Raw genomic sequence first — 112535 nt, 5'->3', positions numbered from 1 at the left:
CGCTCCGCGCCGCGCGAGACGAGCTTCTTGAACTGGCTCGCGGCGTCGCAGTCCTCAAGGATCTCGCCGTCGTCGACGAGGACGACGACCGGTTCCTCCGGGCTCGCCTCGTCCATCAGCTCCTCGAACTCGTCCTCGTCGATGTCGTCACCGGTGAAGACCTTCAACACGCCTTCCGTTCCGTCGAGTTGACGAAGCGGGGACTGGCGGGGGGCGGCGATCACCAGTCGTACGCCCTGCGTCAGGTACGACTGCGCGAAGTTCATCAGGACCGTCGAGCGGCCGGACTTGGCCGGGCCCGCGACCACGAACGTCGGCACGCCCTGCGCCAGGTCCGGGCCGAAGCCGACGATCTCGTCGCCGCCGATGCCGACCAGACCCCACAGCTTGGCGCGGGACGCGTCCGGGTCGCGCATCTCCCAGGCCTCGGGGAAGGAGACCCGGCTCGGCAGGCTGTCGACGCGGAAGGGGCGGTGGGTGCGGGGAACGGCGGCGTCGCGCGCGGCGGCCGCCTCACCGATGGCCGCCAGCGCGGCGGCCTGGCCCTGACCCGTGGTGTCCTCGGAGAGCAGCGCGAACTGGGTCTCCGTACCGAACTCGTTGCGGTAGCCGCGACCCGGCGGGATCTCCTCCGGCACCTTGCGGGCCGGGATGCCGAGCGCCGAGAAGTCGCTGCGGTCGGCGAGCCGCAGACCGTACTTGTCCTCGGTCAGGGTCGCGATCCGGCCCACCAGCAGGGTGCGGTCACCGGTGAGGACCAGGTGGATGCCGACGGAGGCACCCTCGCGCATCATCGTCTGCAACTCGTCGGTCAGCGAGCCGTGGTCGACCTCGCCGAGCGTGGGCACCCAGCCCTCCCAGCGGTCCAGGAGCACCACGATGTGCGCCAGCCGCTCCTCCTCGGCGACCGACGCCCGCTGCTCGCCGATGTCCGCGAACCCCTTGTCGGCGAGGAGGTTCTGGCGCCGGTCCATCTCGCCCTTGAGGCGGTTGACGAGCCGTACGACCCGCTCGGTCTGGTTGCGGCCGACGACCGCACCCACATGCGGCAGCCGGGTCAGCGCGTTGAGCGCGCCGTTGCCGCAGTCGATGCCGTACATGTGCACGTCCGCCACGGAGTGCGTGCGCGCGAGGGAGCCCGCGAGCGTCCGCAGCACCTGCGAACGACCGCTGCGCGGCGCACCGCCGATCATCAGATGCCCGAAGGAGGCGAAGTCGACGGAGACGGGGCGGCGCGCCTGGAGGGCGGGCAGGTCCTCGACACCGTACGGCGCGGGCGCCAGCTTGCCGGGGCCGCCGGTGAACGCGGGCACCTGGATGTCGTCCAGCAGCAGCGTCTCGTCGAGCGCCGGCAGCCAGGGGCTGTGCTGCGGGGGGATGCCGAGTGAGCGGTTGGCGTCCCGGATCGTGTCGACGAGGACCTTGAGGTCGGTGATCTCCTCGTCCTCACGGGACTCGGCCTTCGGCTTGACGAGCGCGGCCCGCCCGAGGTCCTCCCAGGACAGCGGCCCCACCCACGGCATCAGCACCGCGGGATCGGCGGCACCCGGCCGCCGGCCACCCACGCGCCCCGACTGGAACGGAACCAACGAGGCGTGCCCGAGCCGGACATACGCCCGACCCGGTGTGCTCTTGCTGATGTGCCCGGCCTCGGGGGAGTCGATGACGTCGGACGACTCACCGCCGTCGGTCACGCGCAGCGCGATACGGAGGTTGGTGTTGGCGCGGATCTCGGGGGAGACGACACCGGAGGGCCGCTGGGTGGCGAGAAGGAGGTGAATACCGAGGGAACGCCCTCGCTGGGCGATGTTGACGAGACCCGTGACGAAGTCCGGCAGGTCACGCACCATCGACGCGAACTCGTCGATGACGATGAGGAGTCGGGGCACGGGCGCGTGGGAGGGATCGCGCCGGACCAGATCCTGATAGTCCTCGATGTCCTTGGCGTCGGCCTTGGCGAGGATGTGCTCGCGCCGATGCAGCTCGGCACCGAGTGACTCCAGCGCCCGCTCCACCAGATGGGCGTCGAGGTCCGTCACCATGCCGACGGTGTGCGGCAGATGGACACAGTCCTTGAACGCCGCGCCGCCCTTGTAGTCGACGAGCACGAACGTCATGTTCTCGGGCGTGTTGGCGACGGCGAGCGCGGCCACGATCGTCTGCAACAGCTCGGACTTACCGGAACCGGTGGTACCGGCGATAAGACCGTGCGGCCCGTCCTTGCGGATGTCGATGCCGAAGGGCCCGTCGTACGACTCACCGATCACGGCCATCGTCGACTGCCCGCCCATCCGCCAACGGGCCACGATGGCATCGCTGGTGGGCGGTTCGAGCTGAAGCACGTCGAGCAGCCGGGAGGCGGAGGGCAGCGCCGAGTCCTCGGTCTCCCCGCTGATGTCCCGCAGCGGCGAGAGGGCGCGGGCGAGCCGCAGACACCAGGCCGCCGAGACGAAGTCGGGCCGTACGTCCTTGATCCGCTCGGCGCCCGCCTCCTCGACCCGCAGCCGCAGTTTCTCGGCGGCAGCGTCCTGGTGGGGGTCCTCGGCGGTCTGATGCCAGGCATGGAAGGAGGGGAAGCCACCGCCGGCGACCTGCTGCTGAGCCTGCGCCTGCTGGAGGTAGTCGTACTCCTGGGCGGGCGGCTCGGCGACGACGTACGCCTGGCACTCACCCGGCAGGAACCGCTCCTCGGCGTCGAGGCAGAGGGCGTAGAGCGAGACGGCGGGCCCTTCACGCAGGATTCTGACGACACCCGGGAGGGAGCGAAGCCGCCGGGACCCGTCCCATACGACGACGATGTCGGGGTCGCTGAACGAGCTCCCCTGCCCCTTGTTCTGCTCGGCGGCCTTCTTGCGGGCGTCGAGGATCTGGGTCAGCTCACCGATGCGGGCGCCGACGGTCTCGGCGTCGGTGCCGATGAGCACGTTGACGTCCTGACCGGAGCCGGGCTTGGCGTGCGGCAGCCAGCGGGTCCAGTCCCAGCTGTCCTGGGCGCTGTTCTCGCTCAGGACGTAGAACTGCACGTCCATCGGGCTGTGCAGCGCGGCGGTCTGCGCGACGGCCCAACGCCCCATGGAACGGGCGGAGTCACCGGGCCCGGCCATGCCGATGACGCCGAGGGAGCGGAGCGAGAGGGCGACAGGGGCGTCCTCGATCTTCCAGGTCACCTGCCGCTTGTGGTCGAGCTGTTCGGGATCGTCGAGGACGACTTCCGAGTCCATCTGCCCGGTACCGAAACGGATGAGCAGGTGATCACGATCGCTGCGCCGCCGCTCCCAGAGACGGGTCCGGGGCCCGGTGCCGAGGGAGAGGACGGTGGCAGGGTCGGGAATGGCGTGCCGCCGGTCGGTGCGCTCGGCGACCAGCGCGTCCTGAGCGTCCTTCTCGACTTTCTCCTTCTGCTCCTCGTACTCCTTGACCTGCTTGGCGTGGGACTTGCGGCCGTGCTTCTTGTCGTTGAAGTAGTTGGCGAAGAGGAGGAGGGGGCTCAGGGCCGCCATGATCAGGTAGTACCAGCGCTGGAAGATCAGCACGGAGACGATGGCACCGACGAGTGGCGTGAGCGCCATCAGCCAGGGCAGCGGGCGGGCCTCGTACTCGCGGGGCGGGGACGGCAGCCGGAACTTGGTCTGCCGGTCCGGGGGACGCAGCCGCGGGGGCCGGTTGTAGTCGAGGCCGACGCCGTCGTCGGACCACTTGAGGGCGGCGTTGGGCGGCGAGTAACGGGCCAGCTCCAGCAGGGTGTTGCCGACGGCGATCTGCCCGCCGAGCGGCCAGTCGCTCTTGTCCTCCTCCACGGGGGCGCCGTCGAGGGTGACGGGTGCGGGGTCGTCGTCGCTCTCGGCCTTGGTGTGGACGGTGACCTGGCAGGTGCCGTCGGTGGCGACCGACAAGGTGAGGGCACGGGCGTCGAGTTCGGGGTCGTCGACACGGATGTACGAGGCCGGACCGCTGCCGATGTCGTACCGCCCGACGCCGAGCCGGTGCACGAAGCCGGCGACGGGGCCGCCGACGACGCGGAGTTCGACGAGGCCGGTGGGCTCGCCGGGCAGACACCCGGCGGGGTCCTGGAGGGAGACGACCGCGCCGTCGCGCAGCGGGGAGTTGACGACGGTGGCGGAGGGATCGACGCCGTACCCGTCGACGTAGACAAGGGGGGCGTTGTTGGCGGGGACCTGGTGCTGTTGGAGTCCGAGCGGGATGACCTGAGCGCCTCCGTGGGCTCCGACCTGCTTGGCGAGCTCCTCCGCGATGTCCCCGACGGAGGACTCGGGATCGGCATCGAGCACGACATCGGCGGTGCCACCACCGAACGGGTCGACGACGGTCAGAGTCAGGCGCACGCTATGTCCTCCCCACGGCCACTGTGGCCCCCCTGGCTGCTTCTGCAACGCAGGCCACGGCAGGAATCGACGATATCGGGTGGGTGTGACAACTGGGGAGCGGGGCGGCGAGGGTGGGGCGCGATGAGGCGTACTGCTTCCCGATGGCAACGGCGCGTGCACGAGTTCACGACGTCTTGTTCACAACCGGGGATGTGACACCTCAGGTCCCACCCGTAAGCTGCTGCACCAAGAGCGGACGATCACACCGGCCGCCCCGGTCACCCCGGGCGGCCCGGATGCCGATCGCTCTGCAAACAGGGAGCCACGGGGGTTGGCCCTGCGGCGTTTTGATAGGGAGCGGCCACATGGCCAAGGACCTTGATGTCACTTATCAGGACATGCGGGATGCTGCGAAGCATGTCGTGAAGGAGAAGGAAAAGCTCCAGGAGAAGCTGGACGGGCTGAAGAAGTACATCAACAACCTCGTCCAGTCCGGCTACGTGACGAAGAGCTCGTCCAAGGCCTTCGACGAGAACTTCGACGAGTTCGTCCGCGGCACCAAGGACACGCTGGACGGTCTGGACGGCATGGGGGACTACCTCACGACCGCGGCGGACAAGTTCGAGCAGATCGACGAGGAGCTGGCTAAGTCGGCTCGTAAGTGACGTCCGTTTTTTGACGGGTGTCGCTGTTCCCGGTGCGGTGGGGTGGTGGCGCGTGCTTGGTGCACGCCACCCTGCCGCACCGGCTGCTTCTGCGCCCTCACCGCGACCTGCACGCCGGACGTCGCGCTCAAGAGCGGTGAAGTGAATTCGGCGGCGTCCTACACAGCGGAACGGCGGCTGTCACGGACTCCAGTGGTGCGCCCAGGTGCGCGTGCCCTATACCGCGGCCAACGGTGACTCGAATGTCCTGAGCTGCGCAATCTGGCGCAGGATCTCGCGATGCTGCTCGCGCCGCTCCACCGCTGTCGTGCTCAGCATCAGGACTGCCATGCGCTTGCAGTCCGGGTGCGGGAGGCATTCGTAAATCTGCAGCAGGGACTCGGCAGCCGGCGCGCGCACCGTCTCGCCCATCGCCACGGGGCCGCTGGGCAGGCCCAGATCCTCGACGTGGGCGTGCTCGTCTGCCGTGGCTGCTGCCCGTGCGACGCTCACAGGTCGCGGAGCCCAGGCGATGTCTCGCCAGGAAACGGTGAACAGGGAGTGGAGAGTCCCGCCGCCTCCCTAGACATCGTCGGGGTGAAATCACAATGAGCAGTGGACCGTTCCCACCTCGCGCAGCGCGCGTAGGAGTTGATGGCCTCACAAGCGATCCGCCTCAGCGGAAGCGGGTGAGGCGAGGAGGACGTCGACGAGAGGGATTGCCGCACGACCCGCGCTCGGTGTCTTCGGCCGTCGCGCCCCAGTCGGCAACGGACCGCAGGCCTCCGTCCGAGCCTGTCTGTTGGTCGAGGAAGCGGAAGCGGCGCGGGGTCGCACCGTCTGGGGCGGATGCGGCAATCGCGCCGACGAAACAACGCCCAATAGAAGCTGTAGATCAGGAACGGCACGATTGTGTACCCGGGTGACAGGAACGCCACGAGGGTCGCCAACAGCGTCTCCCACAAAGCAATCCAGCCGAGTAGAGCGAGTATGTTGACAGCCAGTTGCTTGGACCAGGCGCGCTGGGTCGGCGGGTGCTCCCAAGCAACGGAATGATCTGGTGGGTTCATGTGGGCTCGTCCAGAAGAGGCTGTTCCAGTCCTGGAGCCGCTGTCACTTCTTGCCCCCAGAATTGCCGTTTCTGGCTTTCGTCAAGGATTTCTTGAAAAGGTTCATGAAATGCGCGAGTTCGCCACCGTCTACAGCGAACTGCTCAGCCATGTATCGTGCCTCTTCCTATTCAACCTGTGATGCCGTAGAGGCGCTGAGACTTCTGGAGAGCCACGTACTCCGCGGGCCGCGATACTTCTTATTGGGCTCTCTGCGGTTGACGGCCTGGATTTCCAGGCCAATCACGGCTTGTTCGTCGCCGAAGGCGCCGTCGGGCGAGATCGCCTCAATGGGCAGTCCCGGGAAGCCGGAGCGTCCGCGCGAAGTCGTCCAGGGCCTCCATAGCGGCCGCGATCAATTCCGGATCGTCGTGGTGGCCGCGGAGCAAGACGTCGGGGAAGCCGGGCGGGGTGTGCCAGTGGTACGTCACCGAGGTCATCATGATGGCGCTGTCCGCAGGATAGGAGCGGGTGACCCGGACCCCGTTCGCGCCCAGGTGCGGGGAAGCGAACGGCACGCTGCCGGTTCGCTGCTGCCACTCGGGGATCTCCGGGTGGGGCACCGTGAGCTCGGTGAGCCCCTCGCAAGAAGCCGCGTCACGGGCCTCGCAGTGGAGGCGGGTGGCGTGCATCACCAGCGGCATGTAGGTCAGTGGAACGGGGTGGTACACGAACGCCTGGTCTGCCTGGAGCTTGTCCCGGAGCGTGACGATCGTCTGCTCGTAGAAACTCTTGTGGAAACGCCGCAGTTTGCGGGTGAGTTCGATGTCGTGGACGGCGGCCAGACCGGTCAGGTGCAGGTCCAGCCACTCCTTGAAGGTCTTCTTGTCGATCTGCAGGTGGAGGTAGCCCCAGAGGTCTGGGTTGGCATCCGTGTCGATGTGGAGCGGGGCGCCGAGGTCGGCGCTCCACAGGGTGCCTTCGGGCATGGGTGATCTCTTTCTTCGGGGGCACGGCGGTAGGGAGCCTTCAGGCGTAGCTCCAGCGGAAGGTGCCCATCACGGCATCGAACAACTCCACGAGGGTGTCGTAGAAGGCGGGATCCGAGCCAGGTGCGATCAGGGCGCTGAAGGAGAAGGCGAGATACTGGTCGGGGACGCTGTCCGGGACAGGAACGAAGTACTCGACACGGCGGTGAGCTACGTCGACGCCCTGCGTCGGGTCGGCCGGTACTTCTCGCTCCGAGCGCAGGGCCGCGGTGTCGTCCAGTTCCCTCGTCTGGGCACCGGGGATCTCAGAGGCGAGCGCGGCCAGGACCGCTTCCGGGCCGCTGTCGGGCCTGACTCGGGGGATCTCGATCGGCTCCGAGGCCACGAACGAAACGGGCAGCACGATGCCGTGAAGGCGTTCGGTGGGAAGATAGAGGGTCATACCCCCCTTGGCGCTGGCCCGGCGGACGACCTTCTTCATCTCCTGAGTGAGACTCAACCGGGCCTTCGGAATGTCGTCCTTGGGAAAGCCGGCGGGCAATTGCGCGACGGCCTTCCGGACGATGCGGTCGACCGCCTCCTTGGTGCCCGCTCGTAGCGGAATCACATCCCAGCCCGGCGGCGGTACCAGGTTGAAACCGTTCGGGGCCCGGTGGTGCTCAACGGTGGTCATCGCGCCCCCGGGTCAGTTCCACGGCGTAGGCGGCGCCAACGAAGAGCGCCCAAGCCGGAGCGGCGATCATGCCCGGCCAGAAGCCGAAGAAGAGCGAGGGCAAGAAGAAGCCACCGCCCATGGCGAGGTCCCGGGTGAGATAGGGCGGACGGTCTGCGTACCGGGGGTACTTCACGAACACCCAGACGTAGTGCAGGAGGCAACCGACGATCCCGGCCTCATAGACGTAGAGCACGTCATTCCTCAGGGACTTTGGCACCAGGATCATGATTCCCAAGACCGGCAGGAACAGCGGCATCCCGATGATCAGTGTCAGCCGGAGTCGCCGGTTGGGTCCGGTGCCGAGCCCGGTACGGGCCGCTTCGGCCTCGGCAATGCGATGCGCCGAGTTCAGGTCCATGGTCACTCCTCACCAGTGGGTATCGGGGGCAGGCTTCAGGGTGTTGTCCTTCCAATCCGAGTACGCCGCGTTGTACGGCTTCTCGCCGGTACCGAAGTTCTCGTGGGTCCAGCTTGTCAGGTCACTCTTTCCGAGCGTCTTGTCCATGACGTCCATCCCCATGCCGGTCCAGGCGATGCCGAGGCCAGCCTGATACGACTTGTACGCCTTGTCCGCAGCAGCACCCGCGGCTGCCGGGAAAGTGGCCTTGTTCGCCTGCAACATCTTCGCCACGCCGGCCATCTCCTTGTCGCCGAGGTGAACCAGCGTCGACAACGGGCTGACCCTCAGCGGTCCCTTGGCCACCAGGCCGACATTCTGAGAGATGGACTTGCGCATCGCGTTGCGAGCCGCCCCGAGGGCCTGTCGCCCCGCCCCCTGCGGCAACTTGGTCATCAGTCGCCCTGTGTCGTCCAGGATGCCCTTGACGCCGCTGAGCCCCCGGCTCAGCCCGGCGGTCCGGGCGGCCTGGGCGGCGCCAGCAGTGGCCTTGGCGCCACTGGCGAGCTTCGCGGCAGCTCCGAGGCCACCCACGACGAGCAGTCCACCCACGACGTCGAAGATGACATCCGTCCAGGTGGCGTCGCCGGATGCCACCAAGAGGAGTCTGAGCCCGATGGTGAGCAGTGCGATGCCAAGGACGAGCATGTTCAAGCCGGGAATGGCAAGCGCCAGGAAGCCTGCCACGGTCGCGACCCAGCCGAGAACGTCCATGAAAGCCTTGATCGCGTCCGCATGATCATGGACCCAACCCTTGACGTTGTCCCACCATGAGTCCTCGATGATGTCTTCGATCTCTGCCCGGATCTTGCCCTCATGGTGTTCGGCGCGGCCGTCGCGATCATCGGTGATCGTGTTCAGCTGATTCCGGTACGTCACATATGGATCGTGGTCGGTCCCGCTGACGGATGGCTTGGGAGTGTTCTTGTCGCCGGACTCGGACTCCTTGGCCTCCTTGGCCTTTTCAGCCTCGAGTTCGTCCTGTTTTTCTTTGGCTCGGCGCAGGACCTTGTCGGCCTCGGTCTGAAAGTCCTCCAACTCGTTGGACCACGTGGTGAGATGGGTGTGGACGCGTTCGTAACGACTGGCCACCTCCCGCATGTGCTTCTCCAGCGTGGAGGACTGCTCACGAAGGCTCTTGGCGTACTTGCCCTTGAGCTTTTCCTCGTTGCTGATCGTCTGGAGGTTCTTGGCCTGGTCTCTCAGCTTCTCTGCGACCGACACCATGTGGGTGACCTCGGCGCGGATCTCCTCGGGGTCTCCGGGCACCGGGTCGGAGTCGCGGAGTGGCTGCCAGTCCAGCGGGCGGCGCTTGGATGTCGGTGTCACTTCGTCTGCTTCTTCTTGTCGCGATTCGCCAACTGGTTGTCGAGATCCTCGAATGCCTTTTTGGTGCCGGCTACCATTTGACCGACAGTGTCGAGGTTATCGATGAGTTTCGCGCGATAGTCGTCCCAGTTGTCGACGAAGTCATCCATGACGTCGGCGATTTTTCCGGATCCCCAGTGGTTGTGCATGTCGTCGCGCCGATTTTCGATGTCCTCGAATGTCTTCTTCAACTGGCCGAGTTTCTTCTCGGACTCAGCGAGAAAGTCGTAGTCGACCTTAAGGTCTGAGTCGGACACTCAGTACCCTCCCCCTGCTTGTATCGATTTCCCTGATCAATGGTTGACGGCCTGGATTTCCTGGACGGTGATGTCCTGGGTCGCTCCGAAGGTGCCGTCGGGCAGGTTGTCGCCCGTGCCGCCGGTTCCGGTCCAGGAGATCTGCCAGGTGATGGTCGCGCGGAGTTTGTACGTTCCGTTGCCCGACGAGCGCAGGTACTTGAGGCCGCAGGGCGGGGTCTCGTCCGACTTGCCCTTCGCGTACGGTTCCCCGATCGAGCCGTCGGCGTTGAACGTGCACACGCCCGAGGCCGGGTAGGTCTGGGCGTCGTCCGTACCTGGTTCCAGCTTCAGGGACACCGGCTTGGCAGTGGTCGTCGCCTGGATGTTGAAGCCGGGGACGTTGACGGCCGCCGTCGCCTGGACCTCGTCGAACACGGCCTTGTCGAGCCAGGCCCAGGTCGGGAGGTTCACCTTGGTCGTGGCCGCGGGGGCGAGGGTGACCTTCGTGTCCGGCAGCGTCATGTGCTGGTAAGCCAAGGCTGCGAGGATCTCCGGCTTGATCGCCTCCTCGTACTGGGGCGGTGGGGTGTCGCCGTTCTCGACCCAGAAGGGGATCTCGTTGCAGGAGCCGCGCTTGAGGACGTCGGGCTCGTTGGGGTTCTCCACCCCGGCCCAGAACATGCCGTCGCCGTCCTTGTCGACGTTGTAGTCCTTGTAGCCGGGGTGGTCCGTCCAGCCGTACTCGTCCTCGTAGTGCTGCTCAAGCTGACCGATCGCCGAGCCCGCGGTGCCGCCCATGCCGGGGGTGTTCTTGGCGGTCTCGATCTCCTCGGACATCTTCTTCTTGAAGTCCTTGGCACCGAGGTAGGGGGCGTACCAGCAGGGCGGGGGCGTCCAGTTGACGTCGGAGGACGTCACGTTGCCGGTGCTGCCGTCTTTGGTGACTGAGCCGGAGTACTGGATCTTGGCGGCGGCGTAGATGCCGGTCGAGTCTCCGCCGCCGGACTCCTCGGTGCTGGCGCCCTCGTCCTTGCCTGCCGGTCCTGCCGCGTAGGCCGGTTCCGCGAGGGCGAGGACGCTGAGAGCCAGAGTCAGGACTCCAGCGCCGATCAGCGCGCGTCGAGATCCGGTCACTGGCACTTCGCCGCCTTGGTCTGGACGTACACCTTGGACGCCTGCCACAGGCCCTCAGCAGTGGGGAACTTCGTCATGATGATCTTGAAGTAGTCGAAGTCCTTGATGCTGGGTTCGGTCTTCAGGACCTTCCCCGTCTTGATTTCCTTGCCGTAGAACTTGGTTGAGTCCACGCAGAACGCCACCTCCACGGAGCTCCCACTGGAGGCGGACCGGGTGGTGGCCTCGTAGTGGCGTTCCGTGCCGGTCGCCGTCCAGCCGCCCTTGATCCAGGCGTTGATCTGCACCTCGCCGTAGTGGAGGCCGTCGCCGGTGGCGTACGTGGTCAGGGCCGCGTCCTTGGTCGTTTGCTTGTCGATGCCCCGATAGATGGCGCGGAGGAAGTTCGCGGCGTCGTCCATCGCCGCCGCCTCGTTCTTGTCCTTCGGCTTGTCCCAGTCGAAGACCATGGTCAGGTCCTTGGGCAGCGATACGTCCACGCCATCCGGCTTGTCCCCCGCCGGCGCCCCGGAGGCCGACGCCGACGCGCTCGGCGTCGCCGACCCCTGGTCGGCGCCTGCGATCTTGTCGTTGCCCTTCGAGCCGTCGTCTTCGCCGCCGCAGGCGGTAAGGAGCAGGGCCGCCGACGCGACCAGCGCGGCGGCAACGGGCAAAGTGCGGCGCTTCACAGTGAACTCCCCGTGAGAAATAAGTTCAGTCAAGAGGTCTGACGGTATCGGTGAGGTTCCCGTTTTCGCCACAGCGAACTTCCCTGTGAACGGGGGCAATTCAGGCCGTATGGGGCGCTTGCGGGTGTGAGCTGTGTCCTGATCGTGCCCGAACAGGTGATGGCTTCCGGAGGCGGGTCCGCGAGGGCGCTTTGCCCGTCGTTGGCACTTCTCTTGTCTCGTCCTTAATCGAGCTCACTAGGTTCTTCGTTGGCATGTGCACGGACGGACGGGGTGGGGGCGGACTGTCATGTCGGACGACGGCCTCGGGCGATGAGTGACATCGATGAGTGACATCAAGGCGGACACCAAGCGGATCAAGGAGTGCTCTCGCGCGCTCCAGCGGATCTACGAGACCTTCACCAACCGTGCGAACCCCGCCGAGGAGTACACGAGCGCCGAACTCGGCACCCAGCTGGTCGCCGATGCCTTCCAGGACTTCGCAGACAACTGGAAGATCCACCGCAAGGATCTCGCCGAGCAGATCAGAACGCTCGGCACCATCACCTGGGACGCCGCGAAGAGCTACGACGCGATCGACTCGGAGCTGGCCGCGGCCCTGCGTCGGCAGGACGCAAAGGCGGGGAAGTGAGGCGTCCCCCTGTTCACGAGTGGTCGGTGCTGGGTGAGGACGGCGACCCGGTTCCCGGCGACCCGGACGCCATCGCGCTGCTCGGTCAGTCGCTGCGTGACGTCGCCGACGACATCCGGCGCGAGTCCGGTGACGTGGAGGCGCTCTCCGCCGTCGAGTCGTGGCAGTCCAAGGCGGCGGACACCTTTCGCGATACGGCGAAGGACACGCTGGAGCCGCTGAAGAAGGCGTACCACCGGTACGACAAGGCCGCCCAGGCCATGGGTACGCGGGTCCAGGACGACAGCACCGCCGACTGGGCCTCCGCCCTGGAACACGCCCAGCACCTGGCTGACAAGGCGCTGCGTGACGGCCGTAGCGCCCATGACGACCATGAGTCGGCCGAGGCGGCCATCGACAAGCTGCCGGACGACACCCCTGACGACGACCCCGAACTCGTCCGGCTGAAGAAGCGGCGGGACCTGGCCGCCGGCGACCTCACAGCTGCGAAGACCGCGCTCCAGCACGCGAAGGAAGTACGGGACACCGCCGCGAGCCAGGCCGCCGGTATTGTCCGGCGCGCCATCACCCACGACGGGATGCACGACTCCGGGTGGGACAAGGCCGGTGATCTGCTCGGTGACGTGGGGGACGCGCTGGAGGACGTGGGCGAGGTCGTCGTGTCGGATCTCGCGTCCATCGGCAATGCCATGGTGGACGACATCGGCTCCACGATGACCGTGCTCGGCGGTCTCGGGATCGCCGCCCTCGGTGCCGGCGAGGAAGTCGGCGGCGGGCTGCTGGACGCCACGGGGGTCGGGGCGGTCCTCGGCATTCCCATCAACGTCGCCGCCGCCGCGCAGATAGGTGTGGGGCTGTCCATGGCGGGAGCCGGGATGGCGAACATCATGCAGGACGCGGCCGGGCCCGACCGGGTGGACATGACGTCCGACGGCAACGGTGGGGGAGGCGGTGACTGGGACGCGTCGACGGAGGGCGTCCATACGAAGCCGTCGGGGGAGCCCGATCCGGCCGGTCGGCCACGAGGGAATCCGGAATCGCTCAGCAGGAACGACGACGCGGAGACGGTACGGGCCAAGGGCCGCGAGGTGCATTCCGCGGATACCCTGGCAAAACAGGGATACGACGTGGAACAGACGCCGGGTACGATCAACGGGAAGAATCCTGATTTCCGTATCGAGGGCCAGGTATTCGACAACTACGCCCCGACCGCCAAGAATCCCCGTTCCATCTGGTCGGCTGTCCAGAAGAAGGTGGACGCGGGTCAGACCGACCGGGTCGTCCTCAATCTGGGAGACAGCGATGCCGACCTCGGAGCATTGCGGTCGCAGTTCCAGGACTGGCCCATGGACGGTCTGAAAGAGGTCATGGTCATCGACCGCGCCGGCAACGTAGTTCACCTCTATCCGTAGGACCAGGGATCAGCATGGCAATCTCTTACGACCTCGAGTACGCGGCGGAGTCATCAGCGGCCGACGTCGCGGCACGACTGGCCGAGATCGGTAGGGGCCTCGGCGTATTCGATGCCACGGTCACTCCCGAACTGCTGACGGATCCCGGCATGAACACCCGGCACGGCACCTGGATCCGGGTGACCCAGGAGCGACCGCCACAGCCCTGGCACCCCGTTGTCGCCGATCTGCATTTCACGCCGACGGTCTCCACCACGTTCCGCATGGCCAAGGACGCCGAGGTGAGCGCCCAGCAGGACGACATGCTTCGTCTGGTGCTCGCATTGCTGGAGCAGGTCGACGGGGACGCCGTACTCCACTACCAGTACGAGTCGATCTGGCTGTTGAGGAAGAACGGTGAGCTGAGTCTGAGCGAGGACGACGACCTCTGGCGACCCCACCGGATCCCCTTCGTGACCCAGTCCTACAAGCGCGTGACCCATCGCTTCGAGGACTGAGACCGGTTCACCGCACGCGGGGGCGGCCCGCACGGACCGCCCCCGTCATCCCGCAGCCTTCAGCCTCAGGCTTCACGCTGCCGTGTCAGTTCCCCCGGCACCTGCTGACGTCGATCCGCACGATCTGCGGGTCATGGTCGCTCGCCTGGTCCGCGAACTCCGCGTTGAGGTGGACCACGTCGTAGTCGAAGTGGGTCACCGCGGGGGTCGTCAGGGTGTGGTCCAGGGTCTGGGAGTTGCCGTCGTAGACGTAGGTGTAGCGCTCTGACGGCGGGAGGGTCGTGATCAGGGGGGTGAGGACGTTGCCGGATGTGAGGGTCTTGACCGTGTCCGAGAACTCGTAGTCGTTCAGGTCGCCCAGAACGACCGCCTTGGCGTCCTTGTCGGCCGCGAGGAGGGACTTGACGAAGGTGTTCACCTCGGCGGCCTGGGCCGCGCGCTGGGTCTCCGAGCTGCGGGTGGGCTGCTGGTAGCGGCCGTGGAGGGGCTGGTCGCCGCCCTTCGAGGTGAAGTGGTTGGCGATGACGATCACCGACTCGCCGTGGAATCTGAACTCGCCCACCAAGGGCTTACGGCTGCTGTCCCACGCCTCGCTGGTGGGGTTGATGCGGCCGGGGGAGTACGTGAGCTGCGCGCCCTTCCTCGTCTTCACCACGCTCGTCGCCGTCGTCGCGTCGCCGCCCGCGCGGTCCACGAAGTCGACGCGCTTGGGGTTGAAGAGGAACACCTGACGGATGTTGCCGCCGGGCTCGCCGCCGTCCGTGTTGTTCTCCGGGGTGATGTAGCGCCAGGAGTAGCGGGGGCCGCCCGCCGCGTGGATAGCGGCGGTGAACTTCCCAAGGGTCTCCTCCGACGTCAACGTGCCGTCGTTCGTCGCGCCGTTGTCGTCCTGGATCTCCTCCAGGGCCACGATGTCGGGGGAGTTGAGGTTCGTCGCCACGCCCTGCGCCAGGCGGTCGAACTTCTCCTGGGCGTCCAGCGCGTCCAGGTTCTCCACGTTGTACGTGGCCACCGCCAGCTCGTTGCCCTTCTGGCGGCGGGTCACCTCCTGCTTCAGGCCCTTGTCGGCAAACGTGCCGAGCTGCGTGGCCTGGAGGATGTAGCCGCCGTACGTGGAGTAGTCGAGCGGGCCCGTCGTCGTCCCGGACAGTTCGTCGCCGACATTGGCGGTCGGGCCCGTGGTGTCCAGCGATGCCACCTTCACCCGGCCCGTGTTGGGCTCGGCGTAGGAGGAGTACAGCGTGCCGCCGCGCTTCGTCGGGTGCTCGTCCGGCTTCACCGTCACCCAGAACTCGTCGTAGGCGTCCGTCGCGCCGACCACGCGGGCGTCGCCGAACGCCGTCCGCATGCCCTCCAGGGACTCGTAGAAGTCCAGGGCGTACGTGGTGGGTTCGAGGGGGAGCGACTCGATGCTGCCACCCGCCGCGTCCGGCGTGTACGCGTCCGGGACCGTCGTCGCGTCCAGTGTCGCGGCCTCGGAAAGCGCGTTGCCCGACGACAGGACCGTCACCGTCGGGCCTGTGATCTCCGTGACCGACTGGCTGGTGCTGCTCGGGTGGTACTCACTGACCTTGCCCGTGACCAGGACCGAGTCGCCGACCGCCACCGTGGGCGTGGCCGAACCCGTGTAGACGAAGACGCCCTCACTGGTACGGGCGTCGGTGTCCGCCTCCGGGTCCTGGATCCAGTAACCCTTCGAGCCCGACGTACGAACACCGGTGACGATGCCGGGGACGCGCGTGACCGCCTTGTTCGCGTACGGGGAGAGGCGGGTGGTGCCCTGGATGTCGTGGACGCGGACGGTGCCCGGGTCCGTCGTACCGCCCCCGCCGCCCCCGCCACCGTCTCCGCCGCCCGAATCAGGCGTCTGGCCCGCCGAGTTGACCGGCGTCGGCGTCCCCGCCGTGAGGTCGGCCGCGTTGTCGTCCGTGTCGGCCAGGGACTCGGCACGGGCCACCGACGCGGTGTTGGAGGCACCTGTCGCGGGGCCGCTGCCCTCGCGGACGACCGCGGTGCCGTAGCCGACGATGTCGAGCACCCGGCTGTCGGCCGTGCAGTCCGCCGCTGTCTTGCAGGTGAGCGCGGTGGTGCCGGAGACGAGGGCGATGGTGCCGGTCGTGGCGCTCATCGCGATCGAGCCGGAGGCGTCCGGGGTGGGGAGGGCCGTGGTGCCTCCGGTGCCGGTGCCCTCGCCGATCAGGTAGTGGTTGCCTGCGGCGAGTGAGCCGCTGAGGGACGTCACCTGCCAGAGGGAGCCGGCCGAGGCCGAACCCGGGAGGTACTGGACGCTGTATCCGGACAGGTCGAAGACCTCGGAGCCCGCGTTGGCCAGCTCGACGAAGTCCCGGGTCAGGGTCGCGCCCGAGTTGCCTCCGCCGCCGTACACCTCGGAGATGACCGCGGTGGCCGAGGGCACCGCCGCGGCGGTCCAGGCGGGGAGGGCGGTCAGGGCCATTGCGCCCACCGCGCCCACGGATATGAGGGGGTAGGCGGCAGCACGCCGGGGACGCGGGCTCTTCCCTTTGCTGCGGGTTCTTCCATCGGGGCTGGACACGCTGGCGGTCTCCTCGGATCGGGCGGCGGGGCGGCACTTGAAGCGGGGCGGGGTGTGGGGGACCCGTGTGGAGTCGGCTCAAGTTACGCGCGTAGAAAGGAGGGTGCCAAGAGGGGCTACGTTAAATTCGGGGAAACGGATTGGTGGCCGGCCTCAACGGAATTGCGGCCCGCCTCGCGTTCCTACCGTACGTTCGTCGCCTCCCGCACCTTCCGGCCAAGCTTCGTGAAGCCCTCGGGGACGGCGGAGAGCAACTCGTCCTCGTAGTACGGCAGTCCGTTGGGCGGCAGCTTCAGCAGGCGGGCCGGGATCTTGTGCGGGTCGTCGAGGCAGACCGGGCACAGCGGGAGCATCCGCCTGCGGGTCTCCACGCTGGACGTCCGGACGTGGCGTCGGGTCCTCGCCGGGCCGTGCAGGGGGTTCACTCCGCAGCACAGGGTGCTGTCGTCGCCGGAGAGGGCGGCGCGGGTGGCACGGGCCAGGACGATGACCGCGGTGAGGGTGGCGGGGGCGAGCTCGTCCAGAGTCTCGCCGTCCGTCGCCAGGAGCATCGTCGCGTCGTAGCGGTTCCGGGCGCGGGTGTCGGCCGTCTCGCCGGTGCCGAACTCGCGGGCCAGGGCCTGGAGTTCGATGCGTGCCGTGTCGTGCAGATACGGCTTCGTCGGCATCGCCGGTGATGCGGTGGGCAGGGCCGAGGTCGGCAACGGTTCCGGGTTGCGGCGCAGGAGTGACTTGCGGACGATGCCCAGCGCCGCCGCCACCAGTGCGAGCGCGGCGCCGGCAGCCAGGGCGCCGACGAACAGGCCCGGCCAGAAGTCGCCGTAGAAGAGGGGGTTGAGCTCGTCCTCGGTGATCGGGTCCGTGAGGGGGTACGGGTCGCCGGGCGTCGTCGGCTCGTCCGTGCGCTCGGTCTTGTCGAGGGCGGTCATGACGGTGGTGAGGCGTTCGGCGAGGAGGTGGTCGTCGGCCGTGTCCGACTTCTCGTCGCCGTACGTGACGGACTCGGGGAGGTCGTAGAGAGGGCCGTAGGAGTCGAGCCCCAGGCCGTAGTTGAAGACGTTGATGTAGCCGTCCAGGGGGTCGGCCACGATGTACACGCCGTCCTTGCCGAGCTTGTCGTGGACGGCGTACGCGAAGTACTCCTCGTCGCTCCCGGACTCGTCCTCGTACAACTGCGGGACCAGGGCCATGAAGACCGGGCCACCACCCGTCGAGGCGCTGAACTCGACGATGCGGGAGCGGAGTTGGGTCAGCTGCGTGCGGTCGAGGGCTCGCGGGCTCTCCGCGTCCTGGTAGATCGGGTCCCGGGCCAGGCCCTCGACGACCCGGTCGATACGGGCGTTCAGGTCGATCGCGCGGGGGCGGGGGGACGCGCTGGAGGTCGTCTGGTCGAAGACGTGCGGGGCGGTGGAGGCGATGGCGACGGCGGTGGCCGCGGCGGCCAGGGGGAGGAGCAGGCGGGTAGGGCGGCGCGGGGTCGATGGACGCTTGGTGAGGGACACCGGGGCTGCGCCTGGCCGACGACGCCACCAGCGTCGTACGTACGGAATCAGGAGCAGCATCGCCAGCGGTACGCCCGTGATCGCCATGCCGGTGAGGAACGACTGGTCGTCGCGGTCACTCGGGCCGATGTACAGGTCGGCGGGTTCGCCGTCGGCGTCGTACTTGTCACGGGCCGCCTCGGCGCGTGCGGCCGCCTTGTCGTCGTCCTCGGTGACGGCCTCGACGAAGCGCTCGAAGCTGCGCAGCGGGCCCGCGTCGTAGGGGAGTTCGTAGGTGGCGGTGGTGACCGCGTCGTCGGCGGGGGCGCTGACGCCGTAGGCCGTGGCGTTGGTGACCGACGAGTCGTCGATCAGGACGTAGAGCCCCTTCTTGCCGAGGCGGTCGTGCACGGCGCCGAGCAGGGCCTCGCCGTCGGTGGCCTCCAGGGGGAGGACGAGGACGTAGGTGGGGACGCCGGTGCGCTGCGCGACCTTGGCGAATGACGGGGTCGTGGACTTCGGGATCTCACGGGGGAGTTGGTCGGTGACGTAGACGGGACTGGTGCGGAGTTGCTCCGCGAGGTAGGCGGCCTGGGTGTCGGCGGAGGAACCGGCGGCCTCTGCCGTCGGGGTGACGGTTGCGAAGAGCGCCACCAGCAAGGCGAGGACCCCGAGCAGTCTCGCCCTGGTGGATCGGACCGTCCCCTTCGTCGCCGCCCGCATCGCCGAACTCCCCCGATCCCCACCTGATTTCACGCGGCACTCTACTGGGATGGTTCGCTACTGCGAAACCTTCGGTGTTGGTCGCCCTAACCCAGCTTCTTGTTCTGGGCTTTGACGAGGTCCGTGGGGATGTCGGCCTCGCTGGAGCGGCCGTTGAGGAAGCCGTAGGTGTTGATCGAGAAGTAGTTGACGATCGTGTCACCGAAGCGGAAGGTCTGGGTGCGCATCGTCTGGGTGCCCTTGTACGGGACCACCGAGGCGGTGGCGATCGACTCGTCCGCGCCCGTGCCCGTGGGAGCCGTCTCCTTCTTCACCGAGGAGTAGGAGGTGGAGGCCTTGTCGGACTTCGCGGTGTAGCCCCCCGTGCAGGCGGATGCCGCCTCGGCGAGACCCTTCATCGCCGCCTCGGCCCTGCCCGGCGCGTAGGTGGCGAGGGTGATGTAGTTGTAGGTGCTGGTCCCCTTGTCGGCCACCCGGACCAAGGACGCCTCCGGGTCGCCGAGGGGCAGGTAGTTGGTCGCGTACGCCATCGGGGCGCAGGCCGCCTTGTCGACCCGCAGCTGGTCCTGGGTCGTGGCCATGGCGTCGCCCGCTTCGGGTTCCCGGACGTTGTAGTCGCCGGCCTCCGCCTTGGTGACGAGCAGCTTGGCCAGCTCCTTCGCCGGGTCCACGGACGGCTTCGCCGGCGAGGCCGACGCCGTGGCCTTCGCCCTGTCGGTCGTCTTCGCGTCCGAAGCTCCGTCCCCGTCCCCACCGCCGCACGCCGACAGCGTGGCCAGGGTCAGCACGGAGAGGAGGGGGAGGGCGAGTGTGGATCGCTTCATGTGGGGGGTTCCCTTGAGGTTGTTCTCTGTGGTCATGGGGCGTACGTGCCGTGCAGCAACTTCTGCAGCTGCGGCGACAGTTCGGGCACCTGCGCCCCCGCCGCCTGCGCCGCCGCGATCGCCCTGACGTACTCGGTCGCCTCCGCCCGCAGCCGTGCCTTCTCGCCGCCCTGGTTGCGGCCGGCGAGCCACACGATGATCGCGAGCGGGATCAGGGCGAGGGCCCCGTACCCGATCGGCTCGGTCTCCGACCAGGCCCACCCCGCGCCGACGGCGCCCGCGATGATCAGCAGGCAGCCCGCCTCGTCGTGCCAGCCACCGGTGTCGGCGATGCGCTCGTACTCGGCGACGGCCGGGGGCTTTGGAGGGACGGGGACGGGTGCGTATGCGGTGGGCGTGGGGGTGGGTGCGGGTGCCGCGGGCGTGTCCACGTTCGGGTACGACGGGATCGGCGTCGCCCCCTTCCGCTTCCCCGGCCCGTTCGCGCTCGCGTCGTAGTCCGGCCGCCCCTCCAGCCACGGCGGCACATGCGCCAGCGGCAGTCCGTGGGCCATGGCCACGCCCAGCAGCTCGCGGTATCCGGCCAGCGCCGGGTGCGTCAGCTCACGCTTCCACCCCTTGCGGACCTGGACGTACATGGCGATGGCCACGATGAGGACCGGGCCGGCCGCCAGTGCCGTCCGCCGGTCGAGCGACGGCACCTGCAGGGCCACCACGCCCCAGACCACGGCCGCCGCCATCAACAGGCCGCTCAGATAGGCCAGCGGACGGTGCAGGGCCTTGTGCGCCACATCCCGGCGTTCCGCCAGCAACCCCGAGACCGCCGCGTCATTCGTGTAGTCGACCCCGTTGCGGGCGCCGATCGCCCGGGCCGCCGCCAGGACCCGCGGGTCGGACGCCAGCGCCGCCCCGCCGATCGGAAGAAGCCCCGCTTCTCCGTCTGTCATTGACTCAACGCCCCCGTATCCGTGAAACCGAGCAAAGATCATGGCACGGCACCCTCGGGCCTTCGTGAGCGAATCGTGCAGGCCTCATGGCTGGGTCGTGACGAAGGTCGCGTTACGGGACGGACGGGCTACGCGTCCTGGGTTCGCTCCCGCACAGACGACAGCCCTCTTCCGGGTCCCGCAGAACTGGGCAACACGCGCCCGAAGTTGCAGATGGATAACGGGGAGCGGGGTGAGGTGCATGACCTCGAACGCGCCTTGAGGGGCTTATGTGCGGCTGATACGGTGCCATGGCTTGACACTCACCTCAGCGATGGCTATTCGCACAAGTCGGGTAGACCCGGGTGAAGTGTCCTAATTTCCATCTCATTTGGCAGACTCTTTCTTGGGTGTACGGGGAGCGGTTGCGTGAAGATCCAAGAGCGTACGGGGGCGGGTCAGGGTCGTTCCGCCGCTCCGGCTCAGCCGTCGGTCGGTGACCGGCTTCCCACGCCGCCTCGCGAGCGCAAACCGGCGTTGGCCGCGTTGGCGGTGCTGCTGATTCTGGTGGGGGCGCTCGGCGCGACCATGCTGGTGCTTCAGGCCGGGGACCGGGTCGAGGTCGTGAAGGTCACCAAGGAGATCCCCGTGGGCGGGAAGGTCACCGACAGTGACGTGACGTCCGTGATGGTCGCCGAGGACTCCGACATCAACTACGTCAAGTGGGCGCAGCTGAGCACCCTGAAGACGCTGAAGGCCGTCACGACCATTCCCACGGGCACCGTCGTCATGGGCCAGATGTTCGGCGACGAGGCGGGCGCCTCCGACGGCAAGACCCTCGTGGGCCTCTCCCTCAAGGCCGGTCAGTTCCCGGCCGGCATCAAGGTGGGCGACACCGTCGCCGCCTACCGTGTCACCGACGGAGGCTCCAGCAGCAACAGCTCCGCCTCCACGTCCGGCAACAGCAACTCCGTGCTCACGGACAAGGCGACGGTGACCAGCGTGCCGAGCGCCGACAGCGACGACATCGTGGGCAGCGCCAACTCGGCCTACACCCTCGCCGTCGACTCCGACGTCGCCCCCGCGCTGGCCCAGGCCGCCGCCAACAGCCAAGTGGTCCTCGTCCTCGTCCCCAGCAGCAACAGCAGCAACTAGAAGGCGGCCCCACCCATGGCGCTCATCGCTCTCGCCGCCGACAAGGGTTCCCCCGGCGTCACCACCGCGGCCGTCGCCCTCGCGGCGGTCTGGCCGCGGCGTGTGCTGCTCGCCGAGACCGACCCGGCGGGCGGCGACCTCGTGTACCGCAGTGCCGCCGCGCACGGAGGCCCGCTCAACCCGAACACCGGCATGCTCTCCATCGCCGCCACGGCACGACGAGGTCTGGTTCCCGACCAACTCTGGGATCATGTCCAGCCGTTGAGCGGCGGGCTCGAAGTCCTCGTCGGTCTCGGCAACGCCGAGCAGGCCGCCGGTCTCGCCGGTCTCTGGCCCACCCTCGGCCACTCCTTCGCCTCCCTCGCCGAGTCCCCGCACGCCGCCGCCGACGTCATCGCCGACTGCGGCCGCATCGCCGGCGACACTCCCGCCGTGGACCTCTTCCCGCACGCCGCCCTCGTCCTGCTCATCTCCCGTACCGAGCCGGAGGCCATCGCGCGGGTCCGTGACCGTGCCGCCGCCCTCGGCAACAAGCTGCACGGCGGTCAGCGCGGCGTCGCGGCCATGGGCAACCCGATGATCGGCGTCGTCCTCATCGCGGACACCAACAACGCGGCGAAGCTCGCGGGCCAGGTCAACGACATGCTCGTGCACGCCCAGACCGGCGCCCGAGTCGTCGGCACCATCGCCGACGACCCCGCCGGCGCCGACCAGTTGGCCGGCCGCAAGCGCGGGCGCCTCGACAAGTCGCTGCTCATCCGCTCCGCCCGCAAGGTCACCGCGGACCTCTACCAGCAGTACGGCGCCGCCTGGACCGTACCCACCCAGGCCCAGCACGGTCAGCCGCTCGGCCAGATGAACGGCCATGCGGAGGCCGGGCGATGACCGCTGTCGACCATCAACTGGTCAAGCGGTTCCGGCAGGACGCCGGTGACCGGATCGCCGAGCAGCGGCGTCAGGACCAGGTCGCCGGTGTCACGCCGATGTCGAGCGAGGACGAGCGGCACTACGCGCGCGCGGTCATAGCCCAGATCCTGGAGGACCACGCCCGGACGGAGATCAACGCCGGGCGCACTCCGCTGGACGCGGAGACCGAGGAGCAGTACGCCGCCGCCGTGCACGCCGCGCTCTTCGGCGTCGGACGGCTGCAACCGCTCCTCGACAACCCGGACGTCGAGAACATCGACATCAACGGGTACGACCAGGTCTTCGTCGGCTATTCCGACGGCCGTGAGGTCACCGGCGACCCCGTCGCCGAGTCCGACGAGGAGCTCATCGAGCTCATCCAGGTGCTCGGCGCCTACTCGGGTCTGTCGTCCCGCCCCTTCGACTCCGCCAACCCCCAGCTCGACCTGCGCCTGCCGGACGGTTCGCGTCTGTCGGCGGTCATGGACGTCACCCGGCGCCCGGCGCTCTCCATCCGTCGCGCCCGCATGGGCAAGGTCTTCATCTCCGACCTCGTCGGGAACGGGACCCTCAGCCCCGAGGTCGCGCACTTCCTCGCCTGCGCCGTACGCGCCCGCAAGAACATCATGATCGCGGGCGCCACGAACGCCGGTAAGACGACCCTGCTGAGGGCCCTCGCGAACGAAATCCCGCCGCACGAGCGACTGATCACCGTGGAGCGGGCGCTGGAACTCGGCCTCGACACCTTCGCCGATCTCCACCCCAACGTCGTCGCCTTCGAGGAACGGCTGCCCAACTCCGAGGGCCAGGGCATGATTTCCATGGCCGAGCTCGTCCGCCGTTCCCTCCGTATGAACCCCTCCCGCGTCATCGTCGGTGAGGTGCTCGGCGACGAGATCGTGACCATGCTCAACGCGATGTCGCAGGGCAACGACGGCTCGCTGTCCACGATCCACGCCAACAGCTCGCACGAGGTCTTCAACCGTATTTCCACGTACGCGCTCCAGGCCTCCGAGCGACTGCCCATCGAGGCCAGCCAGATGCTCATCGCGGGCGCGGTGAACTTCGTCGTCTTCATCCAGCGGCGCAACAACTACCAGACGGGCGGCCGCCTCCAGCGCATGGTCACCTCGGTCCGCGAGGTCAACGGCGTCGACGGCCGGGTGCTCTCCAGCGAGGTGTTCGCCGAGGCGCACGACGGCCGGATCGTGCCGCACGCGCCGATCGCCTGCGTCGAGGAACTGATCGCACAGGGCTACCGGCCCACCGGAACGTGGGGGTGACGCACATGTCTCAACAGCTTGCTGCTCTGGACTCGCTCGGCTCCATGGGCGGGCTCTTCTCCACCACCGTCCTCTACTCACTCGGCTGCGGTGTCGCCGTCGGCGGCGGACTCGCGCTGCTCGTCGCCGCCGTACGCGGACTGCCCGCGAAGCCCGACCACGAGAAGCAGAAGGCCGCCGAGCGGGCCAGTGAGCTGATCCGGTTCGCGGGGCAGCGCGGGTCGCTCGCCGCGATCGTCGGCCTGGTTGTCCTTCTCCTCACCCGCTGGGCCGTCGCCGGTATCGCGGCCGGTGTCCTCGTCTTCTTCTGGGACCGCCTGTTCGGCGGCGCCAGCGAGGAACGCGCCGCGATGAAGCGCGTCGAGGCACTGGCCTCCTGGACGGAGTCCCTGCGCGACACCATCGCCGGCGCGGTCGGCCTGGAGCAGGCCATCCCGGCGTCCGCGCGCGCCTCAGCCCCCGTGCTGCGTCCCCACCTGGACGCCCTGGTGGACCGCCTCCGCGCCCGCACCCCGCTGCCCGACGCGCTCCAGCATCTCGCCGACGAGATCGACGACGCGTCCGCCGACATCATCGTCGCGGCACTCATCCTCAACGCCCGCCTGCGCGGGCCCGGTCTGCGGCAGGTCCTCGGCGCGCTCGCCAAGTCGGCGCGCGAAGAGGTCGACATGCGTCAGCGCGTGATGGCGCAACGAGCCTCCACCCGCCGCTCGGTACAGATCGTCGTCGCGGTGTCGGTCGCCTTCGTCCTCGGACTGTCCGTGTTCAACCGCGAGTTCGTGGAGCCGTACGGCACCGCCGTCGGCCAGATGGTCCTCGCGATCGTCTGCGGTCTCTTCGCGCTCGGCTTCTGGTGGCTGCGCAAGCTGTCCACCATCGAGACGCCCGAACGCTTCCTCGTCAAGGACGACTCGGCCGTCCAGTTCGTCCGTCCCCGCACGCCGTCCCAGCCGGTCCAGCAGGAAGAGGGGGTGCGCCGATGAGCGACATCACCATGCCGGTCATCGTCGGTGCCGTTATCGGCCTCGGCCTCTACGCCCTCGTCCGCGCCCTCATGCCGACCAAGCGCAGCGCGGTCTCGCAGGTCGCGCGGATCGACGCGATGCGGGCGCGGGGCACGGCGTACGAGTCCCCCCGGACCGCCGTCGACAAGGGCCGCCTCGGGTCACTCCGCGCTGATGTCGGCCGCCGCGTCGCCGACTTCTACCTGCAGCAGGGCTGGGAGCAGCGCTCGCTGCGCGCCGACCTCGCTGTGCTGGACCGCAGCTGGGAGAAGTTCCTGGCAACGAAGGCATTGCTCGGGGTGGCCGGTCTGTTCTTCGGCCCGTTCCTGTTCGCGATCGTGTGGACGCTGGCCCTTGCCGACAGCCCCATCATCCCGGTCTGGCTCGCGCTGCTCTGCGGGGCCTTGTTCTTCTTCCTCCCCGACCTGGAGGTACGGCGAGACGCCGCCGACAAGCGTCGCGACCTGCGGCGCGTGATCGGGGCGTACCTGGACCTGGTGTCCATGAGCCTCGCCGGTGGCCGTGGTCTGCCGGAGGCGCTCATGGCAGCGGCCGATGTGTCGGACGGCTGGGCCAACCAGCGCATCCACAACGCCCTTGCGGACGCCCGTATCACGGGTATCAGCCAATGGCAGGCGCTGGGCCAGCTCGGTGAGGAGCTGGGTGTGGAGGAACTGAAGGATCTCTCGGCCTCCCTGGCCCTGGTGGCGGACGACGGCGCGAAGGTCCGGGAGTCCCTCGCTTCCCGGGCCGAGACGATGCGGCACCGCGAGATGGCCGAGATCGAGGGCAGCGCGGGCGAGAAGTCGCAGTCGATGCTCGTGGCCCAGCTGCTGCTGTGCGCCGGCTTCCTGGTGTTCCTGATCTATCCGGCGGCGATGAGGGTGTTCCAGGTCTGATGCCCTCTAACTCTCTTGAAAGGACAATGACCATGAACCAGCGGAACTTCAACACCGGCATCCCGGCGGTGGACTTCCTCGTCACCTTCCTCCAGGGCCGGGTGCAGCGCGCTCGTTCCGGCGAGCTCGACCGTGGTGCCTCCGCCGTCGAGTGGGTCATCATCTCCGCGGTCGTCGTGGCGATCGTCGGCGTGGTTGCCGCGATCATCAATGCCGCGCTGGAGAAGGGCGCCACGAAGGTCGGGACCTGCATCGACGGCGCCAAGGCCTCGGGCACCTGCTGACCGCAGACGTACGGCGAACGGGAAACGGGGACTGGGTGCGGCAGCGTATGCGGACATGGGCACGCCGCCGGTGGGGGGCCGTCAAGGACGAGACCTCCGCTCGCGGTGACTCCGGCATGACCGCGATCGAGTTCGTGCTGCTCACCCCCGTCCTGTTCTTCATGATCTTCGCGACGGTGCAGTTCGCGCTGTACTTCTTCGCCGACCACGTGGCCCAGGCCGCTGCCCAGGCCGGTGCCCGCAAGGCCCGCGCCACGGCGCATGACGAGCCGGGCGCCTGGCGGGTCAAGGCACGGGACGTGGTGGACGACTACATCAGCCAGCTCGGCCCGAGCCTGGTGCTGTCACCGAACGTGGAGACGGTCCAGCCGGAGCAGAACACCGTGGGTGTGGAGATCACGGCACGGGTTCCGTCGGTGTTCCCCGGACTTGATCTGAGGGTGCATGCGCAGTCGGTCGGACCGGTGGAGCGGTTCGTGAGGGAGAACGAGAACTAGAGATGCGTGTCTCTCCCACGGCCTTCGGGGACTTCAAGCGTCGCCTGGCCGACGACGACCGGGGCCTGTCCGCCATCGAGGTGGTGATCCTCGCCCCGGTGATGATTCTCTTCATCCTCGTCCTGGTGGCCTTCGGGCAGATGGTCGAGGGCCGCGGTGCCATCGACGGCGCCGCGCGGGATGCCGCCCGCTCGGGCTCGCTCCAGTGGGATGTCGGCATAGCCATGGCGGAGGCGCGGAAGGCCGCCGAGGCCGACCTCACCGACGTCTGTGTCGGCCCCGTGACGGTGACCAAGACCAGTGCGGGATTCGCGAACGCCGACCTGTTCACCGTCGAGGTCAGCTGCGAGGTGAAGGGCTTGGCCATGCTCGGGCTGGACATCAAGACCACGATGTCGGGATCCTTCACGGCCCCGCTCGACCCGTTCAAGAGAAAGGCGGGATGAGGAAGTTGAGACTCCCCGCTGCTTTCCGCGGTTGGCTGGACTCCCGCCGCGCCCACCTCGACGACCGAGGCTCCGGCGCCGGTGCGGTCATCATCTTCGCGCTCGTCTTCATCTCTCTGTCGGCCTTCGTGATCGACGGCGGCCTGTCGATCTCCAAGCGGGAGCGCGCGGCGGACATAGCGGAACAGGCCGCCCGCTACGCCGCCCAGGACATCGACCTCGACTCCCTGTACGAGAACGAGAACGGTGCCGCCCCCATCAACTTCGGCAACTGCGACGCACGCGTGAAGGCCTTCGCGCGCGAGATGGACATGTCCGGTGCGGACATCGCCGCGACGCACTGCGTGGCGGCGGACGCTCAACAGGTCGAGGTCGAAGTGCAGTTGACGTACTCGCCGGTCTTCACCGGAATGTTCTACGGCGGTGACGTCGTCGTCCATGGCCAGGCGGTCGCGGAGAACCAGGTCGGCTGAGACCGCCCGACGCGGTCACTCCGGCTTCCACTGCGTGGCCGTCACCACGTAGGTCCGCAGATCGTCGTTCGCGGTGTCCTTGTTGACCTTGGTGATCCACAGATGGGTCACGGCCCCCTCGTCGGACAGGATGCAGAGACCGGTGCCGGCCTTGAGGACCGAGTCGTCCCGGATCCTGCTCAGCGGGACGGGGTTGGGGAGAGTGCCCGCGGTGGCGGCGTCGCGGCAGGCACTGGGGGTGGGGTGCTCCTCGTCGGTGGTGCCGAAGGAGCCGCCGTCGTCGGCCAGCCGGATGCCGTTGAACCGGATCGGGTCCGGGCAGTCGGTGTACGTGAGATAGCCCCCGGACGAGGGCACGTACGTCCCGTTGATCTTCAGCTCAAGGCTGTTGATGTCGAGCGAGGTGACGTCGGACGGATTGCACAGGGTGCCGGAGCCGACGTCCTTGGCGTTCGCGATGTACTTGGGGGCCTGTAGCACCAGCGCCTTGTCCCGCTCGCTGATCTGCCAGCCGGCCTCGGACCTGGTTTTGTCGGCGCCCGCCGAGGAACCCGCGGTCGGCTCGCTGGAAGTCGGCCCTCCGGTCACCTTGACGTCGGTGTCGCCAGTGGCGGTCTTCTTGGTCCCGTCGTCGCCCATGAGCTGGTACGCGGCGAACGAGCCTCCGCCGACCGCCAGTACACCGACCACAGCGACGGCGGCGAGCAGGGGCTTACGACGACGCTCGACGGGTGTCGACGCCGGTGCAGGGTGTGGGGGCCGGGCGGGTGCGGTCGGGGCGGCAGCCATGTACGCCTGGGCCGGCGAGTGCGCGGGCCGCGTGGGCGCGGCGGCGGCGAAGGCGGCCTGGGGAGCGAGGCCGGGCTGGGTGGGCACGGAAGGCGTGGCTTGTGGCGGGGCGGAATAGATCCGCAGGGTCTGCTCCTGCTGGGCGATCTGCTGCGTCACGGCGGCAGGCAGCCACCACCCCTCGTGCCGTACCAACCCGCCGGTGCCCGCGAGGTTGTTGCACGCCTCGATGAGCTGCGCGGGAGTCGGCCGGGCGGCGGGGTCCTTGGCCAGGCAGGCGGCGATGATGCCGCGCAGTTCGTCGGGACAACCGGCCAGGTCGGGCTCGTTGGACACGATGCGGAACAGCAGCGCCTGCGAGGAGCCCTCGCCGAACGGGTGGCGTCCGGTCGCCGCGAAGTAGGTGACCAGGCCGAGTGCGAAGAGGTCGAGGGCCGGGGTGACGTCGCTGCCCATCGCTTGCTCGGGCGCCATGTACGCGGGCGTGCCCAGCCGTACGTCTTTAGCCGTCAGGGTAGTTGTGTCGGCGGCCCGGGCGATCCCGAAGTCGATGACGCGCGGACCGTCGGAGGCGAGGAGGACGTTGGAAGGCTTCAGGTCGCGGTGGATCACACCTGCCGCGTGGACGGTCTGGAGAGCCTCGGCGATACCGGCCGTCAGCTGTAGCACGGTGCGGACCGGCAGTACACCGTGCTGGTACACGGCAGAGGCGAGGGAGGGGCCGGGCACATAACTCACGGCGAGCCACGGTTCCGGCCCGTCCGTGAAGCTGTCGAGGACGGGCGCGGTGTACGGCCCCTGCACCCGCCGTGCCGCCGCGACTTCCTGCGTGAACCGCTTCCGGAACTCCGGGTCCTGCGCGTACTCCCGCCTGACCACCTTCAACGCCACCGGCTGTCCGCCCCGCGTGTGCGACAGGTAGACCATGCCCATACCGCCCTCACCCAGCCGGGCACGCAGCCGGTAACCGGCTATCTCCCGGGCGTCTTCGGGCGACAGCGCTTCCATGGGGCGTCCTTCCGAGTGGGGAGAGGGAGGCAGGGGTGCCATGCGGGTTGCCTTGCCTCGGCCATGGTACGGAAGGGGGTTGTGGGGCTGGTGGGCTGCTGCGGGGTGGCGGGGCCGTTGTCCTCGGGGGAAGGAGAGGCGGGGGCGTCGGAGGTGTTCTGATGGGCTTTTGGCGCCGGGGGCACTCAGTCCTGGGCGGGTGAGGAAGAGCCTTCTGGGCCAGGGCAGTTGTCTCCGGGAGCGGTCGGATCAGGGGCGGGGTCTGCCGTGGCCGGGGGTTCGGTGGGCTCGGGAGTCGTCGTGGTGGGCGGCGGGGTGGCCGGTGTCGGGATGGACGCCGGGGGGTCCGCCGGGGCCGGGTTCTCAACAGGCGCGGGATCTGCGGGAGTCGGGGACTCGGGCGCGGGGTCCGGGTTGGGCTGCGGGTCCGTTGCGGGTGTGGGGTCCGGTACGGGGTCGGGCGCAGGCGTGGGGTCCGGCGCAGGTGCGCCCGGCGCTGCGGTGGGCGGGGTGTCCTCGGTGGTGGGCGGTGCCGGGTCCTCGGGTGTGTTCTGGACGGGAGGCGGCGCGGGCGCTTCCGGAGTGTCCTCGGTCGGCGACGCGGGCTCCTGCGGGGCGGGGTCGGCCGCGGGCGGGGCGGAGTTGTCCGCTGGTTCGCTCGGAGCCCGCGTGGACTCGTCGTCGCCGCCCTGCGGTCGCGTCACGACCGACGAGCCGCCGCCACGCTGAGCACTGGCCGCCTGCACAGTCGTACTACCGCCTCCACCACCCCCACTCACCGGTGGCCCGGCCACCGGAGCCTCGGCGACCGGCCCCTCCACCACCGGCACCTGCCCCGCCGGTGCCTCCGCGACAGGCGTGCGCTCGGCCGGAGTCGGAGCGGAGTAGCCGGGTCCAAGGGCGAGGATGACGACCACAGCGCCCGCCACCACCGCACCGGCGGCCAGCGCGGCCTTGGAGCCACCGGCGGTGGCGTGCTGCCGTACACCCTCCAGCACGCCCCCCTTCGCCCCGACGGACCCCGCGGCGGTCGCACCGGCGAGCAGGTACTTCCCCGCACCCCCCGCCACGAAGACCAGCAACGCGGGCCCGACGAGCGCCGGCAACCGGTCGTTGGCGCTCATGAGCGCGGCCAGGCGGGCCCGGCAGTCGGCGCAGGCGTCCACGTGCCCGAGCAGCCGCTCGGACTGCCGTTCCGTGGCGGCGCCGCGCACATAGGCCGGCATACGCGCCCAGTGCACCTGGCAGGCGGGATCGTCCGGCGCCCCGGTCTGGACGCGCAGGAACGCCTGCCGCATGCCCTCCCGGGCCCGGTGGAGCAGTACGGCCGTCGCCCCTTCCTCCGTGCCCACCTGCGGCCCGATCGCCGCCAGTGGCTGCCCTTCCGCCTCCGCGAGCCACAGCGCCTTGACCCACCGCTCGGGCAACTGCCCCAGCACCCGCACCAGGAGGTCGACGGAGGACACCTGCTCGGCCGGATCGCCACCACCCGGCGCCTGCGTCGCCGTTCCCTGCGCGGGGACGACACGTTCGTCGCTGTGCGGGTCGCGCGGCGTCTCCCGCACGGCGGTTCCGGCGGCGGCGCTGGCGAGATGCCGCACGGTCGTCATCAGATACGCGGGCACGTTGTCGATCTCGTGCCCCTCGGCCAGCCGCCGCCACACCCTGAAGTGGGCCTCGGCGACGAGGTCTTCGGCGGTCCAGGAGTTCCGGGTGAGGGAGCGGGCGTACGCGACGAGGCGCGGTTGCTGCTCCTCGTATATCCGGGCATACGTCTGGGCGGAGGAAAGCGCGGAAGCAGTGGAACCGTCGGACATGGCGGAACGCTCCAGGGCCTGCGGGGGAGGGGCAGGGAAGGGTTTGTCAGCGTAGATGACAAAACTTTCAATCAAAGTTTCAAGCGTCACCGAAAGTGGCGCACGTCACAGGAGTTGGCCGTCGGAGTCGCGTAATGAAAGCGCCCCGCACCCGCTCGTACACCTGCGTCGGCCCCGACGGGCCGTCGCCCCAGCCCCACACGAGACGCCCTGCAACGCTTCGGAGACCGCCCATGTCCATCACCCTGGAACAGCCCACCGGTGCCAGCCTGCTCACCCCCGACGACGAGGAGCTGGCGGTGACGGTGACCCTGCGCTACACCTCGCGGGACCCGCTGGCCGTCCACTTCGTCTTCCCGGCGTGGATCTCGCTGGACGGCGAGGAACTGACCTGGACGTTCGCCCGCGCGCTCCTGGAGGAGGGCATGGGCACCCCGGCGGGCGTGGGAAACGTACACGTGCGCCCGTACGGACCGGCCTGCACGGCGGTGGAGTTCCGCGCGCCGGAGGGCGTCGCGGTCGTCCTCTTCGACACGACGACGCTGCACCGCTTTCTGCGGCGCTCGTACACGATCACGGAGCCTGGCGGCGAGCCCGTGGGGCCGGAGCTGGAACAGGGACTGGCCTCCCTGCTGGGCGGCGTATGAGCCCGACGGGGGCCCCGGCGGCCTGGCCCGCTACCCCTTCTTCGGTCGCTTGTCCTCGGTCTTCATCTTGTCGTTGACCTGCTTGGCCAACTCGTCGTCGAGCTTCTTGAACTCGCGGACGACGGCGTCCGACATCTTCGACAGCGCGTCGAGCTGCTGCGTGATGTCCTCGCGGCCGTCCTCCCAGTTGGACTCGAAGTCGTCGAGGGCGTCATTGACGCTGCCGTCGCCGATGTCGTCCTTGTACTGCTCGAAGAGCTTCTTGGTGTGGTTGAGGCGGGTCTTGATCGACCGCAGCCGGCGCCCGTAGTCCTCCAGCTCCGTCAGCGGGAGCGAGAGGTCACTCTTGCCGTTCTGTCCCATGTCCCCGTCCCCCGGTCGCGGTGCCGATCTCGTACTCTGACGTGCACGGTACAACGCAACGGTTGCAGCGAGCGATCGAGCAAACGGAGAAGTACGAACCACGGGGAAGGTCCGACGTCATGGCCCGCTACATGGAGGCGCTCACGGTCGAGCGCGGGGGTTTCCAGATCAAGGTCCCCGAGTCGTGGTGGGAGTTCGACGTGCGCCCCGAATCCCGGGACGACTCGATCCGCCGCATGGTGAACGACCGGATCGCCCAGCGCCCGGAACTGGCGCAGTACAAGGACGTCTACAACGACTTCCTCCGCAAGGCCGCGGCCGACGCCTGGAAGTCGGGTGCCCTGTACTGCGGCTGCATGGCGGAGAACTTCGGCGGCGACACCCCGATCACGGGCTCGGTGACGGTCTCGATGGTCGGCGGCCGCAACGAACGCGGCGAGCCCCTGTCCAACGACCCCTCCGTCATCGCGAGCCAACTCGCCGTCAAGGAAGCCAGGAACGAGGGCGACTCCTGGCGCAAGGTCACGACGGTGGACATCCCCGGCGTCGGCCCGGCGGCCCGCACCTACGGCATCGAGGACATCGTCGTACCCGGCGACGCCCTCAACCGCACGATCCGCGCGGTCCTCATGCAGACGTACATCCCCGTCCCCGGCCAGGAGGGCAAGGTCGCCCTGGTCGGCGGCAGCAGCCAGGTCCTGGACCTCGCGGACTCCTTCTTCGACATCTTCGACGCGATCACGTCGACGTTCCGGTTCACCGGCTGAGGGTGGCGGGGGTCTCGGAGCGCGGGCTGGCGTACGACGTCTTCGGGCCGCTGTGGGCGGTGCTGGACTTGGGGGCGGTGGCGCGGGCGGAGCCGCTCACCACCTTCGTGGCGACGCACCGGGCCGAACTGGACGACCTGCTCGAAGCGGTACGGGAGATCGGCGACCTCTCACCCGAGGCGATGCGGCTCTTCGAACGCCAGGGCGGCTGGGCCGACGGGGCGGGCGAGGTGACGGCCGAGTCCCTGATGCTGCACTCGGGCTGCATCGAGGAGTATCCACCGGATGTGGCCGTCCCCTTGGTGCTGCGGCGGATGCTCGGTATGGGCGCCGATCTGCAACTGACGCGGCTCATGGACGGGTTGGTGGGCGCAGCCATGGTGCGGGGGCCGGGGGTGGAGAGGGGCGCGCCTCTTGTCGTAGCGGCTGTACGGAGTGCGGGCGCGCTGCTGGATCCGCACAGGGCGTGTTCCGTGTCGGACGTCTTCCGGATGTGGCGGGTGGCGTTCCTGCCGGAGGTACTGCGCCCGGATGCACCGACGCCGGAGGCGGTGAGGGCGGGCGTGCGGGCGTACGCCCATGCGTTGGAGGAGGTGCTGCTCGATGGATCTGGATGAACTGCGTACGTGGTACGACCGCCTGCGCGCGGAGCTGGACGAGCGGCGGTTCGAGGTGATCCGGGAGGGACCGATCGCGGGCCGCCCCGAACAGAGTGCCTGTCTCAGCCTGGACGGCCCGGACCGCATGGGTGCGTTGATCGTCCGGGACACCGGAGAAGAGCGTTCGGCATGACACGCGACTGGAACTGGGAGACCGGCGAAGGCCTGCTCGGCATCAACGACCCCGCCGAGGTCGACGCCGCGCTCGACCGCAACGACGACCATCTGGGCGCCGCCGTGATCGGCCTCGCTCTCAACTGCCCGCCGGAAGTCGTGTCCCCGCGGATCATCCGCGCCCTGGAGCTGCTGCCGCCCGGCCGGGGTCGTGACTTCCCCTTCACCGCGACCGCCCACCTGGCACGCCTCGACGGCCGCCTGACTCCGGAGCTGTACGAGGCTCTGCGCGCGGAGGGCCTCGGGGGCGCCGCCGACCACGCCATCGACGACACGCTGACGTTCGTACCGTTCCGGGACCTCCCGCCTTGGCTGAAGCGGCGGTGGGTGCATGTGACGGTCAGGGAGAGGCTGCTGCGGTGGCTGCGGCCGTTGGAGGCGGTCGGTGAAGCGTGGCGGGCCAGGCGCGAACGCCGTCGGACCTGATGACATGCTGTTTGTCGCGTCGAACGACCGTTCCCTGTAAGTTCGCGGGTGCACATAGCTGTTGAGAGTGATGCGCGCGTGACGGGGGTTGCGGTATGGCGGGGCATCGGCCCACGGACTGGCATGTCCTGGATCTGGAGAAGGATCCGACGCCGGGTGATCCGGACCGGGTCAAGCTGCTGGCCAAGACACTGCACGACTTCGCCGACGACGTCTCGGATGCCTTGCGTCTGGTGAACGGCATGGCGGGTGAGGACACGCTTCTGGAGTGGGCGGGTAAGTCGGCGGAGGTCTTCAAGGACGAGTTCGGGGATGTCCCGAAGAATCTCAAGAAGCTGAAGAAGTCCTACGAGTTGTGCGGGGACGCGCTGACCGACTTCTGGCCGAAGCTGGAGCGCGCGCAGGCGTTGGCCGACCGGGCGCTGGCCAAGGGCCGTGAGGCCCAGAGCGACCTCTCCTCCGCCAACTCCCGTCTGACGTCGGCTGATTCGTGGGTGACGCGGGCGAACAAGGAAGCCGACAAGTACAAGGACGACCCCACCGGCAGCAAGTCGGGCGGTGACAAGCCGGACGAGGGCAAGGTCCGTGCCGCCACCCGGGACGCCCAGCACGCCAAGTCGGCCCGGACCAGCGCCCAGTCGGACGTCGACAGCGCCCAGGATGCGCTCGCCGCGGCAAAGAAGATGGCCGCCGACGCCCGCAAGATGCGCGAGGAGGCCGCGCACACCGCGAAGACGAAGATCGACGAGGCCTCCGATGCCGGTATTCAGAACCGGTCGTGGTGGGAGGAGGTCGGCGACTGGTTCACGGACAACTGGGACAACATCGTCGCCGTCTGCAAGGTCGTCGTAGCGGTGGTCGGTGTGATCGCGATGATCATCGGCGGGCCGATCCTGGGTGCGATCGTCCTCATTGCCGCGCTCGTCGTCCTCGCCGACACCCTCTACAAATATTCAAAGGGCCAGGCCTCCCTGTGGGATGTGGGCCTGGCCGCGCTCGACTGCATACCCGGCATGAAGGGCCTCACCACCCTCGGTGGTCTCGCCAAAGGCATGAAAGCCTTCGGCAAGTTGGGGCTCAAGGGCATGGCTCAGGGCGTCAAGGGGCTGGGAAAGAGCGCCAAGACCGCTGTGGCCGACGGCGCGAGGGGCGCGTACAACCGGCTCAAGAGCAAGATCACCGGCTGCGGCGACCCCGTCGACGTGGCGACCGGTGAGGTGTTCCTCTCGGAGACCGACGTCTCCCTCCCCGGCACCCTGCCCCTGGAGTTCACCCGGCGGGTGACGTCGGGCTACCGCTGCGGCTGGTGGTTCGGCCCCGCATGGGCCTCCACGCTCGATCAGCGTCTGGAGATCGGCGACGAGGAGACCGTCTTCGTCACGGAAGACGGAATGCTGCTCGTCTACCGGAACGCGGACGCGACGACGGCCCCATGGCTGCCCGTGAGCGGCCCGCGTATGCCGCTCGTCCGCCTGGACGACGGCACATACCGGCTGGAAGACCCGCTCACCCGCACGTCCCGTCACTTCCGCGCGCACGCCTCCGACGGCACAGCCGCCATCGCGGACGTCACCGACCGCAACGGCAACAGCATCACCTTCGAGTACGACGAGTCGGGCATCCCGCTGGCCATCCGGCACTCCGGCGGCTACGTCCTCACCATCGCCACGGAGGACGGACTCGTCACCGGGCTGAAACTGGCGGGCGCCGCGGACGACGGCTCCGACGTCACGATCAGGCGCTACGGCTACACCGACGGCAACCTCACCGAGGTCGTCAACTCCTCCGACCAGGCGCTGAAGTTCACGTACGACGAGCGACTGCGCCTCACCTCGTGGACGGATCGCAACGGGGTCCGCTACGCGTACACCTACGACGACCAGAACCGTTGCGTCTCCCAGACCGGTGAACACGGCTACCTCGGCGGCACCTTCACCTACGACGGAGCCGACCCCGCCCGGTCCGAGTCCCGCATCACCACTTACACCGCCGCCGACGGCGCGGTCACCCGATTCGCCGTCAACGACCACAGCCAGGTCGTCGCCACGATCGACCCTCTCGGCAACATCACCCGCAGCGCGTACGACGAACACCACCACCTTCTCTCGCGAACCGATCCGCTCGGCAACACCACCAGCTATGAGAACGACGACCTCGGCCGGCCGGTCCGCGTCTCGCTGCCCGACGGCGGTGCCGCCACGGCGGAGTACAACGCGCTCCGGCTGCCGACCCGCGTCGTCCAGCCGGACGGCGCGGTCTGGGAACACCGCTACGACGAGCGCGGCAACCGAGTCTCGACCACCGCTCCGGACGGCGCCCGCACGCGGTTCGCCTACGACGAGCGCGGCGCCCTCGTCGCCGTCACCGACCCCCTCGATGCCACCACACGCGTCGAGTGCAACCCCGCGGGCCTGCGGACCAGGACGGTCAGCGCCCTGGGTGACCAGGCGACCCGCGGCTACGACCCGTTCGGCAGGCTCAGCAGCGTCACCGACGCGCTCGGCAACACCACCAGCCTGCTGTGGACTGTCGAAGGCCGGGTGTCCCGCATCGTCGCGCCCGACGGCTCGGAGGAGACCTGGACCTACGACGGTGAGGGCAACTGCACGTCCCACAGCGCCTCGGGCGGCGCGCGGACGACCTTCGAGTACGGGCCCTTCGACCTGCTGACGGCACAGACAGGCTCCGACGGCGCCCGGTACGAGTTCGCCTACGACACCTCACTGCGCCTGACCCGGGTGACCAACCCGCTCGGGTTGAACTGGCGGTACGCCTACGACTCCGCCGGGCGCCTCGTCGCCGAGACGGACTTCGATGAGCGGCGCACGGTGTACGAACGCGACCGCGTCGGCCGACTCGAGCGGAAGGTCAACCAGGCAGGGCAGAGCGTCGGTTACGCGTACGACAGCATGGGACGGCTCCTCGCCAGGACGACCGGCGACGAGACCACCAGGTACGCGTACGACGCCATGGGCCGGCTGGTCCATGCCGAAAGCCCCGACTGCGACCTCCGTCTGGAGCGGGACAGCCTCGGCCGGACCGTCGGTGAGCACGTCAACGGGCGCCGACTGGCGTCGGCGTACGACGCGGCGGGCCGCCGGGTGGAGCGGGTCACCCCGACCGGGGTGCGGGGGACGTACGACCGTGACGCCCTCGGACGTACCAGTCGCCTGACCAGTTCCGGCCACACCATCGACTTCACCCACGACCCGTCCGGGCAGGAGACGGCGCGTCTGATCGACGACGTCCTGCGCTTCGACCAGGTCTGGGACTCGACAGGGCGGTCCGTGGGCCAGCACTGGACGGCGGCGGGCCGGCCGGTGCAGAGCCGCACCTACGAGTATGGTCCGCATCGCCATCTCGTCCGGCTCCAGGACGCCATCGACGGTCCGGTCGACCTGGACGTCGACGCGATGGGACGCATCCGCGGAGTCGAAGCCGAGGACCGCTCGGAGAGTTACACCTATGACTCGGCCGGGCAGATCTCGTCGGCGTCCTGGTCGGGCTACCGGGGTGTGGAAGAGGCCGCGGGGGAACGCTCGTACTCCGGCATGCGGTTGGATCACGCGGGTGCCGTGCGCTACACGTACGACCCGGCCGGGCGCGTGGTCGAGCGGCGCAGGACGAGGCTGTCCCGCAAGCCCGACGTATGGCGGTACTCCTGGGACGCCGAGGACCGGCTGACGTCAGTGGTCACGCCGGACGGCACGGTGTGGCGCTACGCCTACGACCCCCTCGGTCGTCGTATCGCGAAGGAACGCCTCGCCGACGACGGTCGCACCGTCGTGGAGCGGACCGACTTCACCTGGGACGGCCCGACCCTCACCGAGCAGACCACCGTCGGCCCCGAACTGCCGCATCCGGTCACCCTCACCTGGGAGTACGACGGACTGCGGCCGATCACCCAGACCGAGCGGCTGACCGACTCCGCGATGCAGGAGGAGATCGACTCCCGGTTCTTCGCGGTCGTCACCGACCTGATCGGAACGCCCACCGAACTGGTGGATCCGCACGGCGAGGTGGCCTGGCGGGCCCGGCGGACGGTATGGGGGGCCACGGCCTGGCCCAAGCAGAGCCGTGCGTACACGCCCCTGAGGTTCCCTGGCCAGTACCACGACCTGGAATCGGCTCTCCACTACAACTACCACCGGCACTACGACCCCGAGACCGCCCGCTACACCACGCTCGACCCGCTCGGTCTGAGCCCTGCTCCGAACCCGTACGGGTACGTGACCAACCCGTGGCGGCAGATCGACCCCTTCGGTCTCATGTCCTGCGACGAGGACATGGTGACTCTCTATCACGGGTCGCGCAATTGGAGCGGAGACCAATTCTCACTGGGGCGCTCGAACGACCTCCAGCGTGAATACACTCCGGACGCCGGGGTCTACTTGACGGACGATTTCAACCGGGCTGCCACTCAGTACGCCGGACCCGAGGGTGTGGTGGTGCGAACGGAAGTACCGAGGTCTTTCGCGGACTCCGTACTGCGGGAACACAGCGGTCCGGCCGGACGGCAGCCAGAGTATTTCGTGGACACCGAAGAAGGCGTCGACATCCTGAATGCCGGATCACCTCGTGCCCTGCCGCAGCGAGATGCGATCATCCAGCACATGATGGGTCAGTTCTAGGTCGAAGTTGTTCGACAATATTTTGAAGTTGTGAGGCGGATCGATATGTCCGAGCAGGTTGCCCCCATCCCGGAAGACAGGCTCGCGCGAGCGGTGTTCGGGCCGCTGGGAGGCGTGGTGGAGGTCGGCGCGGTCAACGCCACCGGTGCCTGGGAACTCGCCGAGGTCTCGGTGGGCGACTTCCTGACGCGTCGGCAACCTGAGGTGGAGCGACTGCTCGACGGCATCCGATCGGTCTGCCGGTTCAGCGACGCGGCCATGGCGATCGTCGACGAGCTGGGCCGACTCCGTGATCACGAGGTGCATGCGGCGTTCCTGCTGCTGTGGTCCGCGGGCGTCACGGGAGTTCCACAGCCCCTTGAACGCCTCGAAGAGCCCGCTGTGGTGCGGCGAATGTGCCGCATGGCGGCGGACCTGCAACTGACGTACTTCTTGCAGGCTCTGATCACAGCCGCCGTCGCGGCCGGAACGGAGGCCCGACAGGGGGCGGCCCGGACTGCTGAAATCCTCGGAATTGCTTCCGAATTGGCTGACTCGACGGGCAGAAGCGCACCGGCGGACATTTTCAGAATGTGGCGGGTCTCCCACCTGCCGGACATTCTCCGCCCGGAGTCGGATGCGCCGGAATACGGCAAAGAGGGTTTCCGGGCTTACGATCAGCGGCTGGAGGAGCTGCTGGCAGCTGATGGAGATGCGAATCGTCCGGCGTGATTCACGCTGCGGATCGGGGCCTGGGACGCGGATCCGGAACTGCCAGAGCCGCCGGGGGAGTTGGCTGGCCGGGGGCGAGAGGGTCAGCGGGAGTCGACGTGCTGGAAGTCGACGACCGTGATCCGGGCGGCCTTCGGCGTCCGTTCGGCCACGCCCTGGCCCTGGAACTCATCGGTGATGATGGCGCCCCGGATGGCGCCGAGGGCGGCCTGCTCATCGTTCGGCACCAGTGAGGCGTTGGAGCGGTACGCGGGCTCGGTGGCGGCGCCGTCGGCCCTGTCGGGGTCGTTCGCGGTGATCGCCGCGTATCCGGCCCGGACCTCCTCCTTGGCGTCGTCGAGCACCGCCTGCTCGACGGGGTCGCCGCTCGACCCCGTGTCCGCCCCCTTGATGTCGTCCGACGACTGGTGGTCAGAGCGCGGCGGGCCACCGAAGTTCCCCCTGATGTCGACTTTGTGTGCGGCAGTTAACGAAGCTATCAGGGGTGAGTCACGCCTCTTTGAGAGGCCATGGCGGATTGTGTGGGGACCGTGAGGGTGTGGCGTGGCAGTTGCGAACAGGGCGTCTGGTCCGTGGTCGAAAGTGGGGTAACTCCGGCCTGTCCGGCAGGTCGTGAGGAAGTGAGCGGGAGAGCGGTCGGGAGGTTATCCACAGGGGCTGCCTGGTCTTCGACGGCGTACATAAGATCTCTGTACGCTCAGTGCACTCTCGTACTCCCTCCAATCCACCCTCTCCTCACACGACCCAGGACACCCGCCATGCCGCGACGCCGCAGTTCAAGCTCGTCAAGCTCGACGGGAAGCGCCACGCCTGCGAGTACGCCCCGCAACCGCACCCCGCAGCCCGTGCGGATCCGGCGGCGCACGTTCGGGGACTTCGTCAAGGCGTTCTTCGCGTTCGTCGCGCTCGCCGTGCTGGTGGTCGGGGTGCCCGGGGCGCTCGCCGTGGCGGTCGGGTGGCCGTTGCCGAGCGGGATGCCGAAGGTGGAGTGGCTTCAACAGCCAATCACCACCGGCACCTTCCTCCACATTCTCACCGTCATCGTGTGGCTTGCCTGGGCGCAGTTCACCGCCTGTGTGCTGGTGGAGATAAAGGCCGCGGTCTCGGGAATCGGCGTGCCCGGGCGCGTGCCCGGCGCCGGGCCCAGTCAGATCCTCGCCCGGCAGCTCGTCGCCGCGCTGCTGCTGGTCGGCGCCACGGCGGCCAGCCTCACGCCGGGGCTCTCGCAGATCGGACAGCACAGCCTCGACGGCAACCAGCGCGGTACCGTCGCCGCCGCCCAGCAGACCCCCGGACTCTTCGCCCAGCAGCAGGAGCAGGCGGCCAGCACCGCCGCAGCCCTCGCCGAGCAGGCCTCCCAGGCCGCCTCCCACGCGGACGCGCAAGGCGGCAGCACCGCCAAGTCCGACGACACGAAGTACTACCGGATCCAGCCGCCCGAGGGCCGGCACCACGACTCCCTCTGGGAGATCGCCGAGCGCCACCTCGGCGACGGCCGCCGGTACAAGGAGATCTTCGAGCTCAACAAGGACCGCGTGCAGCCCGACGGCTCCAAGCTGTCCGAGGCCAGCCTCATCCGCCCCGGCTGGATCATGGAGATGCCGGGCGACGCGCGGGGCGGCGACCTCGTCGAGATGCCCGAGGCGCCCGCCTCTCCAGGCCAGCAGCAGGTCCACGACTACGGCCGGACCGGCGACCACGCTCAAGGCGGCGACCACGCTCAAGGCGGAGGCCAACAGGGCGGCGCCTCCCAGGTCTCCCTCCCCGAACAGCGCCCCGCCCCCGACCAGCAGCCCAGCCACCAGCAGCCCAGCCATCAGCAGCAGGCCACGGCCGCTTCCCAGGAAACGTCCTTCGGCCTCCCCACGGCCCTCATCGGCGCCCCCCTCCTCGCCGCCGGCCTCCTCGGCGCCCTCGGCCGGCGTCGCCGTCAGGCCCTGTGGCAGTCGGCGTTCGGTGCCGTCGGCGGCCGGCGCGGCATGGAGCCGCCCACGCCGACCGGCGACGCCGCCGACGCGCAGGACGCGCTCCTCGTGGGCGCCGACCCCGAAGGCGTACGACTGCTCGACCGCTCCCTGCGCGGCCTCGCCGCGTCCCTCGGTGCCGAGTCCCGCCCGCTGCCCACCGCGTACGCGGCCTGGCTCGGCGGCAACGGTGACCTTCATCTCCAGCTCGCTCAGCCCTCCGGCAACCCGCCCGCGCCCTGGCAGCTCGGGCAGGACCAGACGTTCTGGATGCTCGCGCGCAGCGACGCCGAGGGGTACGAGGACACCGACGCCGCCGCCCCGTACCCGGGCCTGGTCAGCCTCGGCACCATGGACGACTCCCGGCTGCTGCTGAACCTGGAGTCCGTGCCCGGCATCGTGTCCCTCTCCGGCAGCGAGGCCGACCGCGCCGCCGTGTTCGCCTCCGTCGCCGCCGAACTCGCCACCAACGGCTGGTCGGACCGGATGACCATCACCCTCGTCGGCTTCGGCGAGGACCTCACGCCGCTCGCCCCCAACCGGCTGCGGCACATCGACGGCATCGACGACCTCGTCGAGACCATGGAGGCCGAGACGCGGCAGCGGCGGGGGGCGCTCGGCGCCGCCGGTCACGACTCCGTGCTCACCGGACGTACCGGGCCCGCCCAGCACACCCGTTGGGCCCCGCACCTCGTCCTCCTCGCCGCCGAGCCCTCCGCCGAGGACGCGATGAAGCTCGCCGAACTCGCCGCCGACGCCAGCCGCCTCGGCATCGGCTACCTCGTCGGTACCGACAGCGGCGATCTGCCCGGCGCCGCCTGGGAGATGGAGGTCACCGGCGAGGGCAAGCTGCTCGCCCCGCTGCTCGGCCTCGAACTCGACGCCCAGTTGCTGCCCGTGCCGTTGCAGCGGGCGGTCGTCGAGCTGTTCGTCGAGTCCGACCCGGAGCGCGAACCGCAGGGACCGGCCACCGCGCCGCCGTTCCTCGTCGACATCAGCGAGCAGGGCCGGCCCGCCGTCTACGCGCGGCTCGTCGGGCCGTACGAGATCATCGGCCTCGACACCCCCGACGGCGACCGGAGCGCCCTCCTGCACGAGGCGCTCGCCCTGCTGCTCCTGCACCGCGAGGGCGTCCATCCGCGCGTGCTGTCCTCGGCGCTGTGGCCGCGCGGCGTCACGGACGACGTCCGCGAGGCCCTGCTGGAGCGGCTGCGCGCCTGGCTCGGCACCGACCCCGACGGGGCGCCCCGCCTGAAGACCGACTCCACCGGGCGGCTCACCCTCGCCAAGTCCGTCGTCTCCGACCTCGACGTGCTGCGCTCGCTCTACCACGAGGCCACGCAGGGCCGTGGCGTCGACAGCCGTGCGGTGCGCGGCCGGCTGCTCACCGACGCGCTCGTGCTGGTGCGCGGGCCGCTCCTCGCCGACCGGCCCGAGGGCCGCTACCGCTGGCTCACCCACGAGATCATCGACGCCCAACTCCCGCTGCTCGTCGCCGACATCGGCCTCGCGCTCTCCGAGTTCCACCTGGTGAAGGACCGCGCGGAGAAGGCCATCGAGGCCCTGAACGCGGCCCTCAACTCCGCCCCCGGCGACGAGCGCCTCTGGCACGAACTGCTCCGCGCCACCCACGCCACCGGCGACACCGCCCGCCTCCAGGCCCTCGCCGCCGACCTCATCTCCCGCAGCGGCGCCCGCGGCCTGCCGCCGCGCACGGAGGCGCTGCTCGACGAGCTCCTGCCGACGTGGCGCGACGGCGTCGCGGCCGTGGGATGAGCACCTGGCTCCTCGTGGCGGCCGCCGCGCTGTGGGGCGCGGCGGCGGGCGCGCTGCTGCCGCGAGCCGCCTACCGGTTCTCGGCCCCCGCGGGGGAGCCGTGGCGGCAGACCTGCCCCGATGGCGGGCATCCGGTGCGGGGGTGGCTCGGCCGCGGCCGATGCGCCCTCTGCCCGCAGTCCTACGGTCCCCCCGCCGCCCTTCTCTCCCTTGTCACCGCCCTGGTCTGCGCCGCCCTCGCCGCCGCCACCGGCACCCGCCCCGAGATCGGCGTCTGGCTGCTGCTCGCACCGGTCGGCGTGCTGCTGGCGGTCGTGGACCTGAAGGTGCAGCGCCTCCCCGACCCGCTCACCCTCCCCTTCGCTGCCGCCGCACTCGTTCTGCTCGGCGCGATGTCCTTCGTCCCCGAGCACACCGGCGACTGGCCGCACGCCGCCCTCGGCGCCCTCGCCCTCGGCGGCGGCTACTTCGTCCTCTTCCTCATCAACCCGGCCGGCATGGGCTTCGGAGACGTGAAGCTGGCGCTCGGCGTGGGCGCGGTGCTGGGCTGGTACGGCTGGCCGACGGTCATGCTCGGCACCTTCGCCGGCTTCCTGCTGGGGGCGCTGTACGGCGGTGCGCTGATCGTCGTACACAAGGCGGGCCGGAAGACGGCGATCGCGTTCGGCCCGTTCCTGATCATGGGGGCCTTCCTGGGCGTACTGATCGGGGCGTACGCGGCCTGACGTCGGCGGTGTCGGTGCCCTGGCGTAGGCTGGCCGAGTCCGCGCACATGGATGCTTCCGTCCACAACCCTTGACGAAAGGGACGCTCCGGTGACCGAGAAGGCCGACCTTCAGTCCGTCCTCGACCGCGCCGCCGCCGGTGGGCGGATCACCCCTGAAGAGGCGCTCGACCTCTACCGCGATGCCCCGCTGCACGCGCTGGGCTCCGCCGCCGACGCGGTCCGGCGCCGTCGGTACGCGGGTACGGAGCACATCGCGACGTACATCATCGAGCGGAACATCAACTACACGAACGTGTGCGTCACGGCGTGCAAGTTCTGCGCCTTCTACGCGCCGCCGAAGGACACGAAGAACGGCTGGACGCGCGACCTGGACGACATCCTGCGGCGCTGTGCCGAGACCGTCGAGCTCGGTGGCACGCAGATCATGTTCCAGGGCGGGCACCACCCGGACTACGGCGTGGAGTACTACGAGAAGCACTTCGCCGCCATCAAGGAGGCGTACCCGCAGCTCGTCATCCACAGCCTGGGGGCGAGCGAGGTCGAGCACATGGCCCGCATCTCCAAGGTGAGTGTGGAGGAGGCGATCCAGCGGATCCACGCCGCGGGCCTCGACTCCTTCGCGGGCGCCGGTGCGGAGCTGCTCCCCGAGCGTCCGCGCAAGGCCATCGCGCCGCTGAAGGAGAGCGGTGAGCGCTGGCTGGAGATCATGGAGACGGCTCACCGGCTGGGCGTCGAATCCACCTCCACCATGCTGATGGGCACGGGCGAGACGAACGCCGAGCGCATCGAGCACCTGCGGATGATCCGTGACGTACAGGACCGGACCGGGGGCTTCCGGGCCTTCATCCCGTACCTCTACCAGCCGATGAACAACCACCTCAAGGGCCGCACCCAGGCCACGATCTTCGAGTACCTGCGGATGATCGCGATCTCCCGGCTCTTCATGGACAACATCGCCCACATCCAGGGCTCCTGGCTGACCACCGGACAGGACGCGGGCCAGCTGACGCTGCACTACGGCGCGGACGACCTGGGCTCGGTGATGCTGGAGGAGAACGTCGTCTCGGCGGCCGGTGCCAAGCACCGCTCCAACCTCCAGGAAATGATCGACATGATCCGCACGGCGGGCCGGACCCCGGCCCAGCGCGCCACGACGTACGAACACCTCGTCGTCCACGACGACCCGGCGAACGACCCGGTCGACGTGCGCGTCCAGTCCCACATCTCGTCCACGGCGATCGAGGGCGGCACGGCACATCCCGAGCTGAAGATCCTCGCCTCCAACTGACCTGCGGATGGAGACGATTCACGCCGCCGACGAGGTCCGGTACACCTGGGAGTCGGAGCCAATCAAGGGCGGTGCCGTCCTGGTGGGGCGGGACCGTGTCGGCGCCGTGGGCACGCTGGAGGAGCTGCGCGAGCGTTTCCCGGACGCTCGTGTACGTACCTGGCCAGGCGTTCTGGGGCCCGCTCGCATTCACGAGGGCCCCCTACCGGACGCGCCGAGCCCGCGTGAACGCATCCACGCGGTACTGAAGCTGGGCGCGGTGGCGGTCCTGGAGGAGCACGCCGATACGCCCGAACTCCGGGCGGCGGCCGAGCGCAACGACGTGGTCGTCCTCCCGCGCACACAGTCGACGGCGATCAGACGGACCGGCCGAGCCGACCTAGCCGTATTCGCAGAGACCGGCGAGTGCATCGCAACGGTTTGCGCCGGGCGCCTGGTTCACAGACGACGCTGACAACGCCGCCAAGGGGCGCGGGGAACTGCGCGACAAGCCCCCACCCGCCCGCACCCGAACTACGACGAAAACGCCTCCCCGAACGCCCCCGAACTCTGCGACACCCCACTGCAGTTGGTCAGGGCATCCTCATCACCGGTGCACTCCTGATCCCGGAACGTCGACCACATAGACACCCACCCCACCCCCTTCTCCTCCGCGAACTCCCGCACCTGAGCGGCATCCGACAGCGTGAACGTCTCCCCGTCCACATCATTCGTGCCGATCATCGACGTGAGCGCCATCCCACCCCACGCCGTCGCGGCCGACGTACCGAAGACGTCCCGCAACTGCGTGTGCGCCGCCTTCGCCGCGGTGATCGCGTAGTCGCCCATGTCCCCGTCGTAGGACTCCGCGTAGTTCATGGTCATGAGATTGACCGAAGCGACCTGCACCGCACTGTTGTTGGCCGACTCCAGCAACGCGAGGGAGTCGTCGTCCAGCCCCGACGGCATCACGGGAAGCGTGAAGACGACGCTCACGTCACTCCGCTCCTCCTGGAGCAGCGCTATCGCCTCCGACCGCAGCTCCACCGAGTCGGAGTCGGTCAGCGCGTCACCCTCGATGTCGAAGTCGGCCTGGGTGGAGCCGGCCGCGTCGAGCGCCTCGCCGTACGCCTCCGCCAGCTCCTCCGCACTGTCGCACGTCTCCGCCAGCTCCTCCCCGGACGCCCCGCCGAAGGAGACCCGGACGCTCGCCCCGTCGTCCTTGAGCGCCGAGATCCGGGAGGCCACGGCCGAGTTGTCGATGGCCGTCGTGCCGTTCCACTTCGGGGTGCAGCTGCTTCCGTCCGAGATCACGAACGCGAGGTTGTACGTCGTCGGCGACCCGGCGGAGTCGAGGTCGGAGGCCTCCGTCGCGCTGACGTAGGGGGCGTAGGAGGTGCTGGACGACGGCTTCGAGGAGGTGGCCGACGGAGCCGCGGACGTCTTGCCCGGCGCCGCGTCGGTGTCGGCCGAGCACCCCGTCGTGGCCAGGGCAAACAGGCAACCGAGCCCCGCCACCGGCCTCAGGAAACGCCGCATCGCGCATGCACCCGCTCTCGTGATTTCTGTCTCAGGATGGAAACAAACTGTGTTTCTGAAGTGGAAATGTCTCACACGCGGCTGGGCTTCATGAGGACAGTATTCGCATAGCGGATCCATGGGCTGGGGCGAACAAAACGGGCCAACCGGCCACTGAAACGGCACATTCAACTCTATTCACCCCGGCCGGGGTTGCGCAGGCGTTCCAGCGAACTCTCAGAGAAGGGACAGGTTAAGGCGTTTCTCATACGTGTCTCACAAGGGAACCCGAGTTTCTGACACATAAAGCCTCCCTAATATCCGGGGAATGCATTCCGAGCCTGCCATCGAAAACCGCGCCCCGCGTGGTCGCCGCCGCAAACGCGGCAACGGGTCCGACGACGAGGGACCCGTGTTCGTTGACAACTCCGGACGCCGCTCGAAGCTGCTGCGCCGGATCGGTGTCCTCGTCGGCGTCCTGTGTCTCGGGTACGCCGTCGTCCTGGGCCTGGCCTTCATGGGAATCGGCACGTCGAGCCCGTCCTCGCTGCTGCCCTTCGGCGGCGGCCAGGGCGGACCGGCCGGCCAGAGCGGCACCGGTCCGGGCGTCCGCCAACAGGGCGGCGTCGGCAACGTCGTACGGCCCAGCGGCAGCCCACCCGCGCTGCCCTCGGGCGTCCCCACGCCGTCCGCGTCCGTGAACGCGTCCGCGAACGCCAACTGACCGGAGCGCAGGGACCGTTATGACCACGACCACGACATCCCGCCGGGGCCGGCGCCGCGCCCCCTCCCGTATCGGGCGCGCGGCGGGCAAGGCGGCGGCGCTGCAGAAGCCGCGCGTCCTGCTCGCCCTGCTGCTTCTGCTGGCGCTCACCAGCGTGATGCTCCTCGACGGCTATCTGCGCGCCGAGGTCGGCGGCGACCAGCGCGTCCGCGACGGGGCCAGCTCCAGCAAGGTCCCGGACAAGATCCTGGACGGCGGGCCGATCCTCAGCTTCCGCGGCGGACAGGCCACGACGGTCTCCGTGCCGGACAAGACCATCGCCCTGACCTTCGACGACGGCCCCAACCCCACCTACACCCCGCAGGTGCTGGAGATCCTGGAGAAGTACGACGTCCCCGCCACGTTCTTCGTGGTCGGCTCGATGGTGTCGCGCTACCCCGGCATCGTGAAGGACATGGTCGAGCAGGGCAACGAGGTGGGCATCCACACCTTCACCCACGTCGACCTCTCCTACCAGAGCGACGCCCGCGTCAACCGCGAGATGCAGCAGACCCAGCTCGCGCTGGCGGGCGCGGCCGGCATCACCACCACGCTGTTCCGGGCGCCGTACTCCTCGGAGACGGACGCCATCGACAACTACAGCTGGCCCGTCTACCAGAAGCTCGGCGAGGACGGTTACACCAGCGTCTTCGTCGACACCGACAGCGACGACTGGAAGAAGCCGGGCGTCTCGAAGATCGTGAAGTGGGCGACGCCGTCCAAGAGCGACGGGGCGTCGGTGCTGTTCCACGACGCGGGTGGCGAGCGCTCGCAGACCATCAAGGCGCTGCCGACGTACATCGAGAAGATGAAGGCGAAGGGCTACACCTTCACCACCATCAGCGGGGTGCTGGAGAAGGAGCAGCAGCAGCCTGCCGGGCAAGGGGCCGTGGGGGTCGGCACCGGCACCGGCGTGAACACCCTCCAGGCCGCCCACCGCGAGGCCACCGGCGCCACCCTCTACGAGGGCAAGGCCCTCATCGGAGCCGTCGCCGTCGCGGAGTGGGCCGTGCCCGCGCTCTCGGTCGGGCTGATGGTCGTCGGTGTCGCCGTCATGGGCCGGTTCGGGATGATGCTGATCCTCGCCCGCCGCCACTACAGACAGCGCAACAAACGCCGGTTCAGCTGGGGCCCGACCGTCACCGGCCCGGTGAGCGTGATCGTCCCGGCGTACAACGAGAAGGAGTGCATCGCCAACACCCTCGAGTCGCTGGCGCGGAGCACCCATCCGATCGAGATCATCGTCGTCGACGACGGGTCCACGGACGGTACCTCCGAGATCGCCCGCGACGCGGCGTACGGACTCGGCATGACGAACGTCCGGGTCATCCGGCAGGAGAACGCGGGCAAGCCCGCCGCCCTCAACAACGGTGTCCGCAACGCCAGTTACGACATCGTCATCATGATGGACGGCGACACCGTCTTCGAACCGGACGCCGTGCACCAGTTGGTGCAGCCCTTCGCCGACCCGGAGGTGGGCGCGGTCGCGGGCAACGCCAAGGTCGGCAACCGGGACACGGTCATCGGCGCCTGGCAGCACATCGAGTACGTGATGGGCTTCAACCTCGACCGCCGCATGTACGACCTGCTGCGCTGCATGCCCACCATCCCGGGCGCGATCGGCGCGTTCCGCCGTGACGCGGTGCTCCAGGTCGGCGGCATGAGCGAGGACACCCTCGCCGAGGACACCGACATCACCATCGCCATGCACCGCGCGGGCTGGCGGGTCGTCTACCAGGAGCACGCCAAGGCGTGGACGGAGGCGCCCGGTTCGCTCAAGCAGCTGTGGTCGCAGCGCTACCGGTGGTCGTACGGCACCATGCAGGCGCTGTGGAAGCACCGCAAGTCCCTGACGGACAAGGGACCTTCGGGCCGCTTCGGCCGGGTCGGCATGCCGTTGGTGGTGATCTTCCAGATCGTCACGCCGGTCTTCGCGCCGCTCATCGACGTCTTCACCGCGTACTCGATGATCTTCATCGACTTTCAGGCCGCCCTGCTGGCCTGGCTCGCGGTGCTGGGCATCCAACTGGTCTGCGCGGCCTACGCGTTCCGCCTGGACAAGGAGAAGTACCGGTACCTGCTGATGATGCCGCTCCAGCAGCTGGCCTACCGCCAGATGATGTACCTCGTCCTCATCCACTCCTGCATCACCGCGCTGACCGGCGGCCGGCTCAGGTGGCAGAAGCTCAAGCGGACCGGCGAGGTCGGGACCCCGGCGGGGGTGAGCTGAGATGGGTTCGCACCGCAGAGGTGGACCCGCGGCCGTGCTGACCACCGAGCGGCCGACGGTCACCGACACCCGGCCCCAACGCCCCCTGCGCGACCGCTACTTCGACACCCTGCGGGCCGTCGCCCTGATCCGCGTCGTCACCTATCACACCTTCGGGTGGGCCTGGTGCGGCATGGTCTTCCCCTCCATGGGGATCATGTTCGGACTCGCCGGCACGCTGATGGCGAAGTCCCTGGAGCGCCCCGCCCTCAAGGTGGTGAAGAGCCGGCTGCGGCGGCTGCTGCCCCCGTTCTGGTTCTGGGGCGTCTTCGTGGTGCTGGCGATGCTCGTCCACGGCTGGATGCCGAGGCACTACAACATCGTCTTCTGGATCGTGCCGTTCGGTGACCCACCGGGCAACAAGTGGGGCGTCCAGGCCTGGGAGATCCTCTGGTACCTGCGCACCTACCTGTGGTTCGTGCTGCTGTCCCCGCTGCTGCTGAAGGTGTTCCGGCTGGCGCGCGTACCGGTGCTGCTGCTCTCGCTCGTCCCGATCCTGGTCCTCAACTTCGTGTGGTCCGGTCCCGAGGGGCGGCTCGGCAACGAGCTCTGGGACTTCTCGACGTACCTCTTCTGCTGGATCCTCGGCTTCGCCCACCGCGACGGGGTGCTGGAGCGGATGAGGCCCGCGGTGGTCGTGGTCCTGTCGCTGGCCGCCGTCGGGTACGGCGGCTGGTACGCCTTCACCCACCAGGGCGAGGTCGGGACGTACGACCTCGACGAGATCCCGCTCGCGCAGGCCTTCTGGTCGGCCGGGTACGTGATGCTGCTGATGTGGGCGAAGGCGTACTTCCGGATCGACTTCGCCCGGCTGACCCGGTACCGGCGGCTGGACCGGGTCGTCACCGTCTTCAACGCGCGGGCGGTGACGATCTACCTCTGGCACGAGATCGCGCTGATCCTCGCCGTACCGCTGATCGACCAGTTCTGGAACGTACCCGCGTTCGAGAAGTACCTGCCGCTGGAGAGCCAGTGGTTCATGTTCGGGATCGGCTGGGTGCTCATCGCGGTGTTCGTGCTGGCGTGCGGATGGGTGGAGGACGTGGCGGCGAAGAAGAAGCCGCGGCTTCTGCCGTAGGGACGTACTGCAACAATGGGCCCGTGACCCGCGCTTCCCTGAACAAGCAGCCGCACGAAGTCGCCTCGATGTTCGACGACGTGGCGGAACGGTACGACCTGACGAACGACGTGCTGTCGCTCGGCCAGGACCGGGTGTGGCGCAAGGAGGTCGCGAAGGCGGTCGACGCCCGGCCCGCGCAGAAGATCCTGGATCTGGCGGCCGGTACGGCCACCTCGTCGCTCCCGTTCGCGCGGACCGGCGCGTACGTCGTCCCGTGCGACTTCTCGCTGGGCATGCTCAAGGTCGGCAAGCGGAACCACCCGTGGCTTCCGCTGACGGCGGGTGACGCGACGCGGCTGCCCTTCAAGGACGACACCTTCGACGCCGTCACCATCTCCTTCGGGCTGCGCAACGTGCAGGACTTCGACGCCGGGCTGCGCGAGATGTACCGGGTGACCAAGCCCGGCGGCCGGGTCGTGATCTGCGAGTTCTCCCACCCGACCTGGGCGCCCTTCCGCACGGTCTACACCGAGTACCTGATGCGCGCCCTGCCGCCGGTCGCCCGCGCGGTCTCCTCCAACCCCGAGGCGTACGTCTATCTCGCCGAGTCGATCCGCGCCTGGCCGGACCAGCCCGCGCTGGCCGGGCATCTGCAGAAGGCCGGCTGGTCGAAGGTGGCGTGGCGGAACCTGACGGGCGGGGTCGTGGCCCTGCACCGGGGGTTCAAGCAGAGCTGACGGCCACATAGGGGTCGCCGGGCTCGTCCAGCTCGCGCTGGAGGCCGCCCGTGGGGGGCCTCGGGAGGCGCGGCTCGCGCACTCCGCCGCCGCCTTCTCCCTCGCCGAAGTCGAACCACACGTAGATCACGGAGTCCCGGGGCACCTCGGCGTTGGGCTGCGGGTACTGCCGTACGACGTACTCGACCACGGTCTGGTGGAAATCGGCCCGGTCCGGAGTGTTCAGGAAGAGGCCGGTCGCCTCTGCCGTCCGGCGCGCGTCCATGGCCATCAGGCCGACCAGCCGCGGTACGCGCACTTCGGGTGTTTTTTGCGGTGTTATACGCACAGATGTCACCCCCAGCGGTACCTGAAGGGTAACCGCCCAGGGGTGCCGTCCGGAAGCGTCAGGTCGCGTTCTGTAGCAGATGGTTACTCTGCGTCACTATTGTGCAGGTCGAGCCGGAAGCAGAGCGCGTCCTCCGAGAACCGCGGGTGCGGGAAGGTCTCCGCGAGGTCCATGCCGAGGCGGCGGGCGACCGCGACGGACCGCTCGTTGCCCGGTCTGACCATCGCCACCACGTCCGCCACGCCCGCCGCCCGCAGCCGCGCCAGCGTCTCCTGCGCGGCTGCCCAGGCGTACCCCTTGCCCCAGTACGCGCGCCCGAGCCGCCAGCCGATCTCGATCTCGCCCTTCGGCCCCCACTCGTGCGGCCACGGCTGGCCGCCCGTGAAACCGATGGCCCGCCCTTCCTCGTCGAGCATGGTCCACAGACAGAAGCCCAGCTCGGCGTCGTGCCGACGCTGGCGGGCCGTGAGCTCCTCATAGACGTACAGCTCCGCGGACCGGCCGCCGTGGAACTCCATGACGTCCGGGTCGTCGAAGAGCCGGTGCCAGGCGACGGCGTCCTCGTCGGTGGGGACACGCAGCCTTACTACGGGGAGAGCTCGGTTCACGGGGCAGCCCTTCAGCCGGGTGATCAATCGTGCTGAATAGACTGCCCATGTCCAGTGCTAGTCGGCACGCAGATTTCGAACTTGGGGAGATCCCGCCGTGACCGCCGTGACCGAGCCCCACTCCGAGCCCTTGTCCGAAAACACCGCTGACGTCATCGTCGTCGGCGCGGGGCCGGCCGGCTCCACGACCGCGTACTACCTCGCCAAGGCCGGTCTCGACGTCCTCCTGCTGGAGAAGACAGCGTTCCCGCGCGAGAAGGTCTGCGGCGACGGACTCACCCCGCGCGCCACCAAGCAGCTCGTCGCCATGGGCATCGACATCTCCGAGGAAGCCGGCTGGCTGCGCAACAAGGGCCTGCGCATCATCGGCGGCGGCGTCCGGCTCCAGCTGGACTGGCCGGATCTCGCCTCCTTCCCGGACTACGGCCTCGTCCGCAAGCGCGACGACTTCGACGAGCAGCTCGCCCGGCAGGCCCAGAAGGCGGGCGCACGGCTGTACGAGCGCTGCAACGTCGGCGCCCCGATCGTCGACGACCGCACCGGCCACATCACCGGCGTGCACGCCAAGCTCGGCGAGGACAAGCGCGAGGTCACCTTCCACGCGCCGGTCGTCGTCGCCGCCGACGGCAACTCCACCCGGCTGTCCCTGGCGATGGGCCTGCACCGCCGTGAGGACCGCCCGATGGGTGTCGCCGTACGGACGTACTTCGAGTCGCCCCGCCACGAGGACGACTACCTGGAGTCCTGGCTGGAGCTGTGGGACCGCCGCGGGCCGGGCCCGGACCGTCTCCTGCCCGGCTACGGCTGGATCTTCGGCATGGGTGACGGCACGTCCAACGTGGGCCTCGGTGTGCTCAACACCTCCGACTCCTTCAAGGAGCTCGACTGGCGCGAGGTGCTGAAGGCCTGGTGCGCCTCGATGCCGGAGGAGTGGGGCTACACGCCGGAGAACATGACCGGCCCGATCCGCGGCGCCGCCCTGCCGATGGCCTTCAACCGCAAACCCCACTACACCAAGGGCCTGTTGCTGGTCGGCGACGCCGGCGGCCTGGTGAACCCCTTCAACGGCGAGGGCATCGCCTACGCCATGGAGTCCGGCCAGATCGCCGCCGACGTCATCGTCCAGGCCCACGCCCGCCCGACGCCCGCGAGCCGCGAACTGGCCCTCCAGCGCTACCCGCAGGTGTTGAAGGACACCTACGGCGGCTACTACAACCTGGGCCGCGCCTTCGTGAAGCTCATCGGCAACCCGAAGGTCATGAAGATCGCGACCCAGCGGGGTCTCACCCACCCCGTGCTCATGAAGTTCACCCTGAAGATGCTCGCCAACCTCACCGACCCGACGGGCGGCGACGCGATGGACCGCATCATCAACGGCCTGAGCAAGGTGGCCCCGAAGGCGTAACTACCCGCCCAGGGCCTGGATGTTGGCGCCCGGCGAGCGAAGCCCCTTCCCGCCGGGCCGCCACCTGCCGCAGTGCGTCCCCTCGACGGCGAGCGGCGCCCCGCCCTTGTCGCACCCCCCGCACGACGGCCCGGTCCGGGCGCGGTACGTCCATGACGGCTCCCGGACCGACAGTCACCTTTCGCCGTCGTCGAGGAGCCTCCGATCAGCGGGGTCGAGTAGGGCGAGCACCGGATTCACGAGGTGCCCGACATGTCGGCCCCCGTCGTCGTCCGGGCAGTCGTACACGAACACCCGCAGCCCCAAGCGAAAACCCCGTCAGGGAAAGGCGGAAGGGCCGCTGCCCCCGAGCGGCTGCGGCCCTTCCGACGTTCTGTGCGTCGATGCGCGTTTTGTCAGAGTACGCGTACGGCGCCCGTCGCCGGGTAACCCGAGAGGTCCTGGATGACGACGCCCTTGGAGGGGTTGGCCGCGTCCAGGTACTGGCCGTCGCCGATGTAGACGCCCACGTGGTACGCGGAGCCCTTGGCACCCCAGTAGAGGATGTCGCCGACCTGGAGGTTGGACAGGGAGACGTCGGTGCCGGACATCGACTGGTCCTGGGAGACGCGCGGCAGGTCGACGCCGACCTGCTTGAACGCGGCCTGGACCAGACCCGAGCAGTCCCACGCGTTGGGGCCGGTGCCGCCCATGACGTAGGCGTCGCCCACCTGGGCCTTGAGGAAGGAGATGACGGTCGCGACGGAGCCGCTGGCGGGCGCCGAGACGGTCGTGGACGCGGAGAGGGTGCTCCGGGTCGAGGAACGCGAGACGGCGGCCTCCGCGGCGGCCTTGCGGGCCTCCTCGGCCTTCTTCTTGGCCTCCGCCTTCTTCTTCGCGTCAGCGAGGTCCTTCTTGGCCTCCTTCGCGGCCGCGGCGGCGGCCGCGTCACGCTCGGCCTCCAGCTCGTAGTTCGCGGCGGCCTGCTGCGTGGCGTCCGCGGACTGGGCGACCTGGGCGGCCAGGTCGGCCGTGAGCGTGGGCAGTTCGAGCGTCTGCGTGGTCTCGGCGGCGCTCGCCGAGGCCGACGCGCCCGCCGCTGCCATGCTGAGGACGCCACCGGCAACTCCGGCGCGCACGGCGATCGATGTCGTCGCGCTGCGGCGGGGCTTCCGGTGGCTGCGTATGTGAGCGGTGTGGGACATGAGAACAACCGGTATCAGGGGCTCCTCCATACCTTCAAGAAACGTGTGCTGCGCCACAGTTGTTCAATCAGCCCCTCGAATTCAGGGCGTGGCGCCCTTTATTGACGCCGTAACGGACATTGCGGGCACGACCCATCATGGCCGTGATCACGGTCTTTCATCGTTACGCCCGAATTGCCCCGCGCCTACCATCGGTTGGGACCGGTGGCCAAGCCCGCTTCTCAGAGGTCTCTCATCGATGTGGCGGAGGTCACGCAACGGTTACAGCGGCGCCCGCGTCACGCGCGCGCCCCTCGCCGTCACTCGCTCGTGAATGTGTGCACGCGTCCACATCGCGCCCCGGACCCCCCTCTCGGGTGTGAACGCCGCTCACTACCAAGCGGCCGCGTCCAGCGCCAATTTGCATGCACGGGAAGACTCTTGATATTGAGACGCTCTCCCCGCACCCCCTCTCAACTGCGCCGACGAGCCAAAATGTCACCTCTGGTGATCGCTCGGACGCTTCACGTACGAAGATCACCGCTCATCCGACTTCATGATCCTTCGTCAGGTGGTGGAGATCACAAAGCTTGTGCAATACCCCGTGTCGCAGATCACAGACCGGCGGGCATAAGATGCGGGTCAGTTGGGCTTGTGACCTGCTTCACATGTTCGCGATCTTCGTCGGGACGAACGGGGTTCGTGAGGCACGTGAGACGGAAGTGAACCCAACGCCATCGCCAGCAGTCAGTGCCGACTGAGAGGAGCGAGGAGCGGTGAACGCGTATGCGCCCATCCTCGTACTGGGAGCCCTCGGGGCAGGCTTTGCGATCTTCTCCGTGGTCATGGCCACGCTGATCGGTCCGAAGCGGTACAACCGGGCCAAGCTCGAGGCCTACGAGTGCGGGATCGAGCCGACCCCCACGCCGGCCGGCGGCGGGCGCTTCCCCATCAAGTACTACCTGACGGCGATGCTCTTCATCGTCTTCGACATCGAGATCGTCTTCCTCTACCCCTGGGCCGTCACCTTCGACGCCCTGGGTGTTTTCGGGCTCGTGGAGATGCTGCTCTTCGTGCTCACCGTCTTCGTCGCGTACGCGTACGTATGGCGGCGCGGCGGCCTGGAATGGGACTGAGGGGCCTTTAACTCATGGGACTCGAAGAAAAGCTGCCGAGCGGCTTCCTGCTGACCACCGTCGAGCAGGCCGCGGGCTGGGTGCGCAAGGCGTCCGTCTTCCCGGCCACCTTCGGGCTGGCCTGCTGCGCCATCGAGATGATGACGACCGGCGCCGGACGCTACGACCTGGCCCGCTTCGGCATGGAGGTCTTCCGCGGCTCACCCCGCCAGGCCGACCTCATGATCGTCGCCGGCCGGGTCAGCCAGAAGATGGCGCCGGTGCTCCGGCAGGTCTACGACCAGATGCCGAACCCCAAGTGGGTCATCTCCATGGGGGTCTGCGCCTCCTCGGGCGGCATGTTCAACAACTACGCGATCGTGCAGGGCGTCGACCACATCGTCCCGGTCGACATCTATCTCCCCGGCTGCCCGCCGCGGCCGGAGATGCTCATGGACGCCATCCTCAAGCTCCACCAGAAGATCCAGGGCGGAAAGCTCGGCGTGAACGCCGAGGAAGCGGCCCGGGAGGCGGAGGAAGCGGCGCTCAAGGCCCTGCCCACGATCGAGATGAAGGGGCTGCTGCGGTGAGCGACGCGAACGGTGTGAATGGGGCGTCGAACGGGGTGAACCCCGAGAAGGACCTCGGCGCCTCCAACCTCCCCGGACAGCGGGGCGACGGCGGCGAGGAGATCCGCGTCCAGCGCGGCATGTTCGGCGCCGACAACGGCGGCGACACCTCCGGGTACGGCGGCCTGGTCCGCTCCATCCGGCTCCCGGGGGCGGCGAGCCGCCCGTACGGCGGCTGGTTCGACGAGGTCGCCGACGAGCTGGAGGGCGCCCTGGAGGAGCAGGGACTGCTGCCCGACAACGCCATCGAGAAGACGGTCGTCGACCGCGGCGAACTCACCTTCCACATCGAGCGCGAGCACCTGCCGCGCGTGGCCCGCACCCTGCGCGACGACCCGGCCCTGCGCTTCGAGCTCTGCACCGGGGTGAGCGGGGTCCACTACCCGCACGACAAGGGCCGTGAGCTGCACGCCGTCTACCACCTGCGCTCGATCACCCACAACCGGCTGATCCGCCTGGAGGTCAGCGCCCCGGACGCCGACCCGAAGATCCCGTCACTGGTCCCGGTGTACCCGACCAACGACTGGCACGAGCGCGAGACCTACGACTTCTTCGGGATCGTCTTCGACGGTCACCCGGCCCTGACGCGGATCATGATGCCGGACGACTGGCAGGGCCATCCGCAGCGCAAGGACTACCCCCTCGGCGGCATCCCCGTCGAGTACAAGGGCGCCCAGATCCCGGCTCCGGACCAGCGGAGGTCGTACTCGTGAGCACTTCGCACGCAACCCCTCGCGAGACCACCGAGGGCACCGTCTACACGGTCACCGGTGGCGACTGGGACGAGGTCGTCCAGTCCGCGGCCCGCGCCGACGACGAGCGCATCGTCGTCAACATGGGCCCCCAGCATCCGTCCACCCATGGTGTGCTCCGCCTGATCCTGGAGATCGAGGGCGAGACGGTCACCGAGGCCCGCTGCGGCATCGGCTACCTCCACACCGGCATCGAGAAGAACCTCGAGTACCGCACGTGGACGCAGGGCACCACGTTCGTGACGCGCATGGACTACCTGACGTCCTTCTTCAACGAGACGGCCTACTGTCTCGCCGTCGAGAAGCTCCTCGGCATCGAGGATCAGATCACCGAGCGCGCCAAGATCATCCGGGTGCTCCTGATGGAGCTGAACCGGTTGTCCTCGCACCTGGTGTGCATCGCCACCGGCGGCATGGAACTCGGCGCCACCACGATCATGATCTACGGATTCCGTGATCGTGAAATGATTCTCGACATCTACGAGCTCATCACGGGGCTCAGGATGAACCACGCGTACATCCGCCCCGGCGGACTCGCGCAGGACCTGCCGCCCGGCGCGGTGGACCACATCCGCGAGTTCGTGAAGAAGATGAAGAAGAACCTCCCGGAGTACGACAAGCTCGCCACCGGGAACCCCATCTTCAAGGCCCGTATGCAGGACGTCGGTTACCTCGACCTGGCCGGCTGCATGGCCCTCGGCGCCACCGGCCCGATCCTGCGCTCCACCGGCCTGCCGCACGACCTGCGCAAGTCGCAGCCCTACTGCGACTACGAGACCTACGACTTCGAGGTCCCGACCGCCGACACCTGCGACTCCTACGGGCGGTTCCTGATCCGCCTGGAGGAGATGCGCCAGTCGCTGCACATCGTCGAGCAGTGCCTGGACCGGCTCCAGCCCGGCCCGGTCATGGTCGCCGACAAGAAGATCGCCTGGCCCGCCCAGCTCGCGCTCGGCCCGGACGGTCTCGGCAACTCCCTCGACCACATCAAGAAGATCATGGGCACCTCCATGGAGGCCCTGATCCACCACTTCAAGCTGGTCACCGAGGGCTTCCGCGTACCGCCGGGACAGGCGTACGCGGCCGTCGAGTCGCCCAAGGGCGAGCTCGGGGTGCACGCGGTGTCCGACGGCGGCACCCGCCCCTTCCGGGTCCACTTCCGGGACCCGTCCTTCACCAACCTTCAGGCCATGGCGGCGATGTGCGAGGGCGGCCAGGTCGCCGACGTCATCGTCGCCGTCGCGTCCATCGACCCCGTGATGGGAGGCGTCGACCGGTGACCACCTCTTCTTCGGAGCGGGGCGTCAGCCTGGGCATGCCCGAACTGCCCGCGCCCGCCTACCCGGACGACGTCCGAGCCCGCCTTGAGACGGACGCGCGCGAGGTCATCGCCCGCTACCCCGACTCCCGGTCCGCGCTCCTTCCGCTGCTGCACCTCGTGCAGGCGGAGGAGGGCCATGTCACGCGCACCGGGATGCAGTTCTGCGCGGACGTCCTCGGCCTGACCACGGCCGAGGTCACCGCCGTCGCCACCTTCTACACCATGTACCGGCGCCGCCCGAGCGGTGACTACCAGGTCGGCGTCTGCACCAACACGCTGTGCGCGGTGATGGGCGGCGACGCGATCTTCGAGTCCCTCCAGGAGCACCTGGGCGTCGGCAACGGCGGGACCACGGAGGACGGCAAGGTCACGCTGGAGCACATCGAGTGCAACGCGGCCTGCGACTTCGCGCCGGTCGTGATGGTCAACTGGGAGTTCTTCGACAACCAGACCCCGGCCAGCGCCAAGCGCCTCGTCGACGACCTGGTCGCGGGCCGCCCGGTGCAGCCCACGCGCGGGGCGCCGCTGTGCACCTTCAAGGAGACCGCGCGGATCCTCGCCGGCTTCCCCGACGAGCGGCCGGGAGCCGTCGAGGCGACCGGCGGAGCGGGACCCGCCTCGCTGGTGGGCCTCCGCCTGGCCAGGGGAGAGGCCGCACCCGCGCGCGTGGTCCATCCGCGCGACGGCGGTCCGCACGACACCGGCACGCAGGACGCCGGTCCGCACGACGAACCGCAGGACAGGGCCGTGCACGAGCCGTCGCCCACCGAGCACCTCAGCTCGCACGACGCGCCGCAGGACACATCGGCCTCCGACCCGGCCCACCCGGCAGGGCCCGCCGCCGAGGAGGGGGAGTGATGACCTTGGCACCCGAGCTGAAAGACACCAGCCCCGAGAAGCTGCTCGCACCCGTGCTGTCGGCCTTCTGGGACGAGGACAGGTCCTGGACGCTGGACGTCTACAAGAGGCACGAAGGATACGAGGGCCTGCGCAAGGCGCTCGCGATGTCGCCGGACGACCTGATCGCGTACGTCAAGGACTCCGGTCTGCGCGGCCGCGGCGGCGCGGGATTCCCCACCGGAATGAAATGGCAGTTCATTCCCCAGGGAGATGGAAAGCCGCACTATCTGGTTGTCAACGCCGACGAATCGGAGCCCGGAACCTGCAAGGACATTCCGCTCCTCTTCGCGAACCCGCACAGCCTCGTCGAGGGCATGATCATCGCGTGTTATGCCATCAGGTCGTCGCACGCCTTCATCTATCTGCGCGGTGAAGTGGTGCCAGTCCTGCGGCGGTTGCACGCGGCCGTGAGCGAGGCTTACGCGGCCGGCTACCTCGGGAAGGACATCCTGGGCAGCGGGCTCGATCTCGACATCACCGTGCACGCCGGCGCTGGGGCGTACATCTGCGGTGAGGAGACCGCACTCCTCGACTCGCTCGAAGGCCGCCGTGGTCAACCGCGGCTCCGTCCCCCCTTTCCTGCGGTCGCAGGCCTCTATGCCTGCCCGACTGTGGTGAACAACGTCGAATCGATCGCGTCGGTTCCCGCGATTCTGAACCGGGGCAAAGACTGGTTCCGCTCGATGGGAAGCGAGAAGTCACCCGGCTTCACGCTCTATTCGCTCAGCGGCCATGTCGCCAGCCCCGGCCAGTACGAGGCCCCGCTCGGCATCACACTCCGCCAGCTCCTGGAGATGAGCGGCGGCATGCGACCCGGGCACCGGCTCAAGTTCTGGACGCCGGGCGGCTCCTCGACCCCGATGTTCACCGACGAGCACCTCGACGTCCCTCTTGACTACGAAGGAGTGGGTGCCGCGGGTTCCATGCTCGGCACCAAAGCACTCCAGTGCTTCGACGAGACGACCTGCGTCGTCCGCGCCGTCACCCGCTGGACCGAGTTCTACGCCCACGAGTCCTGTGGCAAGTGCACACCCTGCCGTGAAGGCACGTACTGGCTCGTGCAGTTGCTGCGCGACATCGAGGCCGGCAAGGGCGTCATGTCCGACCTCGACAAGCTGAACGACATCGCCGACAACATCAACGGCAAGTCGTTCTGCGCCCTCGGCGACGGCGCCGCCTCGCCGATCTTCTCCTCGCTGAAGTACTTCCGCGAGGAGTACGAGCAGCACATCACGGGCCGTGGCTGCCCCTTCGACCCGGCCAAGTCGACGGCCTGGGCCGACTCCCGCACGGAGGTGAACGCATGACGGTGACCACCAACGCTCCCTCGGGAGGGGGCGAGGCGGCGGTCCCGCCGGAAGATCTCGTCTCGCTGACCATCGACGGCGCCGAGATCAGCGTGCCCAAGGGCACCCTGGTCATCCGGGCCGCCGAGCAGCTCGGCATCGAGATCCCGCGCTTCTGCGACCACCCCCTGCTCGACCCGGCCGGCGCCTGCCGGCAGTGCATCGTCGAGGTCGAGGGCCAGCGCAAGCCGATGGCGTCCTGCACGATCACGTGCACGGACGGCATGGTGGTGAAGACCCACCTCACCTCCCCGGCCGCCGAGAAGGCCCAGCACGGTGTGATGGAGCTCCTCCTCATCAACCACCCGCTGGACTGCCCGGTCTGCGACAAGGGCGGCGAGTGCCCGCTGCAGAACCAGGCGATGTCCCACGGGCAGTCCGAGTCCCGATTCGAGGGCAAGAAGCGGACCTACGAGAAGCCCGTCCCGATCTCCACCCAGGTGCTGCTCGACCGGGAACGGTGCGTGTTGTGCGCCCGCTGCACCCGGTTCTCCAACCAGGTCGCGGGCGACCCGATGATCGAGCTGGTCGAGCGTGGCGCGCTCCAGCAGGTCGGCACCGGTGAGGGCGACCCCTTCGAGTCGTACTTCTCCGGCAACACCATCCAGATCTGCCCGGTCGGCGCGCTCACCTCGGCGGCGTACCGCTTCCGCTCCCGCCCCTTCGACCTGGTCTCCTCGCCGTCGGTGTGCGAGCACTGCTCCGGCGGCTGCGCCACCCGCACCGACCACCGGCGCGGCAAGGTCATGCGCAAGCTCGCGGCCAACGACCCCGAGGTCAACGAGGAGTGGATCTGCGACAAGGGGCGGTTCGCCTTCCGGTACGCGCAGCAGCGTGACCGGCTGGAGACGCCCCTGGTGCGCAACCCCGAGGGCGAGCTCGTCCCGGCCTCCTGGCCCGAGGCGCTGGAGATCGCCGCGCAGGGGCTGCTCGCCTCGCGCGGCCGGACCGGCGTGCTGACCGGCGGCCGGCTCACCATCGAGGACGCCTACGCGTACAGCAAGTTCGCGCGCGTGGCGCTCGACACCAACGACATCGACTTCCGCGCGCGCGTGCACAGCGGCGAGGAGGCCGACTTCCTGGCCGCCCGGATCGCCGGACACGGCCGCGACCTCGACGGTACGGGCGTCACGTACACCGCGCTGGAGAAGGCGCCCGCCGTCCTGCTGGTCGGGTTCGAGGCCGAGGAGGAGGCGCCCGGCGTCTTCCTGAGGCTGCGCAAGGCCTGGCGCAAGCACGGACAGAAGGTCTTCTCGCTCGCCACGCACGCCACGCGCGGCCTGACGAAGGCCGGCGGCACGCTGTTGCCGGCCGCTCCCGGCACCGAGACCGAGTGGCTGGACGCGCTCGCGAGCGGCGTCGGCCTAGAAGAGGGCGGTGCGCAGGCCGCCGAGGCGCTGCGCGGCGAGGGCGCGGTCATCGTCGTCGGTGAGCGGCTGGCCGCCGTGGCGGGCGGGCTGACCGCCGCCGTACGGGCCGCGTCCGCGATCGGCGCCCAGCTGGTGTGGATCCCGCGCAGGGCGGGGGAGCGTGGCGCCGTCGAGGCGGGCGCGCTGCCGTCGCTGCTGCCGGGCGGCCGTCCGGCCACCGACCCGCGCGCGCGTGAGCAGGTCGCCGCCGCCTGGGGCGTCGCCGACCTCCCGCACCGCTACGGCCGGGACACCACGCAGATCGTGGAGGCCGCCACCACCGGGGAGCTTCAGGCGCTGGTCGTCGCGGGCGTGGAGGTCGCCGACCTGCCCGACCCGCCGCGCGCGCGTGAGGCGCTCGGCGAGGTCGGCTTCCTGGTGTCGCTGGAGCTGCGGCCCAGCGAGGTCACCGAGCTCGCGGACGTCGTCCTGCCGGTCGCCGCGGTCGCCGAGAAGGCCGGCACCTTCCTCAACTGGGAAGGCCGGGTGCGTTTCTTCGAGGCCGCGCTCAAGCCCGACCAGATGACCCGCCGCCTCGCCCCCGCCGACGCGCGCGTGCTCCAGATGCTGGCCGACGCCATGGACGTACACCTGGGTCTGCCGGATCTGCGCACCGTACGCGGCGAGATCGACCGGCTCGGCGCCTGGGACGGACCGCGCGCCACCGACCCGCTGGAAACCGGCGCCCAGCTGCCGAGGCCCGCCGCCGGAGAGGCCGTGCTGGCCGGACACCGGCTGCTGCTCGACCAGGGGCGCCTCCAGGAGGGCGACGAAGCGCTCGCGGGGACGCGACACGCCGCCCACGCGCGCGTGTCGGCCGCCACCGCGGCCGAGGCCGGCGTCAAGGACGGCGACGTCCTCGCCGTGACCGGTTCCACCGGGGTCGTCGAACTCCCGCTCCAGGTCACGGAGATGCCCGACCGCGTGGTCTGGCTGCCGCTGAACTCCGTGGGCGGGGGCGTCGCCTCCGACGCCGGTGTGCTGCCCGGATCTCTCGTCCGCATCGGCCCGGCGACGCCCGCGGCCGTTGCCCCCAAGGAGGTGGAGGCATGAGCCCGTACCTCGCGGCGGAAGACCTCTCGATGTTCGGCACCGACCCCTGGTGGCTGGTGGTCGTCAAGGCCGTCTTCTGCTTCGCGTTCCTGATGGTGACCGTGCTGTTCTCCATCGTCTGGGAGCGCAAGGTCGTCGCCTGGATGCAGCTGCGCATCGGCCCCAACCGGCACGGCCCCTGGGGCATGCTCCAGTCGCTCGCCGACGGCGTGAAGCTGATGCTGAAGGAAGACGTCATCGTCAAGCGCGCGGACAAGGTCGTCTACGTCCTCGCGCCGATCGTCGCGGCCATCCCGGCCTTCATGGCGATCGCGGTGATCCCCTTCGGCCCGGCCGGCAACGAGATCTCGATCTTCGGCCAGCGCACCACGATGCAGCTCACCGACCTGCCGATCGCGATGCTCTACATCCTCGCGGTCGCCTCGGTCGGCATCTACGGCATCGTGCTCGCGGGCTGGAGCTCCGGATCGACCTACCCGCTCCTCGGCGGCCTGCGCTCCTGCGCGCAGATGATCTCGTACGAGATCGCCATGGGCGCCGCGTTCGCCTCCGTGTTCCTCTACTCGGGCTCGATGTCGACGTCGGCGATCGTCGAGGCGCAGCAGGACCGCTGGTACGTCATCCTGCTGCCGGTCTCCTTCATCATCTACATCATCACGATGGTCGGCGAGACCAACCGTGCCCCCTTCGACATGCCGGAGTCCGAGGGCGACCTCGTCGGCGGCTTCAACACCGAGTACTCGTCGATCAAGTTCGCGCTGTTCATGCTCGCCGAGTACGTGAACATGGTGACGGTCTCGGCGGTGTCGGTGACCCTCTTCCTCGGCGGCTGGCGGGCCCCCTGGCCGGTCAGCACCTTCTGGGAGGGCGCCAACCACGGCTGGTGGCCGCTGCTCTGGTTCGTCATCAAGGTCCAGCTGCTGCTGTTCTTCTTCATCTGGCTGCGCGGCACGCTCCCACGCGTCCGCTACGACCAGCTGATGAAGCTCGGCTGGAAGGTCCTCATCCCGGTCTCCGTCGTCTGGCTGATGCTCGTCGCGACCGTACGGACCCTGCGCAACGAGAACTACGACTTCGCCGACATCGCCCTCTACATCGGAGGCGGTGTCCTGGTCCTGCTGCTGCTCTCCTTCGTCGCGGACATGTTCCGCGGCAAGCCCGAGGACGCGGAGGAGCCCGCGGCGGCCGTCGGATTCGATCCGATGGCCGGGGGATTCCCCGTACCGCCGCTGCCCGGACAGGAGTTGCCGTCCGTGCCGAGGCGCCGCTCGCGTCAGGAGCGGGAGCTGATTGTCAGTGGTGGAGTGAATACTCAGAGTGACGAAGGATCCGGATCTCTGGATGGAAAGGAGGCGTCCGATGGCTGAGGAGCCCAAGGAGACCAAGCCCGGTTTCATGAACCCCGTCGCCGGATTCGGCGTGACCTTCAAGGCCATGTTCAAGAAGCGGCTGACCGAGCAGTACCCGGAGCAGGAGAAGACCACCGCTCCCCGCTTCCACGGACGGCACCAGCTCAACCGCCATCCGGACGGCCTGGAGAAGTGCGTCGGCTGCGAGCTGTGCGCCTGGGCCTGCCCCGCCGACGCCATCTATGTGGAGGGCGCCGACAACACGGACGAGGAGCGCTACTCGCCGGGCGAGCGGTACGGCCGCGTCTACCAGATCAACTACGCCCGCTGCATCCTGTGCGGCCTGTGCATCGAGGCGTGCCCCACGCGCGCGCTGACGATGACGAACGAGTTCGAGCTCGCCGACTCCAGCCGCGCGAACCTGATCTACACCAAGGAGCAGCTGCTCGCCGGTCTGGAAGACGGCATGGTCGACTCGCCCCACGCGATCTACCCGGGGACCGACGAGCAGGACTACTACCGGGGCCTGGTGACCGAGGCCGCGCCCGGCACGGTCCAGCAAGTAGCCGTCTCCAAGGGCGAGAAGCCTGAAGAAGAGGAGGTGGAGGCATGAGCCCGCAGCTCGCCGCCTACTCCACCTCCACCGGCGAGGCCTTCCAGTTCTGGGTGCTCGGCACCGTCGCCGTGATCGGCGCCCTGTGCACCGTCTTCATGAAGAAGGCCGTGCACAGCGCGCTCTGTCTCGCCGGCACCATGATCATCCTGGCGGTCTTCTACCTCGCCAACGGCGCCTACTTCCTGGGCATCGTGCAGATCGTCGTCTACACCGGCGCGATCATGATGCTGTTCCTGTTCGTCGTGATGCTCGTCGGCGTCACGGCCGCGGACTCCCTGAAGGAGACCATCAAGGGCCAGCGCTGGCTGGCCCTTCTCAGTGGCCTCGGCTTCGGCATCCTGCTGTTCGCGGGCATCGGGAACGCCTCCCTGAAGGAGTTCAACGGGCTCACGCAGGCGAACGCGAACGGCAACGTGGAGGGCCTCGCGACCCTCATCTTCACCAAGTACGTCTTCGCCTTCGAGATCACCGGCGCCCTGCTGATCACGGCCGCCGTCGGCGCCATGGTGCTCACCCACCGCGAGCGCACTGAACGCGCCCTGACCCAGCGTGAGATGGCCGAACAGCGCGTCCGCGAGGGCAAGCACCTGCCGCCGCTGCCGGCACCCGGTGTCTACGCCCGGCACAACGCCGTGGACATCGCGGGCCTGCTGCCCGACGGCACCCCCTCCGAGCTCACGGTCAGCAAGACCCTGCGCGAGCGCGGCCAGATCCGGGACGTGTCCACCGAGGCCCTCAATGACCTCAAGGCGCTGGAGCAGCGCGCCGAGGAGCGCCTGGAGCGCACCGCGGTCGAGCCGGCCAACCTCAAGCGGGCCGAGGAGGCGTCGAAGTGAACCCCGTCAACTACCTCTACCTCGCGGCCCTGTTGTTCACGATCGGCGCCACCGGCGTTCTGATCAGGCGCAACGCGATCGTCGTGTTCATGTGCATCGAGCTCATGCTCAACGCCTGCAACCTCGCGTTCGTCGCCTTCTCCCGGATGCACGGCAACCTCGACGGCCAGATCATCGCGTTCTTCACGATGGTCGTCGCCGCCGCGGAGGTCGTGGTCGGGCTCGCGATCATCGTGTCCCTGTTCCGTTCCCGCCACTCGGCCTCGGTCGACGACGCCAGCCTGATGAAGCTCTGAGGGGTCGCTGAATCGTGGAGAACCTGATTGCGCTGCTGGTGGCGGCGCCACTGCTCGGAGCGGCCGTACTGCTGTGCGGTGGCCGGCGTCTGGACGCCGTCGGCCACTGGATCGGCACGGCCCTGGCGGCCGTCTCCTTCGCCCTCGGCGTCGTCCTCTTCGCCGACCTGCTCGGCAAGAACGCCGAGCACCGGACCCTGACGAGCCACCTGTTCAGCTGGGTCCCGGTCGAGGGCTTCCAGGCGGACGTCGCCTTCCGCCTCGACCAGCTGTCGATGACGTTCGTACTGCTGATCACCGGCGTCGGCTCGCTGATCCACCTGTACTCCGTCGGGTACATGGAGCACGACGAGCGGCGCCGCCGCTTCTTCGGCTATCTGAACCTGTTCCTCGCGGCGATGCTGATCCTCGTCCTCGCCGACAACTACCTCCTGCTGTACGTCGGCTGGGAGGGCGTGGGTCTCGCGTCCTACCTGCTCATCGGCTTCTGGCAGCACAAGCCCAGCGCCGCCACCGCCGCGAAGAAGGCCTTCCTGGTCAACCGCGTCGGCGACATGGGCCTGTCGATCGCCATCATGCTGATGTTCACGACGTTCGGGACGTTCGCCTTCGGCCCGGTCCTCGGCAGCCACGAGGAGCCCGGCCTTGTCACCGGCGCCTCCGAGGCCACGCTCACCGGCATCGCCCTGATGCTGCTGCTCGCGGCCTGCGGCAAGTCGGCCCAGGTGCCGCTCCAGTCCTGGCTCGGGGACGCGATGGAGGGCCCGACCCCGGTCTCGGCCCTCATCCACGCCGCGACCATGGTGACCGCGGGCGTCTACCTGATCGTCCGCTCCGCCAACATCTTCAACCTCGCCCCGGACGCCCAGCTCGTCGTCACCATCGTCGGTGCGGTCACGCTCCTGTTCGGTGCGATCGTCGGTTGCGCGAAGGACGACATCAAGAAGGCGCTGGCCGGCTCGACCATGTCGCAGATCGGCTACATGGTCCTCGCCGCGGGCCTCGGCCCCATCGGCTACGTCTTCGCGATCATGCACCTGGTGACGCACGGCTTCTTCAAGGCCGGGCTGTTCCTCGGCGCCGGCTCCGTCATGCACGGCATGAACGACGAGGTCGACATGCGGAAGTACGGCGGCCTGAGGAAGTACATGCCGGTCACCTTCGTGACGTTCGGCCTCGGCTACCTCGCCATCATCGGCTTCCCGGGTCTGTCCGGCTTCTTCTCCAAGGACAAGATCATCGAGGCGGCGTTCGCCAAGGGCGGCACCGAGGGCTGGATCCTCGGCGCCTGCGCCCTGCTGGGCGCGGCCATCACGGCGTACTACATGACGCGCGTGATGCTGATGACGTTCTTCGGTGAGAAGCGCTGGCAGCCCGATGCCGAGGGCCACGAGCCGCACCCGCACGAGTCGCCCAGGTCCATGACGATCCCCATGATCGTGCTGGCCTTCGGCTCGGTCTTCGCGGGCGGCATCTTCAGCATCGGCGACCGCTTCCTGCACTGGCTGGAGCCCATCACCGGGCACGACCACGGAGACGCGCCGATCAGCGCGGGCACGGTCACGGCGGCCACGGTCGCCGTCATGGTCATCGGCGTCACCCTCGCGTACCTGCAGTACGGCCGCCGCCCGGTCCCGGTCGTCGCCCCGCGCGGGTCGCTGCTCACCCGCGCCGCCCGGCGCGACCTGCTCCAGGACGACTTCAACCACGTGGTCCTGGTCCGCGGCGGCGAGCACCTCACGCGCTCCTTGGTCTACGTCGACCACACCCTGGTCGACGGAGTCGTCAACGGCACGGCGGCCTCGGTCGGCGGGCTCTCCGGACGGCTGCGCCGACTGCAGAACGGCTTCGCGCGGTCGTACGCGGTCTCGATGTTCGGCGGTGCGGCAGTGCTGATCGCCGCGACCCTGCTGATGAGGGCGGTCTGATACCGATGTCCTTTCCTCTGCTGACAGCGACGGCGGCGCTCCCCGCGATCGGGGCGGTCGTCACGGCGGCCGTACCGGCCGCGCGGCGCACCGCCGCCAAGTGGCTGGCGCTGCTCTTCTCGCTCGCCACCCTCGCCCTCGCGATCGTCGTCCTGGTCCGCTTCGACCCGGACGGCGACCGCTACCAGCTCACCGAATCCCACTGGTGGATCAAGGACTTCGGGGTCCGCTACGAACTGGGCGTGGACGGCATCGGGGTGGCGCTCCTCGCGCTCACCGCCCTGCTGATCCCGTTCATCATCCTCGCGGGCTGGCACGACGCCGACCCGCTGGAGACCGGCAGCAAGCGGTGGCGGCCCACGCAGGGCTTCTTCGCCCTGATCCTGGCCGTCGAGGCGATGGTGATCATCTCCTTCGAGGCCACCGACGTCTTCGTCTTCTACATCTTCTTCGAAGCCATGCTGATCCCGATGTACTTCCTCATCGGCGGCTTCGGGGACCGGGCCCACGAGCACGGAGAAGAGGCGGCGTCGACGCAACGGTCGTACGCCGCGGTGAAGTTCCTCCTCTACAACCTGGTCGGCGGCCTGATCATGCTGGCCGCGGTGATCGGCCTCTACGTGGTCGCCGGGAACTTCAGCCTCCAGGAGATCGCCGAGGCGCGGGCCAACGGCTCGCTCGACATGGCGACCAACACCGAGCGCTGGCTGTTCCTCGGCTTCTTCTTCGCCTTCGCGGTGAAGGCCCCGCTGTGGCCGCTGCACACCTGGCTGCCGAACGCGATGGGCGAGGCCACGGCCCCGGTCGCCGTACTGATCACGGCAGTCGTCGACAAGGTCGGCACGTTCGCGATGCTCCGCTTCTGCCTCCAGCTCTTCCCGGAGGCGTCGAAGTGGGCGACGCCCGCGATCCTCGTCCTGGCGGTCATCAGCATCGTCTACGGGGCGCTGCTCGCGGTCGGCCAGCGGGACATCAAGCGGCTGGTGGCGTACGCGTCGATCTCGCACTTCGGCTTCATCATCATGGGCATCTTCGCGATGACCAGCCAGGGTCAGTCCGGCGCGACGCTCTACATGGTCAACCACGGTATTTCCACGGCCGCGTTGATGCTGGTCGCGGGCTTCCTGATCTCGCGGCGCGGCTCGCGGCTCATCGCCGACTACGGCGGTGTGCAGAAGGTCGCCCCGGTGCTCGCCGGCACGTTCCTGATCGGTGGCCTCGCGACCCTGTCGCTGCCCGGACTCGCGCCGTTCGTCAGCGAGTTCCTGGTGCTGGTCGGTACGTTCTCGCGCTATCCGGTGGTCGGCATCATCGCCACCTTCGGCATCGTGCTCGCCGCGCTCTACACGCTCGTCCTCTACCAGCGGACGATGACGGGCCCGGTGAAGGCGGAGGTGTCCGCGATGCCGGACCTCAGGGTCCGAGAGCTCGTGGTCGTCGCGCCGCTGATCGTCCTGCTGATCTTCCTCGGTGTCTATCCGAAGCCGGTCACGGACATCGTCAACCCGGCGGTCAAGTCGACCTTGTCCGACGTACAGAAGAAGGACCCCCAGCCCGAGGTGGAGGCGGCCAAGTGAGCGCGACAGTCGTCCACAGCCTGTGGACAACCGCGGCCGATCCGATCTCGAAGATCGAGACGCCGAAGATCGAATACGGACAATTGTCGCCCACGCTGATCGTCGTCGGTGCGGCGATCATCGGGGTGCTCGTCGAGGCGTTCGTGCCGCGAAAGCAGCGGTACTACGCCCAGGTGTTCCTCTCCGCCGTCGCGCTGGCCGCCGCTTTCGCCGCGGTCGTCGCCCTCGCGGCCGACGGATACGCCACCACCAAGGCCGGCATCGTGGCGATGGGCGCCATCGCCGTCGACGGACCGGCGCTCTTCCTCCAGGGCACGATCCTGCTGGCGGGCCTGGTCGGCCTGTTCACCTTCGCCGAACGGCGGCTCGACCCCGAGGCGCACGGCAACCGGGTCGACTCGTTCGCCGCCCAGGCCGCCTCGGTGCCGGGCAGCGACAGCGAGAAGGCGGCCGTGAAGGCCGGGTTCACCACCACCGAGGTGTTCCCGCTGCTGCTCTTCGCCGTCGCCGGCATGCTGATCTTCCCCGCGGCCAACGACCTGCTGACGTTGTTCGTGGCCCTGGAGGTCTTCTCCCTGCCGCTGTACCTGATGTGCGCCCTGGCCCGCCGCAAGCGGCTCATGTCGCAGGAGGCCGCGGTCAAGTACTTCCTGCTCGGCGCGTTCGCCTCCGCGTTCACCCTGTTCGGCATCGCGCTGCTCTACGGGTACGCGGGCTCGGTGTCGTACGCCCGCATCGCGCAGGTCGTCGACGGCACGGTCACCAACGTCGACCCGGCGCTCGCGGACACCATGGGCAACGACGCGCTGCTGCTGGTCGGGGCCGCGATGATCGTGATGGGCCTGCTGTTCAAGGTCGGCGCGGTGCCGTTCCACATGTGGACGCCGGACGTCTACCAGGGCGCACCCACCCCGGTGACCGGCTTCATGGCGGCGGCGACCAAGGTGGCCGCGTTCGGTGCCCTGCTGCGCATCCTGTACGTCGTGCTGCCGGGCCTGCGCTGGGACTGGCGTCCGGTCATGTGGGGCGTCGCCATCGTCACCATGCTGGGCGGCGCGATCGTCGCGATCACGCAGACCGACATCAAGCGGCTGCTGGCGTACTCGTCGATCGCGCACGCGGGCTTCATCCTCGCGGGCGTCATCGCGACCACGCCGGACGGGGTGTCGTCCGTCCTCTTCTACCTGGCCGCCTACTCGTTCGTGACGATCGGCGCGTTCGCCGTGGTCACGCTCGTGCGGGACGCCGGTGGTGAGGCGACGCACCTGTCCAAGTGGGCCGGCCTCGGCCGCCGTTCGCCGCTCGTGGCCGCCGTCTTCGCGGTGTTCCTGCTGGCCTTCGCCGGCATCCCGCTGACCTCCGGGTTCGCCGGGAAGTTCGCCGTGTTCAAGGCGGCGGCGGAGGGCGGCGCGGCACCGCTGGTCGTGGTCGGTGTGATCTCGTCGGCGATCGCGGCGTTCTTCTACATCCGCGTCATCGTGCTGATGTTCTTCAGCGAGCCGCGACCCGAGGGGCCGACGGTCGCCGTGCCGTCGCCGCTGACGATGACGGCGATCGGTGTCGGCGTGGCGGTCACGCTGGTGCTCGGTGTGGCGCCGCAGTACTTCCTGGACCTGGCCAACCAGGCGGGAGTGTTCGTGCGCTGACCCGCGCCGCCTCAGCCGTGTCCGTACGGCGGGCCCCGGTCTCCCCTCGGGGGGCCGGGGCTCTTTCGCGTGCGCTCAGGCCGGGCACGTCACCTTCGGGTTGAGGGCCGTGAAGAGCCCGTCGGGGTTGGTCTTGTAGATCCACGCGTGAAGCGAGTAGACCTTCAGGACCGTGTCGTGGAAGAAGGTCTCGCCGAACAGCGTCGGCGCGGCGGTCACGGCCGTGTCCGGGACGATCCACTCCACCCCGACCAGCTTGCGGGTGCTCGGGTTGGACCCGCCCTCGTACAGCAGGGCCTCGGGCTTGGCGGCGTCGACGGCCGGATCGGCCAGAAGCTGCCCGTTGACGTAGTGGTAGCCCATCCTGGGCACGCACGTGTTGGTGCGCGCGTAGCCGCCCGTGGGGGCGAACGGCTCGTACGCGTACTTGCCGGTCGCCGCGTACGTGGCGGTCAGAGCGGCCCATGGGTCGGCGTCGGCCGCGGGTGCGGCCTGCGCGGGGGCGGCGGTCAGGGAGAAGGCTCCGGCTATCGCCACGGCGACGGCGGCCTTGAGGGGCCGAGAGGACATGCTGGGGCTCCTTGCAGCGGAAGGGACGCGCGCCGGTCGGGCGCGCCGGCCGAGAGGCGGGCCTCCCCTGTCCCGCCTGAGCAGCATGTCCCCGGGGCAGGACGGGCTCCAGGTGACGCACACCATTGGAGTGAACGCGGAGCGTGACGCCGGCGGCCTGTGGATAACTCCGGCGCTGTCGGTGCGGACCCCTATCGTGGAGGCAGTGGTCGAGGGACGACGTACGGGGGACAGGGCTATGGGTGGGATGGGTGGGATCAGCGAGATGCCAGCGGTGACCGAGGTGGCAGGGCAAGCCGGACCGGCCGGGAGCGAGGCGCTGGCCGCGCTGCACCGGGTCTTCGGGTACGACGCCTTCCGCGGCGAGCAGGAAGCCGTCATCGATCATGTGGTCGCGGGCGGTGACGCCGTCGTGCTCATGCCGACCGGCGGCGGAAAGTCCCTGTGCTACCAGATTCCGTCCCTGGTCAGACCCGGTACGGGCATCGTCGTCTCCCCGCTCATCGCGCTGATGCAGGACCAGGTGGACGCGCTGCGGGCACTCGGGGTGCGCGCCGGGTTCATGAACTCCACGCAGGACTTCGACGAGCGGCGGGTGGTGGAGGCCGAGTTCCTCGCGGGCGAGCTGGACCTGCTCTATCTGGCGCCCGAGCGGCTGCGCCTCGACTCCACCCTCGACCTCCTCTCCCGCGGCAAGATCGCCGTCTTCGCGATCGACGAGGCGCACTGCGTGTCCCAGTGGGGCCACGACTTCCGCCCCGACTACCTCGCCCTGTCCCTGCTCGGCGAGCGCTGGCCCGACGTCCCGCGCATCGCGCTCACGGCCACGGCCACGCACGCGACGCACCAGGAGATCACCCAGCGGCTGAACATGCCGACGGCCCGGCACTTCGTGGCGAGCTTCGACCGGCCCAACATCCAGTACCGGATCGTGCCCAAGGCCGACCCCAAGAAGCAGCTGCTGAGCTTCCTGCGCCAGGAGCACGAGGGCGACGCGGGCATCGTCTACTGCCTGTCGCGCAAGTCGGTGGAGTCCACCGCCGAGTTCCTCTCCAAGAACGGCATCGAGGCGGTCCCGTACCACGCCGGTCTCGACGCGGGCACGCGCGCGGCGCACCAGTCCCGGTTCCTGCGGGAGGAGGGCCTGGTCGTCGTCGCGACCATCGCCTTCGGCATGGGCATCGACAAGCCGGACGTCCGCTTCGTCGCCCACCTCGACCTGCCGAAGTCGGTCGAGGGTTACTACCAGGAGACCGGTCGGGCGGGACGCGACGGCATGCCGTCGACGGCCTGGATGGCCTACGGCCTCAACGACGTCATACAGCAGCGCAAGCTGATCCAGTCGGGCGAGGGCGACGAGGCGTTCCGCCGCCGGGCCGCCGCCCATCTGGACTCGATGCTGGCGCTGTGCGAGACCGCCCAGTGCCGGCGCGGGCAACTGCTGAACTACTTCGGCCAGGAACCGGACCTGGCGGGCTGCGGCAACTGCGACACCTGCCTCACCCCGCCCGAGACCTGGGACGGCACCATCGCCGCCCAGAAGGTCCTGTCGACCATCGTGCGGCTCCAGCGCGAGCGGGGGCAGAAGTTCGGCGCGGTGCAGATCGTCGACATCCTGCTGGGCCGGCGCACGGGCAAGGTCATCCAGTTCGACCACGACCAGCTGTCCGTCTTCGGCATCGGCGAGGACCTGACCGAGGGCGAATGGCGCGGTGTCGTACGGCAGTTGCTGGCGCAGGGCCTGCTCGCGGTCGAGGGGGAGTACGGCACGCTGGTGCTGACCGAGGCCAGCGGGGCGGTGCTGCGGCGCGAGCGCGAGGTGCCGCTGCGCAAGGAGCCGAAGAAGCCGACGGTCGCCAAGGCCTCGGGCTCCTCGTCCTCCTCCGGCAGAGGAAAGTCCAAGGCCGCCGCGGTCGAACTGCCGGAGGCACTGCAACCCGCCTTCGAGGCGCTGCGGGCCTGGCGCGCCGAACAGGCCAAGGAGCAGGGCGTCCCGGCGTATGTGATCTTCCACGACGCGACGCTCCGGGAGATCGTGACGGCGTGGCCGGCATCGGTGGCACAGCTCGGTGAGATCGGCGGAGTCGGCGAGAAGAAGCTGGCGACGTACGGGGAGGGCGTGCTGGCGGTGCTGGAGGGACTGGGGGAGCCGACGACGGAGGCTGCGAAGGCCGACGGCGAGGCGGCGCCGCAGGCGGACGACTGGCCCGAGATGGAGGAGCCGGAGCCCGACTGGACGTAGGCGTGGGCCCCGGGACCTGTCGTCCCGGGGCGAGGCCGTCACAGCGCGCGTGCCGCGTATGCCCTGACGTCGGCGTCCGGGTCGGTCGTCGCCGTGGCCAGGGCCGCGCGGGCGGCCTCGGTGGGGGCATGCCGGGTCAGGGCCAGGACCGCCGACTTGCGTACGTCGGCGTTCGGGTCGGCGAGCGCCTTGGCCAGGGCGGGGACGGCGGTGTCGGCGTCCGCTCCGGAGAGGGCGGTCGCCGCTCCGGACCGCACCTGCCAGGTGGCGTCGGCCAAGGCGGCCACCGCGCGCTCGGCCAGCGGTCCGGGGCAGCCGGTGGTGCCCAGGGCGGCGTAGGCGGCGCCGCGCACCAGGGCGTCGGCGTCCGCCGTGAGGGCGGACAGGGCGGGCAGGACGGCATCGGGGCGTCCCGTGGACACCGTCGCCAGGGCCTTGGCGAAGGTGACGCGGACCTCGCGGGACGGGTCGGACGTCGCCGCGTGGGCCAGCTCCTCGGCGGCGTCGACCGAGACGAGGGCGCGCACGGCCTCGATGCGGACGGCGATGTCGTCGTCCGTCAGAGCGCCCGTGAACAGCGCGGCGTCGCCCAGCCGCAGGGCACGCAGCACGTCGAGGGCGGCGGCCCGCACGACCGGGTCGGGTTCCCGGAGCGCGACGGCGAGGCCCTCCCGTAGGGCGGGTTCGGGCGGGAGCGTCTCGACCAGCTCGCGCAGTGAGGCCGCGGCGGCGGCACGCACCTCGGCGGCGGGGTCGCGGAGTGCGCCGGCCAGGGCGGGGCCGGTGCCCGGGGGCAGGGTCTCGGTGAGGACGGCGACGGCCTCCCGCCGGACCGTGGCCGCCGGATCGGCCAGATAGGGCCGCAGGGCGTCGAGTTCCGGTTCCTCCTCGGCGAGGGCCACCAGCTCCAGGAGCCGGGTGGCCGACTCCTCTGCGGGACGGGCGACGAGCCCGGGGTGGCTGTCAAAAGCACTGTCGGGACGGCCCGGCCCGCCGCCCTCGGCTCCCGTCGCCACCGGCGCGCGGTCGCGGGAGCCGGCCGTCGCCACCTCCTCCGGGTGGACCTCACCGAGGTGCCGGGAGGGACCGCCGGTCGGGGTGAACTCCTCGATCGGGACCAGATAGGGAGCCACGGGACGGGCCGTGAACTCCATCGCACCAGAGGGGGACTTGTGCAGATCGAGGTGGTGGAACCAGGAGGCGTCGTCACGCTGGGGGTGGTCGAGACGCTCGTGGTAGAGGCCCCAGCGGGACTCCGTGCGGGCCAGCGAGGCGCGCGCGGCCATCTCCGCGCAGTCGCGGATGAAGGAGACCTCGGCGCAGCGCATCAGCTCGTGCGCGGTGCGGGCGCCCATCGCGGCGATGTCGTCCCGCATCCGCTCGAAGGACTCCAGGGCGAGCGACAACCGCGCCCCCGACTTCGGCGGGGCCACGTAGTCGTTCACGAAGCGGCGCAACTTGTACTCGACCTGGGGCTGCGGCGGGCCGTCCGGGTTGCGCAGCGGACGGTAGATGAGTTCGTGCGCCTCGCGGAGCTGGTCGGCGGGCAACTCCCCTTCGTACGACGCGTACTGGGCCGCGTCCGCGCCCGCGAGGTCGCCGAAGACGAAGGCGCCGATCATGTAGTTGTGCGGGACACAGGCCAGGTCGCCGGCGGCGTAGAGGCGCGGGACGGTGGTCCGGGCGTGGTCGTCGACCCGTACACCGGAGGCCGAGTGGCCGCCGCACAGGCCGATCTCGGAGATGTGCATCTCGATGTCGTGGGTGCGGTAGTCATGGCCCCGGCCCGCGTGGAAGGTCCCTCGGGTGGGGCGTTCCGTGGAGTGCAGGATCGACTCCAGGGCCGAGACCGACTCCTCGGGGAGGTGACTGAGCTTCAGGTAGACCGGCCCCCGGTCGGACGCCACCTCCGCCGCGAACTCGGCCATCATCTGGCCGGACCAGTAGTCGGAGTCGACGAAGCGCTCGCCGTGCCGGTTGACCTGGTAGCCGCCGAAGGGGTTGGCGACGTAGGCGCAGGCGGGGCCGTTGTAGTCCTTGATCAGCGGGTTGATCTGGAAGCACTCGATGCCGGTGAGCTCGGCGCCCGCGTGGTACGCCATCGCGTACCCGTCACCGGCGTTGGTCGGGTTCTCGTACGTGCCGTACAGGTATCCGGACGCCGGCAGCCCCAGTCGGCCGCACGCGCCCGTCGCGAGGATCACCGCACCCGCGCGGACCGTCACGAAGGCGCCCGTACGGGTGTTGAAGCCGACCGCCCCCACGGCCCGCCCTTCAGCCGTCAGCACCCGCACCGGCATCACCCGGTTCTCGATGCGGATCCGCTCTCGCATCTCGCGCCGCCGCAACTGCCGGTAGAGCACCTTCTTGACGTCCTTGCCCTCCGGCATCGGCAGCACATAGGAGCCGGAGCGGTGGACCTGGCGGACCGCGTAGTCGCCGTGCTCGTCCTTCTCGAACTTCACGCCGTACGACTCCAGGCGCTGCACCATGCCGAAGCCGCGGGTGGCCGTCTGGCGGACGGTGGACTGGTCGACGATGCCGTCGTTGGCGCGGGTGATCTCGGCGACGTAGTCGTCGGGCTCGGCGCGGCCCGGGATGACCGCGTTGTTGACGCCGTCCATGCCCATGGCGAGGGCACCGGAGTGCCGGACGTGGGCCTTCTCCAGCAGGATCACGTCGGCGCCGTGCTCGGCGGCGGTGAGCGCGGCCATGGTGCCGGCGGTGCCGCCGCCGATGACGAGGACGTCGCAGGAGAGCTCTTCGGCGTCGGTGAGGGCGGGGATCGCCAGGGGGGTGTTCGCGGGGCTGGTCACCGAGGGGCCTTTCAGGAGCCGAGGGAGGACAGGACGTCGCGCCGCAGCGCGAGCCGTGCCGGATCGTCGCGCGCGGTGCGGTCGCGGGGGCGCGGCACCTCGCGTACGGCGGAGAGGCGCCCGTTGCCGAGGAGGGCGACGCGGTCGCCGAGGAAGAGGGCCTCGTCGACGTCATGGGTGACGAAGACGACGGTCGCGCCCGTGCCGTGCAGCACCTCCACGAGCAGGTCCTGCATGCCGGCGCGGGTCTGGGCGTCGAGGGCGCCGAACGGTTCGTCCATCAGCACCGCGCGCGGCCGGCCGGCCAGCGCCCGGGCCAGCTGGGCGCGTTGGCGCTGGCCGCCGGAGACGCGGTGCGGCAGTTGCCGGGACCGGTCGCCGACCCCGACGCGGTCGAGCCAGTCCTCGGCCTGCTGTTTACGCTCCGCGCGCGCCAAGCCCTTGATGGCGAGGGGGAGTTCGACGTTCGCGCGCAGGGTGCGCCACGGCAGCAGGGCGTCCTCCTGGAAGACCAGGGCGCGGTCGGCGGAGGGTCCCGTCAGCGGCCTTCCGTCCTGGCCGGCCTCGCCGTCGAGCGGGGTCAGCAGGCCGGCCAGGGTGCGCAGCAGCGTCGACTTGCCGCAGCCGGACGGGCCGACGACGGTGAGGATCTCACCGGGGGCGACGTCGAGATCGACGCCGGTGACGGCGGGAGCGCCGGGCCGGCCGAGGGTGGCGGCGCGGAGGGTGAGCCGGGTGCCGCGGGCGGGTGCGGTAGCGGTGACCTGGGGTGCCCCGGCAGCGGCTTCGGTGAGGTCAGACGAAGTGCTCATCGCGTGCCTCCTGGGTCTTCGGAGCGGGTGCGGCGGACTTGGGCTCCCGCGCGAAGGGCACCGCGCGGACATTCTTCGCCCGGCTCCCGGCGTCGTACGACGTCCGTGGCAGCCAGCGCGTCAGACGGCGGCCGAGCAGCTCGACGGCCGTGGAGGTGAGCCAGCCGAGGACGCCGATGGTGACCATGCCGACGAAGACGCCGGGGTAGTCGACGACGGTGTAGTCCTGCCAGGTGCGGTACCCGACGCCGTACTGGCCGGAGATCATCTCGGCGGAGATCACACAGATCCACGAGACACCGATGCCGACCGACAGACCGCCGAAGATGCCGGGCAGCGCACCCGGCAGGACGACCGAGCCGAGGATCCGCCATCGGCCGCCGCCCATCGTCAGCACGGCCTCCTCCCACACGGGCGTCAGCGCGCGGACCGCGTGCCGGGTGGAGACCAGGACGGGGAAGTAGGCGGCGGTGAAGGTGATGAAGACGATGCCCTGTTCGTTGGAGGGGAAGAGGAGGATCGCGACGGGGACGAGGGCGATGGCCGGGATCGGCCGGACGACCTCCAGCACCGGTCCGAGCAGGTCCTCGGCGAGGCGGGAGCGCGCCACGAGCACGCCCGTCGCCACACCGAGCACCGCCGCGAGCAGGAAGCCGCTGAGGATGCGGGTCAGGCTGTCGGTGAGGTCGGTCCAGTAGTCGGGCCCGGACAGCCGCTCGGCGAAGGCGTGGGCCACGTCGGTGACGGTGGGGAACTGCGAGAAGCGCAGCCACAGGTCGATGTCGAGGCTGGTCAGCGCCTGCCACACCCCGAGGGCGACCACCAGCGAGGTCACCCGCAGGGCGTACCGGCCGGCGAGGGGCAGAGGCCGGCTCACGACGCCCGCTCCAGCGCGTCGGCGTACGTCACCACGCGGGCGCCGCCGTGCTCGGCGACGTACGCCCGCGCGGTCGCCGGTGCGACGAAGGGCAGCAGTTCGTCGCCGTCGGCGACCCAGACCGCCTTGTCGGCGAACCAGAGGGTGCCGGTGGTGGCGTCGGGGACGTAGGCCGCGCGGATGCCGTCCTGGTGGGCCGAGACGTACGCCAGGAGTTCGGTGGGCGTCTTGAAGGCGCGGGTCGCGGAGGCGCCCTCGGGCCAGACCTCGCTCGCGGCGGCGGGCGGGGTGGCGGTGAGCTGCTTGGCGTACGACGTGCCGAGGGCCTTCTTGACGTACTGGTCGTCGACGAAGGCGTCCACGTCGATGTCGCCGGTCAGCTTGGCCGACTTCAGGATCGAGACGTCGTCCTTGAGCGCGGAGACCAGCTGGGGCTTGATCGCGGGGTCGAAGGTGGAGATGCCGTGGGCGCCGTTGTAGAGGTAGACGACCTCGGCGGGCAGCCGGGTGGCCTTCGCGACCTTCTCGGCGGCGGCGACGGGGTGCTCGTTCAGGTAGTCCGTGGCCTCGGCCTGGGCCTTGAGGAAGGCCTCCAGGACGGTCGGGCGGTGCTGTGCGAAGTCCTCGCGGGCGGTGACGCCGTGGAAGGTGGGGAGGTTCAGCTCGGCGCCGTCGTAGAGGGCCTTGGCCTTGCCCTGGTAGGTGAGCAGGCCGGGCCAGGCGACGAACTGGGAGAGCGCGTCCGTGCTGCCCGCCGACAGGGCCGAAGCACCCACCGCGGGCTGCTGGTTGAGCTTCTCGATGTCCTGGTCCGGGTCGAGGCCGGCGCGCTGGAGGGCCCGTACGAGGGTGCCGTCGGCGGCGGAGCCGACGCTGGTGGAGACCTTCTTGCCGCGCAGGTCCGTCAGCGTGGACAGCTTCGAGTCGGGCGCGGTGACGATCGTGTTGAGGCCGCCGCGGAGGTTGTAGCCGGTGACGGAGACCAGGTGGGTCGGCTTGCCGAGCTGCTTGCCGCGGGCCGCGTTGATGAGGAGCGGGAAGTCGCCCATCGAACCGATGTCGATCTTCCCGGCGGTCATCTGGGCGGTGATGGGGGCGCCGGTCGCGTAGTCCTGCCAGTCGACCTTGTAGGTGGTGCCGTCGCCGAGGGCGTTGAGCTCCTTCTCGAAGTAGCCGAGCGAGCGGAGCAGGGTGCCGGCGGTGACGGTGTTGATGGTCCTGGACTGGTAGCCGACGGTCACGGTGACCGTGGACCCGTCGCCCGCCTCGGCGCTGCCACCGCAGGCCGTCAGGGGCGCCAGCAGCAGGAGGGCGGCTGCGGCGACTGCGTTGTTCTTCATGGGAGTCGGGACCTCTCAGCGGAGCAGATAGGGCATGTTGACCGTGACGGCTCCGGTGGGACAGCGGGCCGCGCACGGGCCGCAGTACCAGCACTCGTCGACGTGCATGTAGGCCTTGCCGCTGCTCTCGTCGATGGCGAGGGAGTCCAGCGGGCACATGTCGACGCAGAGCGTGCAGCCGTCGATGCACTTCGACTCGTCGATGGTCACGGGCACGTCGGCCCGCTGGGGCGCCAAGGGCATGGCTGTCTCCAGGAAGGTCCAGCTCGGAAGGGAGGGGGTGGGTCAGAGCGACCGGTGCAGCAGGCCGCTCATGGTGATGCGGTCGCCGCGGAAGCGGATGAACTCCAGGTCGACGGGGCGGCCGTCGGCGAGGTGGGTGAGGCGTTCCAGCATGAGGACGGCGGCTCCGCGCGGGGCTTCGAGTACGGCGGCGGAGTGGGCGTCCGCGTTGACCGCCTCCAGGGTGATCTCGGCGTGGCCGAGACCCTGGCCGGTGATCGACTCCAGGAGCCGGAAGACGTCGGTGTTCTCCAGGTCGGCGCCGAGCAGGGCGGTGCCGATGTCGAGCGGGATGTAGGTGAGATCGAGGGAGAGGGGGAGGCCGTTGAGCCGGCGGAGGCGTTCGATGTAGAGGACGTCGGTGCCGGGCGGGACATGGAGGCGCTCGGCAACCGGGTGCGGTGCCGGGGCGGGGCCCATCGTGCGGACCTCGTTGGTGACGGTGCCGTGTTCGCGCAGGGTTTCGGCGAGGCCCATCAGACGGTCGAGGCCGTGCGGGTACTTCCGGGCGACGACCACGGTGCCGACACCGGGGAGGCGGTCGACGAGACCTTCGGCGCGGAGCAGGTCCAGGGCTTGGCGGACCGTGTTGCGGGAGGCGCCGTAGTCGGTGGCGAGGGTCGTCTCGTGGGGGAGGGCGCCGTCCTCGAAGCCACCGGAGAGGACCTGGTGGCGCAGGAGGTCGGCGAGCTGCCGTGCCTGGTCCGCGCGCAGCCGACGCCGCGCGCGGTGGGCGGCGACGGTGGTCGCGCCCTGGCCGGCGTGGTCACGGATGCGGTCGGAAGGGGGCATGGCGGGAACCATACCGACGGGGTAGGGAATGAGGTGTTGCAGGAGTGTTGCGCCACTCCGGACGCCGCTGGGTCAGCCTTTGACCTGCTGTTTCAGGGGTGCGAGGGAGAGATCTGCCACCTCGCCTAGGCCAGCGCGCTCAGCCCGGGTCCGAAAACGATCAGCAACGGAAGCAGCGGCACCAGCCCCGCCACCATGGCCGTCACCGCGCGGTGTCTGCGTCCCAGCCGGGGCCGCGGCTCCAGCAGGCGGTCCACCCGCTCGCCCAGCAGCCGGTGGCTGGACGCGCAGGACAGGACGCCTCGGTGCTGGTTCAGCTCGATCAGGGCCAGGGCGGTGGTCAGATGGCCGCAGCGCCGGGACGCGGTGTCGTCGGCGGCGAGCTCCACCAGGCGGTGGGTCTGCTCGCAGAAGTGGGCGAACAGCGGGACCCGGGAGAAGCCGGTCGCCAGGGCCGTCGACAGATGCAGCAGCCAGTCGTGGTGGGCGCGGGCGTGGTCGCGCTCATGGGTGAGGACGGCGTCCAGCTGTACGTCGGTGAGGCGGTGCAGCGCTCCGGTCGTCACCACCAGCTGCGGCGGGCTGCCCGGCATCCACCAGGCGTCGGGGTACTCGTCCTCCAGCACCAGGAGCGGGCCGCGCGCGGCCTCCTCCAGCCCGCCGGGCAGTTCCGGCGCGCGCTCGCGCAGGTGCGCCCTCGTCCGGCCGCGCCGCCGGCGGGCCTCGACCAGCTCGCGGGCCAGCATCGCCGTCGTCCAGGCGGCGCCGCAGGCCAGCAGCAGGGTGAGGACGGTGGCCCAGGCCGGGGCGGCGGAGAGGTCGTACGCCGCCGTCACGGCCGGGGGCGCGGGCGCGAAGACATGGTCGCGGACGGTGTGGAAGACGGCCGCCGCGCCCAGGACCAGGGCGGTGAGATTGCACATCAGCACGGTGGCGACCAGGCACTGCCACACCCACAGCGCGACCACGGGTTCCCGCTCGGGCCAGTCGGCCCGGGTCAGCGCACGCGGCGCCGGCACGGCGGCCGTCAGGGCGACGGCGCTCAGCAGGAGCAGGCAGACAGTCATGCCACGGGCTCCGGATCCTGGTCGACGGAAGGGGCGAGGAAGGGCTGCGCGGCGGGGGTGCGGGGCCGTGCGCACACCATCCGCCGCCGTCAGTATGACGGCGCCGGGCGGCACATGGCAGACCTCGACGGCACCGCCGCCCGCCACCTCAACTCATCCTCGACTCCGCCAGTTCCCGAGCGGCAGGTCAGAGACCCGCGGACGGCCCGTCCGGACCCGCGTTCGGCCCCGCGACCCGCCCCACGACCTCGCCGAGGCCGACCCGTACCCCGTCCGGTCCAGGGGCCCACGCCGACAGGGTCACCACGTCGCCGTCCTCCAGGAACGTCCGCTTGCCGCCCGGGAGTTCGAGGGTGTCCCGGCCGTTCCAGGTGAGCTCCAGCAGGGAGCCGCGTTCCTGTTCGGTGGGGCCGCTCACCGTGCCGGAGCCGTACAGGTCGCCGGTGCGCAGCGAGGCGCCGTTGACCGTCATGTGGGCCAGTTGCTGGGCGGCGGTCCAGTACATGGAGGAGAAGGGCGGCTCGGAGACGATGTGGCCGTTGACGGCGACGGAGATACGGAGGTCGTAGCCGGCGGGCTCCGCGTCGGGGACGGTGTCGTCGAGGTACGGCAGCAGTTCGTGCGTCCGCCGCGGCGGGGCCACCCGGGCCTCCTCCAGTGCGTCCAGCGGGGTGATCCACGCCGACACGGACGTGGCGAAGGACTTGCCGAGGAACGGGCCGAGGGGGACGTACTCCCAGGCCTGGATGTCCCGGGCCGACCAGTCGTTGAGCAGGCAGAGGCCGAAGACATGGTCCCGGAAGTCGGCCAGGGCCACGGAGGAGCCCATCGGTGACGGGGCTCCGACCACGAAGCCGACCTCCGCCTCGATGTCCAGGCGGACGGAGGGGCCGAAGACCGGGGCCGGGTCGGTGGGGGCCTTGCGCTGGCCGCAGGGGCGTACGACCTCGGTGCCCGAGACCACGACCGTGCCCGAGCGGCCGTGGTAACCGATGGGCAGGTGCTTCCAGTTGGGGGTGAGGGAGTCCGCGGCGTCGGGGCGGAAGATCCGGCCGACGTTCCGGGCGTGGTTCTCGGAGGCGTAGAAGTCGACGTAGTCGGCGACCTCGAAGGGGAGGTGCAGGGTCACGGACGACAGGGGGTGGAGGAACTCCGCGACGGTGGCCTGGTGGGCCGGCACCGTCACCCAGGCCGTCAGCGCGCGCCGGACGTCCGACCAGGTGGTGCGGCCTGCGGCGAGCAGCGGGTTCAGCGAGGGCCGGGCGAGCAGGGGGGCGTAGGGGGAGCCGAGGGCCAGGGCCGCCGCGCCGGCGTCGAGGACGTGGTCGCCGAGGCGGACGCCGACGGTCCGGTCGTCGGCACCGGACAGGGAGAAGACGCCGTAGGGGAGGTTGTGCGGGCCGAAGGGGTCGCCCTCGGGTAGATCGAAGGGGGGCATGGGGTGCTGCCTCACTCTCCAACGCTGGGTAGGTGATGTCACCGCGTACGCATGTGGTCGCGCCACACGTTACGGCCGAGTTGCCTGTCTCGGCAGTGCCTAAAGAGTTAGCAATGTCCTGATAAGCATCGGTCGGAGGCGGCAATTCCGGCTTAGCTTCCTTTGGGGACAACGGGCGGGGTGGGGCCGTTCCGTAGACGGGACACGTGGGGGGACCCGTGGCCAGGAGTGCTGACGTTCGTGTGCCGTTCGAGCCCGACCGAGAGGTACCGGGTTTGATCGTGAAGTTCGGTGACTATCCGCTGCACCACGGCGGGGTCGGCGCGATCCGCAGTCTGGGCCGTCTCGGTGTCCCGATGTATGCGATCACGGAGGACCGTTACACGCCCGCCGCGGCTTCCCGCTATCTCAGGAAGGCGTTCGTCTGGCCGACGACCGGGACCGAGGAGCCGGGCCGGCTCGTCGAGGGACTGCTCAGGATCGGCCGCAGGATCGGCCGCCCCACCGTGCTGGTGCCGACCGACGAGGAGGCCGCGGTGCTGATCGCCGAGCACCGGCTCGAACTCGGCGCCCGTTTCCTCGTCCCGCCCGTCGAGCGCGGCCTGCCCCGCCGCCTGGCCAGCAAGCAGGGGCTGCACGAACTCTGCGTGGAACACGGCATACCCAGCCCCACGGCCGCCTTCCCGCGGTCGTACGACGACATCGTCGCGTTCGCCGACAAGGCCCGCTTCCCGGTGGTGGCGAAGAACCGCGAGGCGTTCGTGCGCCGCACCCGGCCGGCCGTGAACGGCACGACCCGGATCGCCACCCGGGACAGGCTGCTCGCCCTCGCCCGTGACTGGGGCGAGCAGCCCGCGGTGATCCTCCAGGAGTACCTGCCCCGGGAGGACGCCGAGGACTGGATCGTGCACGCCTACTTCGACGCGGACTCCACCCCGCTCGCGATGTTCACCGGCGTGAAGGTCCGCTCCTGGCCGCCGCACGCCGGAATGACGGCGAACGCGTATGTCGTCGACAATCCGGAACTCGCCGACCTGGCCGCGCGTTTCATCAAACAGATCGGCTTCACCGGAATCATCGACCTCGACCTGCGCTTCGACCGGCGCGACGGGCTGTACAAGCTCCTCGACTTCAATCCCCGCATGGGCGCCCAGTTCCGGCTCTTCGAGAACGAGTCGGGGGTGGACGTCGTCCGCGCCATGCATCTGGATCTGACCGGCCGCTCCGTTCCGGAGGGGGAACAGCGCGCCGGGCACCGGTACATCGTGGAGAACATCGACCTGCCCGCCCTCCTCGCCTACCGCCGCAGCGGCTATACGACGCCGCACGCGCCCGGGCGGGCGAGCGGGACCGAGCTGGCCTGGCTCGCGGGTGACGACCCGCTGCCGTTCCTCACGATGCTCGCGCGCTTCGTACGGCCGGGCGCGAAACACCTGTACCAACTGTGGCGGACCAACCACCGTGGCACCGCCACCCCTTGACGTGCCGGGGAAGGGCGCGACAACAGCACACGCACCACCACGAAGTGACGAAGTGACGTCCTGGGGAGGGACTTCGTGATCCGACCAGTCGCAGTCATCGGCGCCGGGCCTTTCGGGCTGTCGACCGCCGCACATCTCAGGGCCCGCGGCATCCCCGTCCGCGTCTTCGGCGAACCCATGGTGAGCTGGCGCGACCACATGCCCGCGGGCATGCTCCTCAAGTCCACCCCGGTGGCCTCCAACCTGGACGCCCCTCAGCCGGGCCACACCCTGGCCGACTACTGCGACGCGGCGGGCATACCGCGGCTGGTGACCGACGAGGACATCATCCCCGTCGAGACCTTCATCGCGTACGGCGAGTGGTTCCAGCAGAAGCTGGTGCCCGAGCTGGAGCGGGTGCGGGTCGTGTCCGTCGACCGGGACAAGAACCACGGCTTCGAACTGAAGCTGGACTCGGGTGAATTGTTCGGCGCCCGCGCGGTCGTCGTGGCCACGGGGCTCTCGGGCCTCGCGCACCTGCCCCCCGAGCTCACGCTCGCCGACGGCCCCAGCCCGACGGGCCCCGTCTCCCACAGCTCCCAGCACCATGACCTCAGCCGCTTCTCGGGCCGGGACCTGATCGTCGTCGGGGCGGGTCAGTCCGCGCTGGAGACGGCCGCCCTCGCGGCAGAGGCCGGCGCCCAGGTCCGGGTCGTGGCGCGCGGCCGGGGCAGCGTCGCCTTCGGCGCACCGCCCTGGCAGCAGCCCCGGCTGCGCCCGGAGTCGCCGTTCGGCCGCGCCTGGTCCCTGTGGGCGCTCAGCTACTACCCGCACCCCTACCGCCATCTCCCGGCCCAGGCCCGCCACTACCTGGTCCGCCGGGTCCTCGGCCCGCTCGGCGCCTGGTGGCTGCGCGACCGCTTCGAGGGCAAGGTGCGGGTCAGTGAGGTCCGCCGCGTCCTCAAGGCCGACACCGCGGACGGCCACCCGTCCCTGTCCGTCCTCACCCCGACCGGCCACACCGAGCGCCTCGTCGCCGACCACGTCATCGCCGCGACCGGTTACCGCGTCGACCTCGCCGCGATGGACTTCCTCGGCCATGAACTCCGCACCCGGCTCGCGGTGAGCCGGGGCGCACCCCGGCTCGGCGCCGGGTATGTCTCCTCGGTGCCGGGCCTGTACTTCACGGGGCTCCCGTCGGCGTCGTCCTACGGGCCGGTGATGCGCTTCGTGTGCGGCACGGAGTTCGCCTCCCCGAGGCTGGCGAGGCACCTGGCGACGGCCCACGGCTAGGGCCTGTCCGGCGCTGGGGCAGCGGCGGTCCGGCCCGCGGGCAGGGTCGGCCGGGCCGAGGATCAGATCTCCCCGGCCGCCCGCTGCCACGCCATGAACTCCTCGACCAGCTCAGGCGGATTGGCGTACTCCGTCGCGTGCACCTCCCAGCCGGGGCAGTCCATGTCGAAGACGACGACAGGCAGCGGACGCCCGAAGGTCTTCTCGATCACGCCGTCGGCGTGGAGGTGGCGGGCGAGGTCGATGACGGCGTCGTAGAAGTGCAGGCGGAGGAGGTCGGTCCGGGCACGGAGGTCGTCGTCGTCCAGCACCCGGCCGAGGTCGAACTCACCGTCGTACCAGACACCGAGCCGCCTGACCTCCTCCACGTACACCCGGCTGCCCACCGGGTCCTCGGGGATGTTGCCGAGCATCTCGAAGCCGTCGAGGAGCCAGTAGGCGTAATTCCAGCGGACCTCGCCCTCGTCACCCGGGTATTTCTCCCGCTCGTACTGGCTCTCGGTGTTGTAGCCGATGGCCACGTACGGGTGGCGGTCGTCGGCGTCGACGCGCCAGATGCGGAAGGAGAGGGCGTACATCTCGGGCTTGAGCCGCTCGGGGAAGCGTTCGAGGACACCGACCGCCGCCACCCGCAGATGCTCCAGGAAGGTCCCTGGCTGATCCGTTCGATCCGTCACCCCGCGAGGATCTCACCCCCACCGAACGGAGCCCACCGCGGACAGCCCTGTCAGTGCCCTGTCCGTGCTCTGACGGCGACTACGACCGGTATCGGCCCAGTGTCCGCAGCCCCGGCAGTGCCCGGTCCTCGAAGTCGAACAGGGCAAGGTTCTCCCACGCGTTGCCGGACGTCGGGTCCTCCGGGTTCCAGCCGCTGCCCGAGCGGTAGGTCCAGGCGCCTTCCCAGTAGCAGTGGCCGAGCCCCTGCCCGCCGGGGACCGCGGCCATGAGGTCGGCCACCGCGCGCAGCCACGCGGCCTGGCCCTCGGGGGTGGCGGGGAAGCCCGGGGTGAGCTGGGAGGGGCTGTTGAGGATGTCGTTGACGTCGTCCTCGCTGCTCAGCGTGAACGGGTACGCGGTCTCGGCGATGACGACGGGCTTGCCGTAACGGGCGGTGATGTCCGCGAAGTTGGCGGCGGCCGCGTCAAGGCCGCCGTGCCAGAAGGGGTAATACGACTGGGCGATGATGTCGAAGTCGAGGCCCTGGGCGACCGCGTTGTCGAACCACCAGCGGGACGTGCCGTTGTCACCGCCCGCGGCGAGGTGCAGCATCGTGCGGATACGGGGCTGGGTGTCCCGCGCGGCGCTCAGCCCGGCCTTCAGAAGCAGGGCGAGATTGCCCCAACCCCCGCCGTCACTGCCCCAGTTCTTGCCCTCGGGCCACAGCACGCCGCCGTTGATCTCATTGCCGACCTGGACGAACGCGGCCGGCGTGCCCTGGCGCCGCAGCGCGCCCAGTACCTCGGCCGTGTGGTCGTACACCGCACGGGACAGGCCCGTCACGTCCAGGTCCGCCCACGCGGCCGGCTTTGTCTGGTGCCCCGGGTCGGCCCATGTGTCCGAGTAGTGGAAGTCGACCCAGATGCCGATGCCGGCCCGGCGCAGCCGGCGGGCGAGGGGAAGGATGTGCGCCTTGTTGTTGTAGCCGTCGACCGGGTCGACCCACACCTTCAGCCGGGCATGGCTGATCCCCGCGCGGGCGAGCAGCCGGACCGGGTCCTCGCGGTGCCCGTCGGCGGTGCGGTACACGGCGCCGTGGTCCTCGTTCTTGGGCAGCGAGGAGAGGTCGACGGCTCGTATCTCCAGGCGGCGCCCGCCCGTTGAGGCCGCGGCGGGCACCGCTCCCAGCACGGGGACGGCCAGCGCGGCGGCTCCCGCAGCGGTGAGCACACTGCGTCTACGCATGTCAGGGTCCTTTCACAGAGCATGAGAAAACGCCCAGCGTCTGTGAGCGTGCACAGACTTCAAAGAGGGCGACACCCGCGAGCAACAGTAGGTAACCCGACAGACTCTTCAATGACAAGAGGGTGAAATGCTTCATTCTCTGTGCACGCTCACAGACACTCACGAATCCGTGATCACGTCCCACGGCCTCGACGGGACGCGGGCCGGCTCTTCGAGGACGCCAACTCCCCTGTCGTGGTGCGGGATTCCACTGGGGCGCCAACCGGAGCCGACGTCAACGGATGTGAAAGGTGCGGCCGTCCGGTTCGCGTCGAGTCGGCGGGGGATTCCATCCGTATTCTCTGATCATGGCCGCACCCACCGCATATTCACTCGTCGCCACTGACCTGGACGGAACCCTCCTCCGGGGCGACGACACGCTCTCCGACCGCTCGCTCGCCGCGCTCGCGCGGGTGGCGGCGGCCGGGGCCCGGCATCTGGTGGTGACCGGCCGACCGGCCCCCAGAGTGCGGCCGCTCCTCGACGACCTCGGCAGCACCGGGCTCGCGGTGTGCGGGCAGGGCGCGCAGGTGTACGACGCCGGCGCGGACCGTCTGCTGTGGTCGGTCACCTTGGACCGGGAGCTGGCCGAGACCGCGCTCGGCAAGATCGAGGCGGAGGTGGGGCAGGTGTACGCCGCCGTCGACCAGGACGGGGTCGACGGGCTCACGCTCATCGAGCCGGGCTATCTGATGCCGCACCCGACCCTGCCCGCCGTGCGGGTGGGCCGCCGTGACGACCTGTGGTGCGAGCCGATCAGCAAGGTGCTGCTGCGCCATCCCACCCTGTCGGACGACGAGTTGGCGGCGACCGCGCGCGGAGTCGTCGGTTCCCTCGCGACGGTGACGATGTCCGGCCCCGGCACCGTCGAACTCCAGCCATGCGGCATCACGAAGGCGACGGGCCTCGCGCTGGCCGCCGAGTACCTCGGCCTCGGCCCGCGGGACACCGTCGCCTTCGGTGACATGCCCAACGACATCCCCATGTTCGACTGGGCGGCCCATGGTGTCGCGATGGCCAACGCCCACCCCGAACTCAAGGCGGTCGCGGACGAGATCACCCTTTCGAACGAGGACGACGGCGTCGCCGTCGTCCTCGATCGGCTGTATCGCTAGATCTCTAGTAGGCGCCGTACACGTTGTCGATCGAGCCGTACACCGCGGCCGCGTAGTTGCAGGCCGCGGTGATGTTCGCGACCGGGTCGTAGGAGTTCCACGAGGTGCCGGCCACGTGGTACGCGTTGAAGGTCGGGTCGATCACCTGGAGCAGGCCCTTGGAGGGCGTGCCCGCGATCGCGTTGGAGTCCCAGTTGTTGATGGCGTACGGGTTGCCCGAGGACTCACGGATGACGTTGCGGTAGATGCCGTCGTAGGTGCCGGGGATCCCGTTCTGGGCCATGACCTGGAGCGAGGCGCGGATCCAGCCGTCGAGGGTGTCGGAGTAGCCGAGCGAGGTGGCGGTGACCGTGGTCGTGGTGGCCGCGGACGCGGTGGTCGCGCCGACGACGGGGAAGGCGAGTGCGGCGACGGCGGCACCGGTGACAGCGAGCTTGCGGGACAGACGCATGACGAAGTTCCTCTCCGGCGCCTGCGAGGTGAGCTGTCGGGTTCGGGCGGGAGCTGCCCGGTCATGCCGAGAAGGCATTACTTCACCCCAAGCCGTACCGGAATGTCCGAAGACGTCCGGTACGGCGACTTACCTGGTTCCCCCGCTCCTGCCGTGAAGTTCTCTGTGTGAGCGGTCTACGGGCGGCGGCAGGATTCGGCGTCCACCCGGGCCGGGAACGTATGCGACTGCACATGTCCGAAACAAGTACCGGATTCACAGATCGCACCTGTTGACCTTGGTGCGTGGATTGTGAGGCCCGGAATCACGGGGATTAGGGGCGTGGGAGCGTGAGGCAAGTCACCGTCGAGCGCGAGAACGGCAAATCGGGCAATCATCCCCAACTGGCGTTTAACCGGCGGTCCGTGGAATCCGCTTCTCCCAGGTCCGATGGAAGACCACCTCGCCGCCCTCGGTGCAGATCACCTCGTCGGAGGTCAGGAACACAGCCGCCTCACAGATGATCTCCGAGCGGGTCCGGACGGTCGTGTCCCAGCCCAGCTCCGGCCGGTGCAGCCGGATCGACCACTCCGAGCGGGCGCGGGCCGACAGGGGGTCCGTCTCGTCGATCGTGTACGTCTCCAGTGCGTCCTCGGTGAACTCCAGGCCGTCGGGATAGACCCGGGTGCCGCCGTACCGCGGATCGACCTCAAGGCGCCACTCGCCCTTGGCGACATCCCGGACGACCAGCCGCTCGGGGCGGGGTTCGTCGAGGGTGGCCGGGAAGTTGACCCCGAGGGGCGCGGACTGTTCGGGCTCTGCGAAGCCGATGTCGGCAGCCAAGTCACGGGTCCTGACCGGCAGTTCGAGGAAGCTGCCCGCCGGGTCCAGCGTGAGGCCGGCCTCTGACTCGGGTTGCGGCCAGATCCACGGCCAGTACGCGGAGGAGACCGCGAGCCGGATGCGATGACCCGGCGGGAAGACATGCCCGATGCCGTTCAGCTCGAAGGCGACCTCCCCGGTCGCCCCCGGCTCCCACGGCACCGCCCGGTCCCGCCCGTGCCGCGCCGACAGATTCAGCACGCCCCGGGTGGCCAGCGTCGACGCACCGTCCGGCGCCACATCGCACAGCCGTGCGATCACCTGTCCGCGCGGCACCTCGCACGTCACCCGCAACCGCACCCGGGGCCGCCCCAGCACCCAGGTCTCCTCGCCCACCGCGAACTCGAAACAGGCCGAACGGGCGTCCTCCTCCCGCTGGTCCGGCGGCAGGTCGGCGTCGTTCCCGAACGGGAAGAAGCGCCCGGCGTCCACGCCCGTGTGCTGCGGGGAGCGGACGAGGACGGGGGCGCCCTGGAGGCCGTACGAGATGGTCGTGACGTGCGGGGAGGGCCAGGCCGGCTCGCCGACCCAGCGGCCCGGGAGGGCGTCGTAGGCCGTGGCGGGGCGATGGGAGTCGCTGACGTAGGCCCGCAGCAGGGGCTCGCGCATGACGCCGGTGTCGACGCCCTTCAGGTGCTGGTCCCACCAGCGCAGGGTCTCCTGGAGGAAGCCGATCGCCGGACCCGGCGGCAGCCCGCGGTCCGGGTACTGGTGGGGCCAGGGGCCGACGATCCCTCGTACCCGGTCCGGAGGCAGATGCTCGACCAGCCTCAGCACCGTGTCGCGGTACGGGTCGTGCCAGCCGCCCACCGCCAGGACCGCCGCGTCGATCGCGCCGTAGTCCTCGCAGACGCTGCCGTGGCGCCAGTAGTCGTCGCGGGTCTGGTGGTCCAGCCAGGTGTGGATGAACGGGTCGACGTGCTCCAGGCGTTCGAGCCACAGGTCCCGCCAGCCCGGGCCCGCGTACCGCGGGTCGGGGGGCCGGGAGACGAAGGCCAGCATGGTGGCGGCCCAGGCGTGCATGTCGACGGCGAGGACGGAACCTCCCCTGTAGTGCACGTCGTTGTCATAGCGGTCGTCCGTGGAGCAGACCGTGACGACCGCCTTGAGCGGCTCGGGCGCGAGGGCCGCGATCTGGAGGGAGTTGAAGCCGCCCCAGGAGATGCCGAACATGCCCACCCGGCCGTCGCACCAGGGCTGCGTCGCCAGCCAGTTGACCACCTCGACCCCGTCGGCCAGCTCGGTCGCCGAGTACTCGTCCGTCGGCAGCCCTTCGCTGTTGCCGTGCCCGCGGACGTCGACGCGCACGGAGGCGTACCCGTGGCCCGCGTACCAGGGGTGCCGCTGGAAGTCGCGGGGCGCGGTCCAGTCGGTGAGCCGGTACGGCAGGTATTCGAGCAGAGCGGGTACCGGTTCTTCGGTGAGCGGTCGCCACACGCGCGCGTACAGCCGCGTCCCGTCCGGGAGCGGGATGCGGAGGTCCTCGTGGGCCGTCTCGTAGGGGAAGGACGTACGGATGTGCAGGCTCATCGCTGTGACCTCAGTGGACGGGGTGCATGGTGCGGCGCAGCCACGGGGCGGCGGCCATCACCGCGAGGGCGAGGGCGAGGGAGAGGAAACGATCAGCCGCACCGCCCGCCTCATCGCGCCCCGCGCGAGCGCGAACCCGGCGGCGTGTCTGCGCCCGGCCAGGTGACGGCGCCCGGCGACGTACTGGACGAGCCCGAAGGTCATGCCGATCGCGGCGGCCGAGAAACCCCAGTGCCAGCCCTTGTGGTCGCCCAGCCGGCCGGTGATCAGGGGGCCGGCGAAGGCGCCGATGTTGATCGCCATGTAGGAGAGCGCGAACCCGGCGTCCCGCCGCTCGTCGTCGGTCCGGTAGAGCTTGCCGACCATGGTGGCCACGTTGGGCTTGAGCAGCCCGGTGCCGGCGCTGATCAGCCCGAGGCCCACCCAGGTCATGGTCGCGGCCGACATGCCCATGCCCTCGTTCGCCACCGAGTCGGCGAAGTACAGGACGAGGATGGCCTGCATGCCCAGGAACGAGAAGCGCTCCCGGACCTCCGGACCGGAGAGGGTGAGCAGGCCTTTCGGCTGGCCGAAGAAGGCGGTGTCGTCCTCCGGGGGGTGGCTGACTTCCGGGCGCTACGTCGACACTGGTTCCAGACACACTCCACTACTTCCGCTTAAGTCGATAGATATCCGTTCTTTTCAGGTGATCAGAAACATACCGGCCGTGATCCGATACCGCCCGCGCTGCACGGGTGGGGGGCGACGGTGATCGAAAGGTGACCGGATACGCTGACTTGAGTGAAGGCAGCGACCTATCGACAAACCGCGTAAGCGCCAGTAGACACCAGCAGACAGGAGACCCCTCGTGACCGTCGTCGGGCCGTTCGGGCTGAGCGTGCGGGACCAGGCTCTCGAAGCCGATGTCCAGGCCGGATTGGCTGCTGTCGAGGAGGGTTTGCTCGAAGCCACCAAGAGCGAGGTCCCCTTCATCACGGAGGCCGCACAGCATCTCGTCCGCGCGGGCGGCAAGCGCTTCCGGCCGTTGCTCGTGATGCTCACCGCCCAGTTCGGCGACCCCTACGCACCCGGTGTGGTGCCGTCGGCGGTGGTCGTCGAGCTGACCCACCTGGCGACGCTGTACCACGACGACGTGATGGACGAGGCGACGGTGCGGCGCGGCGTCGACGCCGCGAACACCCGCTGGGGCAACTCCGTCGCCGTCCTCACGGGTGACTTCCTGTTCGCCCGCGCCTCACAGATCCTCGCCGACCTCGGCCCCGAGGCGGTCCGTATCCAGGCCGAGGCGTTCGAGCGGCTGGTGACCGGACAGATCCTGGAGACCGCCGGGCCGGTGGACGGCCGGGACCCGGTCGAGCACTACCTGGACGTGCTGGGTGGCAAGACGGGATCGCTGATCGCGGTGGCGTGCCGGTTCGGCTCGATGATGTCGGGTGCCGACGAGACGGTGGTCGACGTGCTGACGCAGTACGGGGAGCGGCTCGGCGTCGCCTTCCAGCTCGCGGACGACGTGCTGGACATCGCCTCCGACTCCCACGAGTCGGGGAAGACGCCGGGCACGGATCTCCGCGAGGGCATTCCCACGCTGCCGGTGCTGCGCCTGCGGGAGCGGGCGGCGCGGTTGGGGCTGGCGGAGGACGTGGCTCTGTGCGAGCTGCTGGACTCCGACCTGAGCGATGACGCGCGGCTGGCGGAGGCGTTGGAGGCGTTGCGGACGCATCCCGCGCTGGAGCAGGCTCGGCGGGACACGGTTCGCTATGCGGAGGAGGCGCGGGCTGCGCTTGCTCCGTTGCCGGAGTGTGACGCCAAGGCCGCGCTGACCGAGCTGTGTGACGCCGTGGTGCATCGGGCGGGGTAAGTCTCGGGGCCTGCTGTTTCGGTGCCGGGCGCGGGTTCGTTGTGGCTGGTCGCGCAGTTCCCCGCGCCCCTGAGCGGCATCAATGTGATGCCGCTCACATATTTTGGGCTGAGTCCGGGCTGGGATCTGTCCCGTATGTCTCCACGGAAGTCGGCGCAGGGGGTGCCGGCTCCGGGAAACGGGGAGACACGTTCATGCGTAAGAGGCTGATCGTCAGCGCTGTCGCCGTCGCCGCCGTGGCTGTCCCCACGTCGGCCTCGGCCGTCGGGAACACCGCCGAGACCCCGACCGTCCTCGCCGCCAGTCTGCGGGGGGCCAATGAGGTCGGCGTGGGGGACTCGGACGGGGCCGCGTTGGAGTTCGTCAAGGTGGACGGGGACCGGGTCTCCGTCGCCGTGAAGTGGCGGGGGCTCGACCGGCCCACCGCCCTGCATCTCCACCAGGGTGCCAAGGGGGCCGACGGCGACGTAAAGGTCGACTTCGGCAAGGTCCTCGGGAAGGGCAGGGGGCACAGCGCCACCGGCACGGTGACGGTGAAGGACGCGGCGCTGCTCGACGCGCTGAAGTCCGATCCCGGGTCGTTCTACGCCAACCTGCACACCAAGCAGTTCCCCGGGGGAGCCGTGCGGGGACAGCTGCACCGCGTCACCGTCGCCGGGTTCGACTTCCGTGACGCGCTGAAGAACGTCCAGGCGTCCGTGGTGAAGGGCGAGCAGATCTACGAGTGCAAGGCGGCCACGGGCGGCGGGTACGCCTTCGCCCAGCGGGACGTCAGCGCCGTCCTCGGCGGCCGGATCGCACACTCGTTCGTGGCCCCCAACTCCGGTACCCCGCAGTGGGTCGCGCCCGACGGCAGCGCGGTCACCGGCGCCGTCCTGTCCCGGACCCCGAACGGCGACGGCAACATCCCGGAGCTGGACCTGAAGGCCACTCAGTCCGGCAAGCGGCACGGCCTGCTGGCCCGTACGACCGAGATCCTGCGGCTCAACACCGTCGGCGGAGCAGCCCCGTCCGGCTCCTGCGCGCCGGGGGAGATCGTCGCGGTGCCGTACCACGCGGACTACGTGTTCCTGCGCGGCTGACCAGCACGTCCGGAGCGGCGTCTTCCGTGCGACCCCTACGGGTCGGGGGAGGCGCCGCCTCCGTGTGTCATACCCCAGGTGTACGTGGAGTTGAGCCCGCGGGCTGACGCCCCGCCGCCGCCGATTTGGTCAGATGGGAACCACGGGAAAACACCAATCCTCACCGATTCGGGTGAGAATGGCGGCTACGGGTTGGACGTGGGGGGCACCTCTCCAGGCAGGGGAAGCGCTTCAGAGGACGCCGCCGCCGACGACGGAGGTAGGGCACACATGGCACCGTACGAATCCGACGACATCACGCTCGCGGACGAGGCCGAGGACCTGCGCGCAGGGCGTCGCAAGGCCGCGCGGTACGTCGTCCCGGTCGCGGTCGTGGGGGTGGCCGCGGCGACCATCGGGCTCGTCCCCGCGCTCGCCGACTCCGGCGACCCGGACCTGCCGAAGATCAGCGCACAGCAACTCATCGAGAAGATCGCCGCGTCGGACGTCCAGCAGCTGTCCGGCACGGTGAAGATCAGCACGGATCTGGGGCTGCCCGACTTCGGCGGGCTCGGCGACGCCTTCACGGGCGGCGGCGCGAGCTCCGGCGGGGACGGGTCGTCCGCCGACCCCTCCACCAAGCTGACCGAACTCGCGACCGGCACGCACACCCTGCGCGTCGCCTCCGACGGCCCGGACAAGCAGAAGGTCTCGGTCCTGGAGGACGCCGCCGAGTACAGCCTCATCCACAACGGCAAGAACGTCTGGGGCTACGACAGCAAGTCCAACGAGGTCTTCCACGCCACCACCGACGAGAGCGCCCAGCACGAGGAGGAAGCCCCGGCCACGCCCAAGGACTTCGCCGACGAGGCCCTCAAGGCGGTCGACGACACCACGTCCGTGACGGTCGACGGCACGGCGCAGGTGGCCGGCCGGGACGCGTACCGGCTCGTCATCAAGCCCAAGGACGACGGGTCGACGATCGGCCAGATCACCGTCGCCGTGGACGCGAGGACCGGGCTGCCGCTGAAGTTCACGCTGACCCCGTCGAGCGGCGGCGCGGCCGTCGTCGACGCCGGCTTCACCCAGGTCAGCTTCGCCGAGCCGGCCGCGTCCACCTTCGACTTCACCCCGCCCAAGGGCGCGAAGGTCACGGAGGAGGACAGCACGGCCGCCCCGCGGGAGCACTCGAAGCCGTCCGGCGCCGAGGGCTTCGGCGCCGGCCTCGACGGGCTGAACGTGATCGGGGACGGCTGGGACTCCATCGCCGCCTTCGACACCGGCGGCCAGGGCGTCCCGTCCGGCTCCGAGGCCGGCGGCGCGTTCGGTGGCTTCCTCGACTCGCTCGGCGACAAGGTGAGCGGCACGTTCGGCGAGGGCACGGTCTTCAAGACGCGGCTGATCAACGCCCTGGTCACGGACGACGGCAAGGTCTACGTCGGCGCTGTGACCAAGGACGCGCTGGTGAAGGCGGCGGACGCGGCGAAGTAAGTGCCCTAAGGGCTGGGCTGGATGAATCGAGGGAGCCGATGGGGCCAGTGCCCGCCACGGAATCGCATCCGGAGGGCGCGGGGGACGTGGATGACGACAGCGTCATTCACACCCGCGCGCTCACCAAGCGCTACCGCGGCGGGCAGCTCGCCGTCGACGGTCTCGACCTGACCGTCCCGGCGGGCAGCGTCTTCGGTTTCCTCGGCCCCAACGGCTCCGGCAAGACCACCACCATCCGCATGCTGATGGGCCTGATCGAGCCCACGTCGGGCACGGCCCGCGTCCTGGGCCGCCCCATGCCGCGCGCCACCCGCGCGGTACTCCCGCACGTGGGCGCCCTCATCGAGGGCCCGGCGCTCTACGGATTCCTCTCCGGCCGCGACAACCTCGTCCGCTACGACGCCGCCGACCCGACCGCCGACCCCCGCACCCGGCGCACCCGTGTCGCGACGGCCCTGGACCGGGTCGGCCTCGCGGCGGCGGCCGGCAAGAAGGCGAAGGCGTACTCGCTGGGCATGAAGCAGCGACTGGGTCTCGCGGCAGCCCTCCTCCAGCCCCGCAAGCTGCTGGTACTGGACGAGCCGACCAACGGCCTCGACCCCCAGGGCATGCGCGAGATCCGTTCCCTGGTCCGCGAGTTGGCCTCCGACGGCACCACGGTCTTCCTCTCCTCCCACCTCCTCGACGAGATCGAACAGGTCTGCACGCATGCGGCGGTCATGGCCCAGGGCAGATTGATCACCCAGGGCCCGGTGACGGACCTGGCGGCGAGAGGCCGCTTGGTCGTGACGACTCCGGACACGGGGGAGGCGGCGAGGGTCCTGAAGGAACAGGGGGTCAGTGACGTCGTGGTGACGGAGGACCGGGTGACGGCGGATCCACCGGAGGGAGAATGGGCGGATCTGAACGCGGCGTTGGTGACGGCGGGTGTCAGGGTCCGAGGCTTCACGATCGAACGGGCGTCACTGGAAGAGGCTTTCGTGGCCCTGACCGGGGAGGGCTTCGATGTCGCAGGCTGAGTTGACCCACCAGGGGCGCGGGGAACTGCGCGACCAGCCACAACGCACCGCAAGTCGCCGAACAACCCCACGCGGCACCCTCTTCGGCAATGAACTCCGCACCACCTTCCGCCGCTGGCGCACCCTCGCCCTGCTCACCGTCCTCGCCGCCGTCCCCCTCCTCGTAGGCATCGCCATCAAGATCGAGACCAGCGACGGCGGCGGCGTGGGCCAGGGCCGCGGCGGCGGAGGAGAGGGCCCCGCCTTCATCTCCCAGGTCACCAACAACGGCCTCTTCCTGGTGTTCACGGCGTTGGCGGCGACCCTCCCCTTCTTCCTCCCCATGGCCATCGGCGTGATCGCGGGCGACGCGATCGCAGGCGAGTCCAACGCCGGCACCCTGCGCTACCTCCTCGTCGCCCCGGCCGGCCGCACCCGCCTGCTGCTCACCAAGTTCGCGACGGTGATGACGTTCTGCGTGGTGGCGACCCTCGTCGTGGCGATCTCCGCGCTGGCCGTGGGCGCTCTCCTCTTCCCCCTCGGCGATCTGACGACCATCTCCGGAACGCGGATCACCTTCACCGAGGGACTGGGCCGGGCCTTCCTCATCGCCCTGGTCGTCGCCGCGTCACTGACCGGCGTGGCGGCCCTCGGCCTCTTCGTCTCGACCCTCACCGGCAGCGGCATCGCGGCGATGGCGACGACCGTCGGCCTGCTCATCACGGTCCAGATCCTCGACCAGATCCCCCAACTGCACGCGCTTCAGCCGTACTTCTTCTCGCACTACTGGCTGTCCTTCGCCGACCTCATGCGCGAGCCCGTCTACTGGGACGACCTCCAGAAGAACCTGGGCCTCCAGGCCCTGTACGCGGCGGTGTTCGGCTCGGCGGCGTGGGCGAGATTCACGACGAAGGACATCACCGCGTAGCTCAGACCTCTTCGTACGGGAAGCGGGCGAGCGGCGCCTCCTGCGCGAAGAACGTCTTCGCGCGCGCCAGCGCCTGCGTGTCGCCCAGTACGTCACCCGGCTTGCTGCCGTTGCCGAGCAGCACCCCGCCGAACCGCATCCTCAGGTACGCCGCCGAGTGGTGGAGCGTGCCGATCAGCGGGTCGGCGACCTCGAACTCCTCATGGGCGAGCGCGGTGACGCCCCACAGGGTGCGGCCCGCCATCGTGGCCTTGAAGTCGATGCCGGGGGTGCGCAGCCAGCCCGACCAGTAGTCGAGGTACCGCTTGGCGTGGCCGGAGACCGAGTACCAGTAGAGCGGCGACGCGATCACGATGTCCGTCGCGGCGATCGTGGCGTCGAAGAGCAGCCCCGTGGTCCCGTCCGTCGGGCGCACATGGTCGCTGTCGTGCCGCAGGTCCTCGAAGTCGGGCAGCGGATGCGCCGCGAGGTCGATCCACCGCTGCTCGACGTCCGCGGGCAGCTGCTCGGCGGCCCGGCGGGCCAGCAGCTCGGTGTTGCCGTCGCTGCGGCTGCTGGCCAGGAGGAACAGGAAGCGGCGGGTCATGGGGACTCCAGGCGTCGTTGGTGACGTACGACAAGTACAAGCGCCTGCATTATATGCACGCGCAAGCAATCAGGGAAAGGCCCACGGGAGCCCCCTCAGTGCGGCCGCCCCGCCGCTCCCGTGAGCCGGGCCAGGGATGCCGTCTCGCGCGGCGGGTGCCCCGAGAGATCGCCGAGGCGCCAGTCCGGGACCCACGGCACCCGGTACACGTCGATCACCGACTCGATGACCTTGACGTGCTGCGCGAGCGGTTTCGGCAGCCGCCCCGGCGCGTCCGCGACCAGGACCACCGCGTCGAGGTCCAGCCCCGGCGGAGCCTCGCCGCGCCGGAAGAGCTCCAGCGCGCGCAGCACCGCCGCCAGCCCGGCCGCATGGGTACGGGCCACGAGCAGCACCGACGGGGGATCGGCGGGGCCGGGCCAGTCACGGCCGCAGTCATGGCCGCCGTAGACGAATGAGAGAGTGGAGGTGCCGGCGCCGCCGTGGGTGCCGACCCAGGAGAAGCGCCGTGCCGTGGCGGTGGCGTGAACGGGCTCCGGGGGCGGGCCCTGCGGTACGGCCACCGGCCCGCGGATCCAGATCTCCGGCCCCTGCTGCACCTGCGGTCTCCTTCCCGAGACGTCTCCCGTCTCGCCTGGGACGAGTCTGTGACGCCACGGTGACGTGAGAACCGGGAGCGAGCGGAGAGACTACTCAACAGTACGGGTACGACCGGCTCTTGATGCCGGGGGAGCGGAAGGCCGACGGCCAGAGGGAGCACCATGGGACTCGAACACGCCGTCCGCCCACTCCCCGACGCACCGAGTGAGGGAACGATGTCGCGACTTGGCCGTGAGAAGCGGGAACAGCAGGGTGCCGTGCTCGCGGCGGCACCGCTCGATGTGCTGGTCGGGCCGGGCGGTGCCACCGTCGGTGGCGTGCCGGTCGGCGCGATGCCCGGCGAGGAGATCCAGCAGACGGTCCTGAACCACCTCCACCGCATCGCCCTCGCCACCGGACACCCCGTGCACGTCACGGTCCGCGACGAGCGCATCGGCTATGTCGTCGCCCTGCTGATCGAGAGGGACGGTTCCAGCCGGTTCACGGCGGAGCCCCGCCGCACGGCTCCGGCGACCGGCGTGGGGGAGACGGCCTGGCCGACCGCGGCGGGCCAGGAGGACCTGTCCCCGGCAGGGCCCGCCCCCGTTCCCCTCCCCGCGACCGCCGACGCCCAGCCCCCGCGCGACAAGCCGACCCACATCCTCCGCGCTCCCTCCGAGACCGAGACCGAGGGCGACACCGGGACCGAGGCCGGGCCGCAGGAACAGCGGGATCAGCGGGAACCGCGCGACGCCATGCCGACGTTCCGGCTGCGGGCCGTACCGGAGTGGGTGGAGAACGCGGCGCCCGGCACGGTCGCGCCCCCGACGGGACAGTTCGGCCCCCCGCCGGTGATGGACGCACCCACGACGGACGCCGAGCCGGCTTCCCGGCCCACCCCGGCTCCCGCGCCCAAGCCCGTCCTCGACCTCGCCGCCTCCACCCCCCTCGACGACCCCGACCCCAAGCCCACCCCGCCGCGCGGCTTCGACGCCGTGGCCGAGGCGGTGCTCGGGGACGATCCCGCGACCGCGTACGACGGGGGCGGCACCGCGATGCTCGCCGAGCCGATGGCCCGGATCAACGACGCGGTCAAGGAAGGGCGGGTGGAGGAGGCGGCCCGGCTGTCCGAGCACACCGTGGCGCAGGCCTCGGCGGCGCTCGGCGCGGAGCACCCGGAAGTGCTGCGGCTGCTCGAACTCACCGCGTACATCGCCTACTTGGCCGGTGACCCGGCGCGCGCCTTCGGGCTCTCGCTGGACCTGGCGAGGACCCGCAGCCGCGCCCGGGACGCGGAGGCCGCGTACGGCAACGTCCAGAGCGCGGCGACCGCCTGGCGTGCCGTACGCGACCCGGAGCTGGGGCTGCGCATGGGCGTGGACCTGATCGGACTGTGGACCGAGCTGACACACGAGGACGGTCCGGCGGCCGAGGACATCGAGCAGCTGGAGTCCGCCCACGCCCGGATGAACCGGCTCGCCGAACGCGCCCGCAAGCTCAGCCGTTAGGGCCTGTCCGGCGGATCATGCCGCAGACGCGGGGTCTGGTGCGTCGGCCTGCGGCGTTGTCGTCGGTTGCCGACGCTCCGCGTCGCCGCCCTCCTCCGCCTTGCAGTCCAACGCACCAGACCCCGCTCACCGGCGTCGATGAGGCGCCGCGGCTTTCCTGCGACTTGATCCGCCGGACAGGCCCTGGGCCCGGGGACTACGACGACAGCGCCCAGACGGCGTACGCGATCGCGTCGCTGTTCCGGTTCAGCGCGGTGTCGTTGATGTTGGACGTGGTGTCGCAGGACGAGTGGTAGCAGCGGTCGAAGGCCTGTCCCGACGTACCGCCCCACTTGGCCGCCTGTGCCGCCGTCTTGATGTAGTCGGCGCCGCTGAACAGGCCGCCGACGGGGACGCCGGCGTTCTTGAACGGCGCGTGGTCGGAACGGCCGTCGCCCTCGGTCTCGATCTCCGTGGCGACGCCGAGACCGGCGTAGTAGTCCTTGAAGGTCTTCTCGATCGCGGGATCGTCGTCGTAGACGAAGTAGCCGGGGTTGGGGGAGCCGATCATGTCGAAGTTCAGATAGCCGCTGATCTTCGCTCTGTTCGTCGAGGACAGGTTGTTGACGTAGTAGCGGGAGCCGACCAGGCCCAGTTCCTCCGCGCCCCACCAGGCGAATCTCAGATGCTTGGCGGGCTGGTAGCCGGCCCGGGAGACGGCCAGCGCGGTCTCCAGGACGGCCGCCGAGCCGGAGCCGTTGTCGTTGATGCCGGGTCCGGCGGTGACGCTGTCGAGGTGCGAGCCGGACATGACGACCCGGTTGGTGTCGCCGCCCGGCCAGTCCGCGATCAGGTTGTAGCCGGTGCGGCCCGAGGAGGTGAACTGCTGGATGGTGGTGGTGAATCCGGCGGCGTCGAGCTTGGCCTTCACATAGTCGAGGGAGGCCTTGTAGCCGGCGCGGCCGTGCGCGCGGTTGCCGCCGTTGGCGGTGGCGATGGACTGGAGCTGGGTCAGATGCGCCTTGACGTTGGCGAGGGGGATGTCCGGGGCGGCGGCCACCGCGGGGTGCGGGGCGGGGGCCGCCCCGGCTATGGATCCGCCGATCAGGAGTGTCGCGGCCGCGGTGACGGCGGTGGCCGTCGCGCGTCCGGGAACCGAGAGCTTCATGTGGGGGGCTCCGAATTCCTCGGGAATCACAGGGATTCCACAGCGAATGGGGTGCCTGGATGGTGAAGCTGTGACTAACTCTCCGTCAAGAGCGGTATCAGGACAGCGGTGTTCGTATACCGGTCGGCGGTGTCCACGCGGTCGGCCTCGTCATTGCACGCAGAACTCGTTCCCCTCCGGGTCGGCCATCACCACCCACGCGCCCGAGGGTTCCCGCACCTCCCGCAGCACGCGCGCGCCGAGCCCGGTCAGCCGCTCGACCTCGGCCGCCCGCAGTCCGTCCCCGGGGTGCAGATCGAGATGGAGCCGGTTCTTCCCGGTCTTCTCCTCCGGCACCCGCTGGAACAGCACCCGCCGCCCGAGCCCGGTGCCGCTGTCCTTGTCGTACGGGTCCTCGGGATGCCGTACGGCGACCAGGTCGCGGAAGGCGAGACGGGCGTGGAACTCCACGGTGGCCTCGCGCGGCAGCGCGCCGAGTTCCAGGAGCCGCTGGATGAGGGCGTCGTTGTCCTCAACCTCGTAGTGCAGCGCGGCGGCCCAGAAGTCGGCCTGGGACTGCGGGTTCGCGCAGTCGATCACGAGCTTCCAGTGCACGGGGGCTGGGGTGGTGTGCGTCATGCGGTCACTTATAGCGGCGCACTGGGTCGGAGGCTGTCCTAAACGCGGTCCGTGCCGCGGACGAGTTCTACGGCCGCGTCCACCGGGTCCGCCCCGGCGGCGACGGTGTCCGTGTCCCGTACGGGGACTGGGGCGCCGGCCGCCACCGTGGCGGCGGACCTGGCCGGCCGCGTCCGCGCCCTGCGGGCCGACCGCAGCGCGTCCCAGGTCAGCAGCGACAGGGCCAGCCAGACCAGGGCGAAGCCCGCCCAGCGCTCGGGCGGCATGGCCTCGCCGAAGTAGAGGACACCGAGGAGGAACTGGAAGACCGGCGCCAGGTACTGCAACAGGCCCAGGGTGGACAGCGGCACGCGGATCGCGGCGGCGCCGAAGCAGATGAGGGGGAGCGCGGTGACCAGGCCGGTCCCGGCGAGCATCGCGGCGTGCCCGGGGCCCTCGGTGAGGATGGTGGCGTCACCCTGGGAGGCCAGCCACAGCAGGTACCCGGTCGCGGGCAGGAACTGCAGCGCGGTCTCGGCGGCCAGCGACTCCAGGCCGCCGAGGTTGACCTTCTTCTTCACCAGGCCGTAGGTGGCGAAGGAGAAGGCGAGGATCAGCGAGATCCACGGCGGACGCCCGTACCCGATGGTGAGGACGACGACCGCGGCGGCGCCGACCCCGACCGCCGTCCACTGCACGGGCCGCAGCCGCTCCTTGAGCAGCAGCACGCCCATCGCGATGGTGACCAGCGGGTTGATGAAGTAACCGAGCGAGGCCTCCACGACCCGGTCGTTGTTCACGGCCCAGATGTAGACGCCCCAGTTCACGGCGATGACGGCCGCCGCGACCGCGATCAGCGCGAGGCGGCGCGGCTGGCGCAGCAGCTCCCCGGCCCACCTCCAGCGGCGCAGGACGAGCAGGGCCAGGGCGACGACGAGCAGGGACCACACCATCCGGTGGGCCAGCACCTCGAAGGGGCCGGCCGGCTTCAGCAGCGGGAAGTACAGGGGGAACAGCCCCCACATCCCGTATGCGGCGAAGCCGTTCAGCAGTCCTATGCGTTGCTCACCGCTCGGCTTCCCGGTCACGGGGCCTCCCTCTCGAATGCGTCGCCCGGATGAAGGTAACGCCGAGCGCCCCCGCCTGTCATGTCCGTATCGCTATACGGTCATGACAGGCGGGGTGGGAGGCGGCGCGGGTGCCGTCAGCCCTTGAGGGCGATGGCGATCGCGTCGGCCAGCGGGGTGGTCGGCCGACCGGCGAGGCGGGACAGGTCGCCGGAGTCGACGACCAGCTCACCCTTGGCTATGGAGGCGTCCACGCCCGCGAGGATCACGGCGAACTGCTCGGGCAGTCCGGCGCCGGTCAGGATGCCGACCAGGGCCTCACCGGGCACGTCGTTGTAGGCGATCTCCTTGCCGGTCTGCCGACTGAGCTCGGCCGCGTACTCGGCGAAGCTCCACGCGGTGTCGCCGCCGAGCTCGTACGTCTGGTTCTCGTGCCCCTCGCCGGTGAGGACGGCCGCCGCGGCGGCGGCGTAGTCGGCGCGCGAGGCGGAGGAGACCCGGCCCTCGCCGGCGGCGGCGACGACGGCGTTGTGCTCCAGGGTGGGGCCGAGGTTCTCGGTGTAGTTCTCGTGGTACCAGCCGTTGCGCAGCAGCGTGTAGGGCAGGCCGGAGGCGAGGAGCACCTTCTCGGTGGCGCGGTGGTCGTCGGCGAGCGCGGCGCCGAGGCTGCCCGGGGCGCTGGTGTAGGCGAGCAGGGCGACGCCGGCGGCCTTGGCCGCGTTGATGACGACCGTGTGCTGGCCCGGGCGGTCGTTGCCGACCTCGCTGCCGGAGATGAGGAGCACCTTGTCGCCCTCGGCGAAGACGCTGTCGAACGTCTCGGGGGTGTTGTAGTCGGCCACGGCGATCTGCACGCCCTTCGCCGCGAGCTCGGCACCCTTTTCCGCGCTGCGCACGACCGCGGTGACCTGGTCGGCCGGGACCTTCTCCAGCAGCTGCTCGATGACGTGGCGGCCCAGGTGACCGTTGGCTCCGGTGACGACGATGCTCATGATGTGCGATCTCCTTGTGGGGTGCGGATGCACTAACCGTAGGAGATGCGCTAACTGATGGAAAGTACCCACTTTGAAGTAAGGTACTGGCATGGCAGTAAGTAACCTCTCTCCGTCCGGGCAGGCCGTGGAGGCGATGTGCCCCCACCGCCTCGTCCTGGAGCACGTCACCAGCCGCTGGGGCGTCCTGGTCCTGATCGAGCTGCTGAACCGCCCCTACCGCTTCAGCGAACTCCGCCGCGCGATCAACGTCCTCGGCGGCCGGGGCGTCAGCGAGAAGATGCTCACCCAGACTCTCCAGACCCTCGAACGCGACGGCCTCGTCCACCGCGACGCACGGCCCGTGATCCCCCCGAGGGTGGACTACTCCCTCACCGACCTGGGCCGGGAGGCGGCGGAACAGGTACGGGGTCTGGCGCTGTGGACGGAACGGCGGATGGGCGAGGTGGAGAAGGCGCGGCAGGCGTACGACGAGACGAAGAACCGCGGGCAGGCGTAGGGCGAGGCGAAGAACCGCGGGCAGGCGTAGGGCGAGGCGAAGAACCGCGCCTGAGCTCTGAGCGGGCGTCCTTCCGTGCGCCCCCTTTCCGCCCCGAGCGCGGACCCGGGCCGCCGGGCACCATGAGGGTCCGCGACCAGGGGGGACTCGTTGCCATGGCCACACCGTTACGCGCGCTCTTCGGCCGGGGTGCCCGCCGCCGGCGCCAGGAGGAACTGCTGACGGCGCTCCTGGGGCAGCTGACCCTCATGACCGAGGAGATCCGCCGCGCCAACCTCATCCAGCACCACCGCCTGATCGCCGAACAGCAGGGCCGGGCCATGGACGACCCGTCGCTCGCCGACGCCGCCAGCTCGCTGACCGGCGTGTCCGAGGAGCGGCGCCGCCAGATCCTGTTCGTGAACCGCTGGTACGCGGCCATGCTGCTCTCGTACCGGGTCGGCTCGGTCGACTGGGAGGAACTCCGGGGCCATCTGCGGGTGTTGTGCCGCGGCGGAGTCTTCGCGGAGTACTGGGAACGCACGGCCGAACACCGCAGCGAACTCCCCGAGGACTCCCTGGAGGCCAGAGTCGGGCGGACCGTCGACGCGATCCTGGAGGAGCGGGCGGACGACCCGGACGAGTGGTGGGTGGTGGGGTCGCCGCGGATCTGATCACGCGAACGAGTGGGTATGCGGAGTCGTTTGAGCGGTCATAGATCAAGAGTCGCGTCAAGCAGGTCCGCTCACGTCGTGGTCGTGTCGCGCGGCAAACCCCCCGAAGGAGTACACCGTGAAGTTGGACGAACCCCCAGTCCGCCTCATCAGTCGAAGACTGGGCGACACTCCGCGCCAACGAGGCAGCCATTCCAGCGAGACCTGCCCCGACCTCTTCGAACTCTCCGACGGCAACTTCGCCGTCATCGGCACCGAAGCCACCGACGAACTCGAGCCCCATCTCCCCGCCGACGCAGGCCGCGCCGACTACGAACGCATCGTCGTCGTCAGCCGCGAGACGCTGATCAGGGCCAAGCGGGACATCCCCGACGCCTGACAGCCGTGAGGCCTGGATGCCGTACGACATCCAGGCCCCCGGGACGCGTCAGCCCACGACTCAGCCCACGACCGTCCAGGTGTCGCCGCCCGCGAGCAGCGCCGCCAGATCACCCTTGCCGTTCTGCTCGATCGCCGTGTCGAGCTGGTCGGCCATCTGCGTGTCGTACACCGGCCGGTCCACGGACCGCAGGACGCCGATGGGCGTGTGGTGCAGGGTGTCCGGGTCGGCGAGGCGGGAGAGGGCGAAGGCGGTGGTCGGGGACGCCGCGTGGGCGTCGTGGACCAGGATCTCGGCCTCGTTGTCCGCGGTCACCGTCACCACCTTCAGATCACCGGTCAGCCGGTCCCGTACGACCCCCTTGGAACCGTCCGTGCCGAAGCGGATCGGCTGCCCGTGTTCGAGGCGGATCACCGCCTCCTCCGCCTGCTGGCGGTCCTTGAGCACCTCGAAGGCGCCGTCGTTGAAGATGTTGCAGTTCTGGTAGATCTCGATCAGCGCCGTACCCGGATGGGCCGCGGCCTGGCGCAGGACCTCCGTGAGGTGCTTGCGGTCGGAGTCCACCGTCCGCGCCACGAACGACGCCTCCGCGCCGATCGCCAGCGACACCGGGTTGAAGGGCGCGTCCAGCGACCCCATCGGCGTCGACTTGGTGATCTTCCCGACCTCGGAGGTGGGGGAGTACTGGCCCTTGGTCAGCCCGTAGATCCGGTTGTTGAACAGCAGGATCTTGAGGTTGACGTTTCTGCGCAGCGCGTGGATCAGGTGGTTGCCGCCGATCGACAGCGCGTCACCGTCACCGGTGACCACCCATACGCTCAAGTCCCGCCGCGAGGTGGCCAGTCCGGTCGCGATGGCGGGGGCGCGGCCGTGGATGGAGTGCATGCCGTACGTGTTCATGTAGTACGGGAAGCGGGACGAGCAGCCGATGCCCGAGACGAAGACGATGTTCTCCTTGGCCAGGCCGAGTTCGGGCATGAAGCCCTGCACGGCGGCGAGGATCGCGTAGTCACCGCAGCCGGGGCACCAGCGCACCTCCTGGTCGGACTTGAAGTCCTTCATCGCCTGGCGTCCCTCGGCCTTCGGGACGAGGGAAAGCGCCTCGATCGTGCCCGTGCCTTCCGTGGACGTCTCAGCCATCGATGGCCTCCTTGAGAGCCGTGGCGAGCTGTTCGGCCTTGAACGGCATGCCGTTGACCTGGTTGTAGGAGTGGGCGTCCACCAGGTACTTCGCCCGGATCAGCGTGGCCAGCTGCCCCAGGTTCATCTCCGGGATCACGACCTTGTCGTACCGCCGCAGCACGGTGCCGAGATTCCGGGGGAACGGGTTGAGATGGCGCAGATGGGCCTGCGCGATGGACTCGCCGGCCGCCCGCAGCCGGCGCACGGCCGCGGTGATCGGGCCGTACGTCGAGCCCCAGCCCAGCACCAGGGTGCGCGCCTCGTGCGGGTCGTCGACCTCGACGTCCGGTACGTCGATGCCGTCGATCTTGGCCTGCCGGGTGCGGACCATGAAGTCGTGGTTGGCGGGGTCGTAGGAGATGTTGCCCGTGCCGTCCTGCTTCTCGATGCCGCCGATGCGGTGTTCGAGACCGGGCGTGCCGGGGACGGCCCAGGGGCGGGCCAGGGTCTGCGGGTCGCGCTTGTACGGCCAGAAGACCTCGGTGCCGTCCTCCAGGGTGTGGTTCGGACCCTGCGCGAACTGCACGGTCAGGTCCGGGAGTTCGTCCTGCTCCGGGATGCGCCAGGGCTCGCTGCCATTGGCGAGGTAGCCGTCGGAGAGCAGCATCACCGGGGTGCGGTAGGTGAGCGCGATACGTGTCGCCTCCAGCGCCGCGGCGAAGCAGTCGGCCGGGGTGCACGGGGCGACGATCGGGACCGGCGCCTCGCCGTTGCGGCCGAACATCGCCTGGAGCAGGTCCGCCTGCTCGGTCTTGGTCGGCAGACCCGTGGACGGGCCGCCGCGCTGGATGTCGATGACGAGCAGGGGCAGTTCCAGGGAGACCGCGAGCCCGATCGTCTCGGACTTCAGCGCCACACCGGGACCACTGGTGGTCGTCACCGCCAGCGAACCGCCGAAGGCCGCGCCGAGTGCCGCGCCGATGCCGGCGATCTCGTCCTCCGCCTGGAAGGTGCGGACACCGAAGTTCTTGTGCTTGCTCAGCTCGTGCAGGATGTCGGAGGCCGGAGTGATCGGGTACGAGCCCAGATACAGCGGTAGGTCCGCCTGCCGGGACGCGGCGACCAGTCCGTAGGACAGGGCCAGGTTCCCGGAGATATTGCGGTAGGTGCCGGTCGGGAAGGCGGTGGCGGCCGGGGCGACCTCGTAGGAGACCGCGAAGTCCTCGGTCGTCTCACCGAAGTTCCAGCCCGCGCGGAAGGCCGCGATATTGGCCGCCGCGATGTCCGGCTTCTTGGCGAACTTCGAGGTCAGGAACTTCTCCGTGCCCTCGGTCGGCCGGTGGTACATCCACGACAAGAGGCCGAGCGCGAACATGTTCTTGCTGCGCTCGGCCTCTTTGCGGGACAGGTCGAAGTCCTTCAGTGCCTCCACCGTGAGGGTCGTCAGGGGTACAGGGTGGAGGCTGTACCCGTCGAGCGACCCGTCTTCCAAGGGGCTCTCGGAGTATCCGACTTTCTGCATCGCCCGTTTGGTGAACTCATCCGTGTTGACGATGATCTCCGCGCCGCGTGGCAGATCGGCGATATTGGCCCGCAGGGCCGCCGGATTCATCGCGACGAGGACGTTGGGAGCGTCACCCGGGGTCAGGATGTCGTGATCGGCGAAGTGGAGCTGGAAGCTGGAGACACCCGGCAGGGTTCCGGCAGGGGCCCGGATCTCGGCGGGGAAGTTGGGGAGAGTGGACAGATCGTTGCCGAAGGTGGCCGTCTCGGAGGTGAAGCGGTCGCCGGTGAGCTGCATACCGTCACCCGAGTCCCCCGCGAAGCGGATGATCACCCGGTCGAGGCGGCGGACGTCCTTGGTCCCTGCCACTTTGCGCTGCTCTCCCACGACGGCTTCGTCGGCCTGCTCCGCTGGGCTACTGACCTGGCTGGTCACTGAACTGGACCTCCTTCGAGGCGGCTGTCCGGGACAGGCCTTCCCGCAGGCCTTCCCTGGATCAACCCTACGTCCGTAAGGGTCGCCTTCCTGTGGCCAATCGCATGATGGACACGATTTTGAGACGCCCTGCCGCCCTGACTTGTCATGATTTCTCGCCCCCCGGCGCTTCCCTACAAGACGCCCAGTACTCCCGTTCGGTTCTCGGACTCGGTGACCGTTGCACCCATACGGCTGACACGGTGTCAGGTCATCAGGAGTTCAGATAGGTGAGGACCGCGAGAACCCGACGGTGATCCCCGTCACTGGGGGACAGCCCCAGCTTCAGGAAGATATTGCTGACGTGCTTCTCCACCGCTCCGTCGCTCACCACCAACTGCCGGGCGATCGCCGAGTTCGTCCGTCCCTCGGCCATCAGCCCCAGCACCTCACGCTCCCGGGGGGTGAGGCCCGCGAGCACGTCCTGCTTGCGGCTGCGCCCCAGCAACTGCGCCACGACCTCCGGGTCCAGGGCCGTACCCCCCTGGGCGACCCGCACCACCGCGTCCACGAACTCACGCACCTCGGCTACCCGGTCCTTGAGCAGATAGCCGACGCCGCGACTGGACCCGGCGAGAAGTTCGGTCGCGTACCGCTCCTCCACGTACTGCGACAGCACCAGCACCCCGAGCCCCGGATGGGCCTTGCGCAGCTGTACGGCGGCCCGCACCCCTTCGTCGGTGTGCGTGGGCGGCATCCGCACATCGGCCACCACCACGTCCGGCAGCTCCCCCTGCCCGTCGAGCTCCGTGATGGTCTTGACCAGCGCCTCCCCGTCGCCCACCCCGGCGACGACGTCATGCCCGCGGTCGGTCAGCAGCCGGGTCAGCCCCTCCCTGAGCAGCACTGAATCCTCGGCGATGACCACCCGCACCCTGTCCTCCACGATCCTCGGCCCCCCACACCCCGACTCCGCGCCCGTCTCCCCGACGAGCAAAGTCCAGCATTCCAGCATTCCCACCGGCTCGTGCCGGAGCAACGGGATTCGGGGCCGATGAACTGCGACAACCTGCGAAGAACTGCGAAGAACCGCGGCGAACCGCGAAGAACGCCGATGAACAGCGTGTGAAACGAGCCGACGCGGCGCGTTCGGCAGGAATACGGGGGTCGCCACGAGGAGTTCCGGCCTCCATCGCGGCTGAGCGATCGACGAGCGAGGGAGGCCCTGTGCGGGCGATGGCGTTCAGCAGGACCGGCGGACCGGAGGTACTCCACCTCATCGACCTGCCCACCCCCACCCCGGGCCCCGGCGAGATCCTCCTCCGCGTCGCGTACGCGGGCGTCAACTACGGAGAGATCCAGCACCGCCTCGGAGACTTCGGCGAGCCGGACGGGGAGACGGTGACGGGGCTGGAGGCGGCGGGAGTGGTGGCCGCGGTGGGGGAGGGGGTGGCGGGGGATCCGTCGGTGGGGGACCGGGTTGCCGCGTATCTGCCCGACGGTGGCGGCTACGCCGAGTACGCCGTCGTCCCGGCCGCGTTCGCCTTCCCGCTCCCCGACGCCCTCGACCTGCGCACCGGCGGCGGCGCCGCCCTCGTCCTGACCACGGCGTACGGCGTCCTGGCCGGGGCGGCCCGCCTCGCGCCCGGCGACACGGTCCTGATCCACGCCGCCGCGGGCGGCGTCGGAGGCGTGGCCGCACAGCTGGCCCGGACGCTGGGGGCGCGGGCGGTGTACGGCACGGTGAGCACACCGGAGAAGGCCGAGTACGCCCGCGCCGCCTTCGGCTACGACGAGGTCTTCGTGCGGGACGCCTTCCCGCAGGCGGTGCGGGCGGCGACCGCCGGCCGTGGTGTCGACGTGGTCCTGGACCCGGTGGGCGGCCCGACCCGGCAGGCGAGCCTCGACGCCCTGGCCCCCTTCGGCCGGGTCGCGGTCTACGGCGAGGCGGCCCGCCACCCCGACCTGCACCTGCCGGTCCTCCCGCTCTGGAAGAACAACCGCACCCTGACCGGCTACAACATCGGCGACCTGGCCCGCCGCGCCCCCGAAACCCTGCGCGCCCACGCCCTGAACGCACTGCGCCTGGCAGCAGAGGGAGCGGTACGCCTGGACATCACGGAGGAGTACGACCTGCCCGACGCGGCAGCGGCCCACCACCTGCTGGGGGAGGGGCGCAACAAGGGCAAGACGGTGCTGAGGGTGGGAGGGGCGTGACCGTCGCCCGGTGGTGAGGGCGGGCGGGTGACTTCGCCTGGTCCCGCCCGCCCTCCGGACGACCGTCTCCTCAGACCCGCTCACCCCGCCACGGCAGCTCCGCCGTGACCCGAGTAGGTCCGCCCACCGGCGAGTCCACCACCAGAATCCCGTCCACCGCGTCGAGCCGCTCGGC

At 69.7% G+C, this 112535-nt stretch carries 101 protein-coding genes, 2 pseudogenes and 1 riboswitch (2 of these 104 only partly in view); of the genes and pseudogenes, 57 read left to right on the top strand and 46 right to left on the bottom strand.

Features of this window, described 5'->3' with window-relative positions:
* Positions 1–4343 carry the 5' portion of an FtsK/SpoIIIE domain-containing protein gene (locus ACIHIX_RS04995; RefSeq protein WP_399949741.1) on the bottom strand. 238 nt of this gene lie to the left of the window's left edge, so 4343 of the gene's 4581 nt are visible here — the first part of the coding sequence; it begins with the start codon at positions 4341–4343; the stop codon falls past the left edge of the window.
* A gap of 347 nt (positions 4344–4690) precedes the next feature.
* On the opposite strand from ACIHIX_RS04995, the gene ACIHIX_RS04990 reads away from it, so the two are divergent.
* Positions 4691–4990 (top strand): WXG100 family type VII secretion target, encoded by a 300-nt coding sequence (locus ACIHIX_RS04990; protein ID WP_063826091.1) that lies wholly within the window; start codon positions 4691–4693, stop codon positions 4988–4990.
* A gap of 216 nt (positions 4991–5206) precedes the next feature.
* On the opposite strand, the gene ACIHIX_RS04985 is transcribed toward ACIHIX_RS04990, so the two are convergent.
* From ACIHIX_RS04985 to ACIHIX_RS04950, 8 genes are all read right to left on the bottom strand, one after another.
* On the bottom strand, positions 5207–5482 hold the full coding sequence (locus tag ACIHIX_RS04985) for a hypothetical protein (RefSeq protein WP_399949738.1): 276 nt from the start codon (positions 5480–5482) through the stop codon (positions 5207–5209).
* 883 nt (positions 5483–6365) lie between these two features.
* Positions 6366–7007, bottom strand: coding sequence for a hypothetical protein (locus tag ACIHIX_RS04980; RefSeq protein WP_399949735.1), 642 nt, complete (start codon positions 7005–7007; stop codon positions 6366–6368).
* 40 nt (positions 7008–7047) lie between these two features.
* Positions 7048–7680, bottom strand: coding sequence for a hypothetical protein (locus ACIHIX_RS04975; protein ID WP_399949732.1), 633 nt, complete (start codon positions 7678–7680; stop codon positions 7048–7050).
* On the bottom strand, positions 7667–8080 hold the full coding sequence (locus ACIHIX_RS04970; RefSeq protein ID WP_399949730.1) for a hypothetical protein: 414 nt from the start codon (positions 8078–8080) through the stop codon (positions 7667–7669). The genes ACIHIX_RS04975 and ACIHIX_RS04970 overlap by 14 nt, the downstream gene beginning before the upstream one ends.
* A 9-nt stretch (positions 8081–8089) precedes the next feature.
* Positions 8090–9448: a hypothetical protein gene (locus ACIHIX_RS04965; RefSeq protein WP_399949727.1), complete on the bottom strand. Its 1359-nt coding sequence runs from the start codon at positions 9446–9448 to the stop codon at positions 8090–8092.
* Positions 9445–9744 carry a WXG100 family type VII secretion target gene (locus tag ACIHIX_RS04960; RefSeq protein WP_399949724.1) on the bottom strand — a complete coding sequence of 100 codons (300 nt, stop codon included), beginning with the start codon at positions 9742–9744 and terminating at the stop codon, positions 9445–9447. The genes ACIHIX_RS04965 and ACIHIX_RS04960 overlap by 4 nt, the downstream gene beginning before the upstream one ends.
* A 36-nt stretch (positions 9745–9780) precedes the next feature.
* Positions 9781–10866 (bottom strand): hypothetical protein, encoded by a 1086-nt coding sequence (locus ACIHIX_RS04955; RefSeq protein ID WP_399949722.1) that lies wholly within the window; start codon positions 10864–10866, stop codon positions 9781–9783.
* Positions 10857–11528, bottom strand: coding sequence for a hypothetical protein (locus ACIHIX_RS04950; protein ID WP_399949719.1), 672 nt, complete (start codon positions 11526–11528; stop codon positions 10857–10859). Before ACIHIX_RS04950 ends, ACIHIX_RS04955 begins: the two co-directional genes overlap by 10 nt.
* 325 nt (positions 11529–11853) lie before the next feature.
* Here ACIHIX_RS04950 and ACIHIX_RS04945 point away from each other — a divergent pair, with 325 nt between their 5' ends.
* From ACIHIX_RS04945 to ACIHIX_RS04935, 3 genes are read left to right on the top strand one after another with little or no spacing between them, the layout of a single operon-like run.
* On the top strand, positions 11854–12159 hold the full coding sequence (locus tag ACIHIX_RS04945; RefSeq protein ID WP_399949716.1) for a hypothetical protein: 306 nt from the start codon (positions 11854–11856) through the stop codon (positions 12157–12159).
* The gene (locus tag ACIHIX_RS04940; RefSeq protein WP_399949713.1) at positions 12156–13571 is read left to right on the top strand and encodes a putative T7SS-secreted protein; all 1416 of its coding nucleotides are present in this window, start codon (positions 12156–12158) and stop codon (positions 13569–13571) included. The genes ACIHIX_RS04945 and ACIHIX_RS04940 overlap by 4 nt, the downstream gene beginning before the upstream one ends.
* A gap of 14 nt (positions 13572–13585) precedes the next feature.
* Positions 13586–14068 (top strand): SitI3 family protein, encoded by a 483-nt coding sequence (locus ACIHIX_RS04935; RefSeq protein ID WP_399949710.1) that lies wholly within the window; start codon positions 13586–13588, stop codon positions 14066–14068.
* 85 nt (positions 14069–14153) lie between these two features.
* On the opposite strand, the gene ACIHIX_RS04930 is transcribed toward ACIHIX_RS04935, so the two are convergent.
* The 4 genes from ACIHIX_RS04930 to ACIHIX_RS04915 form a co-directional block, all read right to left on the bottom strand.
* Positions 14154–16523: a lamin tail domain-containing protein gene (locus ACIHIX_RS04930; RefSeq protein ID WP_399949707.1), complete on the bottom strand. Its 2370-nt coding sequence runs from the start codon at positions 16521–16523 to the stop codon at positions 14154–14156.
* A gap of 281 nt (positions 16524–16804) precedes the next feature.
* On the bottom strand, positions 16805–18826 hold the full coding sequence (locus ACIHIX_RS04925; RefSeq protein WP_399949705.1) for a hypothetical protein: 2022 nt from the start codon (positions 18824–18826) through the stop codon (positions 16805–16807).
* Between the two features lie 86 nt (positions 18827–18912).
* Entirely contained in the window at positions 18913–19650 is a 738-nt protein-coding gene (locus tag ACIHIX_RS04920; protein WP_399949702.1) for a hypothetical protein, read from the bottom strand.
* A 32-nt stretch (positions 19651–19682) separates the two neighbouring features.
* Complete coding sequence (locus ACIHIX_RS04915; protein WP_399949699.1) at positions 19683–20597, bottom strand: hypothetical protein; 915 nt, start codon at positions 20595–20597, stop codon at positions 19683–19685.
* Positions 20598–21005: 408 nt separating this feature from the next.
* On the opposite strand from ACIHIX_RS04915, the gene ACIHIX_RS04910 reads away from it, so the two are divergent.
* From ACIHIX_RS04910 to ACIHIX_RS04870, 9 genes are read left to right on the top strand one after another with little or no spacing between them, the layout of a single operon-like run.
* The gene (locus tag ACIHIX_RS04910; RefSeq protein WP_399949697.1) at positions 21006–21731 is read left to right on the top strand and encodes a hypothetical protein; all 726 of its coding nucleotides are present in this window, start codon (positions 21006–21008) and stop codon (positions 21729–21731) included.
* 15 nt (positions 21732–21746) lie between these two features.
* On the top strand, positions 21747–22616 hold the full coding sequence (locus ACIHIX_RS04905; RefSeq protein ID WP_399949694.1) for a hypothetical protein: 870 nt from the start codon (positions 21747–21749) through the stop codon (positions 22614–22616).
* Entirely contained in the window at positions 22613–23920 is a 1308-nt protein-coding gene (locus ACIHIX_RS04900; RefSeq protein ID WP_399949691.1) for a CpaF family protein, read from the top strand. The genes ACIHIX_RS04905 and ACIHIX_RS04900 overlap by 4 nt, the downstream gene beginning before the upstream one ends.
* A gap of 5 nt (positions 23921–23925) precedes the next feature.
* Positions 23926–24903: a type II secretion system F family protein gene (locus tag ACIHIX_RS04895; protein WP_399949688.1), complete on the top strand. Its 978-nt coding sequence runs from the start codon at positions 23926–23928 to the stop codon at positions 24901–24903.
* Complete coding sequence (locus ACIHIX_RS04890) at positions 24900–25823, top strand: type II secretion system F family protein (RefSeq protein ID WP_399949685.1); 924 nt, start codon at positions 24900–24902, stop codon at positions 25821–25823. The genes ACIHIX_RS04895 and ACIHIX_RS04890 overlap by 4 nt, the downstream gene beginning before the upstream one ends.
* Positions 25824–25855: 32 nt before the next feature.
* The gene (locus tag ACIHIX_RS04885; protein ID WP_361532167.1) at positions 25856–26107 is read left to right on the top strand and encodes a hypothetical protein; all 252 of its coding nucleotides are present in this window, start codon (positions 25856–25858) and stop codon (positions 26105–26107) included.
* Positions 26108–26154: 47 nt separating this feature from the next.
* Complete coding sequence (locus tag ACIHIX_RS04880; protein WP_399949682.1) at positions 26155–26604, top strand: TadE family protein; 450 nt, start codon at positions 26155–26157, stop codon at positions 26602–26604.
* A 2-nt stretch (positions 26605–26606) separates the two neighbouring features.
* Positions 26607–27050, top strand: a complete 444-nt coding sequence (locus tag ACIHIX_RS04875; protein ID WP_399949679.1) for a TadE/TadG family type IV pilus assembly protein — start codon at positions 26607–26609, stop codon at positions 27048–27050.
* Positions 27047–27523, top strand: coding sequence for a TadE/TadG family type IV pilus assembly protein (locus ACIHIX_RS04870; protein WP_399949676.1), 477 nt, complete (start codon positions 27047–27049; stop codon positions 27521–27523). Before ACIHIX_RS04875 ends, ACIHIX_RS04870 begins: the two co-directional genes overlap by 4 nt.
* A 15-nt stretch (positions 27524–27538) precedes the next feature.
* On the opposite strand, the gene ACIHIX_RS04865 is transcribed toward ACIHIX_RS04870, so the two are convergent.
* Together ACIHIX_RS04865 and ACIHIX_RS04860 are read right to left on the bottom strand one after the other, a co-directional pair.
* On the bottom strand, positions 27539–29320 hold the full coding sequence (locus ACIHIX_RS04865; protein ID WP_399949673.1) for a serine/threonine-protein kinase: 1782 nt from the start codon (positions 29318–29320) through the stop codon (positions 27539–27541).
* Positions 29321–29505: 185 nt separating this feature from the next.
* The gene (locus ACIHIX_RS04860; RefSeq protein ID WP_399949671.1) at positions 29506–31137 is read right to left on the bottom strand and encodes a sigma factor; all 1632 of its coding nucleotides are present in this window, start codon (positions 31135–31137) and stop codon (positions 29506–29508) included.
* 233 nt (positions 31138–31370) lie between these two features.
* Here ACIHIX_RS04860 and ACIHIX_RS04855 point away from each other — a divergent pair, with 233 nt between their 5' ends.
* Entirely contained in the window at positions 31371–31784 is a 414-nt protein-coding gene (locus ACIHIX_RS04855; protein WP_399949668.1) for an SsgA family sporulation/cell division regulator, read from the top strand.
* A gap of 30 nt (positions 31785–31814) precedes the next feature.
* On the opposite strand, the gene ACIHIX_RS04850 is transcribed toward ACIHIX_RS04855, so the two are convergent.
* Positions 31815–32147, bottom strand: a complete 333-nt coding sequence (locus ACIHIX_RS04850; protein ID WP_399949666.1) for a hypothetical protein — start codon at positions 32145–32147, stop codon at positions 31815–31817.
* A 119-nt stretch (positions 32148–32266) separates the two neighbouring features.
* Between ACIHIX_RS04850 and ACIHIX_RS04845 the strand changes: the two genes are divergently transcribed.
* From ACIHIX_RS04845 to ACIHIX_RS04820, 6 genes are all read left to right on the top strand, one after another.
* Positions 32267–32914 (top strand): hypothetical protein, encoded by a 648-nt coding sequence (locus tag ACIHIX_RS04845; RefSeq protein WP_399949664.1) that lies wholly within the window; start codon positions 32267–32269, stop codon positions 32912–32914.
* A gap of 2 nt (positions 32915–32916) precedes the next feature.
* Positions 32917–33531 (top strand): hypothetical protein, encoded by a 615-nt coding sequence (locus ACIHIX_RS04840; protein ID WP_399949661.1) that lies wholly within the window; start codon positions 32917–32919, stop codon positions 33529–33531.
* Positions 33518–33706, top strand: coding sequence for a hypothetical protein (locus ACIHIX_RS04835; protein ID WP_399949658.1), 189 nt, complete (start codon positions 33518–33520; stop codon positions 33704–33706). Before ACIHIX_RS04840 ends, ACIHIX_RS04835 begins: the two co-directional genes overlap by 14 nt.
* Positions 33703–34173, top strand: a complete 471-nt coding sequence (locus tag ACIHIX_RS04830; protein ID WP_399949655.1) for a hypothetical protein — start codon at positions 33703–33705, stop codon at positions 34171–34173. Before ACIHIX_RS04835 ends, ACIHIX_RS04830 begins: the two co-directional genes overlap by 4 nt.
* Positions 34174–34268: 95 nt before the next feature.
* Positions 34269–38804: a DUF6531 domain-containing protein gene (locus tag ACIHIX_RS04825; RefSeq protein WP_399949652.1), complete on the top strand. Its 4536-nt coding sequence runs from the start codon at positions 34269–34271 to the stop codon at positions 38802–38804.
* 45 nt (positions 38805–38849) lie between these two features.
* Positions 38850–39515 carry a hypothetical protein gene (locus ACIHIX_RS04820; protein ID WP_399949649.1) on the top strand — a complete coding sequence of 222 codons (666 nt, stop codon included), beginning with the start codon at positions 38850–38852 and terminating at the stop codon, positions 39513–39515.
* An 83-nt stretch (positions 39516–39598) separates the two neighbouring features.
* Here the strand turns inward: ACIHIX_RS04820 and ACIHIX_RS04815 are convergent, their stop codons facing one another.
* Entirely contained in the window at positions 39599–39859 is a 261-nt protein-coding gene (locus ACIHIX_RS04815; RefSeq protein ID WP_399949647.1) for a hypothetical protein, read from the bottom strand.
* Positions 39860–40273: 414 nt separating this feature from the next.
* Between ACIHIX_RS04815 and ACIHIX_RS04810 the strand changes: the two genes are divergently transcribed.
* The 4 genes from ACIHIX_RS04810 (at position 40274) to ACIHIX_RS04795 (ending at position 45724) form a co-directional block, all read left to right on the top strand.
* A complete protein-coding gene (locus ACIHIX_RS04810; RefSeq protein WP_399949644.1) occupies positions 40274–43255 on the top strand; it encodes a BTAD domain-containing putative transcriptional regulator in 2982 nt (993 codons plus the stop codon).
* Positions 43252–43980, top strand: a complete 729-nt coding sequence (locus tag ACIHIX_RS04805; protein WP_399949641.1) for a prepilin peptidase — start codon at positions 43252–43254, stop codon at positions 43978–43980. Before ACIHIX_RS04810 ends, ACIHIX_RS04805 begins: the two co-directional genes overlap by 4 nt.
* A gap of 90 nt (positions 43981–44070) precedes the next feature.
* Positions 44071–45270 carry a cyclic dehypoxanthinyl futalosine synthase gene (gene mqnC, locus ACIHIX_RS04800; protein ID WP_399949638.1) on the top strand — a complete coding sequence of 400 codons (1200 nt, stop codon included), beginning with the start codon at positions 44071–44073 and terminating at the stop codon, positions 45268–45270.
* A gap of 7 nt (positions 45271–45277) precedes the next feature.
* Entirely contained in the window at positions 45278–45724 is a 447-nt protein-coding gene (locus tag ACIHIX_RS04795) for an imidazolonepropionase-like domain-containing protein (RefSeq protein WP_399949635.1), read from the top strand.
* Positions 45725–45783: 59 nt separating this feature from the next.
* Here the strand turns inward: ACIHIX_RS04795 and ACIHIX_RS04790 are convergent, their stop codons facing one another.
* Complete coding sequence (locus ACIHIX_RS04790; RefSeq protein ID WP_399949632.1) at positions 45784–46788, bottom strand: chitinase; 1005 nt, start codon at positions 46786–46788, stop codon at positions 45784–45786.
* 307 nt (positions 46789–47095) lie between these two features.
* Between ACIHIX_RS04790 and ACIHIX_RS04785 the strand changes: the two genes are divergently transcribed.
* The 4 genes from ACIHIX_RS04785 to ACIHIX_RS04770 are packed head-to-tail and all read left to right on the top strand — an operon-like array spanning position 47096 to position 51596.
* On the top strand, positions 47096–47491 hold the full coding sequence (locus ACIHIX_RS04785) for a hypothetical protein (RefSeq protein WP_399949629.1): 396 nt from the start codon (positions 47096–47098) through the stop codon (positions 47489–47491).
* 19 nt (positions 47492–47510) lie between these two features.
* A complete protein-coding gene (locus tag ACIHIX_RS04780; protein WP_399949626.1) occupies positions 47511–49760 on the top strand; it encodes a bifunctional polysaccharide deacetylase/glycosyltransferase family 2 protein in 2250 nt (749 codons plus the stop codon).
* A 1-nt stretch (position 49761) separates the two neighbouring features.
* Positions 49762–50877: an acyltransferase gene (locus ACIHIX_RS04775; RefSeq protein ID WP_399949623.1), complete on the top strand. Its 1116-nt coding sequence runs from the start codon at positions 49762–49764 to the stop codon at positions 50875–50877.
* 23 nt (positions 50878–50900) lie between these two features.
* A complete protein-coding gene (locus tag ACIHIX_RS04770; RefSeq protein WP_399949621.1) occupies positions 50901–51596 on the top strand; it encodes a demethylmenaquinone methyltransferase in 696 nt (231 codons plus the stop codon).
* Here the strand turns inward: ACIHIX_RS04770 and ACIHIX_RS04765 are convergent.
* Together ACIHIX_RS04765 and ACIHIX_RS04760 are read right to left on the bottom strand one after the other, a co-directional pair.
* On the bottom strand, positions 51583–51894 hold the full coding sequence (locus ACIHIX_RS04765; protein WP_399949618.1) for a PASTA domain-containing protein: 312 nt from the start codon (positions 51892–51894) through the stop codon (positions 51583–51585). The genes ACIHIX_RS04770 and ACIHIX_RS04765 overlap by 14 nt on opposite strands.
* A gap of 113 nt (positions 51895–52007) precedes the next feature.
* The gene (locus ACIHIX_RS04760; RefSeq protein WP_399949615.1) at positions 52008–52532 is read right to left on the bottom strand and encodes a GNAT family N-acetyltransferase; all 525 of its coding nucleotides are present in this window, start codon (positions 52530–52532) and stop codon (positions 52008–52010) included.
* Between the two features lie 106 nt (positions 52533–52638).
* On the opposite strand from ACIHIX_RS04760, the gene ACIHIX_RS04755 reads away from it, so the two are divergent.
* Positions 52639–53937 (top strand): geranylgeranyl reductase family protein, encoded by a 1299-nt coding sequence (locus tag ACIHIX_RS04755; RefSeq protein WP_399950074.1) that lies wholly within the window; start codon positions 52639–52641, stop codon positions 53935–53937.
* Positions 53938–54012: 75 nt separating this feature from the next.
* Here the strand turns inward: ACIHIX_RS04755 and ACIHIX_RS04750 are convergent.
* A pseudogene (locus ACIHIX_RS04750) lies at positions 54013–54237 on the bottom strand (peptide deformylase); the annotation flags it as partial.
* Between the two features lie 95 nt (positions 54238–54332).
* Positions 54333–55151 carry a C40 family peptidase gene (locus ACIHIX_RS04745; RefSeq protein WP_399949612.1) on the bottom strand — a complete coding sequence of 273 codons (819 nt, stop codon included), beginning with the start codon at positions 55149–55151 and terminating at the stop codon, positions 54333–54335.
* A 725-nt stretch (positions 55152–55876) separates the two neighbouring features.
* On the opposite strand from ACIHIX_RS04745, the gene ACIHIX_RS04740 reads away from it, so the two are divergent.
* From ACIHIX_RS04740 to nuoN, 14 genes are read left to right on the top strand one after another with little or no spacing between them, the layout of a single operon-like run.
* Positions 55877–56236 carry an NADH-quinone oxidoreductase subunit A gene (locus ACIHIX_RS04740; RefSeq protein ID WP_007383963.1) on the top strand — a complete coding sequence of 120 codons (360 nt, stop codon included), beginning with the start codon at positions 55877–55879 and terminating at the stop codon, positions 56234–56236.
* Between the two features lie 14 nt (positions 56237–56250).
* The gene (locus ACIHIX_RS04735; protein ID WP_399949609.1) at positions 56251–56805 is read left to right on the top strand and encodes a NuoB/complex I 20 kDa subunit family protein; all 555 of its coding nucleotides are present in this window, start codon (positions 56251–56253) and stop codon (positions 56803–56805) included.
* Entirely contained in the window at positions 56802–57557 is a 756-nt protein-coding gene (locus ACIHIX_RS04730; protein WP_399949606.1) for an NADH-quinone oxidoreductase subunit C, read from the top strand. Before ACIHIX_RS04735 ends, ACIHIX_RS04730 begins: the two co-directional genes overlap by 4 nt.
* Complete coding sequence (locus ACIHIX_RS04725) at positions 57554–58876, top strand: NADH-quinone oxidoreductase subunit D (RefSeq protein ID WP_399949604.1); 1323 nt, start codon at positions 57554–57556, stop codon at positions 58874–58876. The genes ACIHIX_RS04730 and ACIHIX_RS04725 overlap by 4 nt, the downstream gene beginning before the upstream one ends.
* On the top strand, positions 58873–59775 hold the full coding sequence (gene nuoE, locus ACIHIX_RS04720) for an NADH-quinone oxidoreductase subunit NuoE (RefSeq protein WP_399949601.1): 903 nt from the start codon (positions 58873–58875) through the stop codon (positions 59773–59775). Before ACIHIX_RS04725 ends, nuoE begins: the two co-directional genes overlap by 4 nt.
* Complete coding sequence (nuoF, locus tag ACIHIX_RS04715) at positions 59775–61124, top strand: NADH-quinone oxidoreductase subunit NuoF (protein ID WP_399949599.1); 1350 nt, start codon at positions 59775–59777, stop codon at positions 61122–61124. The genes nuoE and nuoF overlap by 1 nt, the downstream gene beginning before the upstream one ends.
* Positions 61121–63625 carry an NADH-quinone oxidoreductase subunit G gene (locus tag ACIHIX_RS04710; RefSeq protein WP_399949597.1) on the top strand — a complete coding sequence of 835 codons (2505 nt, stop codon included), beginning with the start codon at positions 61121–61123 and terminating at the stop codon, positions 63623–63625. Before nuoF ends, ACIHIX_RS04710 begins: the two co-directional genes overlap by 4 nt.
* A complete protein-coding gene (nuoH, locus tag ACIHIX_RS04705; RefSeq protein ID WP_399949595.1) occupies positions 63622–64992 on the top strand; it encodes an NADH-quinone oxidoreductase subunit NuoH in 1371 nt (456 codons plus the stop codon). The genes ACIHIX_RS04710 and nuoH overlap by 4 nt, the downstream gene beginning before the upstream one ends.
* Positions 64985–65587, top strand: a complete 603-nt coding sequence (gene nuoI, locus ACIHIX_RS04700) for an NADH-quinone oxidoreductase subunit NuoI (protein ID WP_399949593.1) — start codon at positions 64985–64987, stop codon at positions 65585–65587. The genes nuoH and nuoI overlap by 8 nt, the downstream gene beginning before the upstream one ends.
* A complete protein-coding gene (locus tag ACIHIX_RS04695; protein ID WP_399949591.1) occupies positions 65584–66426 on the top strand; it encodes an NADH-quinone oxidoreductase subunit J in 843 nt (280 codons plus the stop codon). The genes nuoI and ACIHIX_RS04695 overlap by 4 nt, the downstream gene beginning before the upstream one ends.
* A complete protein-coding gene (nuoK, locus tag ACIHIX_RS04690; protein WP_003974374.1) occupies positions 66423–66722 on the top strand; it encodes an NADH-quinone oxidoreductase subunit NuoK in 300 nt (99 codons plus the stop codon). The genes ACIHIX_RS04695 and nuoK overlap by 4 nt, the downstream gene beginning before the upstream one ends.
* 14 nt (positions 66723–66736) lie before the next feature.
* A complete protein-coding gene (gene nuoL, locus ACIHIX_RS04685) occupies positions 66737–68650 on the top strand; it encodes an NADH-quinone oxidoreductase subunit L (RefSeq protein WP_399949589.1) in 1914 nt (637 codons plus the stop codon).
* Positions 68651–68655: 5 nt separating this feature from the next.
* Complete coding sequence (locus tag ACIHIX_RS04680; RefSeq protein ID WP_399949587.1) at positions 68656–70227, top strand: NADH-quinone oxidoreductase subunit M; 1572 nt, start codon at positions 68656–68658, stop codon at positions 70225–70227.
* Positions 70224–71873 (top strand): NADH-quinone oxidoreductase subunit NuoN, encoded by a 1650-nt coding sequence (nuoN, locus tag ACIHIX_RS04675; protein WP_399949585.1) that lies wholly within the window; start codon positions 70224–70226, stop codon positions 71871–71873. The genes ACIHIX_RS04680 and nuoN overlap by 4 nt, the downstream gene beginning before the upstream one ends.
* Before the next feature lie 75 nt (positions 71874–71948).
* Here the strand turns inward: nuoN and ACIHIX_RS04670 are convergent, their stop codons facing one another.
* Positions 71949–72443, bottom strand: a complete 495-nt coding sequence (locus ACIHIX_RS04670; protein ID WP_399949583.1) for a hypothetical protein — start codon at positions 72441–72443, stop codon at positions 71949–71951.
* 238 nt (positions 72444–72681) lie between these two features.
* On the opposite strand from ACIHIX_RS04670, the gene recQ reads away from it, so the two are divergent.
* Entirely contained in the window at positions 72682–74685 is a 2004-nt protein-coding gene (gene recQ, locus ACIHIX_RS04665) for a DNA helicase RecQ (RefSeq protein WP_399949581.1), read from the top strand.
* Positions 74686–74723: 38 nt separating this feature from the next.
* Here the strand turns inward: recQ and ACIHIX_RS04660 are convergent, their stop codons facing one another.
* From ACIHIX_RS04660 to fahA, 8 genes are all read right to left on the bottom strand, one after another.
* Positions 74724–77501, bottom strand: coding sequence for a fumarate reductase/succinate dehydrogenase flavoprotein subunit (locus tag ACIHIX_RS04660; RefSeq protein WP_399949579.1), 2778 nt, complete (start codon positions 77499–77501; stop codon positions 74724–74726).
* An 11-nt stretch (positions 77502–77512) separates the two neighbouring features.
* Complete coding sequence (locus ACIHIX_RS04655) at positions 77513–78313, bottom strand: ABC transporter ATP-binding protein (RefSeq protein WP_399949577.1); 801 nt, start codon at positions 78311–78313, stop codon at positions 77513–77515.
* The gene (locus tag ACIHIX_RS04650; RefSeq protein ID WP_399949576.1) at positions 78297–79190 is read right to left on the bottom strand and encodes an ABC transporter permease; all 894 of its coding nucleotides are present in this window, start codon (positions 79188–79190) and stop codon (positions 78297–78299) included. The genes ACIHIX_RS04655 and ACIHIX_RS04650 overlap by 17 nt, the downstream gene beginning before the upstream one ends.
* Positions 79187–80530: an ABC transporter substrate-binding protein gene (locus ACIHIX_RS04645; protein ID WP_399949574.1), complete on the bottom strand. Its 1344-nt coding sequence runs from the start codon at positions 80528–80530 to the stop codon at positions 79187–79189. The genes ACIHIX_RS04650 and ACIHIX_RS04645 overlap by 4 nt, the downstream gene beginning before the upstream one ends.
* Before the next feature lie 15 nt (positions 80531–80545).
* Positions 80546–80773, bottom strand: coding sequence for a ferredoxin family protein (locus ACIHIX_RS04640; protein ID WP_030347217.1), 228 nt, complete (start codon positions 80771–80773; stop codon positions 80546–80548).
* 42 nt (positions 80774–80815) lie between these two features.
* Positions 80816–81604 carry a GntR family transcriptional regulator gene (locus ACIHIX_RS04635; RefSeq protein WP_399949571.1) on the bottom strand — a complete coding sequence of 263 codons (789 nt, stop codon included), beginning with the start codon at positions 81602–81604 and terminating at the stop codon, positions 80816–80818.
* Between the two features lie 125 nt (positions 81605–81729).
* A complete protein-coding gene (locus ACIHIX_RS04630; protein WP_399949569.1) occupies positions 81730–82671 on the bottom strand; it encodes a M56 family metallopeptidase in 942 nt (313 codons plus the stop codon).
* A 187-nt stretch (positions 82672–82858) separates the two neighbouring features.
* A complete protein-coding gene (gene fahA / locus ACIHIX_RS04625; RefSeq protein ID WP_399950071.1) occupies positions 82859–84109 on the bottom strand; it encodes a fumarylacetoacetase in 1251 nt (416 codons plus the stop codon).
* Between the two features lie 242 nt (positions 84110–84351).
* Between fahA and ACIHIX_RS04620 the strand changes: the two genes are divergently transcribed.
* Both ACIHIX_RS04620 and ACIHIX_RS04615 read left to right on the top strand, forming a co-directional pair.
* Positions 84352–85590 (top strand): ATP-grasp domain-containing protein, encoded by a 1239-nt coding sequence (locus ACIHIX_RS04620; protein WP_399949568.1) that lies wholly within the window; start codon positions 84352–84354, stop codon positions 85588–85590.
* Between the two features lie 75 nt (positions 85591–85665).
* Positions 85666–86862, top strand: a complete 1197-nt coding sequence (locus ACIHIX_RS04615; protein WP_399949567.1) for an FAD-dependent oxidoreductase — start codon at positions 85666–85668, stop codon at positions 86860–86862.
* Between the two features lie 62 nt (positions 86863–86924).
* Here the strand turns inward: ACIHIX_RS04615 and ACIHIX_RS04610 are convergent, their stop codons facing one another.
* Positions 86925–87539, bottom strand: coding sequence for a hypothetical protein (locus tag ACIHIX_RS04610; protein ID WP_399949566.1), 615 nt, complete (start codon positions 87537–87539; stop codon positions 86925–86927).
* A 79-nt stretch (positions 87540–87618) separates the two neighbouring features.
* Entirely contained in the window at positions 87619–88764 is a 1146-nt protein-coding gene (locus tag ACIHIX_RS04605) for an arabinogalactan endo-beta-1,4-galactanase (RefSeq protein ID WP_399949565.1), read from the bottom strand.
* Between the two features lie 347 nt (positions 88765–89111).
* On the opposite strand from ACIHIX_RS04605, the gene ACIHIX_RS04600 reads away from it, so the two are divergent.
* Complete coding sequence (locus ACIHIX_RS04600) at positions 89112–89918, top strand: HAD family hydrolase (RefSeq protein ID WP_399949564.1); 807 nt, start codon at positions 89112–89114, stop codon at positions 89916–89918.
* Positions 89919–89922: 4 nt separating this feature from the next.
* Here the strand turns inward: ACIHIX_RS04600 and ACIHIX_RS04595 are convergent, their stop codons facing one another.
* From ACIHIX_RS04595 to ACIHIX_RS04585, 3 genes and pseudogenes are all read right to left on the bottom strand, one after another.
* Positions 89923–90369: a transglycosylase SLT domain-containing protein gene (locus ACIHIX_RS04595; RefSeq protein WP_399949563.1), complete on the bottom strand. Its 447-nt coding sequence runs from the start codon at positions 90367–90369 to the stop codon at positions 89923–89925.
* A 5-nt stretch (positions 90370–90374) separates the two neighbouring features.
* Positions 90375–90579, bottom strand: a riboswitch (cyclic di-AMP (ydaO/yuaA leader).
* A 180-nt stretch (positions 90580–90759) separates the two neighbouring features.
* On the bottom strand, positions 90760–92760 hold the full coding sequence (locus ACIHIX_RS04590; protein ID WP_399949562.1) for a CocE/NonD family hydrolase: 2001 nt from the start codon (positions 92758–92760) through the stop codon (positions 90760–90762).
* A gap of 87 nt (positions 92761–92847) precedes the next feature.
* Positions 92848–93400, bottom strand: a pseudogene (locus ACIHIX_RS04585) (MFS transporter); the annotation flags it as partial.
* A 207-nt stretch (positions 93401–93607) separates the two neighbouring features.
* On the opposite strand from ACIHIX_RS04585, the gene ACIHIX_RS04580 reads away from it, so the two are divergent.
* The 5 genes from ACIHIX_RS04580 to ACIHIX_RS04560 all read left to right on the top strand — a co-directional run bounded on the left by ACIHIX_RS04580 (position 93608) and on the right by ACIHIX_RS04560 (position 99096).
* On the top strand, positions 93608–94618 hold the full coding sequence (locus tag ACIHIX_RS04580) for a polyprenyl synthetase family protein (protein ID WP_399949561.1): 1011 nt from the start codon (positions 93608–93610) through the stop codon (positions 94616–94618).
* 194 nt (positions 94619–94812) lie between these two features.
* Positions 94813–95700: a CHRD domain-containing protein gene (locus tag ACIHIX_RS04575; protein ID WP_399949560.1), complete on the top strand. Its 888-nt coding sequence runs from the start codon at positions 94813–94815 to the stop codon at positions 95698–95700.
* A gap of 270 nt (positions 95701–95970) precedes the next feature.
* Positions 95971–97170, top strand: a complete 1200-nt coding sequence (locus ACIHIX_RS04570) for an outer membrane lipoprotein carrier protein LolA (RefSeq protein WP_399949559.1) — start codon at positions 95971–95973, stop codon at positions 97168–97170.
* A gap of 38 nt (positions 97171–97208) precedes the next feature.
* A complete protein-coding gene (locus ACIHIX_RS04565; RefSeq protein ID WP_399949558.1) occupies positions 97209–98189 on the top strand; it encodes an ATP-binding cassette domain-containing protein in 981 nt (326 codons plus the stop codon).
* A complete protein-coding gene (locus ACIHIX_RS04560; RefSeq protein WP_399949557.1) occupies positions 98176–99096 on the top strand; it encodes an ABC transporter permease in 921 nt (306 codons plus the stop codon). The genes ACIHIX_RS04565 and ACIHIX_RS04560 overlap by 14 nt, the downstream gene beginning before the upstream one ends.
* Position 99097: 1 nt before the next feature.
* On the opposite strand, the gene ACIHIX_RS04555 is transcribed toward ACIHIX_RS04560, so the two are convergent.
* Together ACIHIX_RS04555 and ACIHIX_RS04550 are read right to left on the bottom strand one after the other, a co-directional pair.
* A complete protein-coding gene (locus tag ACIHIX_RS04555; protein ID WP_399949555.1) occupies positions 99098–99682 on the bottom strand; it encodes a flavodoxin family protein in 585 nt (194 codons plus the stop codon).
* Between the two features lie 95 nt (positions 99683–99777).
* Positions 99778–100281, bottom strand: a complete 504-nt coding sequence (locus tag ACIHIX_RS04550; protein WP_399949553.1) for a DUF6668 family protein — start codon at positions 100279–100281, stop codon at positions 99778–99780.
* A 216-nt stretch (positions 100282–100497) separates the two neighbouring features.
* Between ACIHIX_RS04550 and ACIHIX_RS04545 the strand changes: the two genes are divergently transcribed.
* A complete protein-coding gene (locus tag ACIHIX_RS04545; RefSeq protein ID WP_399949551.1) occupies positions 100498–101769 on the top strand; it encodes a tetratricopeptide repeat protein in 1272 nt (423 codons plus the stop codon).
* A gap of 196 nt (positions 101770–101965) precedes the next feature.
* Here the strand turns inward: ACIHIX_RS04545 and ACIHIX_RS04540 are convergent, their stop codons facing one another.
* The 4 genes from ACIHIX_RS04540 to ACIHIX_RS04525 form a co-directional block, all read right to left on the bottom strand.
* Positions 101966–102916, bottom strand: a complete 951-nt coding sequence (locus tag ACIHIX_RS04540; RefSeq protein WP_399949549.1) for a M28 family metallopeptidase — start codon at positions 102914–102916, stop codon at positions 101966–101968.
* A gap of 150 nt (positions 102917–103066) precedes the next feature.
* A complete protein-coding gene (locus ACIHIX_RS04535) occupies positions 103067–103534 on the bottom strand; it encodes a VOC family protein (RefSeq protein WP_399949547.1) in 468 nt (155 codons plus the stop codon).
* Positions 103535–103572: 38 nt separating this feature from the next.
* Positions 103573–104601: an EamA family transporter RarD gene (gene rarD, locus ACIHIX_RS04530; RefSeq protein WP_399949545.1), complete on the bottom strand. Its 1029-nt coding sequence runs from the start codon at positions 104599–104601 to the stop codon at positions 103573–103575.
* 116 nt (positions 104602–104717) lie between these two features.
* A complete protein-coding gene (locus tag ACIHIX_RS04525) occupies positions 104718–105572 on the bottom strand; it encodes an SDR family oxidoreductase (protein WP_399949543.1) in 855 nt (284 codons plus the stop codon).
* 91 nt (positions 105573–105663) lie between these two features.
* On the opposite strand from ACIHIX_RS04525, the gene ACIHIX_RS04520 reads away from it, so the two are divergent.
* From ACIHIX_RS04520 to ACIHIX_RS04510, 3 genes are all read left to right on the top strand, one after another.
* Positions 105664–106071 carry a winged helix-turn-helix transcriptional regulator gene (locus ACIHIX_RS04520; protein ID WP_399949541.1) on the top strand — a complete coding sequence of 136 codons (408 nt, stop codon included), beginning with the start codon at positions 105664–105666 and terminating at the stop codon, positions 106069–106071.
* A gap of 155 nt (positions 106072–106226) precedes the next feature.
* A complete protein-coding gene (locus ACIHIX_RS04515) occupies positions 106227–106724 on the top strand; it encodes a DUF6082 family protein (protein ID WP_399949539.1) in 498 nt (165 codons plus the stop codon).
* A gap of 118 nt (positions 106725–106842) precedes the next feature.
* Positions 106843–107103 (top strand): hypothetical protein, encoded by a 261-nt coding sequence (locus tag ACIHIX_RS04510; protein ID WP_399949537.1) that lies wholly within the window; start codon positions 106843–106845, stop codon positions 107101–107103.
* 60 nt (positions 107104–107163) lie between these two features.
* On the opposite strand, the gene ACIHIX_RS04505 is transcribed toward ACIHIX_RS04510, so the two are convergent.
* From ACIHIX_RS04505 to ACIHIX_RS04495, 3 genes are all read right to left on the bottom strand, one after another.
* A complete protein-coding gene (locus ACIHIX_RS04505) occupies positions 107164–108243 on the bottom strand; it encodes a 2-oxoacid:ferredoxin oxidoreductase subunit beta (protein ID WP_329335904.1) in 1080 nt (359 codons plus the stop codon).
* Entirely contained in the window at positions 108236–110164 is a 1929-nt protein-coding gene (locus tag ACIHIX_RS04500; protein WP_399949535.1) for a 2-oxoacid:acceptor oxidoreductase subunit alpha, read from the bottom strand. Before ACIHIX_RS04500 ends, ACIHIX_RS04505 begins: the two co-directional genes overlap by 8 nt.
* A 253-nt stretch (positions 110165–110417) precedes the next feature.
* Complete coding sequence (locus ACIHIX_RS04495; protein WP_399950068.1) at positions 110418–111077, bottom strand: LuxR C-terminal-related transcriptional regulator; 660 nt, start codon at positions 111075–111077, stop codon at positions 110418–110420.
* 302 nt (positions 111078–111379) lie between these two features.
* Here ACIHIX_RS04495 and ACIHIX_RS04490 point away from each other — a divergent pair, with 302 nt between their 5' ends.
* Entirely contained in the window at positions 111380–112360 is a 981-nt protein-coding gene (locus tag ACIHIX_RS04490) for a zinc-binding alcohol dehydrogenase family protein (RefSeq protein ID WP_399949533.1), read from the top strand.
* Between the two features lie 70 nt (positions 112361–112430).
* Here the strand turns inward: ACIHIX_RS04490 and ACIHIX_RS04485 are convergent, their stop codons facing one another.
* On the bottom strand, positions 112431–112535 hold the end of the coding sequence (locus ACIHIX_RS04485; protein ID WP_399949531.1) for a sensor histidine kinase. It continues 1233 nt past the right edge of the window; 105 of the gene's 1338 nt are visible here — the last part of the coding sequence; its start codon lies off the right edge, out of view; it ends in the stop codon at positions 112431–112433.

The sequence above is a fragment of the Streptomyces sp. NPDC051913 genome (assembly GCF_044593635.1).
Lineage (GTDB): Bacteria > Actinomycetota > Actinomycetes > Streptomycetales > Streptomycetaceae > Streptomyces.
This window is presented reverse-complemented; position numbering and strand designations above follow the sequence as displayed.

What these genes read in the sequence shown, in the direction of transcription:
- ACIHIX_RS04735 (WP_399949609.1), top strand. Translation starts at nt 56,251, where the DNA reads ATGGGACTCGAAGAAAAGCTGCCGAGCGGCTTCCTGCTGACCACCGTC.
- ACIHIX_RS04590 (WP_399949562.1), bottom strand. Translation starts at nt 92,760, where the DNA reads ATGAGCCTGCACATCCGTACGTCCTTCCCCTACGAGACGGCCCACGAG.
- ACIHIX_RS04990 (WP_063826091.1), top strand. Translation starts at nt 4,691, where the DNA reads ATGGCCAAGGACCTTGATGTCACTTATCAGGACATGCGGGATGCTGCG.
- ACIHIX_RS04790 (WP_399949632.1), bottom strand. Translation starts at nt 46,788, where the DNA reads ATGCGGCGTTTCCTGAGGCCGGTGGCGGGGCTCGGTTGCCTGTTTGCC.
- ACIHIX_RS04890 (WP_399949685.1), top strand. Translation starts at nt 24,900, where the DNA reads ATGAGCGACATCACCATGCCGGTCATCGTCGGTGCCGTTATCGGCCTC.
- ACIHIX_RS04605 (WP_399949565.1), bottom strand. Translation starts at nt 88,764, where the DNA reads ATGCGTAGACGCAGTGTGCTCACCGCTGCGGGAGCCGCCGCGCTGGCC.
- ACIHIX_RS04885 (WP_361532167.1), top strand. Translation starts at nt 25,856, where the DNA reads ATGAACCAGCGGAACTTCAACACCGGCATCCCGGCGGTGGACTTCCTC.
- ACIHIX_RS04835 (WP_399949658.1), top strand. Translation starts at nt 33,518, where the DNA reads ATGGATCTGGATGAACTGCGTACGTGGTACGACCGCCTGCGCGCGGAG.
- ACIHIX_RS04825 (WP_399949652.1), top strand. Translation starts at nt 34,269, where the DNA reads ATGGCGGGGCATCGGCCCACGGACTGGCATGTCCTGGATCTGGAGAAG.
- ACIHIX_RS04680 (WP_399949587.1), top strand. Translation starts at nt 68,656, where the DNA reads ATGTCCTTTCCTCTGCTGACAGCGACGGCGGCGCTCCCCGCGATCGGG.
- ACIHIX_RS04555 (WP_399949555.1), bottom strand. Translation starts at nt 99,682, where the DNA reads ATGACCCGCCGCTTCCTGTTCCTCCTGGCCAGCAGCCGCAGCGACGGC.
- ACIHIX_RS04635 (WP_399949571.1), bottom strand. Translation starts at nt 81,604, where the DNA reads ATGCCCCCTTCCGACCGCATCCGTGACCACGCCGGCCAGGGCGCGACC.
- ACIHIX_RS04490 (WP_399949533.1), top strand. Translation starts at nt 111,380, where the DNA reads ATGGCGTTCAGCAGGACCGGCGGACCGGAGGTACTCCACCTCATCGAC.
- ACIHIX_RS04980 (WP_399949735.1), bottom strand. Translation starts at nt 7,007, where the DNA reads ATGCCCGAAGGCACCCTGTGGAGCGCCGACCTCGGCGCCCCGCTCCAC.
- ACIHIX_RS04870 (WP_399949676.1), top strand. Translation starts at nt 27,047, where the DNA reads ATGAGGAAGTTGAGACTCCCCGCTGCTTTCCGCGGTTGGCTGGACTCC.
- ACIHIX_RS04570 (WP_399949559.1), top strand. Translation starts at nt 95,971, where the DNA reads ATGGCACCGTACGAATCCGACGACATCACGCTCGCGGACGAGGCCGAG.
- ACIHIX_RS04745 (WP_399949612.1), bottom strand. Translation starts at nt 55,151, where the DNA reads ATGGAGGAGCCCCTGATACCGGTTGTTCTCATGTCCCACACCGCTCAC.
- ACIHIX_RS04640 (WP_030347217.1), bottom strand. Translation starts at nt 80,773, where the DNA reads ATGCCCTTGGCGCCCCAGCGGGCCGACGTGCCCGTGACCATCGACGAG.
- ACIHIX_RS04875 (WP_399949679.1), top strand. Translation starts at nt 26,607, where the DNA reads ATGCGTGTCTCTCCCACGGCCTTCGGGGACTTCAAGCGTCGCCTGGCC.
- ACIHIX_RS04515 (WP_399949539.1), top strand. Translation starts at nt 106,227, where the DNA reads ATGGCCACACCGTTACGCGCGCTCTTCGGCCGGGGTGCCCGCCGCCGG.
- ACIHIX_RS04900 (WP_399949691.1), top strand. Translation starts at nt 22,613, where the DNA reads ATGACCGCTGTCGACCATCAACTGGTCAAGCGGTTCCGGCAGGACGCC.
- fahA (WP_399950071.1), bottom strand. Translation starts at nt 84,109, where the DNA reads ATGCCCCCCTTCGATCTACCCGAGGGCGACCCCTTCGGCCCGCACAAC.
- ACIHIX_RS04905 (WP_399949694.1), top strand. Translation starts at nt 21,747, where the DNA reads ATGGCGCTCATCGCTCTCGCCGCCGACAAGGGTTCCCCCGGCGTCACC.
- ACIHIX_RS04540 (WP_399949549.1), bottom strand. Translation starts at nt 102,916, where the DNA reads ATGAAGCTCTCGGTTCCCGGACGCGCGACGGCCACCGCCGTCACCGCG.
- ACIHIX_RS04970 (WP_399949730.1), bottom strand. Translation starts at nt 8,080, where the DNA reads ATGGACCTGAACTCGGCGCATCGCATTGCCGAGGCCGAAGCGGCCCGT.
- ACIHIX_RS04655 (WP_399949577.1), bottom strand. Translation starts at nt 78,313, where the DNA reads ATGAGCACTTCGTCTGACCTCACCGAAGCCGCTGCCGGGGCACCCCAG.
- ACIHIX_RS04880 (WP_399949682.1), top strand. Translation starts at nt 26,155, where the DNA reads ATGCGGACATGGGCACGCCGCCGGTGGGGGGCCGTCAAGGACGAGACC.
- ACIHIX_RS04925 (WP_399949705.1), bottom strand. Translation starts at nt 18,826, where the DNA reads ATGCGGGCGGCGACGAAGGGGACGGTCCGATCCACCAGGGCGAGACTG.
- ACIHIX_RS04775 (WP_399949623.1), top strand. Translation starts at nt 49,762, where the DNA reads ATGGGTTCGCACCGCAGAGGTGGACCCGCGGCCGTGCTGACCACCGAG.
- ACIHIX_RS04630 (WP_399949569.1), bottom strand. Translation starts at nt 82,671, where the DNA reads ATGACTGTCTGCCTGCTCCTGCTGAGCGCCGTCGCCCTGACGGCCGCC.
- ACIHIX_RS04845 (WP_399949664.1), top strand. Translation starts at nt 32,267, where the DNA reads ATGGCCCGCTACATGGAGGCGCTCACGGTCGAGCGCGGGGGTTTCCAG.
- ACIHIX_RS04695 (WP_399949591.1), top strand. Translation starts at nt 65,584, where the DNA reads ATGAGCCCGCAGCTCGCCGCCTACTCCACCTCCACCGGCGAGGCCTTC.
- ACIHIX_RS04710 (WP_399949597.1), top strand. Translation starts at nt 61,121, where the DNA reads ATGACGGTGACCACCAACGCTCCCTCGGGAGGGGGCGAGGCGGCGGTC.
- ACIHIX_RS04505 (WP_329335904.1), bottom strand. Translation starts at nt 108,243, where the DNA reads ATGGCTGAGACGTCCACGGAAGGCACGGGCACGATCGAGGCGCTTTCC.
- ACIHIX_RS04860 (WP_399949671.1), bottom strand. Translation starts at nt 31,137, where the DNA reads ATGTCCGACGGTTCCACTGCTTCCGCGCTTTCCTCCGCCCAGACGTAT.
- ACIHIX_RS04645 (WP_399949574.1), bottom strand. Translation starts at nt 80,530, where the DNA reads ATGAAGAACAACGCAGTCGCCGCAGCCGCCCTCCTGCTGCTGGCGCCC.
- ACIHIX_RS04915 (WP_399949699.1), bottom strand. Translation starts at nt 20,597, where the DNA reads ATGACAGACGGAGAAGCGGGGCTTCTTCCGATCGGCGGGGCGGCGCTG.
- ACIHIX_RS04520 (WP_399949541.1), top strand. Translation starts at nt 105,664, where the DNA reads ATGGCAGTAAGTAACCTCTCTCCGTCCGGGCAGGCCGTGGAGGCGATG.
- ACIHIX_RS04785 (WP_399949629.1), top strand. Translation starts at nt 47,096, where the DNA reads ATGCATTCCGAGCCTGCCATCGAAAACCGCGCCCCGCGTGGTCGCCGC.
- ACIHIX_RS04830 (WP_399949655.1), top strand. Translation starts at nt 33,703, where the DNA reads ATGACACGCGACTGGAACTGGGAGACCGGCGAAGGCCTGCTCGGCATC.
- nuoF (WP_399949599.1), top strand. Translation starts at nt 59,775, where the DNA reads ATGACCTTGGCACCCGAGCTGAAAGACACCAGCCCCGAGAAGCTGCTC.
- ACIHIX_RS04525 (WP_399949543.1), bottom strand. Translation starts at nt 105,572, where the DNA reads ATGAGCATCGTCGTCACCGGAGCCAACGGTCACCTGGGCCGCCACGTC.
- ACIHIX_RS04810 (WP_399949644.1), top strand. Translation starts at nt 40,274, where the DNA reads ATGCCGCGACGCCGCAGTTCAAGCTCGTCAAGCTCGACGGGAAGCGCC.
- ACIHIX_RS04920 (WP_399949702.1), bottom strand. Translation starts at nt 19,650, where the DNA reads ATGAAGCGATCCACACTCGCCCTCCCCCTCCTCTCCGTGCTGACCCTG.
- ACIHIX_RS04600 (WP_399949564.1), top strand. Translation starts at nt 89,112, where the DNA reads ATGGCCGCACCCACCGCATATTCACTCGTCGCCACTGACCTGGACGGA.
- recQ (WP_399949581.1), top strand. Translation starts at nt 72,682, where the DNA reads ATGGGTGGGATGGGTGGGATCAGCGAGATGCCAGCGGTGACCGAGGTG.
- ACIHIX_RS04795 (WP_399949635.1), top strand. Translation starts at nt 45,278, where the DNA reads ATGGAGACGATTCACGCCGCCGACGAGGTCCGGTACACCTGGGAGTCG.
- ACIHIX_RS04945 (WP_399949716.1), top strand. Translation starts at nt 11,854, where the DNA reads ATGAGTGACATCAAGGCGGACACCAAGCGGATCAAGGAGTGCTCTCGC.
- ACIHIX_RS04575 (WP_399949560.1), top strand. Translation starts at nt 94,813, where the DNA reads ATGCGTAAGAGGCTGATCGTCAGCGCTGTCGCCGTCGCCGCCGTGGCT.
- ACIHIX_RS04805 (WP_399949641.1), top strand. Translation starts at nt 43,252, where the DNA reads ATGAGCACCTGGCTCCTCGTGGCGGCCGCCGCGCTGTGGGGCGCGGCG.
- ACIHIX_RS04670 (WP_399949583.1), bottom strand. Translation starts at nt 72,443, where the DNA reads ATGTCCTCTCGGCCCCTCAAGGCCGCCGTCGCCGTGGCGATAGCCGGA.
- ACIHIX_RS04565 (WP_399949558.1), top strand. Translation starts at nt 97,209, where the DNA reads ATGGGGCCAGTGCCCGCCACGGAATCGCATCCGGAGGGCGCGGGGGAC.
- ACIHIX_RS04895 (WP_399949688.1), top strand. Translation starts at nt 23,926, where the DNA reads ATGTCTCAACAGCTTGCTGCTCTGGACTCGCTCGGCTCCATGGGCGGG.
- ACIHIX_RS04855 (WP_399949668.1), top strand. Translation starts at nt 31,371, where the DNA reads ATGTCCATCACCCTGGAACAGCCCACCGGTGCCAGCCTGCTCACCCCC.
- nuoH (WP_399949595.1), top strand. Translation starts at nt 63,622, where the DNA reads ATGAGCCCGTACCTCGCGGCGGAAGACCTCTCGATGTTCGGCACCGAC.
- ACIHIX_RS04935 (WP_399949710.1), top strand. Translation starts at nt 13,586, where the DNA reads ATGGCAATCTCTTACGACCTCGAGTACGCGGCGGAGTCATCAGCGGCC.
- ACIHIX_RS04975 (WP_399949732.1), bottom strand. Translation starts at nt 7,680, where the DNA reads ATGACCACCGTTGAGCACCACCGGGCCCCGAACGGTTTCAACCTGGTA.
- nuoI (WP_399949593.1), top strand. Translation starts at nt 64,985, where the DNA reads ATGGCTGAGGAGCCCAAGGAGACCAAGCCCGGTTTCATGAACCCCGTC.
- ACIHIX_RS04545 (WP_399949551.1), top strand. Translation starts at nt 100,498, where the DNA reads ATGTCGCGACTTGGCCGTGAGAAGCGGGAACAGCAGGGTGCCGTGCTC.
- ACIHIX_RS04780 (WP_399949626.1), top strand. Translation starts at nt 47,511, where the DNA reads ATGACCACGACCACGACATCCCGCCGGGGCCGGCGCCGCGCCCCCTCC.
- ACIHIX_RS04865 (WP_399949673.1), bottom strand. Translation starts at nt 29,320, where the DNA reads ATGGAAGCGCTGTCGCCCGAAGACGCCCGGGAGATAGCCGGTTACCGG.
- ACIHIX_RS04560 (WP_399949557.1), top strand. Translation starts at nt 98,176, where the DNA reads ATGTCGCAGGCTGAGTTGACCCACCAGGGGCGCGGGGAACTGCGCGAC.
- ACIHIX_RS04930 (WP_399949707.1), bottom strand. Translation starts at nt 16,523, where the DNA reads ATGGCCCTGACCGCCCTCCCCGCCTGGACCGCCGCGGCGGTGCCCTCG.
- ACIHIX_RS04535 (WP_399949547.1), bottom strand. Translation starts at nt 103,534, where the DNA reads ATGACGCACACCACCCCAGCCCCCGTGCACTGGAAGCTCGTGATCGAC.
- ACIHIX_RS04820 (WP_399949649.1), top strand. Translation starts at nt 38,850, where the DNA reads ATGTCCGAGCAGGTTGCCCCCATCCCGGAAGACAGGCTCGCGCGAGCG.
- ACIHIX_RS04595 (WP_399949563.1), bottom strand. Translation starts at nt 90,369, where the DNA reads ATGCGTCTGTCCCGCAAGCTCGCTGTCACCGGTGCCGCCGTCGCCGCA.
- ACIHIX_RS04850 (WP_399949666.1), bottom strand. Translation starts at nt 32,147, where the DNA reads ATGGGACAGAACGGCAAGAGTGACCTCTCGCTCCCGCTGACGGAGCTG.